This window comes from Sporosarcina sp. E16_8 (assembly GCF_017347095.1).
Classification (GTDB): domain Bacteria; phylum Bacillota; class Bacilli; order Bacillales_A; family Planococcaceae; genus Sporosarcina.
The window spans coordinates 115,344-230,686 of record NZ_JADPRZ010000002.1; the positions used below are offsets into that span (position 1 = coordinate 115,344).

Genomic DNA, 115,343 nt, shown 5'->3' on the forward strand with positions numbered 1-115,343 from the left:
TTTCTCCAAATAAGTCTTGCAACCTAGCGTCAGACTTATTAAACCTTTGGCCACAATCTTCATCGCTACAAGAAAACTCAATTGCGTTTTTTTCTGTAGCCCCTTCTGTCGTATGAATCGTTCTGCATGGATTCTGATTATTACTCCAAAACTTAAACCCACGCCATTCGTTCGCACATTCTCCCAATTCAACCTGTAATGCAAGAATCTTTTCGGAAAGCAAGTCGCGTTCGTCAAGTCCCTTTTTCTTGTTGATTGCTGCATCTAACACTTTTTGTATTTCAAATAACTTAGTAAGATTCATCTCGCCAGCTCCTTCGTTTTTGCACTTAACCCGTGGAACTTTTTCCGCTCGACTAACCTTCTACTACCTATCCCATAACCCTTTACAATGGCGCGATCACTCATATTTGCGGCCTTCATTTTGCCATAAAGTTTTACCGTTAAATCTTCGAAAGAATCTTGTTTCTTGTCTATTTCCGGCATGGTCGGAATGGATTCATCCAATTTTCGTTCGGATGTTAATTTGTATAATTGTTTTCCTAACTCCCGAATCTTGATAGCCACTTGGCACATGCAATGCGACTTTTCCGAATCCGGATAACCATTCGCGGGTTCGCACACGATGCATCGGAATTTATCCAACCTATCAATTTCAGCTAAGATTACTAATCGGTCTTTGCGCAATTGCCGTTTGCACTTCACCATTCCATTCCCCTCCCTAAAAGTTTTCATTCGTAATTCTCTCCGCAACCTTGACGCGTATATTCTTTACGAGTTGTCCTACTCGGACCTTTGTAATTCCCAATTCTGCGCCAATATCGGAGTAACTATCATCCTTCATCAACCTATCAACTATGAATAGTTCACGAGGATTCAATTTCTCAATGTAATAACTAACATTCGGATTCGATAAATCTTGATCGTAACTGACCGATTTATATAGGTTGGCTTCTTCATCTTCTTCGTTTCCGGCTTCCATGCTCAACACTGATTTAAGACTAAAGAAAATTCGACAGCTTTCCACATGTCTTAGTTCAACATTCAGTAATTTCGCTATATACTCATCGTCGTAATCCCACAAACCTTGCTTATCTATCTTCCAAGTCGTCTCTTTTACACCTGCAGGCACATGTATAATTCCGTTTTCACGATTCAAATTCCGCATGTAACCACGGATATACTTGTAAGCGTAAGTGGTAAATTTCACATCAGACTTATCGTCAAACCTTTTAAACGATTCCAACAATCCGATGAACCCGACTTGCGCCAGGTCGAATTTATGGTGATAGTCGTTGCCGCTGAATCTGTCTGCTAACTTGAAAACCAATCGTTCGTACTTTTTTATGACGGATTCAACTGTATGCATTTCATCGTCGATTAATTTCTCAACCATCGCGCTTACCTTCTGGGGTTTGACGGGCTCTTTCGCCCACATCTATTTCAAGCATGGTCTCTCCGTATTGGTCGGGTTTGTGGCTGTCTTCTCTTTCGTAGAAACTTAACGCCCCACGCAACCTCTCAATCTCGAAATCCCGCGTTTTTATCATACTGATCAGTTGCCCGTAACTACTGCCTAACGTCACGGCTCTTCCGTAATCCAAGTCTTTCATCGCTAGTTTAGCAGGAATCATGATTTCTTCTATTTTCATTCCGCTTCAACCTCCTTTTGAATCATCCCTGTACCCTTGCAGACTGGGCATGATTCCGTTATATAAGAAGATCCACCCAACGTCCCAATCCCCTTACAATCGACGCACATGAGGGTTGTCGGGAGTTTAGGAGTTTCCCATTCATTACGCATTGGAATCCTCCTCAAAACGGACGTACGATTCGATTGGGTGGAATCCCGTAACTAATCCCGCTTTGTAACGGACATTTGCAGTATCCATAGCCTTAGCCGTGTCGATGTGAATGCTGCTGCCGTTGTGAGAATAAACATCTCCGTATCTGAATTTCCCATATCCGCGGTCCGCCTCCGCCCACACTCGACACTCCTTTTCATCTTTAACCTCTTCTGGTGTTGCACGTCGGACATTGCTTTTCAGTGCTCCTATATCGCCGCAAAACGTAACAAAAAACTCACTTACCTTTTCCACTTCGACCACATTTAAACCGTTTACGAAGTTCACACCGTTAATATTCACAATCTGATCCCCTACTTTAAACAGCGGCTCAACTTCGTAGCTGTCAGGTTCATATAAGGCTCTCGCCAATTCGTCAAAAGTTAAATCGCTAAGTGATCTGAAAGTCGGATTAGGTATCTCTGTGTCTCTTGCTACATAACCTAGTACCACCCCTCTGCTGCCTCTCACCGCTTTAGTTCTCTCCACTGTGTCTGCTTGTTTCTGTGTCAACCTCACTTTTTCAGTCATATCCCCTAACACTCCTTTTCAAAGTTTCATAGTTTGCGGCTCGCAGTTTCACTTATGAGCCGCATTAGGTTCGTGCTGTTAATCGGATATTGCTAACCCCATAAACACTCCACCTAGAATCAATAGAACCATCGCCATGAGATGAATGTAATTTAAGTCGGTAACCGAGGAACCTATGATCACGCTTCCTGCAAGTAAGGTAATAGTGCTCATAGATGAAAACCATTTTTTCATACCGCTTCACTCCTCATAAGTTTAGTCGAACTGCTTATTAGTTGTCACTTTCTACTAGGTACGATTCCCCGTTTTTCAAATCAACCTCAATAAGTCTATAACCGTACTCATTCCATACGATTCTCACGCTTTCGATGTCTTCTGCGTCAGGATATAAATGTTTATCCTCCATTTTCAAACCCTCCTAGTTGCTAAGTCGTATGTGTCAACTGTTCATCTATCCATTTTTCCGATCACTCATTTTACTAGATATGTTTGCCACAATAATGCCGGTTCTTGTTAGGTCAGCATCATTCTGAATTAAACTTCTCCCGTTCAAAATAGATAGTATTCTTCTTGAAACGAGAATTAAGTTATTGTTTTCAAAGTTACGCCGATTTCCATCACCAAAGATAACTACATGCCCTTTCGGTATCGGACCATATTTCTTTTTCCATATCACCCGATGTTTCGCTTCCCATACGTTAGGCTCTTCGATTTTAATGTCCACATAATCATCACCGTTAACTCTTTCTGTTCCGACAGGTTTATGGTTATGTGGTCTATTACCTTTTTTAAATTGAGTAGGCTCCCATCCGCCTATGCTTTTTCCTTTATTAAATGCAACTTGTCCTAGTTTGAATCTAGTATCCAAGCCGTTTGACAAACCGCGATTTTTAATAAATGCTGTAATCTGATTGACACCCAACTCTAATTCAAAATGAGTATTAAACATTTCCGTCATTTCTTTTCGACTGCGTCCCGGTATATTTTTAGCGATAAAATCACAATGCGCTTGACTGTATCGATGCGGTGTTAAGTGTGTCACTTTTATCCCTCCAACATTTTCGGCATTTTTACGCTGGCATCTATAAAGTTGTCCGCCACTTTTTGAGCCTGTAAAACCAATGAGCCGTTTGAAATGATTTGTGATGCTACAGCAGTTATCGATTTCGCTCTATTCATCTCTTCGACCAATTCCTCACCAGTCAAATCTTCATCGCCTAGGCGTTCAAGTTGTGCAAACAGATGGTTATTCAAATCGCCAAGTGTATTTTTCACTTAAATTCCCTCCTTTTGCTGAATTAACTTCCATCCTTGTTTCATTAGCCGTGTTAATTCCTTACCCCAAAGAGGTTCGTACACCCAAACCTTCTGGCCATCTTCGATTCGAAATAACAAACGCCACGGACGTTGATTCATTCCTTCCCAATCACATTTCTGACTTTTTTGCATACTATTCATGAGCTGCGTACAGAATGTTCTTCACTTTTCCACCAAACGCTGAAATGATTTCATTTTTTACTGATGTGCTTTTGTACATAAATTCATATCCATCAAGTTCAAATTCGACTAATTTTAAAAAAGGAGCAGGTGTATGTCCGCTAGTAATCCTTATCCAATGAAAGTCTTGCGTAAGAGAACAACATATCAATTCGCCAGTGCATACGGGGTCCAGTTCCAAATAATCACTTAAAGTCATTTGATCCATTTCTTATCACCCTTTCAATGTTTCATAGATTTAAAACGGGAGATCTTCATCTTTCACCTCAATTGGACCGCCGTTGTTATACGGGTTGTTTTCCCTGCTTGCTGATTGATTCTGAGCGTCCTGCTGATAACTTGATGTATTTACGTGTCCAGACGTTTGATTGCCCTCTTGCGCGTTGCTGTGTGTTGATCTCGGTTCTAGGAATTGCGTGCTGTCTGCTACGACTTCTGTCGTATAAACACGTTTTCCATCTTGTCCTTCAAAGCTGCCCGTCTGAATACGGCCGTCTACTCCGACAAGACTTCCTTTTTTCAAGTAGTTCGCAACGTTTTCAGCTTGCTTTCTCCAAGCTACACAACTAATGAAATCAGCTTCTCTTTCACCTGATGCGCTTTGGAAGGCACGATTTACCGCTAATGTGAAGCGTGTTACTGCAATACCTGTTTGAGTGTATTTGAGTTCAGGGTCTTTTGTGAGACGACCAACTAAAACAACGCGATTAATCATTCGTTTGCCCCTTTCGATTTGCCCAATAGCGTTCCGCCATTCGGATTTTTACTTCAAGTTCGTTCATTTCGCGCTTTCGCTTGTCCGCATCATAAGGTTCAGTTGATTGGACGAGGTAAAGTCCTGGTCCTGGGATCCATTTAGGCATATCTTCCCTCCTAAAATTCGATATTCTTTATTCGTTTATCTGTCGTAACTTTAAATCTAATTAAATACGTGTCTTTCATGAGCCTAGAAACTAGTTTCGGGTCGTACATTCTTTCTAGTTCCGGTCTGGATAGATTGCTAGTGATGATTGTCGATTTGTTCTGCCTGCTGTTTGCTATTGCGTAGAGAACACGTAACGTGAAGTCCGTCGCAGTTTTCTTCGTTCCGATTCCACCTGTTTCAGCTCCAAGGTCGTCTAGCACCAAGTAATCAACTTTAGACAAAAGATCCACGAAGTAATATTCCGTATAACGACTTTCCTTGTTGTCGAAACTATTACGAATCCGTAGAAGCATTTCGTCAATACTGACAAACAAGCAACTCTTTTCCTTTTCTCCTAATTCGTTCAAATTGCGAAGAATGGCCATGGCTAGGTGGCTCTTCCCAACACCAGGAACTCCTGTAAGCCAGGTATTGAACGTTTCCCCTTTTTTATAATTCGCAAGTGCATCCAATGCCTTCTTTTTATTGATGGCCGTTTCGGTATCCGGTTCACCTGTTTCGTAAACATTGAATGATGCTTCGAGCAATCCAGTGTCAGTCAGCACACTTTGATTGTTAAAAGTATTGTAATTGCGGCTATTCATAGCGCGTTTAACTTTCATATCTTCTACATCGCTTAATTCTTCGGTTTTGCGCTCGCTTTCACAGATTGGGCATACTTCTTGTCCTTCGAACATAATCTTGTATATAGGCTTGTTTATACGTTTTGGATGTTGGTCACAAATGTTAGAAGTCAAGTCCATCTTCATATGTTTTGGTAGGCTGCTGATTACTTCTGCTATTGACTGCATTGCTTGTCCCTCCTTTTTCGTTTAAGTAACCTTCAAATTTATTACCAAATAAAGTTTCTGGTCGAAGAAAAGTTCCCCATTTCGCATCACCAAGCCATTGCGATGATTTGGTGTCTATCACCTTTTTGAAATCTTCAAGTTGAAAACCTTCGTTCATCCTAGCTTTGATTAGTGACTGCGTTTTTTTACCATTCGCTCGGTATTTCGTTTTTGCTTTATCATTTAGATAACTAATGATTTTCTCGTAAGGGTGAGAAGGAACGTTAGTGACGTTATCTATTAATGTAGTAGTCTCTGTTGTATTCTCTGTAGTAATCTCTGTTAAAGAAACCGACAGATTGTCAGAATGAATACCGACACTTTGTTCGAATGGAATCTGACAAAATGTCAGAATGGATTCTACAAATTTGTCATAATCCAATTTATAGTGAACAGTAGGAGCACCATTCGCTTTTTTAATTTTCGTTTCAACTATGCCGATGCCTTTTAGTTTGTTCATGGAATATCTAACCTGTCTTTCCGTTAAACAAATTTCCTCTTCCCACTCCTTATATGTTTTGTAGAAAAATCCGTCTTTCCTTTTAGATTTATCTGAGTAGAAAACGATTTGATTCAACAAAATGGCTGTGGTCAAATCCCCAGCGTACTGGACATATAACCTAGGAACCGTAAATACGTTATCTTGACCACTGACACGTTTGAGAAGCTCTCTAATTGCTTGGTAATTGCTCAAATTGACAACACCTTCCCTACTTGATTTACAAGGGGCTCTTATGTAACATGATGTTAAGTGTGTTTTAAGAGCCCCACCAAACTCGCTGCTCTAACAGCGGGTTTATTTTTGTTTTGGAATCCAAGCATCCACATAATGAATAGCTGACTGGAGATCTTGATGCTTTACATCTTTATATGACGTGACAGCAAATCGGTCTTTAATTTCGCGATACAATTCGCTAAACAAACGTTTACGTACTTCTATATCATTTTCAACTGTGTATATTCTTGCTCCGACTGCTTTTTGCAATCTCCGTTGTTCCCCATGATCTAGAGTAATTCTGTTTTCAACCATGCTTCGGATTTCAGATACATCTTCCTTCACCTGTTCCAACTCCTCAGAGGTTTCTAGACTCAACCGCATCGATGCTTTTAATTGTTCGGCAGGACTTAAAATCTTAGGTGCGTTCAACGTTTGCTCCATTTCTTCAAAGCGAGTTACATAAGCAGCGGTGAAGAGGACACCTTTTTCTCCTGACATTTTGTTAGCGACCATATCGCATCCGGCCCGCGTGAGTAAGTAACAAGGTTGTATTTGATTCCGATTGTTGAAATATGTGCTTTCAACAAAGAATTTCTCACTCCCGTAATCTCGGGAGTGAAGTATTTCTAAATACTTCCTAATATCAGCCAGTAAATGGTCATGCCTTTTTTCTACCATTTCCGCAACATCCCGACTATCTGCAACTACTTTCCCGTGAATAGCTACCACTTTTAATTCATTGATGTTATTCATTCCATTTCCCTCCCTCTCTTTTTAAACAATCGCAAAGTGTTCCTGATCAAGCGTGAGATACAACGACCAAATCACCCTGTCGTTCGATTTATTAAGATTGCCACCGTAAGCTACACGAAAATCGTTCATTAGATTTTGCATACGTTGCACTCTGAGATAAGAGTCTTTAACTTCCTTTATTTCTTTCAGCCTATTTGTCCAACCAAGCATTTCTCCGAATGTCATTTCATTTCCACCTCTCATTATCTTTTTTCTCAGCCCGTACCCGGCCAACCGCTTCAAATGTATGGGCCGCGATTGCTAAACCAGCGATGAATACTAAGTAGAGTGCGAACATTCCCCAGTCTGTGTTCATTGGACAACCTCCTGTTTGATACCGACATATTCGTTTAATAATTTTGGTGAAATGTGATAGGTCCATTTAGACGACATCTGCACCGCAAAACCGAAAGGCAATATATTTCTTTGCAAGCCGACCCTTACGAACTGCTGTGATTTCCCCATTAATTTAGCGGCATCTGATATTTTGATGTTTTGGGGTTCTCCCACGAATTACACCTCCTCTTCCCGAATTGGACAGATTGGACAAACCTAGTCCAAAAAAATATCTTTCATCGAGACGTCTAGTCCATCTGCAATTCTTTTCAGCATTTTAGTGGTGCCTCGGTTGCCAACTTCAACTCTGCATAACCATTCGTTTGTGATACCAATTTTATCCGCCAGTTCCTTCTGGGTGAGGTTTTTTCTTATTCGAATAGCGGCGATGTTGTTCTTCATTTTTACACCTCCTATGCTCGCGAGTTGTCTTATATGTCCAACTCGTTAAACTTAGTATAATTGGACATATTGGACAAGTCAAGTATTAAATTAGACATTTAGGACAATACTAATTAAGCTAACGGTTTTTATTTTGGTTTAAAAGGACAATTACGTATAATGGATAAGGGTGATGTTAATGAAGGAAGAAGATATTGGTTCAAAAATTCGAAGGTTGAGAATAGAAAACGGAGATACGTTAAAGGAGATGGCCAAAAAAGTTGGTAAAGATTTTTCGAGTTTAGGGAAAATTGAAAGAGGAGAACGTGATGCTTCAATTGATTTATTAAGAATTATCATCGATATGTATGGGGCAGATCCTAGATATTTTCTTGGACAGGGTTTTACGCAATCGGAAGGACATCTACTAATAGAAGAAGACCTGAGCCCTTCCAGCCTAAAAGAGAAATATGATTTTGTTGTAGACGGGGTCGAAGCGACAGATGACGAAATCAAGGAAGCATTAAGGCTGATACGTTATTTACGCAAAGACGAAAACTCGGACTGATTTTCTTTTTGTTGTTTTTCTTTCGCTATTTGTTTTTTCAACTCAATGATTAAGTGTTTTAAATCAATACCCTTTTTCAATTTAATCCCTCCAGTAAAGGTGGTAGCGTTTTGTATGATGTCGGCAGATGTCTCTTGTCCGACTTACTTCTACAATCGCGCATGACTCAACAAGAATTAGCAGATAGATTAGGCGTCACCAGGCAACAAATCGGAACCTATTCCACAGGGAAACGAGAAATGACCTTGCATATTGCGAAAAACATTTCTTACATCCTAAATTGCAATATGGACGATTTGTACCAATGGGACCGTGTAGAAGAGCGAACAAAGAGACGATGAAGAGTAGATTTAGGTCTACTCGCCGGCACTTGTCAGTCTGCTGACTTACATCTAATATTACAACAATTCTTGGAAATGTCGAACATTTGTTGTTTTTTGTTAATTTAATGTTAGTATAACATAAAAGGCGAACGAGTGTTTGCGCACTTGTGAAACAATATATGACAGGAAATATAACAACGTTAAATCGACCTTAAATCCGCTTTTTGTTAGGAGGAGAAGTTATTGAAAAACCCAAACGGCTATGGCTCAGTCTTCAAGCTGTCAGGCAAGCGTAGGAGGCCTTTTGCCGTACGGATAACAGTTGGATGGGATGATAACGGCAAACAGCTATATGAGTACCTAGACTACTTCGTAACCAGACCTGAGGCGATGATTGCCTTGGCTGAGTATAATAGGGATCCATACGATCTTTCCGATAAAAAAATCACCTATGCAGAATTATACAAGCGTTTCACCCTTGAAAATTTCTACAAAGTCGAAAATGGAGTTAAAGTACTCAAAGCTTCAGAATCGAAGGTGTACACCTATCAAATGGCTTTCGGTCTCTCTAAAGCGCTCCACAGTTTGAAGTTTGTAGATATAAAAAAATCCCACATGCAAGCGGTAATAGATAACTGCGACAAAGCTTACGAAACGAAAAAGAAGGTAAAGTCATTGTTTAACCACCTGTACAAGCTTGCTATGGAGAATGATTTAGTGGATAAAGATTACGCGGCATTCGTTGATCTTGGCGAGAATGACACAGTGAGCAGTAGGGAGCCTTTTACTACGGAAGAAGTTGCTTCACTTTGGGAAAATATCGACAAATCGGATTTTATCGACACCATACTGATTATGATTTATACAGGCCTGAGACCAGGCGAGTTAGCCACTATTGAAAACGAAAATATAAATATTGACGAGAGGTATATGCGCGGAGGATTAAAGACTGCAGCTGGGAAAAATAGAGTCATTCCTATCAATATGAAGATCCTACCTCTTATCGAAAAACGTATTAATAGCAATCAAAAATATTTACTAGCTGATCTTAAAGGGGGTTCTGCCAAGCAGAGGTACGACGACTTCAGTAGACGGTATTGGAAACCCGTAATGGAGCATTTGAACATGAAACACTTACCGCACGATTGCAGACATACTTTTGCCACGTTAATGGATAACGCCGAAGCAAACAATACTTCCATTAAACGTATTATGGGCCATGCCTCGAAAGGCGTTACAGAAAAAGTATATACCCACAAAGATATTGAGCAGCTGATAAAAGCAATCGATTTGATTTAAAACCCTGTATACTACTTGTATATTTCTTGTATATTACGAGTGAGTATTTACACGATTTCGCACACTCTTAAAAACAAAGAAACCCCACAACCGCACGGGGCTGTAGGGTTTAGAAATCAGATATTCTTACCACGGGGGTAGATATAAATGAAAATGGCGCGTTGTTTAGTCTGCTTCTGTAATTCATTACTTATGAACACGTCTGTTGATTAACCATTTATTCTCATAAAATACTGGTGAGAAGGGCTTGGAAAACACCGTTTTCACTTGACCCTTTTCGGTCCGCTTTCGGCGAAATAATCACGACAGATTTACCGAGGGGGCCCCAGTGTGTCTAGGAATGACTTCATCATTCCTAGACACACTCTTTTCGGTCATCCTGTTGTGAATAGTTGCCTGTCGCGTCCCTACACTTTTCAAGTGAAAAATGCGGTTGCTTTGGAAGAATAGAATAGATGACATTTTATGGTGACTGTAAGTGCCCGAAGATACAATTTCGGGCACTCTTGCACGTTGTATAATGTGCTTCTTGCTTACTTTTATTAAATTTTATGCATCTAATTATGTGATGTCTACTAGAATGTGACACTTCTTTAATAAAGAAAGGAAAAACCATAGAGAAAGCATCAGCCGCCAAAATTGCATCTTTGGCGGCTTTTATCCAGGTAGATGTCCCTTTATTCTTTCGTCCCACAAAGTCGCAGCACTTCGTGTACTTATGCATTTGGAGCGCGACGGATGAAGGATCACCATACGATTAACGAAACAATATGTAGGGATGCGACAAAGACGCATCCCTACATATCCAGACATCTCGGTAATGGTATAGTAGTCGTTCAATCTAAAGCAATCCCGAAGCAACAATACATGTAGCGCCCAGTGTGCAATTAATTTATCCCCTAGTTAATTTTGGTTAATCGACAGGTGTGACTTATGGATTGCTTAATTACCCTGTTGTAAAGGTAGACAGATACGAATCAATGTACCAACACCGATTGAGCTTTCCACTTCGACTGTCCCACTATGAGCTTCCACGAGGTGTTTGACAATGGCTAGCCCTAGCCCTGTGCCACCTGAGTCACGGCTCCTAGCACGGTCAACACGGTAAAAGCGTTCAAATAGCCGTGCCAGTTCAACTTGTTCGATACCGATTCCTTCATCTTGTACTTCAATAATGGCATTTTTCGCTATTATTTTAACTGAAACAGTAATTTTTGTCTGTTCTTTTGAATAGTTAATCGCATTCGACAAGAGATTCACCATTACTTGAATTATTCGACTCGCATCGCCTTCGATAACGATTTCATCTGCAATATCCAAGTTGATAGTCATCATCTTACGCTCCAAATTCCCTGAAACGATTTTCAATGCATCATTCATAAGTTCTAGCAGCTCAACATGTCCAAACTGAAGTGAAAAATTTTCTCTTTCCATTGCTGACAATTCGAGCAAGTCATCAATTAATAGATGTAGTCGGTTACTTTCTTTCTGAATGATTTCAAGAAATTCTTTCATTATGACAGGTTCATTCATCGCACCATCTAATAATGTTTCAGTAAATCCTTTAATTGAAGTAATAGGAGTACGAAGTTCGTGGGATACATTTGCAACGAAATCTTTTCTTATTTCTTCAAGTCGGACAAGTTTCGTAATATCATGCATGACAACGACAATACCGAGCCAATTACCATGGTGGCCGATGACAGGTGCACCATAAACGCCCATGTAGGAATAATACCCTCCAGAATCAATTCTGACCTGTTTTTCATGCACTTGTTCTGTCATAAAAACATCTTCAATCAATTTTTCAATTTCAATTGGTAAACCTATAGTTTTAAAAGTCTTACCGATGGGCTCCTCTTTTGAAAAACCAAAAGTCTTTTCGAATACCCCATTTACAAGATTGACTGATCCTTCACGACCAAACATCAGAAGCCCACTACCCATGCTTTCAATAAGTGTTTTCAAGCGTTCTTTTTCCATCATTCGAAGTGTCGACATCTCTTGGAGATTGCTCGCTATTTTGTTAATGGAAATCGCAAGTTCATTGTCATATTCTGGTTCATCCGTCTTAGTTCTTGCAAGGTAATCGCCTTGTGCAATTTGCACGGCCACTTTCGTCACTTCGTCGACCGGACGAGCGTATTGCATCATCATCCGCATCGCTATAAAGAGAGAGAGAATAAATGCAATTATCAACGTGATGATTAAATAGACCCAGTATTGCCGTTGTAGATCAAGTGCGATATCCCGTGCGAATAAAGGGAAAAACTGACCAAGGACAATACCGAGGCCAGTTAAAAGTACTGAAAGAAGAATTGCACAAGCGATTGTTAATCGAGAATATAAATCCTTCATCAGACTTTCGGCTCCTCAAATTTATAGCCAATTCCCCTTACCGTCTTGATGAAAACAGGTTTCTTCGTGTTTTCTTCAATTTTCTCACGTAAATGACTGACATGAACATCGACGATGCGCGTATCGCCAGCAAAATCATAATTCCAGACTGCACTCAAAAGCTGGTCTCGTGAGAGAACGCGATTCTTGTTCTGCATGAAATAAACAAGTAGTTCGAATTCCTTTGGAGTGAATTCAAGTTCTACTTTATCAAGATAAGCTTCGTATTGTTCAGCGTGCACCGTTAATAATCCAGTGGTTAAAACTCCTGTTTCTTCCACTTTGTCTGTCCGTTCCCCACTGCGTCTCAATACAGCCTTAACGCGTGCAACAACTTCACGTGGACTGAACGGCTTCGTCATATAGTCGTCCGCGCCAATCTCAAGACCGAGCACTTTGTCGAGCTCGTCCCCTTTTGCCGTAAGCATGATAATTGGTATATCGAGTCCACGCTGTCTTAACGTTTTGCATACATCAATTCCGTCCATTTTTGGAAGCATTAAGTCTAGTAATATTAAATCAGGTTTTTCCATTTCTGCTTTCAATACCGCTTCTTCCCCGTCAGCAGCAGTAATTGTTTCGTATTGCGCTTGTTTCAAGTTGTATTCTAGTAGTGTTCGAATCGGCTGTTCGTCATCGACAATTAATATTTTCTTCATGCTTGAACTCAACTTGCATCAATCCCCTATCAAAAATTATCCATTGCTTGTGATGTTAGACGCTCTTCCACTTTTGGCGGAGTGACTGTCACTATTCCAGAAATGACGATGTCTTCTTTTTCGTCACGTGCTTCGATTGAAATGTCTATTGAATTTTTTTCTTTATCAACATGAATAATTTCTAGCAAAAAATTGATAGTTGTATAGTGATACACTGCTTTTGGGAATGACAATTGCTGTTTCACGATATGTGAACCAGGTCCAGGTAAGTACTTTGAAACGGCGGACGTCACAATCCCTGTTAGCATAATAGTTGGTACAATGGGCAATCCATAAGCCGTCTGTGAAGCGTAATCATGCTGAATATAGAGGGGATTACTATCATTTGTCAGTCCTAGATAGAGCAGTAAATCTTTATCTTCGATTTTTTCTGTCAATTTCAACTTTTCTCCAACAGTTATTTCCTCTATCTTTCTACCTAGACGCCTTTTCTTCCCTAGTATCAACTTATTTCCCCCTTTTGAATGTGGTAATACAAGTTTAACAATAATCAGAATAAAAATCGAGTAGCATATGCTACTCGATTTTTATTAAAGATATTAGACAAGAACTTTCATAACAGCTTTAACTGATTCAGCAGAATTAGCTAATGCCGCTTTTTCGTCTTCAGTCAATTCAAGTTCGATAATTTTTTCGATACCGCCTGCGCCAAGCACAGTTGGAACGCCGATGTAAATACCATCAAGACCGTACTCGCCTTCAAGGTATGCAATTGAAGGAAGAACACGTTTCTGATCTTTTAGAATCGCTTCAGCCATTTCAACAAGTGATGCAGCTGGTGCATAGTAAGCAGAACCATTACCGAGAAGGTTAACGATTTCTGCTCCGCCTTTGCGTGTACGGACTACGATTTCTTCAAGACGCTCAGGAGAGATCAACGTTTCAAGTGGAATACCGCCTGCATAAGAGTAGCGTACAAGTGGAACCATATCATCGCCATGACCGCCAAGTACGAAACCAGTGACGTCTTTAACAGACAAGTTCAATTCTTGCGCTACAAACGTACGAAAACGTGCGGTGTCAAGTACGCCAGATTGTCCGATTACGCGTTCTTTTGGCAATCCTGATTCTTTGTATACTGTGTAAGTCATAGCATCAACCGGGTTCGTCAATACGATGATTGTTGTGTTCGGAGAATGTTTTACAATTTCACCCGTTACGATTTTCATGACTTTTTGGTTCGTCTGAACAAGGTCATCACGGCTCATACCTGGTTTACGTGCAATACCAGCTGTGATAATGACAATATCAGAGTCTTTTGTATCAGCGTAATCTGAAGTCCCAATAATATTCGCGTCAAAACCTTGAATAGGTCCAGCTTCCATCATATCAAGCGCTTTCCCTTTTGTCGGATTTTCCATTTGTGGAATATCGACGATCACTACATCACAAAGCTCTTTTTGAGCTAAAAGAAATGCTGTAGTTGCACCAGTGAAACCAGAACCGATAACTGAGACTTTTTTACGTTGCATTGTCATGAGTCGACTCTCCCTTTATTCATATGTATGAGGGGGTGGCCCCCTCATTAAATCTATTAAAATCTTTAGCGGTGGAAAACCGAGACCTCCCACCGCTGAATTATTAATAAATCAATTACGCCTCAGTATAATTGCGACCAAGTTCTGAATTGCGCTACCGCAATTCAAAATTTGTGACAGCTGTCGGAGGCTTAGGCCAACGAGGAGGAATTGTAGTACATTCCTCCATGTTGGTTAAAGGTTTTTGATCAATTCATTTGCGAATTCAGATGCTTTCACTTCTGTTGCGCCGTCCATAAGACGAGCAAAGTCGTACGTTACAACTTTAGAAACAATTGTTTTTTCGATTGAAGCAGTGATCATAGCTGCCGCTTCGTTCCATCCAAGATGCTCAAGCATCAAGACGCCTGAAAGAAGGAGTGAAGAAGGGTTAACTTTGTCAAGTCCTGCATATTTTGGTGCAGTACCGTGAGTTGCTTCAAAGATTGCATGCCCAGTAATGTAGTTGATATTTGCTCCAGGAGCGATACCAATTCCACCAACTTGTGCAGCAAGTGCATCAGAAATATAGTCACCGTTTAAGTTCATTGTCGCTACAACATCGAACTCTTTTGGACGTGTCAAGATTTGTTGCAAGAAGATATCAGCAATCGAATCTTTAACGATGATTTTGCCTGCTGCTTCAGCTTCAGCTTGCGCCGCATTTGCAGCATCAGTTCCATCAGCATCTTTGATTTCATCATACTGGTTCCATGTGAAGACTTTATCGCCGAATTCTTGTTCAGCAACTTCATAGCCCCAGTTTTTGAATGCGCCTTCTGTGAATTTCATGATGTTTCCTTTGTGAACAAGCGTCAATGACTTGCGGCCTTCTTTAATAATATAAGTAAGAGCAGCACGTACTAGACGTTTTGTACCTTCTTCAGAGATAGGTTTGATACCGATTCCAGAAGTTTCTGGGAAGCGGATATTTTTAACACCCATTTCATTTTGTAGGAAATCAATCATTTTTTTCGCTTCAGGTGTACCTTCTTTGTATTCAATACCTGCATAGATATCTTCCGTGTTTTCGCGGAAAATAACCATATCACAATCTTCAGGACGTTTAACCGGTGAAGGAACACCTTCAAAGTAACGTACTGGACGTAGGCAAGTGTAAAGATCCAATTCTTGGCGAAGTGCAACGTTCAATGAACGGAAACCGCCGCCGATTGGCGTAGTAAGTGGTCCTTTAATAGCGATCAAATACTCATCTATTGTGTCAAGTGTTGCTTGTGGAAGCCATTCGCCAGTTTCGTTGAAAGCTTTTTCCCCTGCAAGAACTTCTTTCCATACAAGCTTTTTCTTGCCATCGTACGCTTTATCAACAGCCGCTTCAAGTACGCGTGATGCTGAATGCCAAATATCCGGACCAGTACCGTCACCGATAATAAAAGGAATTATTGCGTGATCAGGAACATTTAAAACACCATTAGTTACTGTAATTTTTCCACCGTTAGTCATAATTAATTTCCTCCCAAATTCAAAATCAGAGGGTCGCAAATATCTATGCTGCCCCATGTTTTAATATTCTTATCGTTCTTTAATTGGAACGTATTTCTGCATGCCTGGTCCAGTATAATCTGCACGAGGACGGATCAATCTGTTGTTCGCATATTGCTCACGGATATGTGCAATCCATCCAGAAATACGAGATACTGCAAAAATCGGCGTGAATAAATCATGATCGATGTCGAGTGAATGATAGACAGAAGCCGAATAGAAATCGACGTTTGGCGGTAAATTCTTTTCGCCAGTAACAATTTCTTCGATTTTATTGGACATATTATACCATTTCTCTTCGCCGCGAAGTTCAGTCAAACGCTTAGACATTGCACGAAGATGTTTCGCACGTGGGTCACCTTTGCGGTAGACACGGTGGCCGAAGCCCATGATTTTTTCTTTGTTATCTAATTTTTCACGGATATACGCTTCTACTTTATCTTCAGAACCGATTTCCATTAGCATTTTCATTACTTGTTCGTTTGCACCACCGTGAAGTGGTCCTTTAAGTGCACCAATCGCTGCTGTAACACCTGAGTACATATCAGAAAGCGTCGCTACACAAACGCGCGCTGTGAATGTAGATGCATTTAGCTCATGGTCTGCATGAAGGACAAGTGCTTTGTCGAATGCTTCAATTGCAATTGCTTCAGGCTGTTTACCCGTAAGCATGTATAGGAAGTTTTCAGCGTAGCCTAGTTCAGCTTTTGGAGCAACTGGCTCAAGGCCTTTACGGATACGTGAGAATGAAGTAACGAGTGTAGCGATTTTTGCTTGAAGCTTAATCGCTTTTTCGTAATTTGCTTCTTCAGACATATCTTCTGCTTTTTCATCGTATAGTCCAAGTAGAGATACTGCAGTACGAAGTGCCGCCATTGGGTGTACGTCCGCAATCGGATACGTTTTGAAATGATTAAGTACTTCTTGAGGAACAGACATGTTCTCTGCAAGCTGTTTTTTCAGCTCTGCAAGCTCGTCCTCTTTCGGCAGACGCTGGTGCCATAGAAGATAAATAACTTCTTCAAAGCTGGCGTTATCTGCAAGATCATCAATATCATAGCCGACATATGTAAGTGTGTCATCAATAATAGAACTGATTGCTGACTGTGTCGCTACGACTCCTTCCAACCCTTTGGTTGACGTCATATAAATCGCTCCCTCTTTCAGTACAGCTGTCCAATCTACAAAAAAAAGACAGAAGAACAGCTAGTCTGCTAATACTAATTCGCTACTTAAAAACGCTTACAACGACCATTATAATCAATTTTGTCATCTTTGTGAATGGATACGCTTGTTTTTGTTTTTTGTTTTATAAAAAGGGGGTCGGAAAATGCCGGAAAATCGGAACAAGCAACAAGCATTTCATTCAATTTTCATGAAATGGTTGCCTGCTGTTTTGGCGGGTATTATCCTGTTTACTGTTCCCCCGGCGGCAATCGCCGTCATCATCGCCTACTTCACTGCACCTATCTTATCATCCATCCGCTCAATGACCAAACTTCCACTTACAATTGCGACATTATTCGTTATGACACTTATGCTTTTTTTAATAAGCGCGTTTACTTTCATCGCAATTCATGGACTAATTGACACCGTTCCAACTGTCGAAAGCCATATAGCGCCATTCACACAAAACACCGACATTCTAAGCAGACTATTCACTTTTCTCGAAGATAAAGTTGTGGAATATGGCCATGCGCTTCTGGAATACACCTTAACGATCATTAGTACCGTATTTCAACAGCTATTCAGTTTGTTCATTTTCCTTGTTTCTTTCTTTTTCGCCCTACGGGAATCCGGAAAAAACCGCTACTGGTTTCTAGTCTATTTCCCGAGTGTCATACGCCAGCCCGCTAAAAGAATGTTCACAACATCCGGTAAACTTATCGGAACGTTTGTGTCAGTAGAAGCCCGCTTATTCTTCCTGACATTCTGTATTATCACAATTGGGTTCTTGCTTCTACGATTCGAGTCACCCATTGGCAACGCTTTTCTTATCTCACTAGCAGATAGCCTACCATTCCTCGGAATCGGTCTGTTTCTTCTGCCCATGGCCGCTTTCTTCCTATACACAAACAATATATATATAGGGATATCACTCATTTTACTCTATCTTTTTACCATGATAACTAGACAAATGGCGGAATCATATATGTGGGCATCCACTTTCCACCTAAAACCAATTCATGCTTTTTTCATAACGGCTTCTTCCTTCTATCTATTCGGATTACCCGGTATTCTACTCACGCCGTTCTTACTTTTTGCCGCATTGAAAGTAAGACAACATCCTTTATTTACCGAATAACAATTTGACTTTTTTTCATTTTATTATAAATCCAATTCTGAATGAATGGTCTGATGCTATTTCTTGGGCCTTTGAAGAGTAGTAGAAAGCCGACTAGGTCGGTAATAAAACCGGGCATGATCAGCAGAATCCCACCAAGTAGGATACATGCACTATCAATAAGTGCATCTCCAGGTGTCTCCATAGTTGTCGTACGTATTTTCAATTCTGTCCAAGCCTTCATCCCTTGACGTTTAGCGAAGTACGCCCCTCCTATCCCCGTAATGAGGATGATAGCTATCGTAGGAAGAAGTCCCATCGTCTTGCCTGAATAAATTAGTAAAGCAAGTTCAGCTGTTGGAACAGCAATAAATGTGAGTACAATCCATTTCATGCTAAAATACATCTCCTATCAAAAGGCTGCTTGCCGAGCATATCGGAAGCAGCCCTCTCTTATTTATTCCGCATTAACGGACAGTAAGACCCCCACTTCAAGTCTTCAAGGACACCAGAAGAATAAGTGGGGGATCAACTGCCCGTAAAAGCCCGAATGGTTATACTACCAATCATCGGGGGATGAAGAACCCCCACGATGATTGATGATTAACTTTATAGAACGCTCGCACGCCCATTATAGATAACGCCAGATTCAGCATCCATCGTAATTTCCTTGCCATGTTGAATAATTTTGGTAGCATCTTCAACACCGACAATGACCGGTATACCTAAGCTGAGTCCAACAATTGCACCATGACTTGTCAATCCGCCTTCCTCCGTAATGAGTCCTGCACATTTCTCGATGGCAGGCATCATATCACGATCAGACGCGTTCGTTACAAGAATTGCTCCTTCTGTATCATATGCTAATGCTTCAGCAGCATTTTTGGCTACAACTGTTCGCCCATAAGCCACATCTTTGCCAATCCCTTGTCCTCGTGCAAGCAAATCACCGATAACATGAATTTTCATCAAGTTCGTCGTTCCTGCCTTACCAACTGGAACACCAGCCGTAATGATAACTACGTCACCATGTCCGACATACTGATGTTTAACGCTCTCTTCTATAGACTCTTGCAAGATTTCATCAATCGAAGAAACTTTTTTTCCAACAATCGGATAGACGCCCCAGATGAGTGATAGTTTTCTTGAACATGCTTCAGATGAGGTTACCGCAATAACAGGGCAACCTGGACGGTATTTAGCAATCATTTTTGCAGTATGACCACTTTCTGTTGGAGCAAGGACGGCCTTCACTTTCAAGTTAATAGCCGTGTATGCCGCAGCTTGTCCAATTGCTTCAGTCATATTACCGTGTTTTTCGCGTCGACGTGTTGAAACCACAGAACGATAATCGATGGCCGCTTCCGTAGTACGTGCAATCCGATCCATCGTCTGAACTGATTCGATTGGATAAATTCCCGCTGCCGTCTCTCCTGACAGCATAATTGCATCGGTACCGTCAAAAATCGCATTCGCTACATCGCTCGCTTCCGCACGTGTAGGACGCGGGTTACGCTGCATTGAATCAAGCATTTGTGTTGCTGTAATAACTGGCTTACCCGCCTGGTTACACTTCTCAATCAAGTTTTTTTGGACAAGTGGCACTTCTTCTGGAGGTATTTCTACACCGAGATCACCACGGGCAACCATAAGACCATCCGAGACATTAAGGATTTCATCAATATTGTCGACACCTTCACGATTCTCTATCTTCGGAATAATTTGCAAATTTGAACCATTGTTGTTCTCAAGAAGGGCTCGTATTTCCATAACATCGGATGCCCGCCTTACAAATGAAGCAGCTATGAAGTCGACATCTTCCCTAATACCGAATAGAATATCTTCTGCATCTTTTTCCGTCATTCCAGGAAGTTGAACCGAAACCCCCGGTACGTTAACGCCCTTATTATTGCTTAAGGGTCCTGAATTAATAATCAGTGTATGGATTAATCCTCTTTCCTCATCTTTACCAGTAACTTCTAATTGTATTAGGCCATCGTCTAAAAGGATGACCGAACCCTCGTTCACATCTTCAATCAGTTTATCGTAACTTATTGAAAACACATCACTATTTCCTTCAACCTGCGTCATAGAAATATCAATTTTTTGTCCTGCTACAAGTTCCAACTTGCCATTTTCCATCGAATGCGTCCGAATTTCAGGACCTTTCGTATCTAGCAGGATCCCAACAACTTTACCTTTTTCACGTGCAACTTTTCGAATGGTATCGATACGGGCTTTATGTTCTGCATGATTACCATGGGAAAAATTCAGCCTCGCTACATTCATACCTGCGTCAATAAGCTTTTCCAATAGTTCCGGTGATTCACTTGCAGGGCCAATCGTACATACTATTTTCGTTTTTCTCATCAACTATCGCCTCTTTTAAGTTTATTAAGAACCAGTTAAATAGACAATTCCTCGGACAGTTTGTACATCTCCATATCCAAACCATTCGATTGTTCGAAAACGTCCGTTAGTTTATAGTCTACCACCACATGATTTCGCATGCCAATCGCAATGCCGCCGCGTCCTTCTTTCAATACTTCTACAGCTTTTGCTCCGTACTGACTTGCAATGACACGATCACGTGCAGAAGGAGAACCCCCTCGCTGAATATGTCCTAGCACCGATATGCGTGTTTCAATATCTGCTTCACGCTTCAATATTTCAGCAAGTTCCGCAGCCGACATAACCCCTTCAGCTACAATAATGATACTATGCTTTTTGCCCCGTCCCTTACCGCTTTTCAGTCGTTCGATAATCGTAGGCAATTCATACTTCTCTTCTGGAACAAGAATCGTTTCAGCACCACCGGCAAGCCCCGCCCATAAAGCAAGATCCCCTGCATCGCGCCCCATAACCTCAACGATAAATGTACGTTCGTGAGAGGTAGCAGTATCGCGAATCTTATCTATAGCATCAATGACCGTATTCAATGCTGTATCAAAACCAATTGTTAACTCAGTACCATTAATGTCATTATCTATTGTTGCAGGAACACAGACGCACGGCATACCAAGAGCCGTTAATTCAAGTGCGCCTCTGAAAGAACCATCTCCGCCAATGACGACTAAAGCTTCAATTCCGTTCAACTTCAATTGTTTCAGCGCTTTTTCACGCCCCTCAAGCGTCCTGAATTCAGCACTGCGGGCCGACCGTAACATCGTCCCTCCCCGTTGAATGATATCACCCACGGAACCCAGTTGCAGAAGTTCGATTTTCCCTTCGATTAATCCTTGATAACCATTGAAAACGCCTGCAACTTCAAGTCCTTCGTAAATTGCTTTCCGAACAACCGCACGAACTGCAGCATTCATCCCAGGCGCGTCTCCCCCACTTGTCAACACAGCAATTTTCTTCATTGTAATCACTCCTATGTAGATTCTATTTTTTTGTGAACACGAAAAAATGCGGTCACCCGCATCTTTCTTTTATTCAGTAAAAACGCCAATACAGCGGAATTTATCATAACGATGGTCAACTAGACCTTTGCCATCCAGAGTTCCTAATTCACTCAACGAAGTTCGGATTGCATTCCCGATACTAATCGCTTGCGCTTTAGAGTCACGATGGGCACCACCTCGAACTTCAGGAATAATAGCATCGATAATACCCATTTCTTTCAAGTGTGGCGCTGTAATCTTCATAGCTTCTGCGGCTTGTTTGGCAAGACTTGAATCTTTCCAAAGAATGGTTGCGGCCCCTTCAGGTGAAATAACGGAATAAGTTGAGTGCTCAAGCATATGAATATGATTTGCCACCCCAAGTGCTAGTGCTCCGCCACTTCCACCTTCTCCAATGACAATAGAAATAACCGGAACAGTCAAGCCAGCCATTTCAACAAGATTACGTGCAATCGCTTCGCTTTGTCCCCGCTCTTCAGCTGCCTTGCCCGGAAAAGCACCTTTCGTATCGATGAAACAAATGATTGGTCTACCGAATTTTTCAGCCTGTTTCATGAGACGCAACGCTTTCCTATACCCCTCAGGATGTGGCATTCCAAAATTTCGTTTGACGTTCTCTTTTGTGTCTTTCCCACGCTGATGGCCAATAACTGTTATTGGCACCGATTCAAATGAAGCGATACCACCAACAATTGCTGCGTCATCGCCATAAGCCCGATCGCCGTGAAGTTGCATAAAATCTTCAAACAACATAGTGATATAATCAATTGTAGTCGGACGTTCCGGGTGCCTCGCAACTTGAACGCGGTCCCATGGTTCCATATTCTCATATATCTCTTCTTCCAAGTTTTTCAATCGAACCTTTAACGTTCCGATTTCTTCTGAAAGGTCAACTGAGTTGGTCGCCGTGAACTCCTCTAGCTCAACGATTTTCTCGCGAAGCTTGATAATCGGTTCTTCAAATTTCAACGTTTTCCCCATGTCAGTTAGCCCCTTTCACGTGAAGTCGAACAATCTTAGAAATAGTTTCTTTCATATCGTTACGGTGAACGACTGCATCCAGTTGGCCGTGGTCCAGGAGAAATTCTGCCGTTTGGAAGTCGTCCGGCAATTTCTCTCTAACAGTCTGTTCGATAACGCGTCTACCCGCAAAGCCTATAAGAGCTTTTGGTTCCGCGATATTAATATCACCCACAGACGCGAAACTTGCAGACACTCCGCCTGTCGTTGGGTATGTCATGACAGATATATATAACAAACCTTGACTCGCATGACGTGTAAGTGCGACACTCGTTTTCGCCATTTGCATGAGCGATAACACGCCTTCCTGCATACGTGCTCCGCCGCTAGCAGAAAAGATAATCATTGGAATGCCAAGTACAGTCGCTTTTTCGATTGCGCGGGTAATCTTTTCACCTACAACCGACCCCATCGAGCCCATACGGAAATGTGAGTCCATTATGGCTACAGCAATTTCCAGTCCATCGATCTTACCTGTTCCAGTAAGAACTGCCTCATTCAAACCCGTTTTTCTCGCATCTGACTCAACTTTTTCAGTATAAGCAGGGAAATTAAGTGGATTTTCCGTTTTCAAATGATCGTCAATTGACTTGAATGTCTCTTCATCGAATAGGCAAGCCACGCGTTCTGCTGCTGTCATCTTCAAATGATGATCACATTTAGGGCAGACTTTCATTAGTTTGATTAAATCTTTTGTTAAAATGATATTTTTACATTCTGGACATTTTGTCATAATTCCTTCAGGTACGTCATTTTTAGCGTCAACAGAAGGTATTGTCGTCGTATGCTTTTTTCTATTTTTCATAAAAAGATCTCGAATCATTTAATATTGTCCCCTCTTTCACTTTCAACTAGTTCAATCCATTCAGAATAGGCTTCCAATGTGGCAATCACATTGCCATCGCCCAAGTTTAGAAGCAACATTTTCACACTATCGTTTTCATTAACTTTTGTCATTTCACTGAATGGTACTTTACTATATTGTTTTAATAAAAACCAGATTTTAAGCGACAATCGATTTCCAGCAGCAACAATCATCTCGCGGACGAGGTCCTCTCGTAAAATTTCCCCATCCTGTTCAATTTTTTTCAACAAGCTTTCCCATACAGGTAATGCCCGTAATGCACTATCTTTACATATAGCAAGGATTGCCGCAGTCTCATGAATTCTCCGTGTTCCTTGGACATCAGTGACAGAGTCTGGCTGTTGCATGATGAAAGCTGCAAGGACTTCAACGAGCTGATGCTTCCGGAAATCGACAAGGAATGTCCCTTCACCTCGCCGCGTTTCAATAAGTCCGAGCAGTTCCAAACTTCGTAACGCTTCACGAATCGTGGACCTTCCTGCCTGCAGACGCTCTGCCAATTCACGTTCGGAAGGTAGCTTTCCACCGGTTTCAATGCCTTCTTCTGTAATTATCGATCTAAGTTCTCCGACAATATCTAGAAACATCTTCGACGACGGTTTTGGATTTTGCATGCGTGGACCCCTTTGGAAATATACATGATGAAAAGTGGTCTGACCACTCCTGTCTTTAGCATACAGAAAACGATGCTGAACGTAAAGTGAAAGGTGGAAATTGAGCCAAATTACAACACATAACACATACATATATGCAACCGCACGTCTGTTGATCAAAGCGATTCGAAAACACCTGTACATAGGGCGCCTAGCGCCTTATCACAATAGTGGCCAGTCATTTACTAGTTAACCTAGGTTATTCAGCACATGTTATGCATTAATGAAAAGGTATGCCCGTTATTGTAACGGGTTCGGTTGATGGGGAGAAAAACAACAATAACAAGTCAAATAACAACCTATTTAGAATATGTATTATACATGAATTAACAATAGAAAAAGCAAAAGTAAACGCACAGACTATTAAGCCTGTGCGTTTTTTACTTACCGTATTTCCTACTATAAATTTCGTATCACTTGTTCCACAATCGAACCCATTTATTGAATACGAGCAGTGCCTTTATGCTAGAATCGTGTCTAGTTTAGTGCAAGAGTTCCTTTAATTCTTTTATGGACCTATCGTCTGAAAATATGTTTCCTCACCATTTTTAAATACTTTCATGTATTCATATTCCTCATTCAACTTTATTTTGTATAATTTATATTCGTCTACTAACTCCGTTACTTCAGAACCTTTGCTTAAATATAAGTTCCAAGAATTATCATCGACCTTAATATCCAAACTCCCAAAACCATTTTTGCTTTCCAAAAAGTCTTGATTAAGATACAAATAGTGTTTTTTTTCTGAATCATTGAACATATAAATGCCGTTCCCCTTATTACTTTCAGAAGTTTCTATATGCAAAATAAAATCTTTTACATCCTTTTTAACTTTATCTATACTTACTTCTGAAAAAGATACTTCATCATTACTACACCCAGACAAAATGCTACCTATCACAAAGATTAGGACTAAAAGTCTTCTCAACTTTTCACAATCCCTTCAAATAATTTTAATTAAAAAATCCTAATTTTGGCTCGTTTGTTTAATAAGCCGTCCTCTTAGAATCTATTTTAGCACAAAATACCTTGTTCCCTTCGACGTTTTCAATTATTTCAAAATTGTTTTCAAGGAAACCATTCCACCCACCAATTTTAATGCGATTTACTATCGATATTCGCCTTAAACGTTGATACAACAACAAAAATAGGGACATCAATTCATATGCGAATTGCGTCCCCATATGCCATGCTTTTTAACGTTTTCTCCCCATGTACCGAACCAGTTACCGTTATTGGCATGCCTCTTAACTATTTTTCGTTTGTTGAACAAGTATTTGCGGCTTACCTCTACGACGTTCAACAGTTCCTTCGACATGAATTATCGCCATTTCAACAAGCTCGTTTTCTGAAATCGTATATTGTTTTGGGAATAACGTACAAGAAATTTGTCCCGTCTCATCTTGAATCGTTACAAATGCCATCGATTCCCCTTTTTTCGTTCTTATTCGTTTAATCTCAGTAATAAGACCCACCATTTTCACATACGCACGGTCTGGAATTGCATCAATTGAAGTAATGGTATGGAATCCACCACCTGCCGCTTTTTTCACTTCTGCCGCAGGATGTTCTGAAAGATAGAATCCAAGCACTTCTCTTTCATATTCGAGTAAGGTCATGCGGGGCAGTGTTCCACCCGGAGAATATTTCGGGCTTGCCACAGAACGAAGCACTTCACTCAATAAATCATCCCCATCATCAGGGCGGATGAACAATGCATGAGATATCGCTGCGTCAATTGAAGCGAGTAAAACAGCCCGTGATTCTCCGAACTCATCGAGTGCCCCTGCTTTTACAAGTGGACGAATGGCCTTCTCAGTAAATACATCCCCACCGACTGATGCTGCCATATCAAATAATGACTTCCATTTGCCACCAGACTTCCTTGCACGCTTTATAGCATCGTAAAATGTAGGCGTCACACCTTTGATAGCGCCAAGTCCAATCCGAATTGAGCCTTTCTCAACTGTATACATATATTTACTATACATAATAGATGGCGGTAAAATCTTAACGCCTGCCGCCTCAGATTCACGCATTAACTCCATTGCCTTGTCATTATTTCCAGTCATTGATGAAAGGAGTGCAGCATAAAAATAAGCGGGTTCATTCGCCTTCAAATAAGCAAGCCGGTACGAGATGAGGGAGTAGGCAACAGCGTGACTTTTCGGAAATCCGTAGTCCGCAAACTTTACAATAAGATTATAAATTGCAATAGCCGAATTTTCCGGAAAACCATTTTCGACAGCTTTTTGCGTAAAATGAGTTCGTTCTTTTTCTAGATTCTCCCGATTCTTCTTACTGACAGCACGCCTTAACAGATCCGCTTCACCCATCGTAAATCCCGCCACGCGGACTGCAATTTCCATGATTTGTTCTTGGTAGACGATAACCCCATAGGTTTCTTTCAAAACAGGTTCAAGTTGCGGATGAATATATGTTATTTTTTCTTTATCATTTTTGCGCCTGCTATACAGCGGAATATTGTCCATCGGCCCCGGTCGATAAAGTGCATTAATCGCAAAAATATCTTCAAATTTATTTGGGCGAATCAACCTGAGGGCATCTCTCATTCCATCAGATTCAAACTGAAAGATCCCAGTCATATCACCCGCTCTAAAAAGCTCAAATGTTTTTTCGTCGTTTAGGGGAATCCTTTCAAAATCCAAACGAATTCCTTTATCGTAGTTGATCATTGACCTGATACGGTCTAGTAAAGTTAAATTACGCAGACCTAAAAAGTCCATTTTCAATAAACCTTGTTCTTCAACATCCCCCATCGGCCATTGGGTAAGGTAAATCCCATCCGCTCCACTTTGAAGTGGTACTACCTCAACGAGCGGGACAGGCGATAAAATCACACCTGCAGCATGTGTAGATGCGTTACGGGGCAATCCTTCAAGGCGGATTGCCGCTTTCAGCCAATCACTTCGTATCGGATCAATCGCAATCCAATCTTGCAGTGCCTTCGATTCTGCAACTGCCGCCTCAAGCGTAATTTTATGTCTATTTGGAATTTCCTTCGACAAATAAGCCATTTCTTCATTTGAAAAATCAAACACACGTGCCACATTTCGGGCGACTGATTTGGCGGAAAGCGTACCAAACGTAATGATTTGCGCGACATTTGTCTTCCCATATTTCTGCGCGACATAGTCAATTACTTCTGCACGTCGATTATCCGCAAAGTCGATATCAATGTCTGGCATTGTTATACGGCCCGGATTAAGAAATCGTTCAAATATAAGCCCATATTTAATCGGATCAACATCTGTGATGCCGAGAGCATATGCAACGAGCGACCCGGCCGAAGACCCCCGCCCCGGACCCGTCAAGATAGCATTTTCTTTGGCGTAACGCATAAAATCTTCGACAATCAGGAAGTAATCAGCAAAGCCCATCTCACTAATTACACTGATTTCATAACGAAGGCGTTCTTTGTATGTCTCGTCCACTTTGCCTAGTCGTTTCTGCAAACCTGTCATGCCATTTTGCTCCAATAAAGTTGTTGAAGTTTCTCCCACCGGAACTGGAAACACAGGCATAAGCGATTGACTCGGAGGCAGTGTTGCATCACAAGACAATATGATATCTGACGCGATCGTAAGCCACTCTGGCCTGTCTGAGAACCATTCAGCAAGCTCTATTTCTTCTGGGAGATATGCCGCCTTTTGATGATTTTCAGGCTTAGCCGGGTCATTCAGCTTGAATCCTGTCCGAATCGCTTCTGCAACTTCATAAGCGAATGCATCTTCCTTCTCGGTGTACCGGCTTTCGTAGACCGCAGAAATAGGCGTACTAGTACTATCTGCAATTTTTTCAATTAAATCTTCGTCAGGATGTCTGATACCTCCCGGCCTAGCAACACCAATGAAAGTCGATGATTTGTCGCAATCCTTAATGACTCGCCGAAACATTTCTTCATTTCCCAATAAGATGGGTCCCCAGGATACATCCGTCAATGGGAATACGACGATACAACCTTTACTATATGCTTTCAACCATTGCAACGGCAGTGTTTCAGATTCTCTTACAGAAACGGCGCTGCTCATTTTCAGTAGATTGCGATAGCCTTCATCATCTTTTGCATAGACATACAGAAGCACAACTGCTCCTTCTCCAATTTCTAAAAAGATGGATAACCCGATAACTGGGCGAATATCGTATTTTTTCATCACTTTATAAAATGAACGAACGCCATACAATTTTGAGTTAACAATTGCAACAGCTTTAGCCCCTCTCCTTTTCAGAAGCGGGGCTAGGTAATCAAGTTTATTAATGCCACGTAAAAGATCAGCGCCAGTTACTACTTGCGGATAGACAAGTGTCAATGCAATCCCTCCGCCTTTTTTTATACACACAATTGTTTTAACTTCGCGATGACTTCGTCCACTTCTTCCCATGAGTGGACAGAAGCACCAGAAGCAAGAGGGTGTCCACCGCCGCCGTATAGGGCAGCCAAAGTATTGATGACAGGACCTTTCGAGCGCAGTCGAACGCGAATTTGATCCTCTTCTTCTATGAATATGATCCAAGCAACAATTCCTTGGACGTCACCTAACGCCCCAACGAGTTGAGATGTATCAGATGCAGTTACCCCAAATTGTTCGAGTGTCGCTTTGTCTATTTTAACGAATGCTGCTCCATTTTCGTCCATTGTAAAGTTTTGGTACATATACCCTTTTAGATGTAGCAATTCCCGCTTAACCTCGTACATCCCCGCAAATAATTCCGGTCGATCAAAATCAAATTTGATTAGTTCACTTACCGCTTCGAAAGTAGTAGTTGTTGTACTCGGAAACAGAAAACGTCCTGTGTCTCCGACAATTCCCGCAAATAGCAGTCTAGCCACGTCAGTAGTCATTTTCCATCCATAAGACTGTTTGCCTTCTTCATACAAAAAATAGATCATTTCAGATGTCGAGCTCGCGGAGGTGTTAACCCATTTGATATCACCGTAAGGATCTGCATCGGGATGATGGTCAATTTTCATAAGCACAGCACCTTCTGTATAATACTCGCTGTCAATTCGACCCGTGTTCCCTGTATCAGTAACAATCACAAGAGCTCCTTCATAAAACGACCGCTCGACGTGATCTTGTTGCGCTAGGTAGGTAAGTGATTCTTCGTGTTGGCCCACTGCAAACACTTGCTTATTAGGATAGTTTGCTTTTATCAATTCCTTAAGTCCTAATTGTGATCCATATGCATCAGGATCAGGTCTTACATGACGATGAATAATAATTTTATCGTACTTTTCAATTGTGTCGATGATTTGTCTTTTCATATCCGATTCCCCCAAGCTTCGATATATTCAGTTCGCATTCTGCCCCCAAAGCCGCTACAATGTAAGAAGTTTGTATGTAATGGAGGGCTTTCATGTTAACGATAAATTTCATATTCGTATTTTTCATCATTGCTTCTGCGGTCTTCTATTTTTACTTTAAGACGCGGCAGTTCCGCACTAGATCGCTATTTCCAATTCGCAAAAAAATGTATGCCAGTATGTCTGGTGCCTCTCTTGGCGGTTTGCTGTTGTTTTTCGGACTCAATCAGCTGATGCTCTTTGACGGTATCACTACGTATATTATTGCTGCCTTATTTATCTTATTCGGGGCTTATGTAGGCATTTTCAATTTCAAGGCCTACAAACATTACAGAAGCTTTGTAGATGAAGAAACAAAGTTGAACGACAACTGATGCGCAAGTGTGCATCAGTTTTTTTGTCTAGTCTACATGCGCCAGCCCCTCCAGTCGCTTCAGTTTTGCTGATAAAGGAAAAGAACGCCTGTATCTTCAAGCCTTTTAGCAGGGAGGGATTGAACTTCATCCCTCCTACTTGTCGGGGCTATCCCGCGCATTTCGCTTAGGCCCACATGAAGTCTGTCATGCAGTAGTTGCAACAGGACGTTGCGATTTTCGACTGCGTTCTTTAATTACCGTTCAAATAGTTGATACATAATCATAGCCTTTGCAACTAGGTCACCTTCGGTTTGTATGTCGAAATCGACTTTTACAAACCTTCTACTCATATGTAATATCTTTGGAATAACGACAACTACACTTCCAAGTTCAACATTCTTAATAAAATACAGCGACATGTTTTCAGGGACACTTTCCCCGCGTTTCCGCATTTTTATGGCCCTGTTGCCCGCTTCAGTTAAAAGGGTGGTCAATGCTCCATATGACAAAGAACCAAACTGATTCGTCATCTGAGGGATGACTGTAAATTCAACAGTATGCGGTTGCTCTGGAATGGTTTTCATCTGACCTTTAACAATATCATCAATTGTTTCGCCTTGCTGTGGTTGACGCTGGGTCATTTGAAGTGCCTTTAACACATCCTGACGACTAATAATTCCAGCAAGCAACCCTGCATCCGAAACAACCGGCAACAAATCAATACCTTCCCAAATCATACTATGACCGGCCGAAGCAACAGATGTTTTCCCCGCAACTGTTATCGGATGACGTGTCATTACTTTTTCAATCAATTCATCATCCTTTTTACCGATTGCGTCACGTGAAGTAATTACACCAACAAGTTTCCCCTTTTTCTCTACAACTGGATAACCAGTATGAGACGTCCTATCGTTTACCTCATGAAAATGAGTGACCTGATCCTTCACTGAAAGTGTAATCGTATCAGCAAGTGGGGTCAAAATATCTTCCACCAGTAAAATTTCTTTTTCAATCAACTGATCATAGATTGCCCTATTCAACATCGTCGCAACGGTAAATGTGTCATAACTTGTCGAAATAACTGGGAGTTCCAATTCATCCGCTAACTTCTTCACTTCATCGGATGCGTCAAATCCTCCAGTTACTAGCACTGCAGCCCCTGCAAGAAGCGCCGTTTCATGCGCTTTCAATCTATTTCCGACAATCAAAAGACTTCCCGCGTCAATGTAGCGCATCATGTCATCTAATTGCATTGCACCTATAACGAATTTCGTCAACGTCTTATGCAATCCGCCACGGCCTCCAATCACTAGCCCGTCGACAATGTTAAGCACTTCTGCAAATGTAAGACGTTCAATATTCTCTTTCTTTTTCTTTTCAATCCGGATTGTTCCTACACGTTCAATCGTATTGACGAGTTTCTGATTTTCCGCCTCTTTGATGGCCCGGTAAGCAGTCCCTTCGCTGACAGACAGCGCCTTTGCTACTTGGCGGACCGAAATTTTCTCACCGACGGCTAGCCCCTCGATATAACGGAGTATCAATTCATGTTTTGTCGCCATGTCTTCACCTTTTTCTCTATCATAACCTTAAGGACATTCTACCACAAAAGGCTTAATAAAAGCGCTAAACGGGCGACTGAACGCAATAGATAAGATCTATGAAAAGAACTTTCGTATAGCACTTTTATAATTCTAAGGTTTCCCCAATCTCCATTATCTTCACTTCATGCCCTTCTGCAAGCGCCTTAAATGTTTCGGGGTCCTGCTCAATTGGTGGGAATGTATTGAAATGAATTGGTACAGTTAGTTTAGGATTGAGCAACTCGACTGCGTATGCAGCATCTTCGGGGCCCATCGTAAAATTATCACCGATTGGAACAAATGCGACATCGATTGGATGACGTTTACCGATCATCTCCATATCACCGAAAATAGCTGTGTCCCCAGCATGATAAATTGTTTTCTCTTCCGCCATTACTAAAATACCCGCGGGCATACCCGTATAAATAATTTCATTGGTCTCTGTCGTGTATGAGGAACTATGAAACGCTTGGGTATATTTCACTGTACCGAATTCAAATTTGTAGGCACCTCCAATATTCATGCCATGTGTGCGTATCCCCTGCCACCCCAAGTAAACGGCAAGCTCATTTGGGGCTATGACTAATGCATCGCTAGCCTTTGCAATTGCCACCGTATCCCCTACATGATCATTATGTCCATGTGTCAATAAGATAATATCCGGTTTTTCGTTTCCAACTTCAAGATCCGTAAGCTTATTTCCCGTAATGAACGGATCAATGAGTATTGTATAGTTACCTGTTTTTATTTTTACAATCGAATGACCATGGTATGAAATTTGCATTTAATAATCTCCTCCATTTTTTTATCTTATTCAATTTTCGTTATTCAACCTGTAAACCCTCTTTTTTGTTATGATAGAAGTATTCTTAGAGGAGGTCATTAAATTGAGTAAAGTTAAAGAAATACAACAATTTTTACAGAAAGAAAACCTTGACGCAGCATTTATTACTACACCAGATAATGTGTTTTACGTAACGGGATTCCACAGCGACCCGCATGAACGTCTTCTTGGCGTAATGGTATTTAAAGATGCAGAGCCTTTTGTTATTTGCCCCTTGATGGAAGTACCTGACGTAAAAACAGCTGGTTGGTCTTTTGATGCCGTTGGACATGAAGATACAGATGATGCTTGGGAAATCGTTATGGAGGCTGTCCGTAAACGTGGTGAACTCCCTACTTCAATCGCAATTGAGAAATCGCATTTGACAGTGGAGCGACTAGAACGGATGAATCACCTATTTGCAGGTGCTAAATTCGTTCGCCTTGACGAACAGCTTAACGGTATGCGTAACATCAAAAGCGAAGATGAACTAAACAATTTACGTAAAGCCGCCGAACTGGCTGATTACGCAATTGAAGTTGGTTGCAGGGAAATCGCTGAAGGAAAAACTGAACTTGAGATTCTTATGGCAATTGAGTTTGAAATGAAGAAAAAAGGCGTTCAGAAAATGTCGTTCGATACGATGGTTCTTTCTGGTCCGAAAACGGCTTCTCCACACGGTACACCTGGAGATCGTAAAATCCAAAAAGGCGACTTCATCCTCTTTGACCTGGGCGTCGTTTATAATGGCTACTGTTCAGATATTACACGTACAGTCGCGTTCGGTGAACCTACGGATGCAATGCGCGAAATTTATGAAACGGTAAGAAAAGCGGAGCAGGCTGCTGTTGATTTGGTCCGTCCCGGCGTCAAGGCTATGGAAATTGATAAAGCTGCGCGTGATGTAATTGATCAAGCGGGTTACGGTGAATACTTCACGCACCGTATCGGTCACGGACTTGGAATTTCAGTTCACGAGTTCCCATCCATGACTGGTACAAACGAATTTGCTCTTGTGGAAGGAATGGTCTTCACCATCGAGCCTGGTATTTATAATCCTGCAGTCACGGGTGTACGGATTGAAGATGATGTTGTCGTTACAGCTGATGGCGTCGAAGTATTGACCAAGTTCCCTAAAGAATTGCAGATTATTCAACCGTAATGAACAAATGCGCAAGCGGCTGTAACAGATGAACGCAGCCTAAGTTCGCCGCGTCCTGTGACAATAAGGAGGGATTGCAGTTCAATCCCTCCTGGCTTCATCCATATCCTGTGTGCATCCGAGCCTTTAGACGCTGGAGACTGGACGCGTAATCTCTATGTTGCTGCTTATCCACAGTTCGTGATTTTAAAGTTTCCTAAACTACGGAAAAAGGCTGTCCACACTCTAACAAGTGTGGACAGCCTTTTTATATCTGCAGGAACTTTTGCTGATTCTAGTTAAATATTATTGATTCAATAGGGTTTCAGCGGATACATATTCAACACCTTGAGCATCTGCTACAGCTTTATATGTAACATGCCCTTCCATTGTGTTGATACCTTTTTGAAGAGGAACATTGTCCAAACAAGCTTGTTTGTAGCCTTTGTTCGCAATTTGAAGTGCGTAAGGAACTGTAACGTTCGTTAATGCAGTTGTTGAAGTTTGTGGAACCGCACCTGGCATATTCGCTACCGCATAGTGAACAACACCATGTTTAACATAAGTTGGCTCATCATGAGTCGTTACACGATCCGATGTTGCAAAAATACCACCTTGATCGATTGCGATGTCTACAAGAACAGATCCTGGTTTCATTGATTTAACCATCTCTTCTGAGACCAGTTTCGGTGCTCTCGCTCCAGGGATCAAAACAGCCCCGATAACAAGGTCCGCATTTTTCACCGACTCAGCAATGTTGAATGGATTTGAAACAAGTGTCTGTATATCATTGCCGAAGATTTCGTCTAATTGACGCAGACGATCGACTGACAAGTCAAGAACTGTTACTTTCGCACCCATTCCAACTGCAATACGAGCAGCATTTGTTCCAGCTTGTCCACCACCAATAACAGTTACGTGACCGCGTGAAACGCCCGGCACGCCACTCAATAGAATACCTTTACCGCCATTTGTTTGTTGTAAATATTGTGCACCGATTTGTGTAGCCATACGCCCTGCAACTTCACTCATAGGAGCCAGAAGAGGCAACGAGTTGTTTGGAAGCTGTACTGTTTCGTAAGCAATCCCTACAACTTTATTGTCAAGAAGTGCTTTTGTCAATTCCACTTCAGGAGCAAGATGCAAATAAGTGAACAAGATAAGCCCTTCACTGAAATGACCATACTCAGCAGAAACTGGTTCCTTTACTTTCATAACCATATTTACATTCCATGCTTCTTCTGCAGTTGCAACGATTTTAGCTCCAGCTTTAGTGTAATCCTCGTCCGTAAAACTTGAACCTAGACCCGCACCTTTTTCAATGATAACTTCATGACCTGCTGACTTTAAGTTAAAGACGCCTGCAGGTGTCATAGCGACACGGTTTTCGTTGTTTTTCACTTCTTTTGGGACACCAATAATCATTGCAATTCCTCCTAGAGATAACGTTTAGTTAGTTGGCCATTTGAAAAAGTTAATCTTCAATCAGGAGGTCTTAATCCCCCACTGATTGTTGGTTTAACCATTGGGGCTTTTACGAGCAGTTGCCCCCCCACTAATCCTTCTCATTTCCTCGAAGACTTGAAGTGGGGGTCTTACTGCTCGTTAATGCGGTATAAGTTTTCATCCGGACCAATCTATTTTTAATATTATCAGATAGTAAGGGTTTTTGCTGTACTTTATCAATTCGCAGAATATTCTATTTGGTATAAGTCTTATTATTCGCCATATTTTTTAAACCTTTATTCAAAAGCGTAACAATTTTGTCGAAATTAAAACTATTCATTACTTTATTTTTTTATTCTAAAAGGTTTTTCTCCCTTTCTTATAGAAGTAAGTAAGTATACCAATCTAAGGATGGAGTGAGTTAAATGACATTAGTATACAAACAAATTCTTGTTGCTGTCGACGGATCAAAAGAATCAGAGTGGGCTTTCAAAAAAGCGGTGGCAATTGCTGATAGAAACGAAGCTACGTTAAATTTAATTAACATCATCGACACACGCTCGTATGCTGCAGTTGAGGCTTATGATCGGTCGATTGCCGAGAGAGCACAGAAGTTCGCAGAAGAATTGTTAAACAACTACAAATTGGAAGCCGAGAAAGCTGGCTTGCAGCACGTCAATGTCATGGTAGAATACGGGTCACCAAAAACAATGATTTCTAAAGACATTTCAAAAAGACTAGTTGCAGACCTTATCATTTGTGGCGCAACTGGATTGAATGCGGTCGAACGTTTCCTAATCGGTAGTGTATCCGAAAACATCGTCCGCTCCGCAAAATGTGACGTCCTTGTCATTCGTACACCTGAAGCATTATAAGAACAAAAGCGCAAGCGCCTGCAACAGATGAACGCAGCCTAAGTACGCTGCGTCCTACGGTAATAAAGAGGGATGCGGTTTTAATCCCTCTCAGCTGCGTGCCCCACATCCTGTGAGCCTCCGAGCCTCTAGGTGCTGGTGTCTGAACGTGAAATCTCTATGTTACATTTTATCCACAGTATGAGTTTTATAGATCCCTAGGTAATAATAAAAAAAGTAGCCAATTATTTCCCTAATCCGTTCAGTTGAGTGGTACAAAACACAAATTAAAGCACGAAAAAGACCGCTAATTCTCATATGAATTAGCGGTCTTTGAAATTCCTATACATCAATGTTACAAACAAATCGCACATACTCTAACAATTGAATTGACAGATGAATTAAACGACCTACAAAAATTATTGTAAGGTGACATTTTCGTGTCAAAACCAACTCTAATTCAGTGGTTAATTTGAAGGGAAATGGAGAGGGAAAAGATGAGATTTATTCAACCAAAAAATGCAGAAGGTATAAAACAACTTTCATTTTTATCGAAAGTGACCTGTTAGAAAAGTATCTTGCCTCAAGCCAAGATACTTTTATGATTCATTTTTATTATAACCTAAAACTTGCCCCTCCACGCTATCTAGCGGTAATACCCCGAACTCTCTACTGTCCGTCCCTCTCCACCATTGGTCCACTAAAACAAATACTGTGTCTTCTACCACTTTTACGGGGTCCATATTAGTCGCAAAATATTCCTTAGCAGATTCTATATTCACACTTTCGAGAGTGTCCTTTCTATTAAAATATGCTTCTTCTTCCATTCCCAATATAGTTGCTTTAGCATAAAAAGCATCTACTATTTTGTCATCAATAAAAACTTGCCCTTCTTTTATTTCAACAGTTTCACCTGGTAAACCAACTACCCTTCCAATATAATATTCAGGCGACTGAGGGTAACGCTTAAGGACAGCCACAGGTGTTTTATAGTAAATTACATCCCCGCGATTCACATCCAAATAACTAAGCTCCACAACCAATTCACTATGAGCGAATGTGTCATAATCGTGGTTCCCCCTGTCCATTGCATCCGAACTCCATTCTATTAATGCAGTGTTTTCAGTAGTTTCGACCACCATGACTTCTGGTTTTGTATTTTCATCCTTTATTGTCTCCGCTGAACAAGATGCTAAGAAAAGAATAATCACCACTATACTTATTTTTTTCAAATCCACCATCTCCTTTTAATCATTATACCCGAGATTCAAAAGACCCCCTTTTCAAAATTGAGTTTTCTGCTAACTGGCGTTTTAATAGAATACTCATTTTTAGTGATTATTAACATACAAAGTGTATGAAGATGGAAAGATTGGGCAAAGAAAAAACACCTAAACCCGCTATCATTCCCTTTGTGAGAGAACATACGAATTGAGGTGCTATCTTATGGTTGAATGTATATCCTATCGTGAGTTATAAACCTTGCGATTTGTTCTGTTATTTTGATTTTTGTACAAATCTACTGAACGGGTTATTATTTCCCGGGCAACTCTTTTTTAACTAACAACCAATTGGATAATTTATAACTTCGCAACACGCATCGTATCTCGCGCAATCATAACTTCTTCATTGGTCGGGATCACTAACACCTTAACTGGAGAGTACGGGAAACTGATATGCACTTCCTTGCCCCTAATAGTATTCAAATCTGGGTCAACGTAAACCCCCATAAATTCAAGACCTTCCAACACTTTCTTACGAATGACATCACTATTTTCACCGATTCCAGCTGTAAAGATAATCGCATCCACTCCACCCATCCTCGCCGCATACGAACCAATGTATTTATGAATTCGATCTGCAAAGACGTCTAGAGCCAATTGTGCACGCGCATTCCCTTTTGAAGCTTCGATTTCAATATCACGTAAATCGCTTGAAAACCCTGAAATAGCAAGCATTCCTGATTGTTTATTCAAAACGTCCAGCACTTCTTCAACCGTCTTTCCCGTCTGCTCCATAATATACGGGATAAGTGCGGGATCAATATTTCCTGAACGCGTTCCCATCGTCACACCTGCAAGGGGCGTAAAACCCATCGATGTATCGAGAGATTTCCCACCCTCAACAGCCGCAATACTCGCACCATTTCCCAAATGACAGGAAATAAGACGCGTACCTTCAAGTGGACGATTTAATAATCCCGCAGCACGTTCTGTTACATACTTATGGCTTGTGCCATGGAAACCGTATTTCCGAATTCCATATTTCTCATAATACTCGTAAGGTAACGGATAGAGAAAAGAACTTTCAGGCATCGTCTGATGGAATGCCGTGTCAAAAACCGCAATAGCAGGCACATTAGGCAACGCTCTTCTAAATTCCTTAATGCCAACTATGTTTGCCGGATTATGGAGTGGAGCAAGGTTTGAGAGTCCCTCAAGGGTTGCGATTATATCATCATTAATGAGTACGGCATCACTGAAAATTTCGCCGCCATGAACAACACGGTGACCGATTCCATCAATTTCATCGAATGAACGAACGACCCCTTCACTGATTAACATTTTAAGAACCATGGATACAGCCTCGGTATGATTCTGGATATCTTGACTCTTTTCTACTCTGCCTTGTTCGAACTTCATAATGAAAACCGATTCTGAAAGACCAATTCGATCAATTTGACCTTTTGCCGTTACGTGCTCTTCTGGCATCTGGAGAAGCTGAAACTTCAAGGACGAACTTCCAGCGTTTATCGCTAAAATGTTCCGCATATAAAGCGCTCCTTTTAAGCTAATTTCTTTACTAGGCAAATCTAAACAATTAGCTACTCCGCGAGTCTAGATTTACTCTTTATTCAGTAGACCAAATATCAATTTTCTGAAGAAAAAGGGCCATGGCATGCTTATCAGTCATATTCGGAACTTTCGCAAGGAGGACATCATGTGACACTTTCGCTTCGGGTAAAGGTTTTTGTAAGATTAGTATGCTTTTCGCATGTGCTACATTTTTAAATAACGAATCAGGTAACTGAATAATTGCTCGGATATTCGTTTGTTTTTTCAAATAGGGATGCAATATCGGCGATTGATCAGACTCAAACAAATTCGCGGGTATGATGAATACACCGTGCCCACCTGGTTTCGTATGCTTCATTGATTGTTCAATGAACAGATGATGTGCATAAGCATGTCCCTCTGCAGGCATCAATTCATAATTGAGTGCATTTTCATCATCAGGATAAAATCCGACTGGTAAATCGCTTATGGTGATGTCGACCGGATCGACAAATAAAGGCCGCAATGCATCCTGGACATAGAAAGTGACAGGGTGTTCAAGTAATTCCGCAGTCACAGCAGACAATCTCACTAACAAATCATCAATTTCGATTGCTGTTGCTGTGACATCATTCTCAATTGTGTTCATGACCGTATAGAGGAGATTTCCTGTACCAGCTGCAGGATCTAGGAGAGTAATGCCTTGTTCACCTGTCACCAATTTCCCAGCGATATGTCCAATGAGCATCCCAATTGAATCAGGAGTCATCTGGTGGTTAGGCTGTACATTTTGCTTCATCCCTTTCAGGACTGCAAGCTGGATACCTCTACGAATATCCTCTTTCGTTACTGCTTCTGATATCTTAGGTTGCGATTCTCCTGAAAGCCACTTTTGACAAATGTCAATAATTGCTTCTAGGTAAAGTACTTCTGTAGATTCTGCATATGCATCAATGAATGAAAATATTTTCTCTGTATTTGTTGTCATTTAGTTATCCCTCAACTCACAAAACCCACCCGTTTCCGAGTGGGTTTTAATTAGTATTTTTTAATTACTTCGTTAATTCTTTTACCGCTAAAATCGCTTTTTCATAGTCAGGATGGTCTGTGCCTTCGCCGACATACTCAACATAAGTCACTTTATCATCTTTATCGATAACGAAGACTGAACGTGCAAGCAAGCGGAGTTCTTTCATTACAACGCCGTACGCTTCTCCAAAGGATAGATCCCGATGATCGGATAGTGTTTGTAGATTTTCAATACCTTCAGCAGCACACCATCTCGCTTGTGCAAAAGGAAGATCGGCAGAAATCGTCAACACTTGAACGTCATCTCCCAGAGATGCAGCCTCTTCGTTAAATTTACGCGTCTGCGTTGAACAGACACCCGTATCAATTGAAGGAATCACACTGATTAACCTGATCTTCCCTTTCGAATCGGCAAGTGTCACCGGACTCAAATCGTTCGCAAGCGCTGTAAAATCTTGCGCAGTATCACCTACTGCAACTTCTTTTCCAAGCAATGTAACAGGGTTGTTCTTGAATGTAACGTTAGCCATTATGACGCCTCCTCTTCTAAGTCTATCTTACTAAATGATAGTACTGTCTTGCAACTGTTGTCCCTCAATCCGCTTTCGGTAATCTACACGCATCTCTTTTTCATAAGAATGCTCATGTTCGACAACTGTATCAGCGAATAAGTCATGCAATGCTTCTTTTCTAGGCATGAATAGGACTAGCAGATAAGGGATGACCAACATTTTCGATATGAATCTTCCCATGACTTCACGGAATACGACAGACCCCCACGTAAGCTTGCCTCCGTCTTTAGCTGCAACTTTTATGCCCATGATCATCTTCCCTACTGTCTGCTGTAAATACTTCGTCATTAGTGTGAAGTAAAGCAACAGCAAGATAAGGATTGTGACTTTATAGGTGCTGAAAAAGAAGAACGGGGGATTAGTAATCTCCCAACCTGCAACTCGAAAAATCGGTTTGATGATAATCCCGCTTATTGCTGATAAAACAAGTAGATCGATTGCATATGCCCAGAGTCGCGTCCAGAAACCCGCATACTTTGCCCGATAATGCACTGCTTGAATAGTCTCGTAATCCGGAACAGGCGTCGCAGCAGTGGCATTTCCAGTCAGATCTGAATGTTGTTCAATATGTTCCGACATTTGCTAGCCCTCCTTATTTTTCACCATATAAATACATCATCCGTGGTGCATTATAATCGTTTAATAACTTGCCAATCAGTTCAGACTCAATAGTACTGCCAAACATATTTCCTGCCTTCACACCGAACATAGAAGTCCAACTATCAAGGGACGTATACTCAAAGACAGTGGCATCTTGAAGATTATTATCTTCTTTCATCGCAGTGATAACATCGCCCACCTTGCCGTATTCGTCTGCAAGTCCAGCTTCGATTGCCTGACGCCCATTCATGATACGGCCATCAGCTACTTTTTTCACTTCAGCTTCCGTCATGCCGCGGCCCTCTACGATAATATCAACGAAACGCTCGTAGGAATCATTTATCATTTCTTGAAGCATAACGCGTTCTTCGTCTTTCATCTCACGCGATCCACTCATAATATCTTTGTAAGGACCTGTTTTTATCGTGTTGAAATCAATGCCGTATTTCTCGGCAAGTTTCGCATAGTTAACACTTTCCATAATAACTCCGATTGAGCCTGTAATCGTTTCGCGATTAACAAATATCTTATCGGCTGGTGCTGACACATAATAACCGCCTGAAGCAGCCATTCCACCCATCGAAACATACAGCGGAATCTCTCTTTCTACTTGAATCAGGCGAAGGGCATCATAAATATCTGCTGATTCAACAACTCCACCACCAGGTGAATTCACCTCAAGGACAACACCTTTCACACTAGTATCCTCAAGAATCGCTGTTAGCTGATTCATAAAATATTGATGATTATAGCCCCCAGATTGGAAAAGGGATGATGTATCCCCCAAATCCTGAATAACGCCATTAAGCGAGAGGACGGCAATTTTATCCTTACCGTTTCCTTCCTCAATAATCGTTTCCTCATACCCTGAAGTTGACGTTGCCATCATGTCTTCAAAGAAACCGTTGAAGTCTCTCGTAAATATGTACGATAGCGAATTGATGCCTACAGAAACAAAAACAAGTACCGTAGCGACGATGATCGCAATCCATCGTTTAATTGTCATTTCAAATTCCTCCATTTCATTTCATTACCTTATACGTTCCGGCACACCAAAATGTTTCACTCCATGGTAAAATCAGTATAACTTATTCAGAGGGGGCTTTGTGTAATGACAGATCGAATGAATATTTTTATTTACAGTAAACATGATGAAGATTCACTTGATAAAAAATCCAAAGTAGCAGAGGCGTTGAGTCATGAGGGTTTTACAATGACCGACAACGATAAAGATGCGAATATTATCATCAGTATCGGTAGCGATGGTTCGTTTTTACAAGCGGTTCGAAAAACCGGTTTCCGGCAGGATTGTTTGTATGCCGGCATTTCTTTAACTGGTAAACCCGGACTTTACTGTGATTTTCATTATAATAATCTTTTCGAAATGACGCAGACCATTCGTAAAGCAGGACTTGAAGTGAGAAAATATCCGCTTATCGAAGTAAAGATTGATAATCACCAACCATTCTATTGCCTAAATGAATTCAGTATTCGCTCAAATATTATTCGGACATTCGTCCTAGATGTCATTATTGACGATAAACTGTTCGAAACATTCCTTGGTGATGGACTAATAATTTCCACACCAACTGGTAGTACTGCTTACAATAAATCAGTCAATGGAGCAGTTGTTGATCCGTTACTTCGGTGTTTCCAAGTGACTGAACTTGCTTCCGTAAACAATAATAAATACAGAACACTTGGCTCGTCCTTCATTTTGAGCGGCGAACGCAAATTTCAACTAAAAGTTCATCAGGATGGCAACGTTTTCCCATTAGTCGCCGCCGATAATGAAGCGCTTGGGATTCGCCAGGTTGAAAGTGTGGAAATTAGATTAAGCGATAAAACGGTGAAAACAGTAAAACTTAAAAATAACTCCTTTTGGGAGAAAGTGCAGCGAATATATTTATAAAAGATTACTTCTGTCGATTAACTATTACCCTCCACAAGACCTAGAAAGCTATGTCAAAAAACCTTCATTTGGACTAGTATGTTTTCGACTCGCTTTCGGCAAAATATTCACGACAGGCTTGGGGAGGAATTGCAGTTCATTCCTCCTCGAGGGATAAGGGCGATAGCATTTCTTCTTGGAGTTATTGGGTCAAAGTATGTAAGGGAATACGGTTCTTCACCAAAGCTGAATTTATGTTGTGGATTTATCATATTAACAATTCCTTGCTCCCCTGTCGAATCACTCACTGCTTTACTGAATATAGCTATTTAATTTTATCCTTCCTTTCTAATAATAGACGCGCATTAGTCAGTACAGTCCCGTAATATAGTTCTATTAACGGAAGAAGCCTGTTAGCGATATCGAGTTTTTTTCTTTTCAAATGAAGTTATTGAAAGACCATCCATTACTTTTGTTTCTCCAGTTTTTATAAATCCGTTTTTTTCATAGAAGTAGATTGCTGGTGCATTTCTAGAGCCTGTTGATACAATCAGTGTTTCATTACCTTCTCCGACTCTTTCAATGAAAGCCAATAACCTCTTGGCAATTCCTTGTCTAAAATGCTGTGGGTGTACCATTAACCGATGAATATCAATTAGACCCTTTTCCACTTTTATAGAAATGACTCCACTCAGCTCTCCATCTAAATAGCATCCATAGAAAGTTTCTCCACATTGTTGTAATGTGCTAACCGAATCCCTTAATGGTGGAATGTCATAGAAATTGATCAGCTCCGCCTCTACCTTATACGAAGGGATTTGAACGCTTAATACCTCTTCAGCAATTTTAGGATTTGTAATATCTATTTTTTCAATCACTATTATCCTCCTTTTATTTCCGTCGAATATATGAATACGTTTATAAATTGAGCGCAGACGCCTTACTAGGGATAGCCGAAGCGGTTTGATGGAATTCTTTATTTCAACATATAAAGAGAGACTTTTTCATTTACAGGAGGTTCTTCTTCATTTTCATAACTTCAATTACTTTAGACACGGTAAAGAGTAACAATGCTGACCAAATGAAAGCGAACGACAATAACTCAATTCCCCCGAACGTTTCTTTATAAATGACAACTCCGAGAAACAGCATCATTGTTGGTGCTATGTATTGAAGAAAGCCTGCCATATACAACGGTATTCTTTGCACGCCTTTTGCGTACATAATAAGAGGCAAAGCTGTTGCTACACCTGTTAGGATAAGTAAAATGTCCGTCTTGAGATCGGAATGTAAGAATACTGCATTGCCTTCCATTAATAGCCACACATAATAGATGACAGCAAATGGGACAATGAAGAACGTTTCAATCGTCAACCCACGCAGTGCATCTACCTTAATTTTTTTCTTGATAAGACCGTAGACAGCAAACGTTATGGCAAGTGTAAATGCCAGCCACGGAAACTTCCCGTATGAAACCGTCAAGATTGTGACTCCAGTTGCCGCCAGTAAAAAAGCGACCTGCTGTGCTCTTGATAGCTTTTCTTTCAAGAAAAATATTCCAAGTAGTACCGATATTAGCGGGTTGATATAATAACCAAGACTTGATTGAACAATATAATTATTATTCACAGCCCATATATAGACAAACCAGTTCGTCGAAACAAGTGCTGAAGCTGCGAACAAAGCCCAAAAGTCTCTTTGCGATGCCCACAGTGTCTTTATATCATCCTTAAGATGACGTCCATTTTTCATAAGAAGAACCACTATTAGCGTCAGGACAAATGCCCACACGATGCGACTCACTAATATTTCTGCACTTGCCACATGCTCAAGGCTTTTCCAATAAATCGGCATAATCCCCCAAATAAGATACGAACCGATTGCCCAAAGGACACCGCTTTTTTCTGTTTGCATCACGACGCCCCCAACTATTTTGATTACCGAAATAATGGACTAAGTATAGACCCATTAATTCGCTACGTAAAGATGTGATTATGTAGCAACACAAATAACCTCTCCGGAAATTCTAAAAACCGCTTTATAAGTCCGGAATAACCCGTTCTTAAAAAGCGGCTTGTTTTCTGGAATGTATTACTGTTGCTCTTGCTTCCTTAATTCAATTCGCATGATTTTCCCTGAAGCAGTTTTCGGCAAAGTATCCAAGAATTCAATTTTACGTGGATATTTATAAGGCGCTGTCAAACTTTTTACATGATCCTGCAATTCTTTTACGAGACCATCTTCATTTTTGCGTTCTGGATCTCGTAGCACCACGAACGCTTTAACAATATTCCCCCGCACTTCATCCGGACTTGCTACGACTGCGCATTCACGGACTGCGGGATGCTTCGTCAATGCATCTTCTACTTCAAATGGTCCAATGGTGTAGCCGGAACTGATAATAATGTCATCCCCGCGACCTTCAAACCAGAAATAACCGTCCTCATCCATTTTTGCACGGTCACCTGTTACGTAATAATCACCTCGGAACTGCATTGTTGTCCGTTCTGGATCTTTTAAATACTCCTTAAATAATGCAGGTGTCGATACGTGTACCGCAATGTCTCCAACTTCCCCTGGTGCAGCCGGGTTACCTTCATCATTAATGATGTCGACCTTATTGCCAGGCGTTGGTTTTCCCATTGAACCAGGTCGAGCTTCCATACCAAGCATCGTTCCTACAAGCAATGTATTTTCCGTCTGGCCGTAACCATCTCTTACAGGAAGCGAAAAAATCTTGTCAAATATATCGATGACTTCACGATTAAGCGGTTCTCCAGCCGAGACTGCACTATGGATAGATGAAAGATCATAATCCCCCAGATTTTCCGCTTTCGCTATAAACCGGTATTCCGTTGGTGTACAACATAATACATTCACTTGATACTGGCCTATTAACTCCAAATAAGTCGTCACATCAAACTTCCCATCATATATGAGTCCAGTTGCTCCACTACCAATAACCGATAAGAAAGGTGTCCAAATCCATTTTTGCCACCCTGGCGCAGCCGTAGCCCAGACAACATCTCCTTCATTAATACCCAACCAGCTCGCTCCTGTTGTTCGTAGATGTGCATATCCCCAACCGTGTGTATGAACGACTCCTTTTGGTTTCCCAGTCGTTCCCGATGTGTAGGATAGAAATGCCATATCCGAACTTTTCGTTTGCGGTGCTGTGAACTCCGCTGATGCAGTTTCCATTAGGCCTGTTAATGAAAGTTGATCTTTCTTCGCCTCACCGACAACGAATAACTTGACATCCCCCATATTTTTTACATCATTAAATTGATCGGTAAATGCATCGAACGCAACGATCGCTTTAGCGTCACTATGTGCCAATCGATATTCGATATCGGAAGACCGTAGCATTTCTGAACTTGGGATTACGACAAGCCCCGCTTTAAGTGCGCCGATATACGTCACATATGCTTCGATTAGCCTTGGAACCATCACAAGAACGACATCACCCTTGTCAAGTCCGTTCGATTTAAAGACATTGGCCGCTTTATTCGCTGAAGTGATTAATTCATCATATGTAATTTCTTTCTTGATTCCTTGTGCATTGACATAAATAAGCGCTTTTTTCCCTGTACCTGTTGCGTACTTTTCAAATTCACTGACAAGATTATATTGTTCTGGCGCAATCAATTGTTCACGGTTCATGCAAACTCCTCCTTAGACGTATTATCTAAGTATACAAACAAAGGACCGATAATTCAAAACAAATTTACTTTTCGGAATAAACCCAAGGGTATTTCATGAATTTCTAACTACTATTTGTTAGAAATTCGAAAAGCTGTCTCGGAATAGTTCCGAGACAGCTTTTCATTAAACAATTATTCTTAGTAACCCTTCATCTGTTCTTGAGCCTGTCGCACTAAGCGCTTTGTAATTTCTCCGCCGACGGATCCGTTGGCACGCGCTGATGCATCTGGTCCCATTTGTACGCCAAACTCTGCTGCGATTTCATTTTTCATTTGATCCAATGCTTGTCTTACGCCTGGAACTACTAACTGATTCGAGTTGCCGCTGTTGTTGTTCGCCATAATTGCCACCTCCTTATACAATTAGAATGTGCTAGTTGCAGAAATTCATGTAAAAATTGTAGGTGGTAAAGTTTGTTAACTACGTTGAAATTGGTTAAGACATTATACTTTTGGTTACACTTTAGAAGCGAAGGCTGCTTTGGAAAACACCTAGCTCAGCTTTGCATTTTAAAGTTATTTTTGGTATCCGTTCATTTGTTGTTGCGCTTGACGTACTAGTCGCTTAGTAATTTCTCCACCGACCGAACCGTTAGCGCGTGATGATGCATCTGGTCCCATTTGTACGCCGAACTCTGATGCAATTTCATTTTTCATTTGGTCAAGTGCTTGTCTTGCACCTGGAACTTCTAACTGATTTGAATTACCACTGTTGTTGTTTGGCATGTTTGTCACCTCCTTGTGCACATAGAATGTGCCGTTTACAAAACTTTATGCATTTATTTGTTTTGGTAATGTCCACCAATTACTTAAAATGGTTTAAACACCCGCATTTTTACATATACTATATTGGCGAAAAGTTGTTCTGAAACATCTTTCCACTATATAAATCTTTATTTGTTGCCATTCATTTGTTGTTGTGCCTGACGCACTAATCGCTTTGTAATTTCTCCGCCGACGGATCCGTTGGCGCGCGATGATGCATCTGGCCCCATTTGTACGCCGAATTCTGATGCAATCTCATTTTTCATTTGATCAAGTGCTTGTCTTACGCCTGGAACTACTAGCTGATTCGAGTTGCCGCTGTTGTTGTTCGCCATGTTTATCACCTCCTTGTGCACATAGAATGTGCCAGTTAATAAAATTCATGCATGAATTTTAAATGGTAAATACCGCCAAAAGTCTAGGGTTAGTTTAACTAACCATCCTTCTGCTAACACTATATAAGCTAAAAAGCTGCATCAGACAATGTCCGATGCAGCTTTTTAGCTTATATAGGTTGAAATAAAGTATTCCATTGAACCTCATTCGGCTGCCCCTTGTAAGGCACCTCCGCTCAGTTTATATCGATATTGCTTTAATCAACATATAGTTCTTCTATTTGATCGAGTGCCAGTTATTCCGAATCCATTTAACCTTAGTCCCAATTTCTATGTGCGTATAGAATGCATCACAAACGGAATTTCATACAAGGGATGAAAACAGTAATTGATTGGTTCAAATGTTAATTGAGCTTGCTCAATTAACTCATTTCATAATTTGTGACATCCGCCGAAGGCTTAAATTGAATCAGCAGGGACTTCTGCTGATTCAAGTTAAAGCAGGTCTTCGAAGTCGTATTTTTGTTGCAGCGGCAATTCAACTATTTGTCGTTTTTCAATCGCTTCTTCAATCATTGGTTCGAAATCAGTGAAGCTTTCATAATAAGCAACTTTTTCAAGCTTCGGTTTTGTTTTCGGGTTTGATGATGAGAAGATTGTACAGCAATCTTCATAAGGTCTGATTGAAATTTCGTATGTGCCAATCTTTTGGGCAATATCTATAATATCCAGTTTGTCCGTTGCAATGAGCGGGCGCAAAATAGGTGAAGTAGTCACAGCATTAATAGCAGTTAAGCTTTCCAGCGTTTGACTTGCGACTTGTCCAAGGCTTTCTCCTGTTACAATCGCGAGTGCACCTTCTTCTTCGCGTACTTTATCAGCAATTTGTAGCATTAATCTCCGTGTTGTCGTCATTGAAACATTATCCGGTACTTGACTGACAATCGCTTGCTGGATTTCAGTGAATGGTATTATATGAAGCCTAACCGATGCTCCGAATGAACTTAACTTCTCTGCAAGGTCTATCACTTTCTTTTTAGCCAAATCACTTGTGAACGGTGGACTCGCAAAGTGAATTGCATCAATCGACACACCACGCTTCATCATTAGGTAGCCTGCAACAGGGCTGTCAATACCGCCTGACAGCATAAGTATTGAATGACCATTCGAACCTACTGGCATACCGCCTGCTCCTTCATACACTTTAGCTGTTATAAAAGCTCCTTCTATTCTAATATCAATGTGTAATACAATATCAGGTTTTTTCATTTTCACAATGAGGTCTGGGAAGCTACGCAACACATGCGACCCAACTTCCAGCTGCAACTCATTTGTCACAAGCGGAAATCTTTTGTCTGTACGTCTCACATCAACTTTGAACGTTTTACCTGCAGTCTCGTCTGCACCAATGACTTCTAACGATTTTTCTTTAATCGCTTCAAGCGTCGCTTCACATTTCGCGACAGGACTGAAAGATTGGATGCCGAAAATATGCGGCAACCTAGCTATCGCTTCTTCCATATCATTTTTGTCTTCCGCAAAAAGAAACATGCGATCACGTTCTGGTTTTATGATTACAGTTTTCAAATCACTCAAAGCATCTTTAATATTATTCCTTAATTTCTTGACGAATAAATTCCTGTTCCGCCCCTTTAATGATATCTCTCCATAGCGTATCAATAGTTCGTTCCATTCCATTACTTATTACCCCTTCCAAGCAGCTCCATGAACCGTGCAAATACTTGCTCGAATTCCACCACATGCTGTTCGATATTATTTTTTCCAAAGCTAATACGAATTACTCCGTTATTGAATTTCCCATTAACACCTATTGCTTCTATAACATGCCCCACAGTACCACTTTTGGATGAACAAGCGCTAGACGTTGAAATCGTTATGCCGTTTTCTTGAAAGAAGTTAACGGCGACTTCCCCTTTCACTTTATAAAAAGCGACAGCTAAAATATGCGACGCCGCCTTATCGGGGGCAAGTACACGAACATTTTCAAATGGCTCCATAAACTTTATAAGGCGATTTCTCCATTGCCTGAAGTCCTTCTGCTCAACATCCGTCGCACTCATTCGGATTGCCTTTGCCATCGCCACTGCGTCAGCTACAGATACGGTACCGCTTCGTATTCCTTTTTCCTGGCCACCGCCATAACTAATTGCTTCTGGCGTCATTCCTTTTCTTAATGCTAGTATGCCCGAACCTTTCAAACCATTAATTTTATGGGCTGAAATCGATATTGCGTCCGGGCCGTCGCCTGTTAATGAAACGGGTAGTTTACCAAAACTTTGAACGGTATCCGAATGAAATAGTGCTCTTGAGTTTTCTTTAATGAGAATGGCGCATTCAGCAATTGGCTGTATTGTACCGATTTCATTATTAACATGCATGATGCTTACAAGTATCGTATCTTTGCGAAGTTTATTTTTCAACTCTTCAACCGAGATCATTCCTTGTTCATCAACCGACAAATAATCAACTTCGAACCCTTGCGTCTCTAAATATCCCATTGAATGGAGAACAGATGGATGTTCAATTTTTGTTGTGATTAGATGGTTGCCTCTTGCATGCAAAGCGCGCGCAAAACCGATAACAGCTAAATTATTGGCTTCCGTACCTCCCGATGTAAATAAAAGCTCTCCGTCAGGTGCACCAAGAATTGATAGGATCTGTTCTCTTGATCGTTCAAGAAGCGTCTCCGCTGCCTTCCCAGCAAGATGTATTGAGGCCGGATTCGCAAAAAAGCGTTTATTCACTTCTACGAAAGATGTAAGCACACCCTCATCGGGAGCTGTTGTAGCGCTATTATCAAAATAAATCATGTGAATCTTCCTTTCATTTTACAAAAAAATGTGATATCCGCCTGAGGCATAACTTGAATCAGCAGGGAGTTTGCACCCCTGCTGATTCAAGTTAAATGCGTGACAAAGCCACCTGCATTATATGCCGGTGGCTATTTGTAGTCTACTTTTTAACTCAGACGTGTTCTTTCACAAGTTCCTCAATTCGTTTCATTGCACCTGGTTCCATTTCTTCTACAGCTGTTGCTGCTTCTTCCAATGCTTTTGCATAACGAAATTGTCTGAATGACTCTTCAGCGTCTAATAGACGAGCGTGAACTTCCGGATTGGATGCACGGTATCTGTTTCCATATTGGATGATCCACTCAATCAGCAATACATTATCAAGCATCTCTTCAATTTTCATGGTTACATCTTCTACAGCCTTCCCAGCGTTCTCCAAATAAGAATCGACAAGATTCATATTAAGCGGTACTTCCTGTAAACTTTGTGTCACGATATAAATTTGTTCATCTGCTTCTTCAAGGCGCGCTTCCATATCATCTGGTATACCAGGAATATTTCCTTTATGTAGCGTACGTTCTGATTTCTGCAATTTACGCGATAGTTCTTCAAGTTTAGTCCGAACATTATTTTCATCAATTCGCAAGTTTTTCATACGATTTTTAAGACTTTCCTGTTCATCTGAAATTTGCTCAAGTTCTTCTGAAATGGATTGCAACTCTTCCTGTAATCCCGAATAAGCAGATACTTGTTCCTCGAGCCTATAAATAAGCATACCAAATCGCTTGTCGAGTGAACCTAACTTTTTGAGGGCTAGTTGTGGAATTTGTGCTTCTTTTTCATCCATTCGATAACTTTGCTGAACAAAAGCCGCCTCGTCTGAAGTTTCTCTTGTCAATTTCGTTATTACGTGAAGTCTATCAGCAATTTGATTGTAGTATCCGTCTACATAATGCTTTGCATTCACTTCATTCTCAAGCGCATCGTAAAATGAATCGATGCGATCATTTATGTCGTTCGTACACTGTTGAACAGATTCAATTTGAAGGTCAGCCATTTTAAACAACAATTCTTCAAGTTCAATCTCAATTGATTTAAGTTGTTCGGTCAGTTCTAGGTGTTGCAAATAATAGGACTGTTCCTCCATCTCTCTCGTCCCATTTCGGAGTTCACGAATCGATGACGGAATTTTGCTTTGTAGTTCAGAAAGCAACGATGGAATTTCGTGGATCAACGTAAAAACATAATCCCCCTTTGCGGATAATGCCATGACAATTTCCCGTGCTAGTAAATAATTACCGTTCGCAGTCAACTCTTCATATTCTATGAATTTCGGATTAAATGATTCCAGTTCCTTTTCGAGTGGATTCGCCGTCATCCCGAATGAATGTTGATGAGCAAGTACCGCTTTTCGAGCGGCACGATGCTGCTCTTTTAATTTTTCCATCTCGATGCGATTTTTCTCTTCACTACCAACTAGTTCGTTTAACTCATACAAAATGTCATTCATTTTTTTATCGCAAAAACGAATTTTTTCTTGAATTTCCTTCTCCAAATCCGTTGCTTTTCTAAAACGGAAACGATCCACTACATCCTCTACATCAAATAATAATGTATCAATTTTCGGCATATGTACGTCCATCAATTCTGTCCATTCACTGCGCCACCGTTCGAATTTCTCTTCAGTTTCGCCTGTCATGTTCAATTGTTTCACTTTCGTCATCTCTTCTAAGATAGGTTTGTGTTGGATTTGTAACTTCTCTTGCTCCAATCGACCAATTTCCTGGATATGTTTGCGCCTGAATAAGAAGGCGATTGTCGTCAATATGATAAGTGCTACTATAGCAATGATGAAGGTTTTCATCGTGGTCCCCCTGTCCAAGTCACTGTACCATGATATTATCCTATATAGTACCACGTTTAAACCCTTTTAGTTGCGAATATGAATGATTTATAGGGAAAAAACTGTTTTCCACCCTAATAATCGACAAAGATTGTTAATAAACGTCTTAATATGTATACTTATTTAAATAAAATATACTAACAAGGGGTGTTCTATTTGTTTCAAGAAATTGACTATGCCACTGATTTAAAAGTGAAATATGAACAACTATCAAGTCAATTGGACGCATTATTGACGGGTGAGAAAAATATGTATGCAAACTTGAGCAACGCTTCTGCTTTACTCAACCAATTTTTCGACCGCATCAATTGGGTCGGTTTTTACTTAATGGATGACAAAGAATTAGTGATTGGTCCTTTCCAAGGTCTTCCCGCGTGCATCCGCATTCCTCTAGGAAAAGGCGTCTGCGGAACAGCAGCTGAAACCCAAAAAACAATTACCGTATCTGACGTCAATGCTTTCCCTGGACATATTGCATGCGATGCCGCTTCACAGTCTGAAATCGTCGTTCCTATTTTAAAAGACGGTGTCTTACTAGGCGTCCTTGATATTGACAGCCCCGAGCTGAACCGCTTCACCGAAGAAGATCGAGCTGGATTAGAACATCTTGTCGAGGTACTAGTCAAACATCTTTGAACAATAAACTGCCCTGGCCACCAGACAATCGGTCGCCAAGGCAGTTTTTCGATTGCTTAGGAAATTATAAAATCCAGCTTTGTGAATAGTACTAGTAGGAAGATTTCAGGTCTATTTATTCATAGATAATAAATTATTAGTTTTTCGACTTAGAATAGTGTCTAGCTCCTGGCGCCAGCCGCTCGGAGGCCCGCAGGATGTAGGGTCACGTAGCCATTGCCGCAGGACGCGGCGTACTTAGGCTAGGTTCCTTGAAAGCAATCCATCTAGGAAGGATTGAACTACATCCTTCCCGGGCAAAGACGCCACGTCGTGCCTCCATGGAGCAGGTATGCCGGTCGTTGCGACAGGACGTCGCAATCTTAGACTGTCTTCCCACGAACCGACTTATGCCTGTCGCGGGCCTACAGGATGTAGGTCATGCAGCTGCGTTCCTTTTAAGGCGCCTTTCGCTATTCTTATGTTAAGCCCGCTCAGTAATCGCCGTCTCCATGATTTCGAATGCCGCTTTGAAGTCAGCTATGATATCCTCAGCATGTTCAAGACCGACTGAAAGCCTTAGCAAAGAATCAGTGATACCCATCTGCAGACGCTCCGCCTCCGGAATAACTGAATGAGTCATCGTCGCGGGATGCTGGATAAGCGTTTCTGCGTCCCCCAGGCTGACTGCAATCTTAATGAGAGAAAGGCTATCCATGAATAGCTGAGCCCCTTCTTTACCGCCTTTAATTGTAAATGAAATCAGGCCGCCTCCTGCTCTCATTTGGCGTTTAGCTATTTCATATTGTGGATTGTCTTTATCAAACGGATAGTAGATCTCTTCCACAAGCTTCTGACCTTTTAGATAAGTAATCACTTTTTCCGCATTCGAGGTATGGCGCTCCATGCGAACCGATAACGTCTTCAAACCGCGGATTAAAAGCCAAGCATCGAATGGCGATATGATGCCTCCGAAATCTTTCTGCACGGACATACGGATTGACTCTATTTCTTCTTTGTTGGCTCCGACAAGCAGCCCGGCTATCACATCTCCATGACCGTTAATATATTTTGTTGCGCTATGCAAAACGAAGTCCGCACCGATATCGAGCGGATTTTGCAAATAGGGCGACGAAAAAGTATTATCGACTATAACTCGAAGACCGTGGCGTTTCGCTACATTTACGACTGCGTGAAGATCAACAAGTTCCATTGTTGGATTGATAGGCGTTTCAATATATATACAGACAGTTTCCGGTTTAATAGCACGTTCAATCTCTTTTTCTGTCTTCATCCGAATAAGATCATGGCTGATATTGTATTTCTCATTCAGCATACCAAGAAGTCCGAATGTGCAGCCATAAATTCCACGTGAACACAGAATATGATCACCCGATTTCGTCAAGTGGACGAGAATCGTACTGACTGCAGCCATCCCCGAACCAAACGCAAGTGCACCTTTTCCGTTCTCTAGTGCCGTCATACGCTCTTCTAACACGCGTACAGTTGGATTACCTAGCCTGGAATAAATATTTCCTTCCTCAACACCCGAAAATCGATTCTCCCCTTGCGATGCTGTTTCAAACGAAAAGGTCGATGTTTGGTATAATGGAACCGCTAAACTCCCCTGATGTTCCCTGTCCTCATACCCCTCATGGATGACAATCGTATCTTTGTGAAGGTTTCTTTTGTCCATGTCCATTGCCCCCTTTATGCTTCTAGAATATTCTAACTCTCCCTCTATTAGTTTACTCTTTAATCACAGTTAGGAAAAGATACAACTGGTTTTTTCATGGATTACCACTTGGTTTTTACCGTTATTTTTCGCCATATACAGTGCTTTGTCAGTAAGCTGAAACAACTCTTTATAAGTTGACTGCCTTTTCGAAGTCCAGTTATGCATCCCTATCGACACTGTTATCGAGGGTTCAGTGGTAGCAGGGATAAGTTCGACCAGTCTTTCCGCAAATAATGCTCCCTCTTGAAATCCTGTCAGCGGCAAAAAGATAGCGATTTCCTCTCCGCCCCATCTACCGGCAACCCCCCTACCAGATACTTCTGAAAGTATTGTGGAAGCAATCTGCTTCAGCACATCATCACCAGTAACATGTCCATATGTGTCGTTTATCTTCTTGAAGTCATCGACATCTACGAGAACAAACACACCCATTTCATCATCAACAATCGACTTTTCAATAATCTTATCTACGTAACTTCTTGTATAGAGCTTGGTTAAGTGATCTTTATCAACAAGTTCCTGTAACTGGTCGCGTAATACCGAGTTCGCAAGTGCAAGCGAAGAATGTCCTATAAGAGATTGCATCAGTTTAAAACTGTCAAATGAAAAAAAGTACTGATCCATATGCAGTAATACGACGAAACCCGTAAGTACCTCTTGATTCATAATTGGAATCGCAATAATTGACTCGTAACCAATAGGTTCATTCATTGTGGTGCTGAAATTCGCATCAAATAATGATTCTTTACCACTATTTAAGTGATTCGATGCGTATTCAATATAATTCTTGCCGGATTCTGTCCGAAAAAAATCCGTACTTAATTGAGCGATGTCATAACCATCTTGTTCATTGTTAAAAACGAATGCAATTTCTGTTGGTCTAAACGCTCTCAGCAATTGCTGTTTCAAAAATGCTGTCATTTCTCCAAAATGCATATTGCTATTCAATTTTTTCGACGTTTCATTGACAAGTTGTAAATCTTCGATAACACGGTGAGATTGATCATATAGAATCGCTTTTTCCAGCGCACTTCCTGCAGTGTTTACTACCATACTGACAAATTTTTTCTGTGTAGATGAAAAAACGAGGTCAACTGGTGCTTTAATTTGCAACACACCATAGATACCTTGTCTTCCTCTGATTGGTGCGTTGATCAGCGTGCAGGACAGTTCAGGCATTACTTCCTTTGTCAATTCACCAGATACGAACGCATTCATTGCAGACGGTCTTTCGTTCATGTAATCAATTAACTTATAGTTATGCGTCATCCCTTTTTGATCATGAGATAATAGAAGCCCCACTTCAGATGTTGGGAAATTTTTAGATATCGCAGAGACTACGCCATCTAAAATCACATTACTTTGCATCGTTGAATTGAATAATTCGGTGACTCCAAACAAACGCCGAGAGCTTTTTTTCTCTTTTACAAGAAACACCATTTCCCTTACTATCTCAATGATGTCGCTCACTACCTTTTCGAGTTCATGTAGAAATGGCGATGCAGCAAAGTCGCTCCATTCATCTGTAGATTTAAGAATCAGCAATCCGAGTGGTTCAGATTTCAAGTTTCGGAATAGAAGAAAATCATCGGCATAGTTAAAACCGGTCTCTCTAACTTGTGTTATTAAAGAATCATAGTTAAACACATTTCCAGTTTTCGATGCATCAAATACCAAGGCTTCTTTCCTCTTAGAAACAGATTTATGTCCTTTAAGAGGCATGAAACTATTATTGGCATATACGAAAAAGTCCGCTTCCACAATACGAAAATGGTGATTTAGTTTTGATTTTAACGCCTTAAACCAGTGTTCATACGATTGCAAAGCAGTATCTTTGGTCCATAAATCCATCAAATCGCTTTTAATTTTAAGCATCGTCAATTGATGATCCGTCACACAATCACCCCAATCCTAATCTGTATATAGAATTCAAATAAGTCTTACTACCATTATAATACAATGGTACTATAGATACCATCACTTTATATAGACCATTTGGCTTATTTTAGTATTCAGGTATGAAGCTTGACTCTTACTTCTATAGTTGTTATGATGAAACTTGTGTAAAATAGTTGCAGCAGTTGTGTGTTTCAGATTGTCCAGTCTATTCCTTTCACAAGGTGCATCGAGTAACTTTCTGGCTGCGGAGGCGAGGATGCAAGATGATAGAATGGCATTTGGATTGAACACATCTGGTTCTTATTTTACAACAAAATAAAACCAACAATAGAGGAGGAGTCTTTCATGGCTCGTTATACAGGTCCATCTTGGAAACTTTCCCGTCGTCTTGGGATTTCACTTACAGGCACAGGAAAAGAAATTGAAAAACGCCCTTACGGCCCGGGACAACACGGTCCTAACCAACGCATAAAACTTTCTGAATACGGAAAGCAGTTACAAGAAAAACAAAAACTTCGTTTTATGTTTGGCGTAAACGAACGTCAATTCAAAACGATATTCATCAAAGCAGGTAAAATGCCTGGTAAACACGGTGTTAACTTCATGATTCTTCTTGAGACTCGTCTGGATAACATTGTATACCGCATGGGTCTTGCACGCACACGTCGTGCATCACGCCAACTTGTAAACCACGGCCATATCATGGTTGATGGTAAACGCGTTGACATTCCTTCTTTCAGCGTTAAACCTGGTCAAGAAATTTCTTTCCGTGAGAAGTCTCAAAACCTTGACGCTGTAAATGAAGCGCTTGAAGTGAGCAGCTATGTACCTGAATATGTTACATTCAACAAAGATACTAAAGTCGGTCAATTCGTCCGCATGCCTGAGCGCAGCGAACTTGCAGCAGAAATTAACGAATCACTTATCGTTGAATTCTACTCTCGTTAATAGCATTTTTGGAAAAGAGTCCTTCACAGGGCTCTTTTTTTTCGTGATATACTGTACATACTACGACTTATGAGGTGATTATATGAAACTTGTATCGATTTGCCCGAGTAATACGGAACTGCTTGCCTATCTAGGACTGATTGATCAACTCGTTGCAGTTGATGATTTCTCTGATTGGCCTAGCGCAATCAATACTTTACCGAAACTCGGACCTGACTTATCGATTGATATGGATAAATTGGAATCTTTTGCACCAGACTTAGTGCTTGCATCGCTCAGTGTTCCCGGAATGGAAAAAAATGTTGCAGAGCTCGAGAAGCGAATGATTCCACACTTAGTGTTAAATCCGCAAAGCTTGGATGATATCGCAGAAGATTTGTTAGCTGTTGGAAAAGCATGCGGAATTGAAGAACACGCTCTTCAAATTAAAGCGGAATATCTATTATTTATTAAAGACATGAAAAAACGTGCTGAAACTGTCGAATTTACCCCTTCTTTATACTGGGAGTGGTGGCCAAAACCTGTATTTACACCCGGAAAGATTAATTGGCTGACCGAAATAAGCACGATTGCCGGCGGTTTGAATGAATTCCGCGACGTTGAACTTGCCAGTGTCCAAACTGACTGGGAGGATGTACTAAATAGAGAACCTGATTATATCCTACTAGCGTGGGTCGGTGTTCGAATCAATAAAGTGAAAAAAGAAGTCGTTCTGAAACGGCCCGGTTGGAATCAGCTGGACGCCGTGAAAAGTGGCCGCTTTTCAGTAATGGAAGAAGAATTGTATTGCCGGCCTTCCCCACGGCTCCTTGAAGGCGCTTTAAAATTAGCCAAAATGATTCACCCGGAAGTATATGCAGACTTGCATCTACCTGAGTGGGTTAGAAATGCGTAAAACAAAAGGCTGTTTTCCCCTTTTTGATTGGGATAACAGCCTTTTGCATTATGAAATATAGTTAGACGAATTTCACCATTTTATAATTTTTCTTACCGCGTCGGACAATGGCAAACGCATCATCCAGACGATCTGCTGCGCTGACCTCGTATGCTGTATCTGTCACCCGTTCACCGTTCAATGAAATTGCACCATTCGTCACATCTTCACGAGCTTGTCGTCTCGATGGTGATACGCCAGAATCGACGATGAAATCAACGATGTTTTTATCTTCTTTCACCATTTCAAACGAAGGGACGTCTTTGAATGCGTCTTTCATTTCATTAGCAGTAAGTGTTTTCAAATCACCACTGAATAATGCTTTGGAAATGCGGATTGCTTGGTCAAGTGCTTCCTGACCGTGAATCAATCGCGTCATCTCTTCCGCTAGTCTGAGTTGCGCTTTCCGTAAATGTGGTTCCTCTTGGATTGTAATTTCAAATGCTTCGATTTCTTCACGTTCAATGAACGTGAATATTTTCATGTATTTAACGGCATCTGAATCCGCTGTATTAATCCAGAATTGGTAAAATTCATATGGCGATGTTTTTTCTGCATCGAGCCACACTGAGCCACCCGCACTTTTACCAAACTTCGTACCATCTGCCTTTGTAACAAGTGGAATTGTGATGCCGAATGCTTTCACTTCTTCTTCATGCGTTTTACGAATCACTTCAAGCCCTGTCGTAATATTGCCCCACTGATCGGATCCGCCTATTTGGACTCTACAACCATAATTATTGAATAAATGATTGAAATCAATCCCTTGAATTAGCATGTATGAAAACTCTGTGAAGGAAATTCCGCTGTCAAGACGTGATGCAACATTGTCTTTCGCAAGCATATAGTTGACGCCTAATAATTTACCGAAATCACGTAAAAACTCGATGACGCTCATCGAACCGACCCAGTCATTGTTGTTCACCATCTGCGCGCCATTTTCAGAATTGAAATCAAAAATCTGTTCCATCTGCTTTTTAATTCCGGCAACGTTTTTATCAATCTGTTCAGTTGTTTGAAGCTGTCTTTCCTCTGAGCGACCTGATGGATCTCCAATCATGCCCGTAGCTCCACCGACAAGTAGAATCGGACGATGTCCATGCATTTGAAAACGGCGTAGCGTTAGTAATGGAACGATATGTCCGATGTGCATGCTATCCGCAGTCGGATCGACTCCGCAATACAGAGAGATTTTCTCCTTATTCAGCAATTCTTCAAGACCCGCCTCATCCGTCTGTTGGTAGAGTAACCCTCTCCACTTTAAGTCTTCCATCAATTTCTCTTTCATCCTAACCCCTCCTGAAATTTAAGTAATAACGCACCGCGTCGAGTGAGTCTCGGAGCGCATAGAACCTTTAACTAGACACAAAAAAGCCCTTACACGATTAATAAAATCATGCAAGGACGCTAATTATCGTATTAACGCGGTACCACCCGGCTTGAGAAAAAATTCTCCACTCAAAACGCAATAACACTGCGCACGCGTCACACTCCAGGGCTGTAATTCATGATTGGATTACCGGACAGCTTTCACCAGCCGCTGTCTCTCTAAACGGTTCCACAACCACTACTTCGACCCATTCAACATGTGAAAGTATATGTATCAATAATTCTAACCTATATTCAAAAGTTGTCAAACATTATCGATTGGCATTTATGGAAATGTGCTATAATAGGTAAGATTTCAGGAGGTTGATTTAAGTGAGTAAACATCAAAAGAATCGTATTGATCTAATAGAAGAGAAACTTGAAACGATGACTAAAACGAAATGGGCTAAAGGGATGCGTATCACATCAGGCGTCACCTGGAACCTGTTTCTCCTATTCCTCGTAGTAGGTTTGACACTTGTAGTGTTTGCCGGTTCAGTCGGAGCAGGCTATTTCGCTTCATTGGTAGCCAAAGAACCACTCCGGTCCAAGCAAGAAATGCGGGACGCAATTTTCACCTACGAAGAAACGTCCGAACTTTATCTCGCTGGCAATGTCTATATCGGTAAAGTTAACTCTGATATAGAACGTAGAGAGACAAAATTGGAAAGTGTATCCCCATTCGTTATAGATGCGGTATTCGCCACAGAGGATGAGTATTTCGAACAGCATGAGGGCATTGTTCCTAAAGCGATTTTCCGCGGACTATTGCAAGATGTAACGAACTCTGATAGCCAAACTGGCGGTTCGACTCTGACACAACAGCTGATTAAAAACCAAATTTTAACCAATGAAGTGTCATATGAACGAAAAGCGAAAGAAATGCTACTGGCTATGAGGATAGAGCATTTCATGACAAAAGATGAAATCCTTGAAGCCTACTTGAACATTATCCCTTACGGCCGTAATTCAAATGGGCAAAATATTGCTGGTATTGAAACTGCAGCTGGCGGTATTTTCGCTTTAAAAGCCGCGAAATTGAATTTACCGCAGTCCGCCTTCATCGCAGGACTTCCTCAGGCCCCTTTCGCGTATACCCCTTTTAAAAGCGGTGGCGGAATAAAAGAAAAAGAGTTCTTACTACCAGGAATCAATCGTATGAAAACAGTTCTTTTTAGAATGAAAGAAACTGGTTATATTACCGAACAGCAATACAACGAAGCTATCGTCTATGATATTACAAAAGATTTCCGTGATCCCGTCATGCGCGCGAATGAAAGATATCCTTATTTGACGCAAGAAATTCAGAATCGTACTGTCGATATACTGGCGGAAATTATCGCTGAAAAAGATGGAGTCGATGCTGAACGTCTTAAGCAAGAAGAGAAATTAAGAGAAAAGTATTCGATACTTGCTACGCGCTCAATGAAAAATGATGGCTACAGAATTTACTCTACTGTTAATAAAAATCTATATGACAAGATGAATGAAGTTGGTAATGATTTCGAAAGTTACGGGTTCACTTATACGCGTGAAATAAAGGATTCCCATTCTGGCGAAGTCGAATTGGCTGAGGATCCGGTCCAGGTCGGTGCGATTATGATCGAAAATAGCACCGGTAAAATCTTATCTTTCATCGGCGGTCGTGGACACGAACACGAAGCGCTTAACCATGCTACACAAGCATATAGACAGAACGGATCTGCTATGAAACCGCTCCTTGTTTATGCACCAGCCATTGAGTACGGTATCATCGGGGCTGGTAGTCCCGTCGTCGATGTTAAATTCAGTGTCACACAACCGAATGGCTCTATGTGGTCACCGAGCAACTATACTAAATCGATGGAGTATGGAATCATTCCTGCAAGGGAAGCACTCTCCAAGTCATTGAACTTGGCAACGGCAAGATTATATCGCGACATCCTTGATCGACGCCCTGCCGAATTCCTCGATAAGATGGGCATATCGAAACTACTTCCTGGGGACTATGTCAATCCCTCTACTTCCTACGGAGGCATGACGGTCGGGATGAGTGTCGAGGAAAACACGAATGCATTTGCAACATTTGCAAATGGTGGGCAATTCATTGATGCATACATCGTCGAAAAAATTGAAGATATGGATGGTAATGTCGTCTATCAGCATGAAATTGAACCTGTTGATGTCTTCAGCCCCGAAACAAGTTATATCGTTACCGATATGTTACGTGATGTATTGAAACCTGGTGGCACTGGCTCACAAGTAACACAAAACATGAAATTTTCTACAGATCTTGCTGCAAAAACGGGAACAACACAAGGTTACGGTGACGCTTGGCTTGTTGGATACAACCCAAATGTTTCTCTTGGAGTTTGGCTCGGATACAAAGACCGAACAAGAAGTCTCTATTACGGATTGGAAAAGCAAACATTGCATCCTACCACAAGGACAAGTATGCTTTTCGCCCGTATCATGAATGCTGCGAACGAAGTAACACCAGAAATAGTCGGAGCTTCTGCAAAATTCAGTCGTCCTGACGGTGTCGTTGAAAAATCATTCTGCGGTATTTCTGGGCTTGCTCCCTCTGCTGCATGTTCATCTGCAGGGCTCGTTAAAACAGATTTATTCAACGCAAAAGTGATGTTACCTACACAACCGGATGATAGCATTACCTCTTCTTCTTATGTGTCTGTTAAAGGGTCGAGGTACCTTGCACTTCCATCTACACCTAGCGAATTCGTGTCATCAGGTGGCACAGGCGTTAACCAAGTATTCATTGACCGAATGCTAGGACCTTGGAGAGGCGATGCCTCAAAACTGTTCCCAGCGAACTCGGCTTTCGCATCTCACGTCGTGTCCGGGGCTATATTTAATGCTGATGATGTCGCTCCTGCACCAGTAAATATTAATTTGAATGGAACGACAATAACCTGGGGCAATTCACCTTCAAATGATGTTATTGGTTACTATGTCTATGCAAATAATGTTAAAATCGGAACAATTAGAGACGGTTCTTCGAATTCCTTTACAGTCGGTACTGGCTCATACTCAGTCAAGGCTGTCGATATTACCGGAAGACTTTCAAATGGCTCCAATGCAGTCACCGTTGCGGCGTCTGAACCAGAAGAGGAAGTTATTGAAACGCCTCCTACTGAAAACGTACCGCCTGTTACTCCACCTCCCGGAAGCGAGGACGGAAATAATAGTGGTACCATTCCTCCCGCAAGTGGAGATGATGAAACTGGGGAATGAATAGGAAAAAGAGCCTGTCCGCTATCTATAGCGAACAGGCTCTTTTTTGAAAGATGAGAAAGGTTAATCTTTTTGACTTAGAATAGTGTCTAGCTCCAGGCGCCAGCCGCTCGGGTCATAAGCAATCCAGCTAGGAAGGATTGAACTGCATCCTTCCCGGGCAAAGTACGCCACGTCGCTGGATCGACTTATGCCTGTCGCGTCTAGAAGGCGCCTTCCGCTTTTCTTAGTCTTCCATTGTCGACAGATCACCTGTCGGCAAATTCAGTTCCCAAGCTTTTAACACGCGACGCATAATTTTCCCGCTTCGTGTTTTCGGTAATTTATCTTTGAATTCAATTTCACGCGGAGCAGCATGTGCCGCTAGCCCTTTTTTAACAAATTGTCGAATATCTTCTTTTAATTCATCAGTCGGCTCTATTCCCTCATGAAGTGCCACAAATGCTTTAATTATTTCGCCGCGAACCGGATCGGGTTTACCAATAACACCAGCTTCAACAACTGCGGGATGTTCAAGAAGTTTACTTTCCACTTCGAATGGTCCTACCCGTTCTCCACTCGTCATAATCACGTCATCCACACGGCCTTGGAAAAAGAAATATCCGTCCTCGTCGATGTATGCTGAGTCACCTGAAACATACCACTCATCATTAATAAAGGTAGATGCATATTTTTCTGGATTATTCCAAATTTGACGCATCATTGCAGGCCACCCTTTTTTAATAGCCAAGTTACCCATATGATTTGGAGGCAATACATTTCCTTGATCATCAATGATGGCTGCTTCAATACCAGGAACCGGTTTGCCCATTGATCCAGGTTTAATTGGCAAACATCCGAAATTGCAGATTGTTTGTGCACCTGTTTCTGTCATCCACCATGTATCATGAATTCGCAATTTAAACGCTTCAGATCCCCAACGGATTACTTCTGGATTAAGCGGTTCACCTACAGAAAGAATATGGCGCAGTGAAGAAAGATCAAAATTGCTTAGTGGCCCTTCCCCAACTCCCATAAGCATTCGGAATGCCGTTGGCGCACTATACCAAACCGTGACACCATATTCCTCAATCGCCCCATACCAGGCATCTGCCGAAAATCTGCCGCCAAGAATCAGGCTAGTCCCCCCTGCAAGCATCGGTCCGAAAATACCATAAGCCGTACCTGTCACCCAACCTGGATCCGCTGTACACCAGAAGATGTCCTCGTCTTTTAGATCCAGTACCCACCGCGTTGTCTGCAGCTGCTGTACCATCGCTTCCTGTACATGTACAACGCCTTTAGGTTTTCCAGTTGAACCTGAAGTGTAATGCAGAAGAGTTGGGTCCTCTCTGTCCATCCATTCAACTTGGAAGTACTGAGATGCATCTTTCATATGCTTGTTAAAGTCTACGACAAGACCTTCTTCTACCACATTTTCTCCTACAATAAAGATTGTCTTCAGGTGTGGTAATTTATCGACAGGTACGCGTTCAAGAAGTTCAGGTGTTGTGATGATTGAAGTCGCTTCACTATCAGACAGTCTGTCATAGACAGCACCTTCCATGAATGCTTCGAACAGCGGTCCGACGATAGCACCCAGCTTCAATGCGCCAAGGAGTGCAAAATACAATTCCGGTGAGCGCGGCATAAAGATGAAAATCCGGTCCCCTTTTTCAAGCGGAGACTGATTGCGTAATACGTTCGCAGCTTTATTAGACATCTTTTTCATTTCGTTATACGTATAGGTTTCTTTGCGATTCGCATCTTTATAATAAAGTGCAACCTTGTTTTTTCGATAGGAATCCGCATGGCGGTCTACAGCTTCGTGGGCAATGTTAATGAGTCCACTTTCAAACCAGCTGAATTCTTTTTCTGCATCCGCCCATTTGAATTCTGCGGCCATACGATCATAATCTACTAACTGATAATCCCCCTTAACTGCGGGCAATGTTTTCATTACCATTCATCTCACCCTTTCAAGAATAGAATATAACTATCATTCTACCCCAATCCAAACCTAGTTGTCTAATTAATTTTATTTTTCTAACAGTTTTAAATTTGTAGAAATCAACTAGCTTTAATTTATCTATATTGTTGTATACTAGGTAGTAGGTTTATATCAAACACGGAGGTGATCATATTGGAACACATAAAAACATATAACGCGATGGAGATAAAACATAAAAATGGAGACATTGTTATCGAGGGACCCATTACTGCAGATTACCTTGCTAGCCTTGATTTTCATGAAGATCTTGTTGCATTCAGACCTCCTGCACAACAACACAAGGCACTCATTGAAATTGCAGGACTCCCAGAAGGTCGTATTTTAATCGTTCGCGATTCGAATGAAATTGTGGGCTACGTAACTTATTTGTATCCCGATCCTCTGGAGCGATGGTCGCAAGGGAAAATAGAAAATTTAATCGAACTCGGGGCAATTGAAGTAATTCCAAAGTTCAGAGCCGGTGGAGTTGGGAAGTCCCTTTTACGCGTTTCCATGATGGACGACGCAATGGAAGATTATATTATTCTTACGACTGAATATTACTGGCACTGGGATTTGAAGGGGACGAAGCTCAATGTTTGGGAGTACAGAAAAGTAATGGAGAAGATGATGAACGCCGGCGGGTTGGAATACTACGCAACCGATGACCCTGAAATAAGTTCTCACCCAGCAAATTGCCTAATGGCACGGATTGGCAAAAGGATTAATCAAGATACCATCCAAAAATTTGACAATCTACGGTTCATGAACCGATTCATGTATTGAAGGGAGGATTAATTAAATGCTAATTGAAGAAATAATGATAACAGAAGTTCTAACTCTATCACCGGAAAACACTGTAAAAGATGCACTCGAAGCTATGCGGGACAAAAAAGTTCGCCACTTGCCAATCCTGTCTGCGGATGGCACGGTAGTCGGCATTGTGACGGATCGAGACTTGAAAGAAGTTGTTCCCTCTTCCGTTTCTGAAATAAAAGACAACAGTCCGTACGATACTTTACTTTCCGATGTGATGACGAAAAACCCAATTCTCGGACATCCAATGGACTTTGTTGAAGAAGCGGCGGTACTATTTTATGATAATAAAATAGGTTCACTGCCAATAGTATCCAATAAAAAACTAGTTGGAATTATCACCGAAACAGATTTACTTTACAAATATATTGAATTGACGGGCGCACATCAACCTGGTTCACAAATAGAAGTGCGGGTTCCGAATACGCCCGGGATCCTTTTCGAAGTATCCAAAGTATTCCACGAGCAAAAATTAAACGTTTTGAGCGTGCTCGTCTATCCCGATAAAGAGAACGAAGCAAACAAAATTCTTGTCATCCGGATTAATTCAATGAATCCTCTCAAAATTATTGAGGGACTGAAGGTTAGCGGATTTGAGGTCCTATGGCCAAATGTTCCAGGAATTGACGTATGAAAAAAGATGCCGTTTTCGTCTTTTCAGAAGAGCAACTTGGCTACTCTTTTTCAGATTCGCATCCATTCAACCAAAAAAGAATTCTCTTAACTCTCGACCTATTAAAGAAGTCTGGAGCCATTCAAGACAGTGATATCATTGCACCTCGCATGGCGACAGACGAAGAATTACTTCTCGCCCACGACAAAAAGTTTATTGATATCGTAAAAAAGGCTGGTAAAGGTGAACTAACTGAGGATGTTGGCAGTATTTACGGTATCGGCACAGAGGATACGCCAATTTTCCCAAATATGCATGAAGCCAGTGCCATGCTAGTCGGCGGTACATTGACTGCGGTAGATGAAGTGATGCAAGGACGAACTAGGTATGCACTGAACCTGGGCGGGGGGCTGCATCATGGATTCCATGGACGGGCTTCCGGCTTTTGCGTCTATAATGACAGCTCAGTTGCCATAAAATACTTACAAGAAAAGTACGGAGCACGCGTTCTTTATATCGATACAGACGCTCATCATGGAGATGGCGTTCAATGGAGCTTCTATGATGATCCGACAGTCTGTACACTATCTATCCATGAAACTGGGCGCTACCTGTTTCCTGGAACGGGAAGTATAACCGAACGCGGCAATGGTGCCGGCTATGGGACTTCCTTTAATTTCCCTATAGATGCTTTCACAGAGGATGAGTCATTCCTTTCAATTTATAAAACAGCCATGAAAGAAGTGACTGAATTTTTCAAACCCGATGTCATCTTGACTCAAAATGGGGCAGATGCGCATTATTTCGATCCCTTAACTCATCTTTATGGCACGATGGATATTTACAAAGAAATCCCTCGTGTTGCACGCGAAATTGCAGAAGAATATTGCGAAGGCCGCTGGATTGCCGTCGGTGGCGGCGGCTATGATATTTGGCGCGTCGTACCAAGGGCTTGGGCTCATATTTGGCTAGCGATGAAAAATATCCCTGCACCTACTGGTCTTCTTCCAGAGGACTGGCTATCAACGTGGCAGGAGCAATCTCCCGTTACACTTATACCAACTTGGGAAGATCCTGTTCCACTCTATGAACCCATTCCACGAAAGGATGAAATAAACGAAAAAAATGCACAGATGCTTACTCGGGCCTTACATATGATCCGCAACGAACAAAATGATAAATAACCACGTCCGGTGAGAAGGGCTTGATATCCTCCATTTTCACCGGACCATTTCCGGCTATATTCAGCGAAATATTCACAACATTTTTACCAGGGGCATATGTGGCTACTTTGAAAGAAATGAATAGATGACTTTCTTTAGAGATTGTAAGTGCCAGAAGATACAATTTCAGGCACACTTGCACATTGTTTAATGCGTTCCTTGCTAACTCCTAGTAAAGAGTATGTAATCATGTGGTGCTTACTAGAAAGTAACACTTCATTACTAACAAAAGAGAAAACCATATAGAATGTTTCAGCCGCCAAAATTGTATCTTTGGCGGCTTTTCTCTAGTTAAGAAGTCAGCTATTCTTTCGTCCCAAAAAGCTTCAAATGCCCTTCGCGTACTTATGCATTTGGAGCACGCCGGATGAAGGACTACCATGAGCTTACCGAAAATAATGCGTAGAGATGCGACAAGTTCACATCCCTACGCATCCAGACATCCCGGTAATCGTAATAGAATTCATTCAATCCAAAGTAATCCAAATGCAACTATACACGTAGCAACCACTGTGTGATTAAGTTTATTGCTGCTTACTTTTGATTAATCAACCGACGGTAGAAATAACAGTATTATTCCTCAAAAAGAGCAATCCCTTCAGCCGAATAACCGATTGATAGGATTGCTCTATTTGAGGAAGATAAGAAAGTATACGTTTTTTTACTTATAATAATGTCTAGCTCCAGGCGCCAACCGCTCGGAGGCCCACAAGGATGTGGGTCTCCAAGCTAGGAAGGATTGAACTGCATCCTTTCCCAGGCAAAGGGCGCCACTTCCTGGATGCAAGTATGCAGTCGTTGCGACAGGAAGTCGCGATCTTAGACTGCCTTCCCTTTATCCCTTATGCCTGTCGCGTCAAAACGGCGCATTCCGCTTTTCTTATTTCATAGAATTACGGTCTTCAATTCGGAAAGGTAAAATGACCTGTTGCTCTTCAACCTCTTCCCCGTTCATCAACTTCGTCAACAGACGCATTGACACTGCACCTAAATCATAGAGAGGTACGACGATTGAAGTAAGTTGCGGTCTAACTACCCTCGCCAAAATGGAATGTTCAAAACAGATAAGTTCGTAATCTTCGGGAACAGATAGTCCGCCATCCCGAATTCCATTTAACAGACCGACAGCAATCGCATCGCTTCCTGCAATAATGGCGGTTGGTCGACCCTGCAATTCACTAATTTTTTGCCAACCTTCATATGCACCATCGTATGAATCTTCCATTTCAATGACGAACTGCTCATCAAATGGAATAGCTGCGTCCTCGAGGGCTTTCATATATCCTGCTTTTTTACCGATACGGTTAATATCTCTTGTAAATGGCCCCGAAACAAAAACGATTTTTGTATGACCATTTCGAATTAATTTATTGACCGCTACATAAGAAGCTTCTTCATAATCAATATTCACCGTTGCTAACTGTTTTTCCACGTCCAACGTACCAGCCAAAACGATTGGTACATTCGCTGTCGACAATCCATTACGCACTTCATCAGATATCGAATCACTCATAAAGATGAGCCCGTCAACCTGTTTACCGAGATGGTCTTCTATTAATTCTACTTCTCGGTCCGTGCTCTCATCGGAGTTCGAGAGGATCATATTATATTCGTACATCGTTGCAACGTCCGCTATTCCACGGGAAAGCTCAGAATAGAAACTTTTCGAGATATCAGGAACGATGACCCCGATTGTCGTTGTCTTCTTACTAGCAAGACCTCTTGCAACAGCATTTGGCCGATAGCCAAGTCGTTCAATGCAGTCGAGAACTTTCTTTCTCGTTGCAGGTTTTACATTTTGATTGCCGTTAACGACACGGGAGACCGTTGCCATTGAAACATTTGCCTCCCTGGCTACGTCGTAAATCGTTATAGCCATTAAAATTCCTCCTTCTATATATCTTCATTATACCCTATGTAATCAAAACGCCGGAACCATTATAGGCCCGGCGTCTACTCATGAGATTGTTGTGTGCGTGTTCATGAATTGGTTAATTGCTTCATAAAATTCATCAAATTGTTGCAGATCCATCTGTTGTGCAGAATCGGATAATGCAACAGCTGGATCAGGATGCACTTCAGCCATTACACCATCTGCACCAACTGCTATCGCCGCTTTCGCTGTAGGCAGTAACAAGTCTTTTCTGCCTGTTGAGTGAGTTACGTCAACGAAGACCGGAAGATGCGTCTCCTGCTTCAAGATTGGAACGGCAGAGATATCTAATGTGTTGCGAGTTGCCCGTTCATATGTACGGATACCACGTTCACAAAGGATTATCTGGCTATTACCTTTAGATAGTATATATTCAGCCGCATGGATGAATTCATCGATTGTCGCTGCAAGGCCTCGTTTTAGAAGAACTGGTTTATTAATCATTCCAGCTTCTTTCAATAATTCGAAGTTTTGCATGTTACGTGCACCAATCTGAACTACATCGATGTATTCAAGTGCTTCTTCGAGATGTGACGGTGTAATGATTTCCGTAACAACCGAAAGACCTGTTTCATCAGCGACACGTTTAAGTATTTTCAAACCTTCAAGACCTAGACCTTGGAAATCGTATGGCGATGTACGCGGCTTGTATGCGCCACCTCTTATCATCGTTAAACCTTTAGCTTTGATGGACAATGCAACAGCTAAAACCTGCTCATATGATTCGACTGCACATGGACCGTAAATGAATGACGGAGTTCCGTCCCCAATTTTATGGCCATTAATGTCAACAATCGTATCTTCGGCTTTTCTCTTACGGGAAACAAGCAAAGCATTGCGTTGGTCGTCTTCCTGTATCTCAAGTGCAGACATGAATATTCCTTTAAAAATCTGTTCAAGAACTCCGTTAGGTAACGGACCATTATTAGATTCTTTTAAGAAGTTAAGCATTTCACGTTCACGAATCGGATCATACCGATTAACACCCTGCTTTTCTTTTACCTTACCAATTTCTTGGACCACAGTTGTTCTTTCGTTAATAAGATCCAAAACTTTAACATTCAGCTCGTTTACACGGCCGCGCAATCCATCTAAATCATTTTGTCTCATCTGTCCGTCTCCTCCCCGTATATATAATTCTCTTTCAGTAGAGAAGAATATATGTTACATTTTTGATAATAGACCTAAGTATAAAGAAGACTATTTGAAAAGTCACGTTATTTCTACTTATTCTTTTAAATACAGGACATTTATCGACAGAAAGGATGAATTATTCTGGCTACTACACTATTTGCACTCGACATTGGGACTCGTTCTGTCGTTGGAATCATCCTTATTGAAGACAATGGTATTTTTCACGTTGCTGACCTTGTTTCAATTGAACATAAAGAACGTTCAATGATTGACGGACAAATACATAATATTTTAAGTGTTGCAAGCGTCATTTCGGAAATCAAAGAAACACTCGAGAAAAAACATGGTCCTTTGAAACGAGTCAGTGTTGCCGCCGCGGGTCGGGCTTTGAAAACATCGGAAGGTTCAATGGCAATCGACATTTCAGAAAGGTCCCTCATTGCTGTTGAAGACATCAATCATTTGGAACTTGCAGCAGTCCAACAAGCTCAGCAAAAACTGCTGTCCTCCGATAAGGTGACAAAAGACGATTATTATTATTGTGTCGGTTATTCAGTTCTTTACTATAAACTTGAAGGTGATGAAATAGGCAGCTTGATTGATCAGGCTGGGCGGTCTGCTTCTGTTGATGTCATCGCGACATTCCTTCCTCGAGTCGTCGTCGAATCACTTCTTTCAGCACTAAAACGTGCAGGACTTGAAATGGAAGCACTGACACTGGAACCGATTGCAGCTATCAACGTCCTTATCCCGCCATCCATGAGACGCCTAAACGTCGCGCTTGTCGATATAGGTGCAGGTACATCGGATATAGCCATTACCGATAACAACACCGTTGTGGCTTACGGAATGGTACCACTTGCAGGTGATGAAATTACTGAAGCACTCAGCAACCATTATCTCCTTGACTTCCCACTTGCTGAAACTGCAAAAAGAAGTATCACAACAGAAGATACAATTGTCATGACAGACATTCTAGGCTTTGAAGAAAATGTCGCATCAAGTGATGTGACCGCTATTATCAAACCCGCCGTAGACCGACTTGCAAAATCTATTTCGGATGAAATCAAGCGCCTGAACAATGGAGTTTCCCCTAAAGCAGTCATGGTTGTTGGCGGCGGAAGTTTAACTCCAGGGCTGACAAAAGAAATTAGTATTTGCTTAGGACTACCCGAAAACAGGGTAGGTATTCGTGGGTTGGATGCTCTCTCGGGAGTTACTATGAAACCTGGAATCGCTTCGTCACCTGAACTCGTCACACCAATAGGTATCGCTATTGCAGCAAGAAGAGCACCGATTCATTATATGTCCGTGTCCGTAAATGACAAGGTGCTACGACTCTTCGAATTAAAAGAAATGACTGTCAGCGATGCACTCCTTGCAGCAAACATTAAAGCACGCCAACTATATGGCATGCCCGGACTCGGAATGACAATAACAGTAAATGACAACGATATCATAATACCCGGCGAACACGGTACACCCTCAACAATCCTATTGAACGGGGTAAAAGCAAGTACAAAAGACTCCATCAAAAACGGCGATACAATCGACTTACTTCCCGGCAGTGATGGTACTAACGCAACAGCCGCTGTACGTGACCTTGTTGAGGATATGAAGGCCATCAGTGCTACGATGGATGGAGTTACCGTGCAATTGGAACCCCTAATTCACATTAATGGAAGTCTAAAAAATAGTGATACGTTGATCCGAGACCGTGATAAAATCACAGTTTCACATGCCAGAACAGTTGCAACAGCGTTTGAAAAAGCACATCGAAATGACCTTTTATATGGTAGTACCTTCACTGTATCCGTTAATCAAAATAAGGTCACTTTGAAAAAAAAGAACATTGAGTTCTTCATCATGGGAACTTCAGTGCAACCTTCACACATACTGAAAAATGGAGACCTAATTACAACCCAAAAACCACCCTTCCCTACCATAGAAGAAGTTATAGCGGAGATTGGTAAAAAGGCATTCGATATAATAACGGTTCAATTTAATGATGAAACTATTACAATTCGAAAACCACGACTTAGACTTACACTAAATGGCCATGATGAGAAAGTATCCACCATTGTAAAACCTGGTGACCGCCTTGATTTCGTAGCACTAAGTGAAAGTCCTATTACTTTCGGCGACATCTTTGCGTTTACAGATTATAGTTTACCCGAAAGCACATCAAGTAATTATAAATTGCTTCGAAACGGTACACCCATCGGATTCAACGATGCTATTTTCGGCGGCGACAGACTTGAAATTAGTTTTATGTAAGTAAAGCGGAAGCGACTCGGTAGACCCGAAAAGCGCTGGCCGACTAAATTCGCCACGTCCTGTGGCAACGTCGGCACTAGTACGTCCTGTACGTCGGAGGTCTTGAAGATAAAGGCGTACTTTGCCTTTTCTGCAAGATCGCAGAGACTCAAGGGGCTGGCGTCTGAACATCGATCCAGGTACAAAACGTTATACTTTCTTACTTAAAAAAGTCCATCTACTCAAATTTGAGTAGATGGACTTTTAACATTTTTTCATTTTTCAAGAATGTCTGACACGTAGTTCTGGTTAGTTGTTTTATCTTTACCAAGGTTCTCACTGTTACCGTAAGAGACATCACTATTGCCAGTTGTAGCTTCCTCGGCATTATTAGCTTTTCCCACAACTGCTTTTTTTATTGCTTCAGCAGTTGCTGTCACACTTTCCTCTCCAGCTTCAACTGAATTTTCAATTTTAGATTTTGCTGTATCAATAAAATCAATAGACTCTTCACCTTCAGAAGATGCTGTTCCATCATCCATCGGCATAGATGTTTTTGATTTCATCGATTTCACTTTATCGACAAATTGTCCAGATTGTTCTTGGATTGTTTTCGATAGTTCACCCGTTTTCTCTTTTGCGACCGAAGTTAACTCTGTTGCTTTTTCCTTTGCAACAGAACTGATTTCAATACTTTTATCTTTCAGATGAGTTGCTTGAGTCGTAAGATTTCCACGCATTTCACTACCCGTTTTTGGTGCCAAGAATAGTGCTGCAGCTGCTCCGATAACTCCTCCGACAAGTGCACCCACTAAGAAGCTTCCAGCTCCTGAACTTTCATTTTCATCATAGAAAGAATCTGTATAGTCCTTGTTATAATCATAATTTGCCGGTAGGTATGATGGTTGACCATATGCATTTTCATAACCTTGGCCACCCTGATTGTATTGTGGGTCATTATTAGTTGATTTCACTTTGTTTTCTTCACTCATATCCAATTCCTCCTATTTTTAAAACTATATATTTATATGTTGAAATAATAAATCCCACTGTACCGTTTCGGTGCTAGGGAATCCCTCTCACTCGGTTTATATAGGTATTCTCATCTTACACTTATACACTCTGTATTTGGGTCCTATTTATTAGCCTTTATTCGGGCTAGGCAATCTCTTTTGGCCCGGTACCGGCTTATAAGCAGTCCAGCCTTTCATGTTTGTCTTACCTGTCTTCCGTTCCTTTACCTTGCTCATAATGTCTATAACCACATTGCTCCATTGAACAATTTGTGCAATCTTGTCACTGTTCCGTTCTGCTTCTGTAGCGATATTGCTGGAAACTCTTCGAACAGAGGAATTGAGTACTGTGACAGACTCCCCGACGCCTTTCACAGCATCGACGACAGTGTTCAGTTTTTCGGCTTTCTGCTGAATGTCTTCGGCAAGTTGATTTGTTTTATGAAGAAGTTCTGTTGTTTCCGTTGTTACCCCTTCAAGTTGAGTTGTCAGCCCTTCCATTGTTCCAGAAACACTTTGTAATGTGTTCTTCAATGAAGATAGGGTTTTCGCCAAACTAATGCATAAAATCAAAAATGCGATTGCAGCGACAATTGCCGCTATGTACAGTAAATTTTCCACGGTACTGCCTCCTTCAAATACTCATATAACATTGTCTACCCTTGTAAAGGATAAAATAAACGTTATACCTCTTTATTACTTCTTCGACATTACTCTTCATTTTCCTTCATGAAACTAGAAATCATTTTATTTTACAGGGTAACTGGTTCATTCCCAAACGAAAAAACAGCTGGCCCTGGATCAAGATGATTCTGCCCTGTCCAGGGTCAAGCTGTTTTTAATTGAAATATAGATGTTGAAATAAAAAACTTCAGTGATTCTACACACTCAACATATAGATTGCTCTGTTAAACTGTTTCTTCTCTTTCAAGATAAGACTTGAATGCGCTCATGTATTTCTGAACATCGCCTGCACCCATGAAGAGGTATACTGCATCTCCATGAGATTCAAGTGATTCATTATCATCAAGATCAAGATGCTTTGCACCTGGAATTTTATTAATAAGATCATTAATCGTTAAATTACCTACCTTTTCACGTGCAGACCCAAATATATCGCATAAATAGACATGGCCAGCAGTTGAAAGACTTTCTGCAAATTCATCTAAAAGAGCAGCGGTCCTCGTAAATGTATGCGGTTGGAATATCGCAACAATTTCACGGTTAGGGTATTTCTGTTGCGCTGTTTGCAGTGTTGCCTGGATTTCAGTAGGGTGATGGGCATAATCATCCACAATAATCCGATTCGCTATCTCCATTACCGTGAAACGTCTTTTAACACCATGAAATGTCGACAGTCTTTCTTGGATAGTAGATGCTTTTACTCCTTCATAATGACAGAGCACAATCACACCTAAGGAATTCAAGATTGCATGATCCCCGGCCAACGGTATTGTAAAATTATGATAAAATTCGTTCCTTACAAAAACATCGAAGGATGAACCTTCCATCGTTTTGACAATATTTTTCGCAGCAAAATCATTCGATTCTTCAAATCCGTAATAGAGCACTGGTACATTAGCCTGAATTTTTTGCAAGTGTCTATCATCACCACATGCAATTAGTGCTTTCTTCACTCGCAGTGCCATTTCACCAAATGCGTCCATCACATCCGCAAGATCCTTAAAGTAATCCGGATGATCAAAATCGATATTCGTCATAATCGCATAGTCGGGTTCGTATGCCAGGAAATGCCGTTTATATTCGCAAGCTTCGAAAACAAAGTACTCGCTATCTGCAGGACCACTCCCCGTGCCATCTCCAATTAAATATGAAGTTGGTGAATGGCCTGATAGTACATGAGCAAGCAAGCCAGTAGTCGACGTTTTACCGTGTGAACCTGTAACTCCGACAGATATGAAATTCTCCATATACTTCCCTAAAAAATCATGGTATCGAATAATTTCGAGGCCAAGTTCCTTAGCCCTTATAAGTTCTGGGTGACTATCAGGAAAAGCATTTCCTGCGATAACTGTCATGCCTGATTTAATATTGTTTTCATCAAATTTCAAGACAGTTATGTTTCTTTCGTGGAGCGGATCTTCTGTGAAGAACCATTTCTCCACGTCTGAACCTTGTACTTCATTCTCAGAATCGTGAAGTATTTGGGCGAGCGAACTCATTCCAGCGCCCTTAATGCCAGTAAAATGGAAAAACGTCATAATGCAACCTCCCGGGATCATTTCTGTTCCCATTAATTAAATATAAATCATTTATTCCCTATACACTTATCATTTTAGTATATTAATTTAAAGCCTGCATTGCAATGCCCTTACTACTCCATACGATCTGTAAGTCGATCGAGATCACTTTCCGTCAAAAAGACATCTCGCGCCTTACTCCCTCGCGGCCCTGAGATGAATCCACTCTTTTCCATCCGGTCCATTAGTTTGGCGGCCCGATTGTATCCGATACTGAAATTACGTTGTAACAGAGACGTTGATGCACTGCCTGTTTCATGGATAAAGAGACAAGCCTCTTCAAAAAGTGGATCAGCTCCTTCTTCTTCGATACTGCTTGCAAGAAGGTCTTCTTGGCCAAATAAATAATCAGGTGTTGCCTCATTCCGAACGTGTTCTATTATACGCTCTATTTCCTCATCCGTGACAAATGTACCTTGCAGTCGGACACCAGAAGATTGTCCATTTCCAATGTAAAGCATGTCACCTTTGCCAAGTAACCTTTCTGCTCCAGGGGAATCGATTATTGTTCTAGAATCGATTTGTGATGAAACCGAAAATGCGATTCTTGTTGGGATATTTGCTTTGATCGTACCTGTAATAACATCGACAGAAGGACGCTGCGTCGCGATGATCAAGTGAATACCGCAAGCACGTGCTTTTTGCGCAATTCGACTAATTGATACTTCGACATCTGCCGGCGCCATCATCATTAAATCGGCAAGTTCGTCAATGACAATTAGAAGATAAGGCATCTTCAAAGAGAATCGACGACTTTCTACAACCGCCTTATTGTAACGCTCGATATCCCTAACACCTGCATGAGCAAGCAGCTCGTAACGTCGTTCCATTTCCGCCACTGCCCATTTTAATGCAGCAGTTGCAGCTTTGACATCCGTAATCACAGGACTGATTAGATGTGGAATGCCATTGAATGGTGCAAGTTCAACCATTTTAGGGTCAATCAGCATCATTTTCAAGTCCGTTGGTGTAGCTTTGTAAAGCAAGCTGACCAAAATCGAGTTAATGCAGACGGATTTACCAGAACCTGTAGCCCCAGCAATCATACCGTGTGGCATCTTGCGAAGGTCTAAGGTTACTGGTGTTCCAGTCAGGCTTAATCCAAGCACAGCTTCAAGCGGCGACGTCGAAGCCCTGAACTGCTCCGTTGCAATAACTTCGGATATCCGAACAGGTCTTGTCTTCCGATTCGGGATTTCAATTCCAATGGAACTTCTTCCAGGAATAGGTGCTTGGATACGAATATCTTCGGCTGCCAGTGCCAACTTCAAGTCATCTGTTAAATTACGTACTTTACTCACTTTAGTCCCTACCCCGACAGTCAGTTCAAAACGAGTGACAGTCGGACCTTGCATTGCTTCAATAACGGTCGCTTTAACAGCAAAATGCGACAGCGCTTCCTCAAGCTTTTCAGATTGCGATTCCAGCCACTCTGTATCTTCGATTTGAGATTCGGGTGGAATCAGATAATCCAGTGATGGGAATGCATAATAGGGTTCCTCCTCCTCTTCCTCTATGGTTTCGACGGCTATTTCTTTAGACTCTACCAAAGCTTCTTCTCGGACGTGGACCAATGGTTTCGTACTTATCGACTCAGAGATAGTTACTTTTTCGTTTTCATTTGGGACTTGCAAAATTGAAGGTATTACTGCTTTCAGCTTTTCTTTATCGGACTTCAACATTAGTACATTGAATGGAACAGTCCGTTCTTTTCTAGTTTCCTGAATCTGTTCTTCTACCAATTCAGGAATCTCAGGAGAAGGCTCATCATCTGCTTCTGCCTCAGCATCAGGTAACGCATCCTCAGTATGTTCCACAATATCCAAAATAATTCCCTTAAAGTCATCTTCAACCACTAATGATTCGATTGTAGAGATTTCATCCTCAGAAGGCTCTAAAGCTTCCGGCACGACCACCGTCTCTTCGTCCTCAATTACTGTTGATTCGATTTCGTAGACTTCAACTTTTGGAGGTTCTATCTCACTAGAAGTAACTTCACTGCTGTCATTTCCAACTACAAAGTCTTCGTTCAAAATTGATATGCTAATCGTTTTTTCGTTTTCATAAGGAACTTCATCCGGCTGTGTCAGCTGTTGTTCTGTGACAACTTCCTTATCTTCCCGTGGTTGTAACATTACTTCTTCTACTTTCGAAGGTGTCATTGCTTCTCTTCTTGGGTTAATAAATCCATGCACAGGTGAAGGTACTTCGGTCGGTGTAAATGGTTTACTGGAACGTTTTTGTACCGACACATTCACTTTCGGCGGAAGTTCCTCCTGAAGTACCTTTTTTGTGGAGGAGAAAGAACTTTTTCCCCCTTTCTCTTCTACGCCATATTTTTGTAATGATTCAGCCCTGAAGATATTGACTGTTCTGTTGTCACTTGGCCATTTAACATTTTCTGAAAGTGGTTTCGTTTCATAATTATCGAACACATCTTCATTTTTGGTTGTTTTTTTTGGAGTATCAACTTTAGTAACAGGTTCATCGTCCCAACCATAAATTTCTGCATCTGAGATAATTGGAAAGCGAAATGATGTACTGTTCTTTGTTTCATTTTTATTTAATGATTCGTCAATTTCATTTTCTGGTTCTTCGTATTCTAGCTCCACTTTATTGTTGTCTTCATCCGGTCCAAATAACCGGCCTACTATTGTTTTAAACCAACTCAAGACTATCACTCTTTTCATGTCAATCACTCTATTTTAACAGTACTGACACGACAAAATCAAATCAATTTATAAAATCAAAAGAACGTACCATGCCGGTACGTTCTTTGTGCTCTTATTTATTGAAAGTTTCTCCAGTAACAGCGTTGTTGTCTAGTACTAAAATCCCTTTTTCTTCGGGTGCGTCAGGCAGACCAAGTTCTTTAGCCGAGCAAATCATTCCAGCCGATGGAACTCCACGCAATTCTGCATCACGTATGATCATACCGGATGGCATAACAGCTCCAACTTTCGCAACAACAACCTTCTGCCCCGCATCCACGTTCGGTGCACCACAGACAATTTGGACTTCTTCACTGCCGACATCTACTGTACAAACACTTAACTTATCAGCATTCGGATGCTTTTCCTTTGTCAAAATATGCCCTACAACAAACTTAGGTGTGAAATCTACGTCCAGTTTAATTTCTACGCCATTCTTCAGAAGTGCGTTTTGCAATTGACTCGCCACAGCTTCAGTCAACTCAACTTCCCCGACCGCTTCATTTTTCACATAAGATGATGCATTGAATAGGTTAAATGCAGTTAATTCTCCAGTAACCTCGTCATGGATTAACGTAACATCCCCTTGTGATTTCGTTGCAACGGCTTCTGGACGTGTAAGTGCAAGCTGCACAAGCAACACATCTCCAACACCATTTAAGTTATAAAATATATTCACTTTTTCTTTCCTTCCCTTCTTGCCAAACGATTTTTAGCCATGATGAAAATTGGTTCAAGTTTTCCATCTTCATAGATGAATGACAGTGACGTAACCGGCACAGTACCAGTTGTAAAGAAATGCATAGCCATTTGCGCGAGTACATCATACCCCGTATCGTTCCGGATATCACCAATTATAAGCACATCTTGGTGTGGGACAGAAACAGTCATATGACCCTCGATTTTAGCTTCCATCTCTTTCAGAAATGCACTGTTCAATATTCTGCTAGCATCATAACCATCGTTATTATTGATGAAGTAATAGATATTACCTGAGACTTCATCCTTCTTCATCGCAGTCGGTAACGCTCTTACACGGAATAATGCAGACTCTGTTATCTCCGTTTCAGACATAGAAAGGGACTCCAGCATACTTTCATCAATTAACCGGTAGGTCGTTCCAAGATCAAGTGCATAATAGATACACGTTTCAGCCGTATGTTCTTTCATAAGGAAACGGTGTCCCACTGCAGATTCCTTCGGAAATGATGAAGACCTGATTACAGGATAAATAATCGTACTATCTGAGAATCCAATTGATTGCTCTTTTTCCATTGCTTTAAAGGTCTCACCGATTGTATAAACTATTTCTTTTATTGCTGCCTCTTTTTTCTGTTCATATTTCACAAGAATTTCCGGAAGCGAAATATCCATCCCTTTTTTTAGAACCGAATGCTCTAGACGAACCTTATCCGTTTTCCGGTCAAACCGCCACTTGAAATGTTCAGATGGAAGATGCTCTTTTAATAGTTCAACAAGCTGTGCAGAATTCATCTACTAATTTCCTCCATTCATATGAAAAGCGCAAGGCGCCATTCAGCCCCCAAACAGGAGGGATGTAGTTCAATCCCTCCCCAAACGGCTAACGGACCGGTGATTTTTCCGGACTGCTTTTGACCCGAGGGGTTGGCGCCTGGAGCTAGACACTATTATAAGTCAAAAAAACTTATACTTTCTTATCTTTTCGTAGAAAAGTAACCTTACTCTTGATTAATAGAACGCACGATTTCCATCATTCTTGCAAGGTTTTCTTCGACGTTTCCTTTTTTCGTCAATGCCGACATTTTTGATCCGCCAACACTTGCAATAAGCTCAACATCGTCTTTGCCACTTTTAACTACTGCCGCAAAACCGAATGTGCCTTCATCCGTAAATGTTGCTTGCTCTACAATTTCCTTGCTTTTATCAGTAAGAAGCAAATCATAAAATAGTTTACTGTCACTTTTTTCATTAGGATTGACAAAAAGGATGAATGTTTCTTCGTTTTTTGTAAAGACGATATTTTGTGCGTCTGACTTATCATCCATTTTAAATCCGGCAGGCAGATATAGTTTAATGCCGTCAATTTCTTCAGTTCGATTTTTATCGTTCGAATGAAATGCTTCTCTCGCCGCTACGACTCCCGAGGTTGCCTTTTCGTCGAGCGATTTTCCACATGCTACAAGCGCTAATACAGATATCGTCAACAGGAATATGAATTTCCATTTTCGGAACATTCGATTTCCCCCAATCATTAATTTAAACACTGTTTATCATTTTAATGTTGTTACGGATTAGTTGCAACCAAAAGACGTTGCAACCTGTTACAACCAAGCACGTTGCTACCTGTTACAACCAAGCACGTTGCTACCTGTTACAACCAAGCACGTTGCAACCTGTTACAACCAAGCACGTTGCTACCTGTTACAACCAAGCACGTTTCAAGATGGTTCGGATTCACTGAGATTGCAGATGGAATTTATATTGCCCCACCAAGAGCTGTAAAATATGTACGAATAACTCATCACGTTTTACCACGTTAGCAGTCAGCATACCTATAGCCCCTTCTTTCATTCGGATTCCACTCGATTTGAAATAAGTATCGACAACCGGTCCCAGTTCTTTCCCCACCGTCAACTCCTCCGCAATTTCTTTGGGTAATGGGATCTGTGCGCCTCCCGCTGTAAATCTTGTTCCATCTGGAAGTGTTAACGCACCCCAGTTACAGAGATACATCTGTCCCTCAAGAATCCGGACGCCACCTTCCAGTCCAATTCCAATTGCACCCGCTTTCGTCCCTGCTGCGCGTAATGCACGATTAATAGCACCGAGCCTAGTTTCATCATCACCGAAAGGCTGGTCTGAAACACCTGACCCCACCTCAATCTCGGCAAGAAGTGACTGCGGAAAATGAATTGCCAAAACCTCTTTGACCGCTTTCACTTTTGCTGGGTTCGTAGACCCTATCATAAATTCCATTCGTATTCTCCCCCATTCATCCAAACAGAAAACCGTCCTCTACGCCATTTTACAGCGTAAGGACGGATTTCAGATTATACGTTACTTTTAATCGTTTCTACCGTTGTCTTATCACATGCCTTCACAAGTTTAACAAGAAGCTCCTTCGCTGCTGCATAGTCGTCCGTGTGGATGATAGATCCCGATGTATGAATATATCGGGAACAAATACCAATTACCGCACTAGGAACGCCTTCATTTGACGTATGGACGCGTCCAGCATCCGTCCCGCCTTGTGAGATGAAGTACTGATAAGGAATATTATGCGTCTCTGCCATATCAAGGATAAATTCGCGCATACCGCGGTGAGTTATCATCGAACGGTCAAAAATCCGGAGTAATGTCCCTTTTCCAAGTTGACCGAATTCATTTTTGTCACCTGTAGCATCGTTTGCAGGGCTTGCATCAAGTGCAAAGAATAAATCCGGATTGATCATCGTCGCTGCTGCCGCAGCACCGCGAAGTCCGACTTCTTCAAGAACGTTTGCCCCAGAGTATAAGTTATTTGGCAATTTTTCACCATGAACTTCTTTTAACAATTCGATTGCAAGTCCGCAACCGTAGCGATTATCCCAAGCTTTAGCAAGTATTTTCTTGTCATTCGCCATTGGTGTAAACGGGCTAACTGGAACAATTTGCTGACCCGGACGAATGCCGATTTTCTTCGCATCAGCCAAATCATCTGCACCAATATCAATTAGCATATTTTTAATATCCATTGGTCTATTACGTACTTCATCACTTAACAAATGCGGCGGAATAGAACCAATGACACCAATAATTGGACCACTATCCGTAATAATTTCAACGCGCTGCGCTAGTAGGACTTGGCTCCACCATCCACCAAGTGGTTGGAAACGAATCATTCCGTTATCCGTAATTTGACTAACCATAAATCCAACTTCATCCATATGACCCGCAACCATTATACGCGGGCCATCTTTAGGGCCTTTTCTAACGCCAAAAATACCACCGAGGTTATCTTGGATCAATTCATCAGAGTACTTTCCAAGTTCTCCACGCATATATCTACGTACCGCGTGTTCATTACCCGGCGCACCCGGAAGTTCGGTCAACGTCCTAAACATTTCAAGTGTGTCTTTTTGCATTAAATAGTTCCTCCCATTTTTTATGTATATACCTACTGTAAATAGTGTAGTCGATTATTCAGAAATTTTCCATCGTTTAATTCGGAATTCGAATTATCATTTCAATAGACTAGCTTCGCAAAGATAAGTAAATTTGTGGTACACTGTTTGAAATACCGATATAGGGGGTAATGAGAATGAAATTAACAGATTTCCTAGCAGGTGTAGTAACGGGTGTTGCGGCTGGTATTGTTGTAAGTGAAACAATCGACCGAGTAAATCAGAACGTTTCGGCAGACTCTGTTCTAAACACAATTAAAGATGCTTTTAAAAATGAAGGTCCGATAGATGGTTCATGGATCGTCATGAAAACTGAACCCTTCAAGAACAATGTCATTACAATGGACGTTTACCGCGGTGGCATATCACGTATTAAAGAAGGCGAACTGGAACAATTCGAATTTGCAGCAGATGCAAAAACAGGTACAGTCGTTGAACTGATAAAAGCATAAATAAAAACTGTCACACTTCCGGATTCTCTCCCGGTAGTGTGACAGTTTTTATTTATATAGACACTTTAATAGATTCGATGATTTCTTTTCCACTTGCATCCCATTTTACAAGTCTATAATAAGCATCATGATAAAATGTGAATCTATATCCACCGGCAAGTGCCTCTTTCATCAATTTTTCTTTAGCAAAAATTGACGTCATCGGGTAATCATCAAAAGCCAGAACCCACAACGGATTACTATGTGCTTGTGTAGGCATAATATCAGCCATATGAAGAATCGTTTCGTCGTTCTGAGTCAATTTGATAACGCTATGACCATCGCTATGACCGCCTGTATGGATCATTTCAATTCCCGGCATAATCGTAATGCTTCCCCCGAAAGTCTTCACCTGTTGCTGAACAGGTTCCCAGTTTTCTTTTAAGTATGTATTCCTGGATCGGATATTGGGATTACGCATTTCATCCCATTCGGTTTGTGAAACGTAAATTTCAGCATTCGGGAAAACTGAAACAAGATTACCTTCACGCCATTCCGTCAAACCCGCTGCATGGTCGTTATGCATGTGTGTCATAAGAATAATATCAATATCTTCTGGTGATAAACTGAGCTCAGCAAGGCTCCCCTCAACCTTTGCCTCTTCAACAATGCCCAGATTTCTCATCATTTTCTCACTGAGTTTTCCTTTTCCATGCCCCGTGTCAATCATTATATTTTTACCTTCATACTGAATAAAAATCGGATCGTTTCTCATCTTGATACGATTTTGTTCATCAGCTTCATATCGCCTTGACCATAGTGCTTTCGGAACAACCCCAAACATCGTTCCCCCGTCTAGAAAATTCCCGCTACCATCTAGCCATGTCAATGTCATATCATGAAATGTATATGTATCCACAGAAACATCCTCCCATTCCCTTGTCTAATACGATTATGAATTAGTAAATTGAGATTCAAGCCTGTATATCGGGTGTCCTTTTGCAGAAAACTTCTCTTCATATTCCGTCATAATATTATCTTCAGGCATTTCTGCATGCAAATCAAGCGATACAGAGCCTAACTTCATGCCGTACCCAGACATCGAGACAAGTGAGTATTCGAACAACAGACGATTATCTGTTTTGAAGTGAATTTCTCCGCCTTCTGCAAGTACTTCTTCATACAGCTTTAAAAATGTTTCATGCGTTAGTCTTCTTTTAGCATTTCTCGTTTTCGGCCACGGATCAGAAAAGTTTAGATATACTCTATTTATTTCCCCTTTGTGGAAGATTTTTGTAAGGTCCATTCCATTTGCGCGAAACAGTTTTAAATTTGTCGGCTTATCTGCTTCAACCGCCTTTTCTAATGCAGATACAATAACATTGTCAAAATGCTCTATGCCTATATAATTCACATCCGGGTTGGCAATTGCCATGCCGATGACAAATTGACCCATACCTGACCCAACTTCAATATGTATTGGGTTTTCATTACCAAAAAGGGTATGCCAACCATTCATCATTTTTTCTGGTTCTGCTAATAGGATATCTGGGTGTTCTGCCATGTAGTCTCTTGCCCATGGTTTATTGCGAAGTCGCATTGTATACACTCTTTTCTATTTATAGGTTATTGATCTTCTTCTGATTGTTGTTCTTCATCATCGCCAAATAGTCTGCTTATCGACGTGGTTTGCCCCATGTCTAGTATTGCCTGGCCTGCTTTGAATTGTGTAGATTTCATCGGAACCGGCAATTTCTGAAGTACAGAAAACCAGTCATCATAGGACCGTCTATCGATAATTTCAACATCAAACGCAGAACCTGGATGGTCGATATACCCGTTGCGTGAAATCAAATATTTCCGTATAGGAAAATCGATTTCTTGTGCTTTAAATATACTTGAAATAATCTTTTCAGTTCTGTTCAGTGCTATCAGTGGACTAAGAAATTTCGTTTCTTGTTCCCCAAGCTTCTTTAACCAGAATCTGTCTCCGCTCCCACTAAACGCTGCAACGTCCTCTTTCTCAAGTACCGTAATACACATGCATTCAACAGGTGTCACAATGATAATGTCTAATTCAACAGGTGCTTTCTTCAGAAGCAAGATCGGATAATAAAACAACAAATGATTATCAGGAAGATTCTGGGCAAAACTTCGTAATAGTGAATCTCGAAAAAAACGCGAATCCACTCTTGACTTGTCCATTAACGTCGAACTTGCCCACTTGATTTGAAAATGAAAAAGTTGTTCCAAATACAGTCTCCTTAAGTTCTCGAGACTTGATGGATTATGAATCAGATTTGGACTAAATCCAAAATTTTCTTCATCACTTTTTTCATCTACGCTATTGTCGTGATCTTGCTCTGCCTCAACATCTTTACGTTGACCGAAGACCCGGAGTAGAGGTGAAAACCATTTGCTCTCTTCCGGTTCTTCTACCTCTTTGATCTCCTGTTGCCATTCTGATAAGTCCGCTCCACTTTCCCACTGGGTCTTCATACGTTCCCATTGATACCTTTTTAAACGGATATACTGCGAAGGGTAACGCGTAAGATCTTGTTCGTAACGGGAGACATAGTCGAGCAGTTTAACAAGTTGCGCCATGTCCATTCACTCCGATCACATACTGTTCGCTATTATTCACCCGCAATGAAAGACGGGATTTGCAAGTTGAATGCTTTTTGTAAGTTCTTTGTCAATGGTCCTACTAGTCCCGAGCCTACAGGACGTCCGTCAATTGAAATGACTGGAGTCACTTCAGATGTTGTTGACGTTAAGATAAATTCATCCATTTCAAAAGCTTCATCTAGTGTAAAGGATTTCTCGACGACGGGAATTCCTTGTTCTTCACATAGTCCTAGAACAACTTGACGTGTAATCCCATTCAAAATTAGATTTGTTACAGGATGAGTATAGACTATTCCATCCTTTATCCCAAACACATTAGACGCAGAACCTTCCGTGACAACACCGTCACGGTGAAGCAATGCCTCTATACAACCCGCCTCATGCGCCTCTTGCTTAGCGAGAACATTGCCGAGCAAGTTAAGACTTTTAATATCGCAACGCAACCAACGGACATCTTCCACTGACTTGACCCCGACTCCGTTTTCTATGCCTGCCATCGGTCTTGGGTTGTTAATTGCATATCCTGTCACGACTGGCGGGACTGCCGGATTAGGGAATTGGTGAAGCCTTGGTGCGGATCCGCGTGTCACTTGGATATAAACATGTCCAACCAAAATGTTGTTTTTCACCACTAATTCACGAGCAATTTCCATCAACTGCACTTCAGCATAGGGAATTGTCATCTTTATCTTCGTAGCACTTTGAAATAAACGATCTATATGTTCTTCCGCAGTGTATAATTCCCCACCATATACTTTAATTACTTCATACACGCCATCCCCAAAATAATAACCGCGATCCTCAATCGAAATCGCTAATCCATCACGTTCAGTAAATTGTCCATCCATAAAATACACTGTCATCCTTATTCCCCTTCCGTTCTTTCAGATACGAGTCGGCTGATTGCATCTGCATAGATCCCAGTCGCCTTCACTAAATCGTCTATATAAACATATTCATCTGCTTGATGAGCTACGTCTTCCCTACCAGGAAATAGCATTCCAAAAGCAACCCCTTTTTCAAGGACGCGTGCGTATGTGCCTCCCCCGATTGCCAATAACTCAGCATGTTCACCGGTATGATCAGTATACACTTCTTGCAACGTCCGAATAAGAGGGTCATTTGCATCCACATGATGCGGTGCAGAGTTCGATCCGATATCGACCGAAAAAGGTGTTTCCGTTAACCGTTTCATACATGTCGTCATTTTCTCTTCAAATAAATAGCTGACTGAATAACGCAGACTTACGTTAATTTCCCCACCGCTTTCGGGATTGTATGTCACGATACCCGCATTCAGCGTCGTATCACCTGACATTTCATCATTGAACGCCAAACCTAAGTAAAGCCCTCTAGATTCATTAGCAAAAGAATCAAACATAAATTGTGTAAAGTCTTTTGATGGACCTTCTTTCAAAATTCGATTCAAGAATGAAGCTAGAAGTACAGCCGCATTGACACCATTATCTGGTTCCATCGCGTGTGCTGACTTCCCATTCAAACTAATGACTGTAATACGACCATCAGTGGAAACTCCCCCTGTTACGTCGTGAATATTCAAAAATGTAACGAACTGTTCATTGTTAAAATCAACTTCCTCAGCCAAGTGCGCTTCTGCATAATCCGGCACCATATTTGTCCGATTTCCTGACTTAAATAACAGAAGCTGTCCATCTGCAGTTATCGCCTTTTGCCTAAATAGGATAGAAGCAATTCCTTTTTCAGCGTTAATAATTGGGAAGTCTGCATCTGGTGCAAATCCAATAGCCGGCATTTCCTCTTTTTCAAAATAGCGATTCACACAACGAAAACCACTCTCTTCGTCCGTTCCAATAATGAGCCGCACGCGTTTGTTCATTGTGATACCCGAGTCCCGGACCATTTTCATAGCATGCCACGCCGCTATAGTCGGCCCTTTATCGTCGATAGCACCGCGACCAAACAGCTTGCCGTCCTCGATAGCACCGCCAAACGGCTCATGTATCCAATTACTACCCGCTGGCACGACATCGACGTGGCAAAGGATTCCGATGAGTTCATCCCCTTCACCCATCTCAATATGCCCCGCCATATTGTCTACATTTTTCACAAGCATTCCCGCTTTGCGACCTTCTTCTAAAATCCAGTCGAGCGCACGCTTTGGTTCTGGTCCAAATGGACAATCTTCAGTAGCTGCGCTTTCATCAAGCACAGAAGGAATAGCAATTAAACTTTGTAAATCAGTTAGTAGAGATTCTCGCCTTTTCAAAGCTTCATTTTCCCAATTAGACATTCAAGGCACCTTCTTTCACAATAAGTCTATTTTCACACGTTAGCCCAAGAAAATAAAGAGGAATCCTCTTTTACAGACTCTTTACAAAAAATTCATGCAATCTTCACGAAAATACGTTATACTAGTATTGTCAGAAGGTTTAATCTGACTTTTCAACTTTTTCGAAAGGATGTGCGTCGTCAGGGATAATTTCAACGTGCTTTAGGCAACATTCATAAGTCTCATGACCATTTTTTTTTGGAAAATGAAGATGAAGGGGTGATTCCACACTTGAAACCTGCAACTGATCGTATGCTTACACGCATTAAGGATATCTACTTTTATATCCTTGATAATGGCACTGTAACTACCGAAAACCTGGTCGAAGAATTTGGCATCACTCACCGTACGGTACAAAGGGACTTAAACGTTCTGGAATACAACGAGCTTATTATGAGCCCGGTACGCGGTAAATGGACGACGACAGCAAAAAAAGTGAAATTATCTTCATGACCCGCACATAACCTAGAAAAGCGTGAGGCGCTAGTTCCAGTACCTGCATTCCTTAGGTACTGGGGCTGGCGCCTGCGATTTGGATGAAAATAAAGAGCTGAACCGTATCGAACGGCTCAGCCCTTTTTATTTTTCAGAAATTTGCATGAGTTGCTGTAATTCCCATTCCGTCAATTCCCGGTATGACCCAAGCGCCAGACTTTCATCCAAAGATAAAGGCCCCATTGATAAGCGCTTTAAGTAAATAACTTGCTTACCAACTGCTTCAAACATTCGTTTGACCTGATGATATTTCCCTTCTGTAATTGTCAACTCGATTTCGGAAATATCGGCTGATTTCAAAATCCGCAACTGGCCAGGCTTTGTCTCATAGCCGTCATCCAGAATAACGCCCTCTGAAAATCGCTCGGTATCCTCTTCTGTAACAATTCCTTCGATATGAGCATAATACGTTTTCGGCACACCTTTTTTAGGTGACAATAAGTTATGCGCAAGCTTTCCATCATTTGTTAGCAACAGAAATCCTTCCGTATCTTTATCCAACCTGCCAACAGGAAACATTTCAAAAATGTTATATTCAGCGTCTAATAAATCAATTACAGTCTGGTCCCTTTTATCCTCAGTAGCAGATAATACCCCCTGCGGCTTGTTCATCATCAGGTACATAAATTCTTTATAGATAACTTTTTGACCAAGTATCGTTACTTCATCCTTCACTACATCGACATGTAGTGCCGCATCTTTTACTGCCACTGCATTAACCCGTACGGCACCTTTTTTCATCAATTGTTTAACTTCTTTACGCGTACCGTATCCCATGTTCGACAACAATTTATCTAAACGCATTATTTGCCTCCTAAAAGCCTAATTTCTTCGTGAATCTAGTCAATCGCTCTCCGAATAATTTCTGTGCGAGACCCGTTTTAAGTGATAGATAACCGTAAATCGCAGCGCCTACAGTAGCACATATAAAAATGTACAAGATAGACTGCATTTTCCCGTCAACAGGACTGATTGCTGTCAGTCCTTTCAATGTAAATGTAACAACTAAAAACATGATGGCATTTAAGATACCAATGAGAATCAGTCTTCTGAATACCATCTGCGACCTGTAGTGAAGGACTTTTGTAATGATGGCTAAATTTATGCCGACTGCAATTGTATAGCCAATTGAAGTTGCTAAAATAGCACCATTCGTTTCAAACATTTTGATAAGCGGTATATTTAGTACGAGTTTGAAGAATAGACCAAGTAATGACGTGAATATAATCCATTTATGCCGGTCAATTCCTTGTAAAATGGCGGCTGTCACCGTATATAAACCAAACAAAATGGCAACTGGGGCATAACTTGCTAATATTTCCGAGCCCACAGTACTTTTACTATAAAGGGTTTGATAAAGTTCATCTGATAAGATAATTATTCCGATGACCATTGGAACTGTTAAATACAACATAATTTGAAATGTTTGATCGAGTGAACGCGTAATTCCTATTGGATCTTTTTTCACATAATAACTTGTAATGACAGGAATCAATGCCATCGAAAACCCTGTCGCAACCATGACTGGAATCATAACAAATTTATGGGTAAGTAAATTTAACATACCTAAATAAGTTTCAGTTACTTCGGCAAATCCAATTGAGGACATAGCTTGATTAAAAGTAATCATATCGACGAACTGATACAGCGGATTAATTACTCCGACAAGAACAAACGGCAAAATATAAGCAAATACTTCTGTATACATCTCTTTGAAAGAAACATCACTCGCTGGGGGGCTGTTCGCCAACAGATGGTCCAGTTCAGGTTTGTAAGACTTCCAGTATTTAAAGAGGACTACAAGACCTGCCAGTGCTCCGATAAATGCCGCGAATACCGCAAAATTGACAGCTGTTTTTGGCGATCCGTCTAAGACATTGACGACAATGAATGCCCCCACAAGAACAACGATGATCCTGACAATCTGTTCGACAAGTTGCGAGACAGAAGTAGGTTCAAATTTCTGATATCCTTGCAGAAAACCACGAACAATACTCATAAGTGGTACGGCCAATAGTGCATAACTGACCCAACGAATCACGCCTGCAATATCATCCACCGAAAAAGTTTGGTCATCACTACTATGAACAAGTTTAGCGATTGGTTCGGCCAGTAAATATAGGGTGAAAAATGAAACTAAGCCCGTAATCGCCATGACAAGCATACCTGATTTCAGCAATTTCCGACCAGTTGCATAATCACCCAATTCATTGTACTTCGAAACATATTTAGATATTGCAAGTGGTGCCCCTGAAATCGCTATTGCTAACGCAATATTATAAGGCACATACGCATATTGATATAATGGAATATTTTCTTCCCCAACAATTGCATAGAGTGGAATAAGATATAATAGTCCAAGTGCTTTAGATAAAAACAACCCCACCGTTAGTATGGCGGTACCTTTTACAAGATTTGATGACATGTTTGATCCTTCCATTCTCCCTAAATCTACTTTACAGTTTACCCTATAGACAACGCTTTTCACAATGAATATCCGTCAATCGTGTATATTAGAGGAAAACTAAAAGTGTGATTTCCATTCTATATGGCGTCATTATCTGACAATGATTTGAGTAAAACGTATAGACGAGTGAAACTAAGTGGGCAGTCCCCAAAGAAACAATAGCGAAAATAGTATAACGAAGATTGCATTCAAGAAAAATCAGGCTACCTATCTCCACTAGATTATGGAGAAAAGGCAGCCTGATTTTGGTTCTGTATGTGTCTCATTCCGCTTGGTAAGTTCAGGGTGATTAATCTCTAACTAATTTAATGTTTTCGTTAGCAATCAGTACACCTTGCTTAAATTCTTCATAGTCAGGCTCTGTTGATTTTAGGAAGCTTGTGGTAGCAATTTTTTTCGCTATCAATCTTCGACCTTTTCTGACAACATCCATTCCCCCTGCATGGCTAATCAATTTATGATAGATGCGCTGACATTCTTTTTGTTGAAAGGCATCATGTCTTATTTGTTCGTTCTCAGCGCTCGTTGGATACGATTTCTCTTGATATCCCTCTTGCTGGCTTACATGCTGTTCAACTTCGCTATTTACTTCTTTAGTCATTACGGTACCCTCTTCCCATTCTTAGTCAAAGTAGATATACTCTGCTTTCTCATCATTTCACTTCTATATAGCTTGAATGGATGATTTCATTGAATACCGCTTAGGGGATGCCTCTCGCCATAAGCCAGGTAGCGCCTACGCTAGTTCATATACCGTATTCAATACTTCAACATATATATATTCGGCACTTACTTATTTAGAATTAACTAGGTGGTATACCTCACCAGTTTAACGAACAAATCTAGCGAAGGAGCGACACCAATGAAAGGCAGCCAAATATCGCCGAGTCCTGCGGCAAAGGCTGCACACCTGCATACTGCAGGCTTATTGCGTCAGGCCATCACCAAGCAACAAAGCGATGTTAGAAGAACATTCCATTTATTAAGAGCCGACTATATAGTATTATTCTTGAAATTTTTATTGTAAAATCAATTTTAATTGTACCACATGCCGTTGCTGTATTTTCTTCCATTTTGAGCGCCCCTACTATTTTTTAATGATGCTGTGTTAAACTGATAGTTAATTAATCCATTACCGAAAGGCTTGATAACACAATGACTACTAACTATGTTGATGCAGACGTCATCATTATCGGCGGAGGGCCATCAGGATTGATGGCCTCCATTGCCGCTGCTGAAAACGGAAGGAAAGTTCTCCTTCTTGAAAAAGGTAAAAAACTTGGCACTAAACTTGCCATTTCAGGGGGTGGGCGCTGTAACGTTACGAATCGCCTGTCACAAGAAGAAATCGTTAGAAACATTCCAGGGAACGGTAGATTTTTATATGGTCCCTTCTCAGTTTTCAATAATGAAGACATCATTCGTTTTTTTGAAGGTCTTGGCGTTGCATTGAAAGAAGAAGATCATGGCAGAATGTTTCCTGTTTCGAACAAAGCAAAAGATGTTGTCAATGCATTGCTGACAGAAATGGATCGTTTACATGTTGAAGTGAGATTAGAAACGCGCGTTAAGAAGCTTTTGATGAATGATGAACAAATTCTAGGTGTCAGACTCGATTCCGGCGAGGAGATCCGTTCACACGCTGTTGTTGTAGCGGTCGGCGGAAAAGCAGTACCTCAAACCGGTTCGACTGGCGACGGCTATCCATGGGCGGAAAAAGCCGGCCATACCGTGACTGAACTTTATCCAACTGAAGTACCTTTATTATCAAATGAACCTTTCATTGTTTCAAAGGATTTGCAAGGTCTTGCACTTCGTGACGTGGCAGTGTCCGTCCTAAACGCCAAGGGTAAGAATCTCATCACTCATCAAATGGACATGTTGTTCACCCATTTCGGCTTAAGTGGACCCGCCATTTTACGATGCAGTCAATTCGTCGTGAAAGAACGTATGAAAAACAGCAACATGCCCGTTGAAATGAGAATCGACTCTCTGCCAGATCTGAATGAAGAAAAAGCATTCCAACTGCTCAATACAACATTAAAAGAAGATTCAACGAAAGCCGTGAAGAATGTGTTAAAAGGAATTGTACCTGAACGCTGGATGCTGTTTTTATTCGACCGGGCAGGAATTGATCCGGCTGAAACTGGAGCCCAAATGCAAGTAGAAAAAATCCGTACATTGACGAAATTATTGAAGGCTTTTTCAATGAACGTCAATGGTACTCAGCCTCTTGAAAAAGCATTCGTTACAGGCGGCGGAGTCTCTGTAAAAGAAATCGTTCCGAAAACGTTAGGTTCCCGCAAGAAAGAAGGTCTCTATTTCTGCGGTGAAATCTTGGATATTCACGGCTATACAGGCGGATATAATATTACTTCTGCACTTGTTACCGGTCGAATTGCCGGGATGAATGCTGGGGAGCATGCGACCAGTTCATAAACGTTGAACATGGTGAGATTGGACCACAACGGAAAATCCGCGTAAGAGAGAAATCTCTCTTACGCGGATTTTTTTCATCCTACTGCAACAATATTAATTAGTCTACCTGGAATCGCGATGACTTTCTTCACTTCTTTGCCTACTAGGAGTACTTTTACATTTTCATCTTCTAATGCAAGCTTCTCAAGTTCATCTTTCGTAACGTCTTTCGATACGATGATTTTCGCGCGCACTTTGCCGTTGATTTGAACAGCCATTTCAACTGTATCATCGACAAGTTTTGATGCGTCAAATAACGGCCATTGTTCATACGTAATTGTATCAGCATGCCCCAACTTCTCCCATAACTCTTCTGCAAGATGCGGGATAACCGGTGAAATCATTTTGACGAAGCCTTCGACATACTCTTTCGGTATCGAATCGACTTTATAGCCTTCATTGATGAAGACCATCATCTGAGATATCGCTGTATTATTACGCATTCCTTCGAAGTCTTCTGTCACTTTTTTCACAGTTTGATGGTAAATCTTCTCAAGCGACCCGCCCGTTTTTCCACCAATTTTCGTGCTAAGTGATCCATCTTCATTGACGAATAGGCGCCAGATACGATCTAGGAAACGACGAGCACCATCAAGCCCATTCGTCGTCCATGCTTTTGAACCTTCCAGAGGTCCCATGAACATTTCATAAAGGCGAAGTGAATCGGCTCCGTGTGAATGAACGATATCGTCTGGATTAACTACATTGCCTTTTGATTTTGACATCTTCTCATTACCTTCACCAAGAATCATTCCTTGATTGAATAGCTTTTGGAATGGCTCTTTCGTATGAACAACTCCGATATCATAAAGTACTTTATGCCAGAATCGTGCATAAAGCAGATGTAGAACCGCGTGTTCTGCGCCGCCTACGTAGATATCTACCGGCAACCAGCGTTTCGCAAGTTCAGGGTCAATGATCATTTCATCGTTATCCGGATCAATGTAACGTAAGTAATACCAGCAGCTTCCCGCCCATTGTGGCATCGTGTTCGTCTCACGACGACCTTTCATCCCTGTTTCAGGATGAGTCACATTTATCCATTCCTCAATATTTGCAAGTGGCGACTCGCCCGTTCCGCTTGGTTTGATATTATCCGTTACTGGTAATACGAGTGGTAAATCTGCTTCTTCAACAGGTGTCATTGTGCCATCTTCCCAATGGATAATTGGAATCGGCTCGCCCCAGTAGCGTTGTCTTGAGAACAACCAGTCACGAAGACGGAATGTAACTTTCTTATCACCTTTGCCTTTTTCAACAAACCATGCGATTGCTTTTTCGATTGCTTCATCTTTACCTAATCCATCAAGGAAACCTGAATTGACGTGTTTTCCATCTCCAACATATGCTTCTGCGGAAACGTCGCCGCCTGCTACTACTTCAATGATTGGCAGGTCAAATTCTTTAGCGAACTCATAGTCACGCTCATCATGTGCTGGAACCGCCATGATTGCGCCTGTTCCATAAGTAGCAAGAACATAGTCTGCAATCCAAATCGGCATCTTCTCGCCGCTTGCAGGGTTGATTGCGTAAGCTCCCGTAAATACACCCGTCTTCTCTTTTGCAAGATCTGTGCGTTCAAGATCACTCTTCATTTTCACTTCGTTTAGGTATTTTTCAACTGCATCCTTCTGTTCTGCAGTCGTCACTTTTTCGACGAGTTTTAATTCAGGTGCGAGTACTGCATACGTCGCCCCAAAAATCGTATCTGGACGTGTCGTGAATGCTTCAAACGACAGATCTGTTCCATCGATTTCAAAAGTCAGCTGCGCCCCTTCAGAACGGCCAATCCAGTTACGTTGCATATCTTTCAAGCTTTCCGGCCAATCAAGTTCATCAAGATCCTCAAGTAGACGATCTGCATAATTTGTAATACGCAGTACCCATTGGCGCATCGGGCGGCGCTCAACTGGGTGGCCGCCACGTTCTGACTTGCCATCGATTACTTCTTCATTCGCAAGAACAGTGCCTAGTGCTGGACACCAGTTAACAGCTACTTCGTCAACATAAGCTAAGCCTTTATTGTAAAGTTGGATGAAAATCCATTGCGTCCACTTGTAATAAGATGGATCTGTCGTATTAATTTCACGATCCCAGTCATAAGAAAAACCAAGATCATTCATTTGCCGCTTGAACGTTGCGATATTTTTCGCTGTGAATTCAGCAGGATCATTGCCTGTATCAAGCGCGTATTGCTCTGCCGGAAGACCAAATGCATCCCAGCCCATCGGATGCAGGACGTTATAACCTTGCTTGCGTTTGAATGAGCTCAAAATATCTGTCGCGATATAGCCAAGCGGATGCCCGACGTGAAGTCCAGCACCTGACGGATAAGGGAACATATCAAGAGCAAAAAACTTCGGTTTAGACGGATTGTCCGTCATCTTGTATGTTTTATTGTCCTTCCAATATTGCTGCCACTTCTTTTCAATTTGACCGTGATTATAACTCATTTATAATTCCTCCTATTTAAATCAATTGCGCCTCGGCGTAATTGCGTCCAGATTTTGAATCGAGCTTGCGCCTGCAGGATGCAGGTATGCAACAGGGAAGGATTGAACTGCATCCTTCCTAGTTGCCGCAGGACGCGGCGACCTTAAGTTGCCTTCCACTCCCTTCAAAATCTGTGACATCCGCCGGAGGCCTTATTTTGATTCAACCTGTGCATGAACACCGGATGAATCAAAATAAAAAACTCCCGTCCCTTAAAAAAATAAGGGACGAGAGTCGTATAATTCCCGCGGTGCCACCCAAATTGACGGCAGAACCGCCCAACTTGACTCCTTAACGCGGAAAAACGGCACGGGCTAGTCGTACATAATTCACCAATGCAGGCTCCAAGGCGAGTTCATCTCTGTCGTACAGGCTTCCACCAACCGCCTGCTCTCTATAATCGACAGCAAAGATTACTATTCCTCATCAATGCCAAAGCTATTGCTATTAGTTTACCCGAATCATGTCATTTTAACAACAATCATTTTACACCTTCAATAACGTCCTTCACAATTAGCACTGCTTCCGTCGAATCAATGACTTCTTGAATCGTAAAACCTTCAAAGACTTCTTTCAATTCAAGTCCTTCAGGTGTCACGTCAATTAATGCACGTTCTGTAATAATTTTATGAACGACTGCTTTCCCAGTTAGCGGAAGTGAACATTCTTTCTTAATCTTCGCGGAGCCGTCTTTCGCAACGTGATCCATAATGACGATAATTTTTCGCGCGCCATGAACAAGATCCATCGCACCGCCCATTCCTTTGATCATCTTGCCAGGAATCATCCAGTTAGCCAAATCCCCTTTTTCAGACACTTCCATCGCGCCAAGTATGGCAACGTCGACATGTCCACCGCGAATCATCGCGAACGATTCAGCACTGTTAAAGTATGCTGAACCTGGAATAGAGGTGACCGTTTCTTTTCCCGCGTTAATGAGATCCGGATCTACTTTATCAGCAGTCGGATAAGGTCCAATGCCTAAAAGTCCATTTTCTGATTGTAGTACGACTGTTTTATCAGGCGATATATAGTTAGCAACGAGCGTCGGCATACCAATCCCAAGATTGACGTAGTTACCGTCTTCGATTTCCTTTTCAGCCCGTCTTGCGATTCGTTCCCTTACATTCACTTCTCCCATAGCATAATTCCCCTTTCCTTAGCGAGTCGTCAGACGCTCGATTCGTTTTTCTTGTTGCGCCTGTAGAAGTCCTTGCACATAAATGCTTGGTGTATGAATAGTCATTGGATCAAGATCGCCCGTTTCCACGATTTCCTCCACCTCTGCAATTGTGAATTCTCCTGCAGCCGCCATCATCGGATTGAAGTTTTGTGCAGTTTTATTGTAAATTAAATTGCCGAATTTGTCGGCTTTTGCTGCACGAATAAGTGAGAAATCTGCATGAAGCGCTTCTTCCAGAACATACTCTTTACCGTCAAAAACACGGATTTCTTTCCCTTCAGCAACAAGAGTTCCAACACCAGCCGGGGTGAAAAATGCCGGTATACCAGCTCCACCTGCGCGAATTTTTTCTGCAAGTGTTCCCTGAGGCGTTAACTCGACTTCAATTTCACCTGATAGCACCTGGCGTTCGAATTCTTTATTCTCACCAACATATGAGCCTATCATTTTCTTAATCTGTTTATTTTTCAATAGAAGACCGAGTCCCCACTCGTCGACTCCACAGTTATTTGAAATAACCGTTAAGTCTTTCACACCTTTTTCAACAAGTGCTAAGATGAGTTGTTCCGGAATTCCTACTAGTCCAAATCCCCCAACCATTAGCGTTGAACCATCTTTAATCTGTGCAACTGCCTCTTTCGCTGATGAATAAATCGGTTTCATTTTACATCCCCCTTTTGAATCATTCGAAAATTACGTAATAATCCTTCTCACCAATTAAATCAAACTCTACCGAATGTTGCAACGATAGTAGCGCACAGAAAAAAATCGAAAAGCCTATAAGTGGCTTTTCGATTGATAGCCGGCTTTATTAATAGGCCGGTCGTATAGTAAACTGGTGATGATCGGAATGATCATAAATGCTGTCAATATGAATAGCATTACTTGCATGCCGTATTGGTCGGCAAGAATTCCTCCAATAAATGGCCCAAACATCCGCCCCATTGTCGCAAAGGAATTGACAATTCCCTGATAAAAACCTTCCCTTCCTTTTGGCGCGAGCTGGCTTGCAATGGTTGGCACGGCCGGCCACACAAACATTTCCCCAAATGTCACAATCACCATCGCGACGATGAACATTGTGAATGAGGCTGCAAAACTGACTACAATATAAGAAATGCTGAAAATGACTATCCCAATAATTATTTGCGTTTTTATTTTATTTTCCAACCTAGAGATGATTGGCTTAATGATTGGTTGTCCAACCACAATCAGTAATCCATTTATCGTCCATAACAAACTATATTGTTTCAATGAAATACCTAGTGATAATGAGTGCGTAGAAATTGTCGTCATCCACTGAGAGTAAACAAGCCACATAATCAGATAACCGCCTGAAATGATAAGTAGCGCATAGAAAGGTGCTTTTTGGCGAATTTTCTTGTTCTCCTTGATAACACTTGTATGACGATCGGGCGCAATTTCAAGTTTGCGATAACCGAAGAAAGCGATAAAGAAAAAGACTACATAAAACACCAAATTAGCAGGAAAAATATAGTCAATACTGACCGAAGCGACAAGTCCTGCTAAGGCTGGCCCAATCGCCACACCGACGTTTTGAGCAAGGTAAATCGAATTGAAGGCTTTCCTTCCCCCCTCCGGCCATAGGGTGGCGACCATTGCATACATACTCGGAAAAATAAGACCCCCACTGAAGCCTAGAAGCGTCAAAAACCAGATGTAAGGTTGCCAGTCATGCCAAAACACAAGGCCGACGAGGCCGATGATTGAAATGATAATTCCAGCCATGATAGACTTAAATCCACCTATCCGGTCAAATAAATAACCGCCAAGCAAGTTACCCACAACACCCGCTCCTGCATTCGCCATTAAGACAAGCCCAGCGACAGAAAGTGATTTCCCTAAATAATCGTGCATATAGATTGTATTTAGTGGCCATAGAAACGAATTCCCCATGACATTAATGAACATCCCAATCACGAGAAGCCATACTTTTTTAGGCATAACCTGCGCCTCCGATCATATATAAAGTTAGTAAAAGTGTATGACTTTTTCTACATTCGGACAAGACCAATAAAATAAGTTCCATAATTCAGATGATGCTAGCGTGGAAAAACATGATACAATTAGCTGTTAGAGGAGTGAATAAAGTGGATAATTTAAACTTACCTTTCCCTACTGAAGGGAAACGCTATCATACATGGTCACGTCACTTAAAAGATGAATTCGGATTCAAAGTGATGAAAGTTGCGCTTGACGCTGGTTTTGATTGCCCTAACCGGGATGGAACTGTTGCCTTCGGTGGCTGTACATTTTGTAGCGTTGCAGGATCCGGTGATTTTGCAGGCGACCGGGTCGATCCGATTGACGTCCAATTTGCAGAAATCAGCGAAAGAATGCATAAGAAATGGAAAGACGGCAAATACATGGCCTATTTCCAAGCTTACACGAATACACATGCCCCACTGCCAAAATTAAAAGAAAAGTTTGAAGCTGCATTAGCACAAGAAGGCGTTGTTGCATTGTCAATCGCAACCCGCCCAGATTGCTTGCCTGATGATGTCGTTGAGTATTTAGCTGAGTTAAATGAACGGACTTATTTATGGGTTGAACTCGGCCTGCAAACCGTTCACGAAAAAACTGCAAATCTTGTCAACCGTGCCCATGATTTCAAATCCTACGTTGAAGGCGTCGAGAAATTGCGCAAACACGGTATTCGCGTCTGCACGCATATCATCAATGGCTTACCACTTGAGGATCATGACATGATGATGGAAACGGCACGTGAAGTTGCAAAACTCGATGTTCAAGGCATCAAAATCCATCTTCTTCATCTACTAAAAGGAACGCCAATGGTAAAACAATATGAAAAAGGCCAACTTGAATTCCTAGAAAAACAGGAATACATTAATCTTGTTGCTGATCAGCTTGAAATCCTTCCACCAGAAATGATTGTCCACCGCATTACAGGCGATGGTCCAATTGAATTAATGATTGGCCCAATGTGGAGTGTCACGAAATGGGAAGTGTTGAATGGCATCGACAAAGAACTTGAACGTCGTGACAGTTGGCAAGGGAAACATTATGCAGGGGCGGTCGAATTGATTTGAAGCTACATCGCATTCTTCCTTTTGCAAGACAATTATTTAGTGAAACAGTCAATGCTGGTGAAACCGTTGTTGATGCCACAACTGGCAACGGCAACGATACACTCTATTTAGCTGATCTTGTCGGCGAAAATGGACATGTTTTAGCATTCGATATTCAACAGGCAGCACTCGACTCTACAGCCGAACGACTAGGTGATTTAAGCGAACGCGTGTCACTCATATTGGATAGTCATGCAAACGTCGAAAAGTATGTCAACGGACAAATTGGGTGTGCGGTTTTCAACCTCGGTTACTTGCCGCATAGTGAAGATTTGTCGATTGTCACAAAAGCCGACTCTACAATCAAAGCAATCCATACAATGCTTGGGTTGCTGAAAAAAGGCGGTATCATCGCGGTTTCTGTCTATGATGGACATGAAGGTGGCGGTGAAGAACGGGATGCACTTCTGGCTTATGTGAAAAATCTGCATCAGGCCGATGTCCATGTCATTCGCTACGAAATGATTAATCAGCGAAACAATCCTCCGTTTTTGATAGCGATGGAGAAGATGAAAGATTTTAAAACAGTTAAACTAGTTGAATGAATAAAAACAGGTTGCCCGATTGAAATTAAAATCAACGGCAACCTTTTTTCTGTCATTTTTTAATTTCTGATTGGTTAAACAACTTATTTGATCGGTAAGCAACGCCATATGATCGATCAAACTAGTTATACGCTTGGTTCACAACGTTATATTATCGGTCAAACCCGTTATATGGTTGCTTCTAACTTCCCCCTCAAAAATCCCGCAAATCAGCAATCGTAGCTGCTGTTTTGAAGTCCTCATTCACCATAAATGCAATCAATTTCCTAGCAGTTTGTTCCGCACTGCTTAACAACCCTTTTTCCTTATAGTCTATAAAACGGTCAAGGAGAGGGAATGCCTCTTCTCGACTCCCCCGAATGGTTTCCTGCATTCCAGTATCTATAATCCCTGGCGCGATGGAAATGATGTCTACTGGGTGCACCGCGCTCCCCTGCTCAAGTGCGACAACACGTGAGAAATGATCAAGTCCCGCTTTCGTCGTACAGTATGTTCCCCATCCTTCATACGCGTTGCGTCCTGCTCCTGATGAGATGTTAACGATTCGCTTCACTCCTTGGAAGTTTTTCAAAACTGAAATAAATACATTGGATAATATCATTGGTGCCGTCAAATTTACCGCAATTGCTTTGGTCATTTCCCCTGCATGAACATTCCCAATTATTCCAATAGGGTCAACCATGCCGGCGTTATTAATAAGCGTGAATGACACCGCATCTCGTGGAGAAGCAGCGATTACCTCTTCCATAAGTGCTTCCAGTTTCTCCGTTTCAGAAAGATCTGCTCTAATAAATTTCACGCCGTCTAGTTTACTTATAGTCCGTGCGATTCCGATGACGAAATGCCCCTTGCTGCTTAGCTGCTTTGCAAGTTCAAATCCAATCCCTTTTGAAGTACCTGTAATAATATAGACGTTCATTTATTCCACCCCTTCTATATACATTCAACCATTCTTTAAAATCATTCTTTTTTAGCGACTCCTGTACTTACTCTGTGAATTGAATAGCATCCTTCAACTCACGGAGATTAGTCCCGAATTATTTTTCCGTATTATTATAGTCTACGATTAATGACTCGTTCGGAAAGCGCAACCCGATTTGCTCCAAACTATTTATGAGCACCAGTATAACGAAATCTATTTCCCCAGCCTTCTATTCACATGCATCTTTTACTTTATTGTATCATTCGAATTGGCTGAATTATAGTCATCCGGTCAGTTTCGAAAACTATTCAAACAACAAAAACCAACTTCCCCAAAGCAGGAAATTGGTTTTCAATTTTAAACTTAGATTGCAATAACACCGATCACAATAGCGATTGCCAATAGAACAACACTGAAACCCCACATCATCATAAATGAATAACGGATATGACGACCCATTTCGAGCCCTGCCAATCCTAGAGCAAGCCAAAGAGCCGGAGATAAAGGACTGACAAACGTTCCAATGATATTTCCGATGATCATAGCATAAGCGGCGGAGAGAGATGATACCCCAAAACCGGTTACAACCTGATCGACTATCGGAAGTAGTGCAAAATAATAGGCATCCGTACTTAGGAGTAAATCGAATGGAACACCAAACACACCTATAATTATGTGTAAATACGGGATAATGAATGCCGGCAGAATTGTCACAAGGTCTTTCGCGATTGAATTCAACATATCCGTACCATTTAGAATACCTAAAAATGAACCTGCAGCCAGAATAATTGTTGCCATAAGAATTGCACCTGGTGCATGATCTTTTATGCGCGACATTTGGTCATGGATATTAGGGTAATTAATAGGCAATGCGATACTGACCCCAATCATAAATGCGAATCCAGCTGGAATTACGCCCCATACCAAAACACCGATTACACTGATTGCCAATATGACGTTTAGCCAATAGAGTTTTGGTCGGTTCAATAACTTTTCTGCTACCGTATCTTGGCTCTGATTAGCAGCTGCCAGCAATTCAGATGAATCATCTGTAGGCATGGATTTTTCATCCGCTATTATGATTTTCGCGATGCGACGTTTTTCACGTAGTCCCAATAGAACAGCCAATATGACTAATAACACTAGTCCGATTACTTGAATCTTAATAAGTGGTCTCCACAATTCAGTGACGTCCATATCAAGCACAGCTGCGGTTCTTCCTAACGGGCCAGCCCAAGGAACCATATTCACAACACTCGCACTTGTTCCGACTAACATGATCAACAAATACGGGTTCATCTTTAACTTTTTATATAATGGGAGCAAGGCAGGTATCGTAATTAGGAACGTCGAAGCTCCCGAACCGTCCAAGTGGGCGATTGCAGCGATAATGACTGTCCCGACAGCTACCGCAATAACATTTCCACGAGTTATCGATATCATTTTATTGATGAGTGGATCAAATACACCTACATCCTGCATGATTCCAAAAAACAGTATCGCAAAAATGAACATGACAACAACACTGAAAACAGATTGTGTTCCACTAGCGAAAAACTCACCAATTTGTTCAATGTTGAACCCTGCAATAAACGCCCCCACAATCGGAACCAGTACAAGTCCAACAATCGGAGAGACTTTGCCACTAATAAGTAGCACGACAACAATGAGTATTGTAAATAAACCAATAATGCTTAGCATAATTTCCCCCTTCTAGTAAACGGCTGTTTACTAATGAAAAGTAAGGTCATTTAGTGTAAGCGGATACAATAATTTTCACAACGATTGAAAAATTGTTTCAGCAGACAAATTGATCCCTCTCTTTTTCAAAGTTTTCTATACTTAGAAACTTATCATAGAGAGGTTAGAAAAATAAGTTTATTTAATTAAAAACACTATTAATCTTTCTGCGTGTTTTGTTCATTTTGTCCACGATATGTATTTCCGCTCAGGTCGACCAATGTCTCCATATTTTAATTGCGCTTCTGCTTCTTTAATCGACACTAAATACTCCAAATAACGTCTCGCCGTTGATCGGCTTACCCCAACTCTATTGCCAGCGTCCATTGCCGTAACCCCTGATTTTTCGGTTTCCTGTATAACCTCTTTTATTTTATCTAATGTAATTTGGTCGATTCCTTTGGGTAACTTTCCTTCTGTAATGGTTTCAATCCTCGGTGATGTCTGCAAACCTGTCAACCAATCGATTTCATCTTGTTCAAGCTCTACCCTTGACGCCAGAAGGGCCTGCTGATTACTGAACCTTTTCAATGTCTGTTCAAAACGGACATAATCTGCAGGTTTCACAATGTAATCAAAAATTCCGCCACGTAACGTTTCCGCAATGGTCGCCACCTCTTTAGCCGCAGTCACCATAATGACATCAATTTCAGTGAATTCTTTACGTAATTGCCAAAATAAACTCAATCCCTCTGTATCAGGTATATAGACGTCTAATAAAATTAGATGGGGCAACTTCGCTTTGTTCCGTAATAATCTTAATGCTTCTTCCCCAGTTTTAACAACTTCCAGGACAGTAAATCCGTCTACTCGACTGACTAATTGACGATTTATTTCGGCAATCCTAAAATCATCTTCCACTATTAATACTTGAATTGTTTCACGCATTCCCATCTGTCCCTTCACGTGGATTTTTCGGTATGGAAACAACAAAGCAAGCTCCACCCAGCTCTCCTTCTTCTAAATAGAGTGCTCCATTCACTTCGGCTATTAGCTGTTTCGTCAATGCAAGTCCGAAACCACGATTCATGCCTTCTTTCGATGTAAATCCTTGTTCGAATATTTTTTGAGTGAGTTCTTTAGTAATCCCTTCTCCTGAATCCTCTATTTCGAAAATGATATCTTCACCTATATCTGTGAAAAAAATCGATATCTTTCGGTTTGAGGATGGATTCTTTTTCACTGCGTCCATTGCGTTATCAAGTAGGTTTCCTATCGTCGTCAATAACACCTCACTTTTCTTTTCAGATAATTGATTTTCCAATATACTATCTGGATGAATCGTCAAATCTACCCCTGATTCATTCGCCTGATTTAATTTCCCTAATAAAATTCCACTTATTAACGGATCTGCTACTTTTCTTATCAATATACGAATCCAGTTTTTTTGCAAGTTACTTTCTTTTTGAATATAGTCAATAACTTCCTTTTTCCGTCCCAGTTGTAGTAAGCCCAATATCATATGTAGCTTGTTTGAGAATTCATGAGTTTGGGCCCTTAATGCATTTGCATATTGTTTAACCCTAGTCAACTCCTTAGTTAACGACTCAATTTCAGTCTTGTTCCTAAAAGTGGATACCGTCCCGATAAACAACTGTTCAAAATAGATTGGAACAGTATTTATGAAAACAATGTTATTGCCTATCACTATCTCCTTATCAGATAATCCGTTTACATCATTCAAGTATTCGGATAAATGTACAATTGGGGATACTTCTTGTATCCTTTTACCTACAAAATAATCTGATGCAATCTGTTTATCGAATAATAAAAGTTGGGCAGCAGAATTTATCATCGTAATCATTCCATTTTGATTTAACGCAATAATCCCTTCATGCGTCGACTGAAGAATCGTTTCTTTCTGAAACAGCAAATGGGTTATTTCCTCTGGTTCCAATCCAAATAACACTTTTTTAATATACGATGCGATGATGATTGCTCCTATAACTGCAACTCCTGCAATGAGCAACAAGACAAGCCATAGCTGATTATTATAGTTGTGGATTACATTTTTTATATCTTCAGCTAAAAAACCGACAGATACGACCCCAACTATGTTCTCATCTATATAAATGGGTACTTTCGCCCTTAATGAGCTACCTAATGAGCCGACCGCTTTCGAGAGGTACGATTCACCGTGTATTAATGCCCTTTCATTGTCTTCCCCCATCATTTTCCCCCCGACTTTATCTGCCATAGGATGAGCGTACCGTATTTCTTCCGTATTCCCGATGACGATGAATTCAGCTCCAGTCACCTCCTGAATTGGCGCAACAATCGGGCCGATTATTGAGATTGGATCCTCATTCTCAAATGCAGTAGCCAGTTCAGGTATATGTGCCACGCTTTCAGCAACGCTGAGCGCCCGATCTCCCATCTGCGTTTCTAACATATCAGAGATAAAATAATTCATAAAGAGGCCAATGACCAATACGATTGCAATGATTAATATGCCTATCAGAAGAATCATTTTCATTTTCAGATTAACTGTTACATCAGGTTTGATATGGGGATTTTTTATGTCGCTTTTTTGGAAATAAATCACGGCTAGAAGCTCCTTAAAGTACTATTAATAGGTGAATACGAAATATAGCAGACGGAGCTGTGAATAGCAATGCGCTCATATGTAATATGCAATTATGTTTGTAATCCTTTACTACTTCAATTTAAAAAGCTTGCCTAATTGATCAGGCAAGCTTTGATAGTGATTATTCAACTATTGTTAGTTTGACATTTTTCCGCCCCCACTTATAGGCCTCGCTCTTCGACGATATAAACACATCAATTTTATTCCCTTTTATTGCACCTCCAGTATCACCTGCAATCGCGTATCCGTAGCCTTCTACATGTACTTTCGTTCCAAGTTTGATAACATTTGGATCGACGGCGATTACTTTTAGGTTTGAATTTTCCCTTAAATTTATGCCCGTTTTTGTGATACCTGAACAACCATTACAATAAGCTGTATACGCAGTTGCCGAGACGGTAAATTCTTTGACGGAGTTCGTAGACGTTGACCGTGATACGGCTTTTAATACGGGCTTATCGGTTGTTGCAGCTGCTTTCTTAGATTTTTTAGCGTTTGAAACGATACTAATTTTTTGATTTGGGTGAATGAGATCCGATTTCAAATTATTCAACGACTTCAATTTCGATACTGTTGTATTATGCATTTGGGAAATTTTGTATAATGTATCACCCTTTTTTACTTTATACGTTGGAGATGACGCGGAACCTTCATTAGCACCGCTGATCAATAAGGCAATCGTCAGGATTAGTATCAATAGCATGTTTTTCATCTACTCGTCTCCTTTTATTTCATTCTCAGAAGACAGCTTGCCCAAATTGTATGACAATAACATTACAAAGAGTTGTCTTTTTCATTACAAAGAATCGGCAAGTCTTTATGTACTGTTTTATTGTGAGCGGGCACACCAAAAAGCGCCAACTCTCCAATTGGAGGGTTGGCGCTTTACAATTTAATTCAGTATTTTTATCGTCACGTTTTTACGACCCCATTTATACGCTTCCCCTTTTGTCGGGAAAAACACGTCAATCTTGTTTCCTTTGATTGCGCCTCCCGTATCACCGGCGATAGCATATCCGTAGCCTTCAACATATACCTTCGTTCCAAGTTTAATGACACTTGGGTCGACAGCGATTACTTTCACGTCCGGGTTCCTTTTCAGATTAATACCCGTTTTCGTTATACCTGTACATCCATTGCAGTTGGCCGTAAATGCACTGGCTGAAACGGTGAATTCTTTGACAACATTATCAGAGTCGGACCGTGACGGTGTTTTCGCAACTGATTTAACCATTTTTTTAGGTGTCGCTGCTTTTTTAACTACTTTTGCCCCAGAAGTTACTTTCAGCTTCGTATTCGTGTGAATTATATTTGACTTCAAGTTGTTCCATGATTTCAAATTGGAAATGGATACGTTATGCATCTTAGAGATTTTGAATAACGAATCGCCCTTCTTAACTGTGTAATTTGGCGATGCTGCCCAGCTTTCATCTGCCCCGCTGACCAATAATGCAATCGTAAGAATGAGCGTCACTAATAATTTTCTCAATTACTCTACTCCCTGCTATTTAGTCTATACTTATAATAGCAATCGACTATTACAGGAACGTTACAGAAAGTGGTCTTTACCATTACAATCAGGGTGTGTATTATTACATTCAAAGAGGTGACTTTAATGAAGCCGGTAACTTTTCGCAGAGCGACAAGGAACGATGCTAAAGCCATAACTGACATACTTGTAACCAGTCAATGGTTTACATACGAGAAGCTTTATTCCAAAGACTACATCACTAAACTAATTGACCAATATTACAATTTGAAACGTATTGAGCAGGAAATCGTCTCTATTAATGAAGAATGGCACGGTTATTTCATTGCTGAGACAGACAGAAAAATCGTCGGGGCTATTGGTGGCGGAATGACGAGTAAAACTGCGGGGGAAGTATATGTCTTCTATTTAGACCCTTTAATGCGCGGAATGGGTATTGGCACACGACTTCTCGACTTCTTTACTAAAATACAGAAATATACGTATGGCGCAAATGAACAATGGGTTTCCGTCGCCAAAGGAAACAATTACGGCATCCCCTTCTATGAAGCACGCGGATTCATCTTTCAGCATGAAGAACTTGCATACGGAACTTCTAAAGAAGAACAGGACATATCGCTGAAGTATTGGCGCGACATCAATTAAAGTATGGTGAATTTAATGACAACAATTTTAGGTTATATCGCGGAAATGATTCCTTATTTATTCATTGCTTTGCCCATCATTGTTATTTTTAGGATCATTTACAATAAAATGCGTGGGTACCAAAAACTCCATCTGTACCACGAAATCGGCGTTGTCATTCTTCTATTATTCATGACAGCGTTATTTTCGCAAACGATACTAACATTTCTCTATACAGGCCCCGTTGTTACACGATCGTTTTCGAATGTAAATCTTATTCCTTTCAGAGTTTTTCAAGATAATTATTATGCCATTACGGAATTGAATTTCTGGCAACCATTTATTATAAATTTTTTAGGTAACATATGCATTTTCATGCCCATCGGCTTTATGATTCCTATATTATGGAGCAAGTGCAATCGATTGTGGAAAGTTTCTATGATTGGATTAGGCATTTCACTTTTTATCGAAATAACACAATTGTCCCAAGCAAGAAGTAGCGATATTGATGATTTATGGTTAAATACAGTAGGAAGTATGATTGGCTACTTCATGTATGTTGTCATGAAAAAACACTTTCCGAAGGCAAACCATTTGTTTAAAAAGAAAAAACTTCACTCGTAATATATTGCATATCTTTCAACTGACCTTACTTTATTGTATACTAGAGCAATAATGACTTATACAGGATGGTGATTCACAATGCCGGTACCGACAGATCATGCGAAGCCGCTTCGAGTTTCCGCAAAGGAAAATGCATTTAACCAACTCCAGCAATGGATTATAGATGGCACATTGCACCCAGGTGAAAAGTTAAACGATACAGAACTAGCTGGGGCGCTCGGAGTTAGCAGGACACCTATTCGTGAATCGTTGCAACTTCTTGAAGTGCAAGGGTTTGTAAGGATGTATCCCGGGAAAGCGACACAAGTAACGGAAGTTGATAAAGAATCTATCACAGATCTTCTTCCTCCCCTAGCCGCGTTGCAAGCTTTATCCGCAGAACTTGCGATTCCGCAGCTTACAGAAGAGACGATTGCCTTACTTGAAAGCACGAATAGAAGATTTGCTCATGCAGTCTATACTGAGAATTATTTTTCTGCTTTGAAAATCGACGAAGAATTCCACCAAATTATCGTTGATGTAGCGGACAATCCATATATCATATCAATGGTTGCATCACTTCAAGCGCATGTCAGAAGAATGTTCTTCCATAACTCAATTATTTTGACTGAAAAATCGATTGATGAGCATGATAAAATTATTACGTTAATGAAAAATCGTGATGAAGCGAATGTTTCTGCTATTATGCGAGGAAATTGGCTCCGCGCGATTGAAGAATTCCATTCAATATCAACTAAGTAAAAGCGAAAATCCGGTTTCCTCTTTATGAGGAAACCGGATTTTCGTTTAGATCATTCAAGACTTCAGTAAAACTTATTTCATAGCAGCATCTTTGTGACGAATAATCTGTCGAATGTAGAGGGCAGCCACCCCAACAGTCAAAATAGCTCCTATGAAGAGCGATACTGTGTAATCCATGTTGACTCCTTCAGGTGCGTAGAAAATATACGTACATACGACCCCTGTCATAAATAGAGCCGGTACTCCAGCAATATAATGCGATTTACCTGCTTTCATCAAGAACGAAACGGCTGTCCACAACATGATAGTTGCGGACAGCTGATTCGTCCACCCGACATAACGCCATAAAAATGTATAGTCAATTGTCGATAAAAAAAACATCGGAACCCCAAGTGCGATTGTAATACCAAAAACGATAACTTTTCTATCAGGATTAACCCATTTTGAAATGGATTCAGTCACAATCATCCGGGAAGAACGGAGAGCAGTATCGCCCGTTGTAATCGGTAAGATAATCACAGCTAGAATAGCCAGGATACCTCCGACTGTTCCTAAAAGCGTTGTGGAAATTTCATTGACAACACCTGCAGGTCCCCCAGCCGCCAGAGCAGCCTGTAAACCGCCTGTCCCTCCGAAGAATGTCATTCCAGCAGCAGCCCAAATGAGCGCAATGACGCCTTCAGCAATCATCGCACCGTAGAATATTTTACGACCTTCCGACTCTTTTTTCATCGTCCGGGAAACGATTGGGCTCTGGGTCGAATGGAAGCCCGATATAGCACCACACGAAATTGTTACCATAAGGAGCGGCCATATTGGTAAGTCACCTGGATGTAAATTTTCTAGTGTCAGGTTTGGAATCGGCTGACTGCCGAAAATGAGGGCTACAGCGATTGCAATTGCCATGAAAATAAGGATAGCGCCAAAAACCGGATAGATTCTGCCAATGATTTTATTAATTGGCAGTACAGCTGCCAATATAAAGTAACCAAATACGAGAATCAGTGCAGCCATAAAGCTAAGCGGCGTAATTTGTGCAATTAGCTGAGCTGGTCCCGCAGTAAATGCAGCAGCAACTAGGATCATCAACACGATTGAAATAATTGTGATTGCTTTTTTAGCAAAGCTCCCTAAATACTTACCTACAATTGTCGGGAATTGCGCCCCACCGTGTTTCAGTGACAACATTCCCGAAAAGTAATCGTGTACACCCCCCGCGAAAATACTCCCGAAAACAATCCAGATGAACGCTACTGGTCCGTACAGTGCACCCGCAACCGCGCCAAAAACCGGTCCAAGTCCCGCAATGTTCAATAATTGGATGAGCCATCCTTTCCACCAACTCATCGGTACATAATCCATACCATCATTCACCGTGTACGCCGGTGTTTCTCTGGCATCATTCACCCCAAATGCTTTTTCAACAACTTTCGAATAAACTGCGTAGCCGGCGAAAAGTACAATCAAAGATGCAAAAAACGTTACCATTTACGCTTCCTCCTCTATGTATAAAACCAATACACTGACTATTATATATTGTTAGATATATAAAACAAGAGTAAATATTATAAAATAATTAAATCACCTTGATAACTATTACAACTTACTCAATCTTTTTTCATCAAAAAGAGCTTCATCACTTTATTAAAAAGTGATGAAGCTCCCTACTTTCAGTTTATTCAGCATATGCAGATGATGTACCTAGCAAACGAGCCGCTATTCCTGTAACTAGCATGACTGCTAGGACCGGTAACAACCACCCAAGACCTTCACTATAGAACGGTAAGGTACGATCATAAAACGAAACGATTGGTGCCATCCATCCAAAGTAGTCAATATCGAGTGATTTGCAAAGTGTTTTCAAACCATCTATCGTACTGATCATAAATGCAACAGCTGTTGCCGATACGTATACAAGACGCGAGTGGTTAAATAGCGGTGAACAGAACGTAAGCAGTATTAAAACAACAGCTAGCGGATAAAGGAACATCAATACAGGAATCGAATACGTTATGATGTTCGACAAGCCAAAGTTTGCCACAATGAAACAGAATGTAGTGAAAATCGTTACGAATATTTTATAACTGATTTTCGGCATAATTGTATGGAAATACTCTCCACAAGCCATCATTAACCCAATACTAGTCGTCAAGCATGCAAGAAGTATTATAACTGCAAGCATGACGGAACCGAATGCACCGAAATAATACGAAGATGCATTGCTTAAGACGGGTCCACCCGTGTCAAATAGTCCTAATACCTGTGTACTCGTAGCTCCCAAGTATGCAATTCCTACATAAAGAATTGCAAGGAACGTCGTTGCAACAGCACCCGTCTTAGCAGTCGCAGCTAGAATAGCCTTCTTATTCGTCACACCCATCGAGCGGATGACGTTGATAACGAGAATTCCAAAGACGAGTGATGCAAGTGCATCCATCGTATTATACCCTTCCGTAAAGCCTTTCATAAATGGTCCACTTACATATTCACCCTGCGGAGATCCAATCTCCCCCATTGGTTTAACTACAACCAACACGAGTAATACGAGAAGCAACACGATAATTGCCGGTGAAAGTATCTTTCCGACACGATCGACTAGTTTTGCCGGGTTCAGTGTTAGCCACAATGTAACACCAAAAAATAGCAATGTGAAAATGATTAAAGCAATTTGTGTATATTCTTCACCTATAAATGGAGATATACCGACATCAAATGCAACAGCACCTGTACGCGGGGCTGCAAAAAATGGCCCGATTGTCAGATATAGAAGGGATGTAAAAATCACTGCATAGACCGGATGGATTCTACTTGCTAGATCCTGTAAATTACGGCTACCTGAGAAGCCTATCGCTAATATACCAAGAAACGGAAGCCCTACGCCGGTGATCAAAAAGCCAAGAATAGCAAGCCACATATTCGTTCCCGCATACTGTCCAAGCTGTGCCGGAAATATTAGGTTTCCTGCTCCAAAAAACAATGCGAATAACATCAAACCTATAGCAAGATATGACGAAAATGATAATTTCTTTTCCATAATCCCGTTCCCCCTTGTTGTAAACAAACTTTAAGTGTATGCAATATATCGCTGAAATTAATAGTACCCTTTTCATTCGTAAAATGCAATATATTACTTGAAATCCCCTTCTTTTCTATAATTAAATAGAGTTATTATTAAATTATTACTATTCACTCATTAATGACTATAAAACGATATATTGTTCGTCAGAATATCAGCTAGTTCCAGGGTATTGTTGTCTATTCGCAGATAAATTTTCTACTATGAATAACACTTTGCACAAACGATCATAAACGTCGAATTACCGACCATATGTATAACCCATAATCCTCAAGACTCTTTACGTGAAATAGCCGGTTTACATGATGTTCATGTAAACCGGCTTTCCATTCATTTTATAGTAAACTTCGTGTGACTATGGCCTTCCTTAGCTTTTTTCACTTCGAGAATTGCAGGGAATGCAGCTTTCAGTTCTTCAACATGAGAAATGACGCCAATCATACGACCTGATTTCTGCAAATCAATTAATGTATCAATCGCTTTATTCAACGATTCTTCATCAAGCGACCCGAATCCTTCGTCAATAAACATCGTATCAATCGAGACCGAACCTTGGAAACTTTGAATCACATCTGCCATACCAAGCGCTAAACAGAGAGAGGCATTGAACTTTTCGCCACCTGACAATGTCTTAACGTCACGTGTTTGACCTGTATAAGCATCATATACATCGAGACCCAGACCACTTTGTTTCCCTCGTACTTCCTGTCGGTCACTTCGGATTAAGACGAATTGACCGCTCGATATTTCTTTTAGACGTTCGTTCGCCGACTGGATAATGCGTTCCAAATACTCGATTTGAATATAGCGTTCGAATGACAATTTCAATCCGTTCTGTCCCCTTACGATATCGTAAAGGTCTGTGATTTTCCCATATACTCGTTCAAGTTCAATCACTTTTACGGATGACTGCACAAGTTTCTCTTTCAAACTGAATGCATTTTTTTCATACTCAGAAGAAGCATTGTAGTCAGTAAGTGCGGCTTCATAGTCAGTTTTCAATTCGGCCACTTTCGTTGCTAAATCGCTTAAATCCACCACTTGTTTCCCTTCAAGCAGTACCTGTAATTCCCCTATTGCATCGCGTAAACTATGAAGTTGTTGTTTGAATGCTGCCACTTTTTCTTTTAACAAATTGCGGTCCGCTTCTTCCATTTTCGCCTCGCGATAAGCCTGTTCTGTTAGGAAAGCCGAGTCTTCTAATGCTTTTTTGAATCTACTTTCCGCACGACCTCTCTTCCCTTCAACTTCTTCCAAGGTTTCCCTAGCATGAATTTCTGCCGATTTCGCCGCCCCCAAATTCTCGTTCGTTTCTTCACGCACTTTCTGGACTAATTCCCAAGCGTAATTTAATTCTGCTTTTTTCTTTTCTGTTTCAGCAATCCGCTCTTGTAGCGTGGCTAGTACCCGCACATCTTCGGGTATCGTTTGTAATGTCATATTAAAAAGGGCTAGTTGAGTATCATAGGTCGATTGTTGTTGAATCAATGCACGTTCCATTTCGATTTTCCGTGCCATGATTTGCGCTGTAATTAATTCTTTGTTTTTCAATTCCTCTTTTAGATTAACTAGCAATTTTCGATTTTCACGAAGTTTAGCTACTTCTGCTTCTAATCTCTGTTTTTCCTCGTGCAAATTATTTTTGTCCACTTCTATAGCTAACCGCTTCATGTCATTTCCTTTATCAGTTAACTGCTCGATAGTATTTTGATAGGTAATAGTTGCAGTTCGGAATTGCCCCTCAACTTCTGTTAACCGTTCTTTCTCCACTTCAAGCTGTTCCCTCGAAACGGTTACTTCGATTGTTTTATGCAATTTAGCGGGATGATGTTCACTCCCGCATACTGGACAGGATTCCCCGTCTTTCAAAGATTCAGCCAACATAGCGGCTTGGTTATTTAGCCAGAGTTGTTCTACAGCATCGTATTCCAATTTACTTTTTTCATAACGCGCTTCATTATCGCGTTTTCCTTTTTCCAATACGTGCATCCGATTTTGAATGACAATGAATTCATCCAGTAGTTTGCACTTTTCAATCATCTCATTTAGTTGATCGATACGTTCATCGTACGGAACAAGTCCTACTTCAAACGTCTCGATTGTCGATTTCACGTTTTCCAATTTACCGATTTCTTCTTCTGTCATTGCAACTACTTTTTCAAGTTCTTTTTCCAAACAATCATTTTCTTTTTTCATCACATCAAGAGCAGTTTCCTTAGCCGCCAAACTTGAAACAGGCGGAAGGTAATCTTTTAGCCGAATCAAACT

Annotated in this window: 114 protein-coding genes and 2 other annotated features (2 of these 116 cut by a window edge); of the genes, 25 read left to right on the forward strand and 89 right to left on the reverse strand. The window is 41.2% G+C overall.

Translation table 11 applies throughout. From position 1 onward, the window contains the following. From I2484_RS02340 to I2484_RS02425, 20 genes are all read right to left on the reverse strand, one after another. Window positions 1–304 carry the start of a dUTP diphosphatase gene (locus I2484_RS02340; protein ID WP_207149413.1) on the reverse strand. 371 nt of this gene lie to the left of the window's left edge, so the window shows 304 of its 675 coding nt (coding positions 1–304); it begins with the start codon at window positions 302–304; the stop codon falls past the left edge of the window. Further along, window positions 301–708 carry a hypothetical protein gene (locus I2484_RS02345; RefSeq protein WP_207149414.1) on the reverse strand — a complete coding sequence of 136 codons (408 nt, stop codon included), beginning with the start codon at window positions 706–708 and terminating at the stop codon, window positions 301–303. The genes I2484_RS02340 and I2484_RS02345 overlap by 4 nt, the downstream gene beginning before the upstream one ends. A gap of 13 nt (window positions 709–721) precedes the next feature. Next, complete coding sequence (locus I2484_RS02350; RefSeq protein ID WP_207149415.1) at window positions 722–1,396, reverse strand: sigma-70 family RNA polymerase sigma factor; 675 nt, start codon at window positions 1,394–1,396, stop codon at window positions 722–724. Next, window positions 1,389–1,652: a hypothetical protein gene (locus I2484_RS02355; RefSeq protein WP_207149416.1), complete on the reverse strand. Its 264-nt coding sequence runs from the start codon at window positions 1,650–1,652 to the stop codon at window positions 1,389–1,391. Before I2484_RS02355 ends, I2484_RS02350 begins: the two co-directional genes overlap by 8 nt. Then, window positions 1,649–1,804 (reverse strand): hypothetical protein, encoded by a 156-nt coding sequence (locus I2484_RS02360; RefSeq protein WP_207149417.1) that lies wholly within the window; start codon window positions 1,802–1,804, stop codon window positions 1,649–1,651. The genes I2484_RS02355 and I2484_RS02360 overlap by 4 nt, the downstream gene beginning before the upstream one ends. Beyond that, a complete protein-coding gene (locus I2484_RS02365) occupies window positions 1,797–2,375 on the reverse strand; it encodes a PDZ domain-containing protein (protein ID WP_207149418.1) in 579 nt (192 codons plus the stop codon). Before I2484_RS02365 ends, I2484_RS02360 begins: the two co-directional genes overlap by 8 nt. Before the next feature lie 78 nt (window positions 2,376–2,453). Beyond that, window positions 2,454–2,609 carry a hypothetical protein gene (locus tag I2484_RS02370; protein WP_207149419.1) on the reverse strand — a complete coding sequence of 52 codons (156 nt, stop codon included), beginning with the start codon at window positions 2,607–2,609 and terminating at the stop codon, window positions 2,454–2,456. A 37-nt stretch (window positions 2,610–2,646) separates the two neighbouring features. Beyond that, a complete protein-coding gene (locus I2484_RS21330; RefSeq protein WP_255551006.1) occupies window positions 2,647–2,781 on the reverse strand; it encodes a hypothetical protein in 135 nt (44 codons plus the stop codon). Window positions 2,782–2,826: 45 nt separating this feature from the next. Beyond that, window positions 2,827–3,417 (reverse strand): HNH endonuclease signature motif containing protein, encoded by a 591-nt coding sequence (locus I2484_RS02375; RefSeq protein ID WP_346014144.1) that lies wholly within the window; start codon window positions 3,415–3,417, stop codon window positions 2,827–2,829. 2 nt (window positions 3,418–3,419) lie between these two features. Then, on the reverse strand, window positions 3,420–3,650 hold the full coding sequence (locus tag I2484_RS02380) for a hypothetical protein (protein WP_207149420.1): 231 nt from the start codon (window positions 3,648–3,650) through the stop codon (window positions 3,420–3,422). A gap of 175 nt (window positions 3,651–3,825) precedes the next feature. Then, window positions 3,826–4,080 carry a hypothetical protein gene (locus I2484_RS02385; protein WP_207149421.1) on the reverse strand — a complete coding sequence of 85 codons (255 nt, stop codon included), beginning with the start codon at window positions 4,078–4,080 and terminating at the stop codon, window positions 3,826–3,828. Between the two features lie 30 nt (window positions 4,081–4,110). Beyond that, on the reverse strand, window positions 4,111–4,587 hold the full coding sequence (gene ssb, locus I2484_RS02390) for a single-stranded DNA-binding protein (RefSeq protein WP_207149422.1): 477 nt from the start codon (window positions 4,585–4,587) through the stop codon (window positions 4,111–4,113). Continuing rightward, the gene (locus tag I2484_RS02395) at window positions 4,580–4,735 is read right to left on the reverse strand and encodes a hypothetical protein (RefSeq protein ID WP_207149423.1); all 156 of its coding nucleotides are present in this window, start codon (window positions 4,733–4,735) and stop codon (window positions 4,580–4,582) included. The genes ssb and I2484_RS02395 overlap by 8 nt, the downstream gene beginning before the upstream one ends. Window positions 4,736–4,745: 10 nt before the next feature. Then, the gene (locus I2484_RS02400; protein WP_207149424.1) at window positions 4,746–5,588 is read right to left on the reverse strand and encodes an ATP-binding protein; all 843 of its coding nucleotides are present in this window, start codon (window positions 5,586–5,588) and stop codon (window positions 4,746–4,748) included. Continuing rightward, on the reverse strand, window positions 5,524–6,321 hold the full coding sequence (locus I2484_RS02405; protein WP_207149425.1) for a conserved phage C-terminal domain-containing protein: 798 nt from the start codon (window positions 6,319–6,321) through the stop codon (window positions 5,524–5,526). Before I2484_RS02405 ends, I2484_RS02400 begins: the two co-directional genes overlap by 65 nt. Window positions 6,322–6,423: 102 nt before the next feature. Beyond that, window positions 6,424–7,098, reverse strand: a complete 675-nt coding sequence (locus I2484_RS02410; RefSeq protein ID WP_207149426.1) for a Rha family transcriptional regulator — start codon at window positions 7,096–7,098, stop codon at window positions 6,424–6,426. Between the two features lie 21 nt (window positions 7,099–7,119). Further along, entirely contained in the window at window positions 7,120–7,323 is a 204-nt protein-coding gene (locus I2484_RS02415; RefSeq protein ID WP_207149427.1) for a hypothetical protein, read from the reverse strand. A 1-nt stretch (window position 7,324) separates the two neighbouring features. Then, complete coding sequence (locus tag I2484_RS21335; protein ID WP_255551007.1) at window positions 7,325–7,453, reverse strand: hypothetical protein; 129 nt, start codon at window positions 7,451–7,453, stop codon at window positions 7,325–7,327. After that, window positions 7,450–7,647, reverse strand: a complete 198-nt coding sequence (locus I2484_RS02420; protein WP_207149428.1) for a hypothetical protein — start codon at window positions 7,645–7,647, stop codon at window positions 7,450–7,452. The genes I2484_RS21335 and I2484_RS02420 overlap by 4 nt, the downstream gene beginning before the upstream one ends. Window positions 7,648–7,689: 42 nt before the next feature. Beyond that, window positions 7,690–7,875 (reverse strand): helix-turn-helix transcriptional regulator, encoded by a 186-nt coding sequence (locus tag I2484_RS02425; protein ID WP_207149429.1) that lies wholly within the window; start codon window positions 7,873–7,875, stop codon window positions 7,690–7,692. Between the two features lie 178 nt (window positions 7,876–8,053). Here I2484_RS02425 and I2484_RS02430 point away from each other — a divergent pair, with 178 nt between their 5' ends. The 3 genes from I2484_RS02430 (at window position 8,054) to I2484_RS02440 (ending at window position 10,044) form a co-directional block, all read left to right on the forward strand. Then, window positions 8,054–8,422 (forward strand): helix-turn-helix domain-containing protein, encoded by a 369-nt coding sequence (locus tag I2484_RS02430; RefSeq protein WP_207149430.1) that lies wholly within the window; start codon window positions 8,054–8,056, stop codon window positions 8,420–8,422. Window positions 8,423–8,556: 134 nt separating this feature from the next. Beyond that, the gene (locus I2484_RS02435; RefSeq protein ID WP_255551035.1) at window positions 8,557–8,763 is read left to right on the forward strand and encodes a helix-turn-helix transcriptional regulator; all 207 of its coding nucleotides are present in this window, start codon (window positions 8,557–8,559) and stop codon (window positions 8,761–8,763) included. A gap of 225 nt (window positions 8,764–8,988) precedes the next feature. Then, window positions 8,989–10,044 (forward strand): tyrosine-type recombinase/integrase, encoded by a 1,056-nt coding sequence (locus tag I2484_RS02440; protein WP_207149431.1) that lies wholly within the window; start codon window positions 8,989–8,991, stop codon window positions 10,042–10,044. A 942-nt stretch (window positions 10,045–10,986) separates the two neighbouring features. Here I2484_RS02440 and pnpS read toward each other — a convergent pair. The 6 genes from pnpS to citZ all read right to left on the reverse strand — a co-directional run bounded on the left by pnpS (window position 10,987) and on the right by citZ (window position 17,326). Continuing rightward, on the reverse strand, window positions 10,987–12,402 hold the full coding sequence (gene pnpS, locus I2484_RS02445) for a two-component system histidine kinase PnpS (protein WP_207149432.1): 1,416 nt from the start codon (window positions 12,400–12,402) through the stop codon (window positions 10,987–10,989). After that, window positions 12,402–13,100 carry a response regulator transcription factor gene (locus I2484_RS02450; protein WP_207149433.1) on the reverse strand — a complete coding sequence of 233 codons (699 nt, stop codon included), beginning with the start codon at window positions 13,098–13,100 and terminating at the stop codon, window positions 12,402–12,404. The genes pnpS and I2484_RS02450 overlap by 1 nt, the downstream gene beginning before the upstream one ends. Window positions 13,101–13,129: 29 nt before the next feature. Further along, window positions 13,130–13,606 (reverse strand): MaoC/PaaZ C-terminal domain-containing protein, encoded by a 477-nt coding sequence (locus I2484_RS02455; protein WP_207149434.1) that lies wholly within the window; start codon window positions 13,604–13,606, stop codon window positions 13,130–13,132. 93 nt (window positions 13,607–13,699) lie between these two features. Next, window positions 13,700–14,638, reverse strand: coding sequence for a malate dehydrogenase (gene mdh / locus I2484_RS02460; protein WP_207149435.1), 939 nt, complete (start codon window positions 14,636–14,638; stop codon window positions 13,700–13,702). Window positions 14,639–14,872: 234 nt separating this feature from the next. Continuing rightward, window positions 14,873–16,141: an NADP-dependent isocitrate dehydrogenase gene (gene icd / locus I2484_RS02465; protein WP_207149436.1), complete on the reverse strand. Its 1,269-nt coding sequence runs from the start codon at window positions 16,139–16,141 to the stop codon at window positions 14,873–14,875. 69 nt (window positions 16,142–16,210) lie between these two features. Next, window positions 16,211–17,326, reverse strand: a complete 1,116-nt coding sequence (gene citZ / locus I2484_RS02470) for a citrate synthase (protein ID WP_207149437.1) — start codon at window positions 17,324–17,326, stop codon at window positions 16,211–16,213. Window positions 17,327–17,510: 184 nt separating this feature from the next. Between citZ and I2484_RS02475 the strand changes: the two genes are divergently transcribed. Then, on the forward strand, window positions 17,511–18,485 hold the full coding sequence (locus tag I2484_RS02475) for an AI-2E family transporter (protein ID WP_207149438.1): 975 nt from the start codon (window positions 17,511–17,513) through the stop codon (window positions 18,483–18,485). Here I2484_RS02475 and I2484_RS02480 read toward each other — a convergent pair. From I2484_RS02480 to I2484_RS02520, 9 genes are all read right to left on the reverse strand, one after another. Then, window positions 18,475–18,858, reverse strand: a complete 384-nt coding sequence (locus I2484_RS02480) for an FxsA family protein (protein ID WP_207149439.1) — start codon at window positions 18,856–18,858, stop codon at window positions 18,475–18,477. The genes I2484_RS02475 and I2484_RS02480 overlap by 11 nt on opposite strands. Window positions 18,859–19,073: 215 nt before the next feature. Further along, a complete protein-coding gene (gene pyk / locus I2484_RS02485) occupies window positions 19,074–20,834 on the reverse strand; it encodes a pyruvate kinase (protein ID WP_207149440.1) in 1,761 nt (586 codons plus the stop codon). A gap of 35 nt (window positions 20,835–20,869) precedes the next feature. Beyond that, window positions 20,870–21,829 carry a 6-phosphofructokinase gene (gene pfkA / locus I2484_RS02490; protein ID WP_207149441.1) on the reverse strand — a complete coding sequence of 320 codons (960 nt, stop codon included), beginning with the start codon at window positions 21,827–21,829 and terminating at the stop codon, window positions 20,870–20,872. A 69-nt stretch (window positions 21,830–21,898) separates the two neighbouring features. Further along, entirely contained in the window at window positions 21,899–22,852 is a 954-nt protein-coding gene (locus I2484_RS02495; RefSeq protein WP_207149442.1) for an acetyl-CoA carboxylase carboxyltransferase subunit alpha, read from the reverse strand. A 1-nt stretch (window position 22,853) separates the two neighbouring features. Next, on the reverse strand, window positions 22,854–23,714 hold the full coding sequence (gene accD, locus I2484_RS02500) for an acetyl-CoA carboxylase, carboxyltransferase subunit beta (protein ID WP_207149443.1): 861 nt from the start codon (window positions 23,712–23,714) through the stop codon (window positions 22,854–22,856). Next, on the reverse strand, window positions 23,711–24,370 hold the full coding sequence (locus tag I2484_RS02505; protein WP_207149444.1) for a FadR/GntR family transcriptional regulator: 660 nt from the start codon (window positions 24,368–24,370) through the stop codon (window positions 23,711–23,713). Before I2484_RS02505 ends, accD begins: the two co-directional genes overlap by 4 nt. A 547-nt stretch (window positions 24,371–24,917) precedes the next feature. Next, window positions 24,918–25,337, reverse strand: a complete 420-nt coding sequence (locus I2484_RS02510; protein ID WP_207149445.1) for a hypothetical protein — start codon at window positions 25,335–25,337, stop codon at window positions 24,918–24,920. 319 nt (window positions 25,338–25,656) lie between these two features. Next, window positions 25,657–28,740 carry a DNA polymerase III subunit alpha gene (gene dnaE / locus I2484_RS02515; RefSeq protein ID WP_255551011.1) on the reverse strand — a complete coding sequence of 1,028 codons (3,084 nt, stop codon included), beginning with the start codon at window positions 28,738–28,740 and terminating at the stop codon, window positions 25,657–25,659. Between the two features lie 20 nt (window positions 28,741–28,760). Next, window positions 28,761–29,696 (reverse strand): DHH family phosphoesterase, encoded by a 936-nt coding sequence (locus I2484_RS02520; protein ID WP_207149447.1) that lies wholly within the window; start codon window positions 29,694–29,696, stop codon window positions 28,761–28,763. Between the two features lie 92 nt (window positions 29,697–29,788). On the opposite strand from I2484_RS02520, the gene I2484_RS02525 reads away from it, so the two are divergent. Then, complete coding sequence (locus I2484_RS02525; protein ID WP_149578932.1) at window positions 29,789–30,109, forward strand: YtpI family protein; 321 nt, start codon at window positions 29,789–29,791, stop codon at window positions 30,107–30,109. Window positions 30,110–30,345: 236 nt separating this feature from the next. Here I2484_RS02525 and I2484_RS02530 read toward each other — a convergent pair whose 3' ends face one another. Together I2484_RS02530 and I2484_RS02535 are read right to left on the reverse strand one after the other, a co-directional pair. Continuing rightward, window positions 30,346–31,653 carry a DRTGG domain-containing protein gene (locus I2484_RS02530; RefSeq protein WP_207149448.1) on the reverse strand — a complete coding sequence of 436 codons (1,308 nt, stop codon included), beginning with the start codon at window positions 31,651–31,653 and terminating at the stop codon, window positions 30,346–30,348. Window positions 31,654–31,777: 124 nt separating this feature from the next. Further along, window positions 31,778–32,458 (reverse strand): metal-dependent hydrolase, encoded by a 681-nt coding sequence (locus I2484_RS02535; RefSeq protein WP_207149449.1) that lies wholly within the window; start codon window positions 32,456–32,458, stop codon window positions 31,778–31,780. Between the two features lie 103 nt (window positions 32,459–32,561). Between I2484_RS02535 and I2484_RS02540 the strand changes: the two genes are divergently transcribed. Continuing rightward, window positions 32,562–33,659: a M24 family metallopeptidase gene (locus tag I2484_RS02540; RefSeq protein ID WP_255551012.1), complete on the forward strand. Its 1,098-nt coding sequence runs from the start codon at window positions 32,562–32,564 to the stop codon at window positions 33,657–33,659. 285 nt (window positions 33,660–33,944) lie between these two features. On the opposite strand, the gene ald is transcribed toward I2484_RS02540, so the two are convergent. After that, window positions 33,945–35,063, reverse strand: coding sequence for an alanine dehydrogenase (gene ald / locus I2484_RS02545; protein ID WP_207149451.1), 1,119 nt, complete (start codon window positions 35,061–35,063; stop codon window positions 33,945–33,947). A gap of 446 nt (window positions 35,064–35,509) precedes the next feature. On the opposite strand from ald, the gene I2484_RS02550 reads away from it, so the two are divergent. Further along, complete coding sequence (locus tag I2484_RS02550) at window positions 35,510–35,959, forward strand: universal stress protein (protein WP_207149452.1); 450 nt, start codon at window positions 35,510–35,512, stop codon at window positions 35,957–35,959. Between the two features lie 578 nt (window positions 35,960–36,537). Here the strand turns inward: I2484_RS02550 and lepB are convergent. From lepB to sppA, 6 genes are all read right to left on the reverse strand, one after another. Continuing rightward, the gene (lepB, locus tag I2484_RS02555; protein WP_207149453.1) at window positions 36,538–37,170 is read right to left on the reverse strand and encodes a signal peptidase I; all 633 of its coding nucleotides are present in this window, start codon (window positions 37,168–37,170) and stop codon (window positions 36,538–36,540) included. A 348-nt stretch (window positions 37,171–37,518) separates the two neighbouring features. Next, window positions 37,519–38,709, reverse strand: coding sequence for an acetate kinase (locus I2484_RS02560; RefSeq protein WP_207149454.1), 1,191 nt, complete (start codon window positions 38,707–38,709; stop codon window positions 37,519–37,521). A 79-nt stretch (window positions 38,710–38,788) separates the two neighbouring features. Continuing rightward, window positions 38,789–39,700 carry a class I SAM-dependent methyltransferase gene (locus tag I2484_RS02565; RefSeq protein WP_207149455.1) on the reverse strand — a complete coding sequence of 304 codons (912 nt, stop codon included), beginning with the start codon at window positions 39,698–39,700 and terminating at the stop codon, window positions 38,789–38,791. A gap of 64 nt (window positions 39,701–39,764) precedes the next feature. Continuing rightward, window positions 39,765–40,271, reverse strand: a complete 507-nt coding sequence (tpx, locus tag I2484_RS02570) for a thiol peroxidase (protein WP_207149456.1) — start codon at window positions 40,269–40,271, stop codon at window positions 39,765–39,767. Window positions 40,272–40,301: 30 nt separating this feature from the next. Beyond that, on the reverse strand, window positions 40,302–40,892 hold the full coding sequence (locus I2484_RS02575; RefSeq protein WP_207149457.1) for an RDD family protein: 591 nt from the start codon (window positions 40,890–40,892) through the stop codon (window positions 40,302–40,304). Between the two features lie 13 nt (window positions 40,893–40,905). Then, window positions 40,906–41,919, reverse strand: coding sequence for a signal peptide peptidase SppA (gene sppA / locus I2484_RS02580; RefSeq protein WP_207149458.1), 1,014 nt, complete (start codon window positions 41,917–41,919; stop codon window positions 40,906–40,908). Between the two features lie 105 nt (window positions 41,920–42,024). Here sppA and I2484_RS02585 point away from each other — a divergent pair, with 105 nt between their 5' ends. Further along, window positions 42,025–42,825, forward strand: coding sequence for an NAD kinase (locus I2484_RS02585; protein ID WP_207149459.1), 801 nt, complete (start codon window positions 42,025–42,027; stop codon window positions 42,823–42,825). Between the two features lie 392 nt (window positions 42,826–43,217). Here the strand turns inward: I2484_RS02585 and I2484_RS02590 are convergent, their stop codons facing one another. The 9 genes from I2484_RS02590 to ezrA all read right to left on the reverse strand — a co-directional run bounded on the left by I2484_RS02590 (window position 43,218) and on the right by ezrA (window position 52,285). Then, window positions 43,218–43,682 carry a GNAT family N-acetyltransferase gene (locus I2484_RS02590; RefSeq protein WP_207149460.1) on the reverse strand — a complete coding sequence of 155 codons (465 nt, stop codon included), beginning with the start codon at window positions 43,680–43,682 and terminating at the stop codon, window positions 43,218–43,220. Between the two features lie 130 nt (window positions 43,683–43,812). Further along, window positions 43,813–44,718, reverse strand: coding sequence for an EamA family transporter RarD (rarD, locus tag I2484_RS02595; protein ID WP_207149461.1), 906 nt, complete (start codon window positions 44,716–44,718; stop codon window positions 43,813–43,815). A gap of 177 nt (window positions 44,719–44,895) precedes the next feature. Continuing rightward, entirely contained in the window at window positions 44,896–46,467 is a 1,572-nt protein-coding gene (mbcS, locus tag I2484_RS02600; protein ID WP_207149462.1) for an acyl-CoA synthetase MbcS, read from the reverse strand. A 179-nt stretch (window positions 46,468–46,646) separates the two neighbouring features. After that, window positions 46,647–46,850, reverse strand: a complete 204-nt coding sequence (locus I2484_RS02605) for an alpha/beta-type small acid-soluble spore protein (protein WP_207149463.1) — start codon at window positions 46,848–46,850, stop codon at window positions 46,647–46,649. Window positions 46,851–47,024: 174 nt separating this feature from the next. Further along, window positions 47,025–47,234, reverse strand: a complete 210-nt coding sequence (locus tag I2484_RS02610) for an alpha/beta-type small acid-soluble spore protein (RefSeq protein ID WP_207149464.1) — start codon at window positions 47,232–47,234, stop codon at window positions 47,025–47,027. Window positions 47,235–47,401: 167 nt separating this feature from the next. Then, entirely contained in the window at window positions 47,402–47,608 is a 207-nt protein-coding gene (locus I2484_RS02615) for an alpha/beta-type small acid-soluble spore protein (RefSeq protein ID WP_207149465.1), read from the reverse strand. A gap of 495 nt (window positions 47,609–48,103) precedes the next feature. After that, entirely contained in the window at window positions 48,104–49,306 is a 1,203-nt protein-coding gene (thiI, locus tag I2484_RS02620; RefSeq protein ID WP_207149466.1) for a tRNA uracil 4-sulfurtransferase ThiI, read from the reverse strand. After that, entirely contained in the window at window positions 49,306–50,439 is a 1,134-nt protein-coding gene (locus I2484_RS02625; RefSeq protein ID WP_207149467.1) for a cysteine desulfurase family protein, read from the reverse strand. Before I2484_RS02625 ends, thiI begins: the two co-directional genes overlap by 1 nt. Before the next feature lie 154 nt (window positions 50,440–50,593). Beyond that, window positions 50,594–52,285: a septation ring formation regulator EzrA gene (gene ezrA / locus I2484_RS02630; protein ID WP_207149468.1), complete on the reverse strand. Its 1,692-nt coding sequence runs from the start codon at window positions 52,283–52,285 to the stop codon at window positions 50,594–50,596. A gap of 195 nt (window positions 52,286–52,480) precedes the next feature. Here ezrA and I2484_RS02635 point away from each other — a divergent pair, with 195 nt between their 5' ends. Further along, entirely contained in the window at window positions 52,481–52,960 is a 480-nt protein-coding gene (locus tag I2484_RS02635) for a GAF domain-containing protein (RefSeq protein ID WP_207149469.1), read from the forward strand. Between the two features lie 463 nt (window positions 52,961–53,423). Here I2484_RS02635 and megL read toward each other — a convergent pair whose 3' ends face one another. Together megL and I2484_RS21790 are read right to left on the reverse strand one after the other, a co-directional pair. Further along, complete coding sequence (megL, locus tag I2484_RS02640; protein WP_207149470.1) at window positions 53,424–54,635, reverse strand: methionine gamma-lyase; 1,212 nt, start codon at window positions 54,633–54,635, stop codon at window positions 53,424–53,426. Window positions 54,636–54,704: 69 nt separating this feature from the next. After that, window positions 54,705–56,573 (reverse strand): diguanylate cyclase domain-containing protein, encoded by a 1,869-nt coding sequence (locus I2484_RS21790; RefSeq protein ID WP_207149471.1) that lies wholly within the window; start codon window positions 56,571–56,573, stop codon window positions 54,705–54,707. 348 nt (window positions 56,574–56,921) lie between these two features. Here I2484_RS21790 and rpsD point away from each other — a divergent pair, with 348 nt between their 5' ends. Then, the gene (gene rpsD, locus I2484_RS02650; RefSeq protein ID WP_207149472.1) at window positions 56,922–57,524 is read left to right on the forward strand and encodes a 30S ribosomal protein S4; all 603 of its coding nucleotides are present in this window, start codon (window positions 56,922–56,924) and stop codon (window positions 57,522–57,524) included. A gap of 82 nt (window positions 57,525–57,606) precedes the next feature. Continuing rightward, window positions 57,607–58,419, forward strand: coding sequence for a cobalamin-binding protein (locus I2484_RS02655; protein WP_207149473.1), 813 nt, complete (start codon window positions 57,607–57,609; stop codon window positions 58,417–58,419). 61 nt (window positions 58,420–58,480) lie between these two features. On the opposite strand, the gene tyrS is transcribed toward I2484_RS02655, so the two are convergent. Continuing rightward, window positions 58,481–59,746, reverse strand: coding sequence for a tyrosine--tRNA ligase (gene tyrS / locus I2484_RS02660; protein WP_207149474.1), 1,266 nt, complete (start codon window positions 59,744–59,746; stop codon window positions 58,481–58,483). A gap of 109 nt (window positions 59,747–59,855) precedes the next feature. Continuing rightward, window positions 59,856–60,052, reverse strand: a binding site (T-box leader). 107 nt (window positions 60,053–60,159) lie between these two features. Here tyrS and I2484_RS02665 point away from each other — a divergent pair. After that, entirely contained in the window at window positions 60,160–63,057 is a 2,898-nt protein-coding gene (locus I2484_RS02665) for a transglycosylase domain-containing protein (protein ID WP_481886369.1), read from the forward strand. A 226-nt stretch (window positions 63,058–63,283) separates the two neighbouring features. On the opposite strand, the gene acsA is transcribed toward I2484_RS02665, so the two are convergent. Further along, window positions 63,284–65,002: an acetate--CoA ligase gene (acsA, locus tag I2484_RS02670; RefSeq protein ID WP_207149475.1), complete on the reverse strand. Its 1,719-nt coding sequence runs from the start codon at window positions 65,000–65,002 to the stop codon at window positions 63,284–63,286. A gap of 177 nt (window positions 65,003–65,179) precedes the next feature. On the opposite strand from acsA, the gene I2484_RS02675 reads away from it, so the two are divergent. From I2484_RS02675 to I2484_RS02685, 3 genes are read left to right on the forward strand one after another with little or no spacing between them, the layout of a single operon-like run. Next, window positions 65,180–65,812 (forward strand): GNAT family N-acetyltransferase, encoded by a 633-nt coding sequence (locus tag I2484_RS02675; RefSeq protein ID WP_207149476.1) that lies wholly within the window; start codon window positions 65,180–65,182, stop codon window positions 65,810–65,812. Between the two features lie 16 nt (window positions 65,813–65,828). Beyond that, the gene (locus tag I2484_RS02680) at window positions 65,829–66,476 is read left to right on the forward strand and encodes an acetoin utilization AcuB family protein (RefSeq protein ID WP_207149477.1); all 648 of its coding nucleotides are present in this window, start codon (window positions 65,829–65,831) and stop codon (window positions 66,474–66,476) included. Next, window positions 66,473–67,639 (forward strand): acetoin utilization protein AcuC, encoded by a 1,167-nt coding sequence (locus tag I2484_RS02685; RefSeq protein WP_207149478.1) that lies wholly within the window; start codon window positions 66,473–66,475, stop codon window positions 67,637–67,639. Before I2484_RS02680 ends, I2484_RS02685 begins: the two co-directional genes overlap by 4 nt. Before the next feature lie 919 nt (window positions 67,640–68,558). Here the strand turns inward: I2484_RS02685 and ccpA are convergent. Next, window positions 68,559–69,557, reverse strand: a complete 999-nt coding sequence (gene ccpA / locus I2484_RS02690; RefSeq protein ID WP_207149479.1) for a catabolite control protein A — start codon at window positions 69,555–69,557, stop codon at window positions 68,559–68,561. Between the two features lie 78 nt (window positions 69,558–69,635). Next, entirely contained in the window at window positions 69,636–70,721 is a 1,086-nt protein-coding gene (locus tag I2484_RS02695) for a bifunctional 3-deoxy-7-phosphoheptulonate synthase/chorismate mutase (protein ID WP_207149480.1), read from the reverse strand. Between the two features lie 288 nt (window positions 70,722–71,009). Here I2484_RS02695 and I2484_RS02700 point away from each other — a divergent pair, with 288 nt between their 5' ends. Continuing rightward, a complete protein-coding gene (locus tag I2484_RS02700; RefSeq protein ID WP_255551018.1) occupies window positions 71,010–73,022 on the forward strand; it encodes a cell division protein FtsA in 2,013 nt (670 codons plus the stop codon). Between the two features lie 254 nt (window positions 73,023–73,276). Here I2484_RS02700 and I2484_RS02705 read toward each other — a convergent pair whose 3' ends face one another. The 9 genes from I2484_RS02705 to I2484_RS02745 all read right to left on the reverse strand — a co-directional run bounded on the left by I2484_RS02705 (window position 73,277) and on the right by I2484_RS02745 (window position 83,092). Continuing rightward, entirely contained in the window at window positions 73,277–73,993 is a 717-nt protein-coding gene (locus tag I2484_RS02705; RefSeq protein WP_207149481.1) for a YtxH domain-containing protein, read from the reverse strand. Window positions 73,994–74,143: 150 nt separating this feature from the next. Further along, a complete protein-coding gene (locus I2484_RS02710; protein ID WP_207149482.1) occupies window positions 74,144–74,635 on the reverse strand; it encodes a DUF948 domain-containing protein in 492 nt (163 codons plus the stop codon). Window positions 74,636–74,922: 287 nt separating this feature from the next. Then, complete coding sequence (gene murC, locus I2484_RS02715) at window positions 74,923–76,236, reverse strand: UDP-N-acetylmuramate--L-alanine ligase (RefSeq protein ID WP_207149483.1); 1,314 nt, start codon at window positions 76,234–76,236, stop codon at window positions 74,923–74,925. 113 nt (window positions 76,237–76,349) lie between these two features. After that, on the reverse strand, window positions 76,350–78,965 hold the full coding sequence (locus I2484_RS02720) for a DNA translocase FtsK (protein ID WP_207149484.1): 2,616 nt from the start codon (window positions 78,963–78,965) through the stop codon (window positions 76,350–76,352). Between the two features lie 94 nt (window positions 78,966–79,059). Beyond that, on the reverse strand, window positions 79,060–79,665 hold the full coding sequence (gene ytpR / locus I2484_RS02725) for a YtpR family tRNA-binding protein (RefSeq protein WP_207149485.1): 606 nt from the start codon (window positions 79,663–79,665) through the stop codon (window positions 79,060–79,062). Then, window positions 79,662–80,480, reverse strand: coding sequence for a DUF1444 domain-containing protein (locus tag I2484_RS02730; protein ID WP_207149486.1), 819 nt, complete (start codon window positions 80,478–80,480; stop codon window positions 79,662–79,664). Before I2484_RS02730 ends, ytpR begins: the two co-directional genes overlap by 4 nt. Window positions 80,481–80,686: 206 nt before the next feature. Continuing rightward, a complete protein-coding gene (locus I2484_RS02735) occupies window positions 80,687–81,202 on the reverse strand; it encodes a hypothetical protein (RefSeq protein ID WP_207149487.1) in 516 nt (171 codons plus the stop codon). A gap of 220 nt (window positions 81,203–81,422) precedes the next feature. Then, window positions 81,423–81,944, reverse strand: coding sequence for a DUF84 family protein (locus tag I2484_RS02740; protein ID WP_207149488.1), 522 nt, complete (start codon window positions 81,942–81,944; stop codon window positions 81,423–81,425). Between the two features lie 74 nt (window positions 81,945–82,018). Next, window positions 82,019–83,092 (reverse strand): M42 family metallopeptidase, encoded by a 1,074-nt coding sequence (locus I2484_RS02745; protein WP_207149489.1) that lies wholly within the window; start codon window positions 83,090–83,092, stop codon window positions 82,019–82,021. A 176-nt stretch (window positions 83,093–83,268) separates the two neighbouring features. On the opposite strand from I2484_RS02745, the gene I2484_RS02750 reads away from it, so the two are divergent. Then, a complete protein-coding gene (locus I2484_RS02750; RefSeq protein WP_186669959.1) occupies window positions 83,269–83,583 on the forward strand; it encodes a hypothetical protein in 315 nt (104 codons plus the stop codon). Between the two features lie 52 nt (window positions 83,584–83,635). Here the strand turns inward: I2484_RS02750 and I2484_RS02755 are convergent, their stop codons facing one another. The 5 genes from I2484_RS02755 to pepV are packed head-to-tail and all read right to left on the reverse strand — an operon-like array spanning window position 83,636 to window position 88,462. Continuing rightward, window positions 83,636–84,481 carry a YtnP family quorum-quenching lactonase gene (locus I2484_RS02755; RefSeq protein WP_207149490.1) on the reverse strand — a complete coding sequence of 282 codons (846 nt, stop codon included), beginning with the start codon at window positions 84,479–84,481 and terminating at the stop codon, window positions 83,636–83,638. Window positions 84,482–84,514: 33 nt separating this feature from the next. Further along, window positions 84,515–85,162 carry a tRNA (guanosine(46)-N7)-methyltransferase TrmB gene (trmB, locus tag I2484_RS02760; protein WP_207149491.1) on the reverse strand — a complete coding sequence of 216 codons (648 nt, stop codon included), beginning with the start codon at window positions 85,160–85,162 and terminating at the stop codon, window positions 84,515–84,517. A gap of 26 nt (window positions 85,163–85,188) precedes the next feature. After that, on the reverse strand, window positions 85,189–86,166 hold the full coding sequence (locus I2484_RS02765; protein ID WP_207149492.1) for a nuclease-related domain-containing protein: 978 nt from the start codon (window positions 86,164–86,166) through the stop codon (window positions 85,189–85,191). Between the two features lie 32 nt (window positions 86,167–86,198). Further along, entirely contained in the window at window positions 86,199–87,053 is an 855-nt protein-coding gene (dat, locus tag I2484_RS02770; protein WP_207149493.1) for a D-amino-acid transaminase, read from the reverse strand. A gap of 2 nt (window positions 87,054–87,055) precedes the next feature. After that, window positions 87,056–88,462, reverse strand: a complete 1,407-nt coding sequence (pepV, locus tag I2484_RS02775; protein ID WP_207149494.1) for a dipeptidase PepV — start codon at window positions 88,460–88,462, stop codon at window positions 87,056–87,058. A 270-nt stretch (window positions 88,463–88,732) separates the two neighbouring features. Here pepV and I2484_RS02780 point away from each other — a divergent pair, with 270 nt between their 5' ends. After that, window positions 88,733–88,954, forward strand: coding sequence for a DeoR family transcriptional regulator (locus tag I2484_RS02780; protein ID WP_067207480.1), 222 nt, complete (start codon window positions 88,733–88,735; stop codon window positions 88,952–88,954). A gap of 126 nt (window positions 88,955–89,080) precedes the next feature. Here the strand turns inward: I2484_RS02780 and I2484_RS02785 are convergent, their stop codons facing one another. The 3 genes from I2484_RS02785 to I2484_RS02795 all read right to left on the reverse strand — a co-directional run bounded on the left by I2484_RS02785 (window position 89,081) and on the right by I2484_RS02795 (window position 92,064). Next, window positions 89,081–89,800, reverse strand: a complete 720-nt coding sequence (locus I2484_RS02785) for a pseudouridine synthase (protein ID WP_207149495.1) — start codon at window positions 89,798–89,800, stop codon at window positions 89,081–89,083. Window positions 89,801–89,810: 10 nt separating this feature from the next. Continuing rightward, the gene (locus I2484_RS02790; protein ID WP_207149496.1) at window positions 89,811–91,421 is read right to left on the reverse strand and encodes a putative polysaccharide biosynthesis protein; all 1,611 of its coding nucleotides are present in this window, start codon (window positions 91,419–91,421) and stop codon (window positions 89,811–89,813) included. Between the two features lie 331 nt (window positions 91,422–91,752). Next, complete coding sequence (locus tag I2484_RS02795; RefSeq protein WP_207149497.1) at window positions 91,753–92,064, reverse strand: hypothetical protein; 312 nt, start codon at window positions 92,062–92,064, stop codon at window positions 91,753–91,755. 261 nt (window positions 92,065–92,325) lie between these two features. On the opposite strand from I2484_RS02795, the gene I2484_RS02800 reads away from it, so the two are divergent. Both I2484_RS02800 and I2484_RS02805 read left to right on the forward strand, forming a co-directional pair. Next, window positions 92,326–92,490, forward strand: a complete 165-nt coding sequence (locus tag I2484_RS02800; protein ID WP_207149498.1) for a hypothetical protein — start codon at window positions 92,326–92,328, stop codon at window positions 92,488–92,490. Window positions 92,491–92,618: 128 nt separating this feature from the next. Continuing rightward, the gene (locus I2484_RS02805; protein ID WP_207149499.1) at window positions 92,619–93,902 is read left to right on the forward strand and encodes a BaiN/RdsA family NAD(P)/FAD-dependent oxidoreductase; all 1,284 of its coding nucleotides are present in this window, start codon (window positions 92,619–92,621) and stop codon (window positions 93,900–93,902) included. Between the two features lie 74 nt (window positions 93,903–93,976). Here I2484_RS02805 and leuS read toward each other — a convergent pair whose 3' ends face one another. The 4 genes from leuS to I2484_RS02825 all read right to left on the reverse strand — a co-directional run bounded on the left by leuS (window position 93,977) and on the right by I2484_RS02825 (window position 99,582). Further along, window positions 93,977–96,394, reverse strand: coding sequence for a leucine--tRNA ligase (gene leuS, locus I2484_RS02810; RefSeq protein WP_207149500.1), 2,418 nt, complete (start codon window positions 96,392–96,394; stop codon window positions 93,977–93,979). A 260-nt stretch (window positions 96,395–96,654) separates the two neighbouring features. Further along, window positions 96,655–96,873 (reverse strand) — a binding site (T-box leader). A 42-nt stretch (window positions 96,874–96,915) separates the two neighbouring features. After that, a complete protein-coding gene (locus I2484_RS02815) occupies window positions 96,916–97,575 on the reverse strand; it encodes a 3-oxoacid CoA-transferase subunit B (RefSeq protein ID WP_207149501.1) in 660 nt (219 codons plus the stop codon). An 18-nt stretch (window positions 97,576–97,593) separates the two neighbouring features. After that, on the reverse strand, window positions 97,594–98,280 hold the full coding sequence (locus I2484_RS02820) for a CoA transferase subunit A (RefSeq protein ID WP_207149502.1): 687 nt from the start codon (window positions 98,278–98,280) through the stop codon (window positions 97,594–97,596). Between the two features lie 114 nt (window positions 98,281–98,394). Next, entirely contained in the window at window positions 98,395–99,582 is a 1,188-nt protein-coding gene (locus I2484_RS02825) for an MDR family MFS transporter (protein ID WP_207149503.1), read from the reverse strand. Between the two features lie 146 nt (window positions 99,583–99,728). On the opposite strand from I2484_RS02825, the gene mnmL reads away from it, so the two are divergent. Both mnmL and mnmM read left to right on the forward strand, forming a co-directional pair. Continuing rightward, on the forward strand, window positions 99,729–100,688 hold the full coding sequence (mnmL, locus tag I2484_RS02830) for a tRNA modification radical SAM protein MnmL/YtqA (RefSeq protein ID WP_481886370.1): 960 nt from the start codon (window positions 99,729–99,731) through the stop codon (window positions 100,686–100,688). After that, window positions 100,685–101,272 carry a tRNA 5-(aminomethyl)-2-thiouridylate-methyltransferase MnmM gene (gene mnmM, locus I2484_RS02835; RefSeq protein WP_207149505.1) on the forward strand — a complete coding sequence of 196 codons (588 nt, stop codon included), beginning with the start codon at window positions 100,685–100,687 and terminating at the stop codon, window positions 101,270–101,272. Before mnmL ends, mnmM begins: the two co-directional genes overlap by 4 nt. 193 nt (window positions 101,273–101,465) lie before the next feature. Here the strand turns inward: mnmM and I2484_RS02840 are convergent, their stop codons facing one another. The 6 genes from I2484_RS02840 to I2484_RS02865 form a co-directional block, all read right to left on the reverse strand. Further along, window positions 101,466–102,191, reverse strand: a complete 726-nt coding sequence (locus I2484_RS02840; protein WP_207149506.1) for an SDR family NAD(P)-dependent oxidoreductase — start codon at window positions 102,189–102,191, stop codon at window positions 101,466–101,468. A gap of 366 nt (window positions 102,192–102,557) precedes the next feature. Next, window positions 102,558–103,895: a CitMHS family transporter gene (locus I2484_RS02845; RefSeq protein WP_207149507.1), complete on the reverse strand. Its 1,338-nt coding sequence runs from the start codon at window positions 103,893–103,895 to the stop codon at window positions 102,558–102,560. A gap of 219 nt (window positions 103,896–104,114) precedes the next feature. Beyond that, window positions 104,115–104,822 carry a response regulator gene (locus I2484_RS02850; protein WP_207149508.1) on the reverse strand — a complete coding sequence of 236 codons (708 nt, stop codon included), beginning with the start codon at window positions 104,820–104,822 and terminating at the stop codon, window positions 104,115–104,117. Beyond that, window positions 104,815–106,479 carry an ATP-binding protein gene (locus I2484_RS02855; protein WP_346014145.1) on the reverse strand — a complete coding sequence of 555 codons (1,665 nt, stop codon included), beginning with the start codon at window positions 106,477–106,479 and terminating at the stop codon, window positions 104,815–104,817. Before I2484_RS02855 ends, I2484_RS02850 begins: the two co-directional genes overlap by 8 nt. Window positions 106,480–106,642: 163 nt before the next feature. Next, window positions 106,643–107,233, reverse strand: a complete 591-nt coding sequence (locus I2484_RS02860) for a 3D domain-containing protein (protein ID WP_207149509.1) — start codon at window positions 107,231–107,233, stop codon at window positions 106,643–106,645. 180 nt (window positions 107,234–107,413) lie between these two features. After that, the gene (locus tag I2484_RS02865) at window positions 107,414–108,010 is read right to left on the reverse strand and encodes a 3D domain-containing protein (protein WP_207149510.1); all 597 of its coding nucleotides are present in this window, start codon (window positions 108,008–108,010) and stop codon (window positions 107,414–107,416) included. Between the two features lie 126 nt (window positions 108,011–108,136). Between I2484_RS02865 and I2484_RS02870 the strand changes: the two genes are divergently transcribed. The 3 genes from I2484_RS02870 to I2484_RS02880 all read left to right on the forward strand — a co-directional run bounded on the left by I2484_RS02870 (window position 108,137) and on the right by I2484_RS02880 (window position 109,999). After that, window positions 108,137–108,655: a GNAT family N-acetyltransferase gene (locus tag I2484_RS02870; protein ID WP_207149511.1), complete on the forward strand. Its 519-nt coding sequence runs from the start codon at window positions 108,137–108,139 to the stop codon at window positions 108,653–108,655. A 15-nt stretch (window positions 108,656–108,670) separates the two neighbouring features. Continuing rightward, entirely contained in the window at window positions 108,671–109,258 is a 588-nt protein-coding gene (locus I2484_RS02875) for a VanZ family protein (RefSeq protein WP_207149512.1), read from the forward strand. A gap of 78 nt (window positions 109,259–109,336) precedes the next feature. Further along, a complete protein-coding gene (locus I2484_RS02880) occupies window positions 109,337–109,999 on the forward strand; it encodes a GntR family transcriptional regulator (protein ID WP_207149513.1) in 663 nt (220 codons plus the stop codon). A gap of 72 nt (window positions 110,000–110,071) precedes the next feature. Here I2484_RS02880 and I2484_RS02885 read toward each other — a convergent pair whose 3' ends face one another. The 3 genes from I2484_RS02885 to I2484_RS02895 all read right to left on the reverse strand — a co-directional run. After that, window positions 110,072–111,487 carry a carbon starvation CstA family protein gene (locus I2484_RS02885; RefSeq protein WP_207149514.1) on the reverse strand — a complete coding sequence of 472 codons (1,416 nt, stop codon included), beginning with the start codon at window positions 111,485–111,487 and terminating at the stop codon, window positions 110,072–110,074. A gap of 187 nt (window positions 111,488–111,674) precedes the next feature. Beyond that, window positions 111,675–113,033, reverse strand: a complete 1,359-nt coding sequence (brnQ, locus tag I2484_RS02890; RefSeq protein WP_207149515.1) for a branched-chain amino acid transport system II carrier protein — start codon at window positions 113,031–113,033, stop codon at window positions 111,675–111,677. 372 nt (window positions 113,034–113,405) lie between these two features. Beyond that, a protein-coding gene (locus tag I2484_RS02895) for an AAA family ATPase (protein WP_207149516.1) crosses the window boundary here: on the reverse strand, window positions 113,406–115,343 show its 3' portion. Its footprint extends 1,140 nt past the window's final position; only the last 1,938 of its 3,078 coding nucleotides appear in the window; its start codon lies beyond the right edge, outside the window; its stop codon occupies window positions 113,406–113,408.

Bases quoted from the DNA above. Each gene is read 5' to 3' on its own strand.
- I2484_RS02345 (WP_207149414.1), bottom strand. From the start codon at position 708: ATGGTGAAGTGCAAACGGCAATTGCGCAAAGACCGATTAGTAATCTTA.
- I2484_RS02350 (WP_207149415.1), bottom strand. From the start codon at position 1,396: ATGGTTGAGAAATTAATCGACGATGAAATGCATACAGTTGAATCCGTC.
- I2484_RS02355 (WP_207149416.1), bottom strand. From the start codon at position 1,652: ATGAAAATAGAAGAAATCATGATTCCTGCTAAACTAGCGATGAAAGAC.
- I2484_RS02360 (WP_207149417.1), bottom strand. From the start codon at position 1,804: ATGCGTAATGAATGGGAAACTCCTAAACTCCCGACAACCCTCATGTGC.
- I2484_RS02365 (WP_207149418.1), bottom strand. From the start codon at position 2,375: ATGACTGAAAAAGTGAGGTTGACACAGAAACAAGCAGACACAGTGGAG.
- I2484_RS02370 (WP_207149419.1), bottom strand. From the start codon at position 2,609: ATGAAAAAATGGTTTTCATCTATGAGCACTATTACCTTACTTGCAGGA.
- I2484_RS21330 (WP_255551006.1), bottom strand. From the start codon at position 2,781: ATGGAGGATAAACATTTATATCCTGACGCAGAAGACATCGAAAGCGTG.
- I2484_RS02385 (WP_207149421.1), bottom strand. From the start codon at position 4,080: ATGGATCAAATGACTTTAAGTGATTATTTGGAACTGGACCCCGTATGC.
- ssb (WP_207149422.1), bottom strand. From the start codon at position 4,587: ATGATTAATCGCGTTGTTTTAGTTGGTCGTCTCACAAAAGACCCTGAA.
- I2484_RS02395 (WP_207149423.1), bottom strand. From the start codon at position 4,735: ATGCCTAAATGGATCCCAGGACCAGGACTTTACCTCGTCCAATCAACT.
- I2484_RS02400 (WP_207149424.1), bottom strand. From the start codon at position 5,588: ATGCAGTCAATAGCAGAAGTAATCAGCAGCCTACCAAAACATATGAAG.
- I2484_RS02410 (WP_207149426.1), bottom strand. From the start codon at position 7,098: ATGAATAACATCAATGAATTAAAAGTGGTAGCTATTCACGGGAAAGTA.
- I2484_RS02415 (WP_207149427.1), bottom strand. From the start codon at position 7,323: ATGACATTCGGAGAAATGCTTGGTTGGACAAATAGGCTGAAAGAAATA.
- I2484_RS21335 (WP_255551007.1), bottom strand. From the start codon at position 7,453: ATGAACACAGACTGGGGAATGTTCGCACTCTACTTAGTATTCATCGCT.
- I2484_RS02425 (WP_207149429.1), bottom strand. From the start codon at position 7,875: ATGAAGAACAACATCGCCGCTATTCGAATAAGAAAAAACCTCACCCAG.
- I2484_RS02430 (WP_207149430.1), top strand. From the start codon at position 8,054: ATGAAGGAAGAAGATATTGGTTCAAAAATTCGAAGGTTGAGAATAGAA.
- pnpS (WP_207149432.1), bottom strand. From the start codon at position 12,402: ATGAAGGATTTATATTCTCGATTAACAATCGCTTGTGCAATTCTTCTT.
- I2484_RS02450 (WP_207149433.1), bottom strand. From the start codon at position 13,100: ATGAAGAAAATATTAATTGTCGATGACGAACAGCCGATTCGAACACTA.
- mdh (WP_207149435.1), bottom strand. From the start codon at position 14,638: ATGACAATGCAACGTAAAAAAGTCTCAGTTATCGGTTCTGGTTTCACT.
- icd (WP_207149436.1), bottom strand. From the start codon at position 16,141: ATGACTAACGGTGGAAAAATTACAGTAACTAATGGTGTTTTAAATGTT.
- citZ (WP_207149437.1), bottom strand. From the start codon at position 17,326: ATGACGTCAACCAAAGGGTTGGAAGGAGTCGTAGCGACACAGTCAGCA.
- I2484_RS02475 (WP_207149438.1), top strand. From the start codon at position 17,511: ATGCCGGAAAATCGGAACAAGCAACAAGCATTTCATTCAATTTTCATG.
- I2484_RS02480 (WP_207149439.1), bottom strand. From the start codon at position 18,858: ATGAAATGGATTGTACTCACATTTATTGCTGTTCCAACAGCTGAACTT.
- pyk (WP_207149440.1), bottom strand. From the start codon at position 20,834: ATGAGAAAAACGAAAATAGTATGTACGATTGGCCCTGCAAGTGAATCA.
- pfkA (WP_207149441.1), bottom strand. From the start codon at position 21,829: ATGAAGAAAATTGCTGTGTTGACAAGTGGGGGAGACGCGCCTGGGATG.
- I2484_RS02495 (WP_207149442.1), bottom strand. From the start codon at position 22,852: ATGGGGAAAACGTTGAAATTTGAAGAACCGATTATCAAGCTTCGCGAG.
- accD (WP_207149443.1), bottom strand. From the start codon at position 23,714: ATGATTCGAGATCTTTTTATGAAAAATAGAAAAAAGCATACGACGACA.
- I2484_RS02505 (WP_207149444.1), bottom strand. From the start codon at position 24,370: ATGCAAAATCCAAAACCGTCGTCGAAGATGTTTCTAGATATTGTCGGA.
- I2484_RS02520 (WP_207149447.1), bottom strand. From the start codon at position 29,696: ATGAAAAGACAAATCATCGACACAATTGAAAAGTACGATAAAATTATT.
- I2484_RS02525 (WP_149578932.1), top strand. From the start codon at position 29,789: ATGTTAACGATAAATTTCATATTCGTATTTTTCATCATTGCTTCTGCG.
- I2484_RS02530 (WP_207149448.1), bottom strand. From the start codon at position 31,653: ATGGCGACAAAACATGAATTGATACTCCGTTATATCGAGGGGCTAGCC.
- I2484_RS02535 (WP_207149449.1), bottom strand. From the start codon at position 32,458: ATGCAAATTTCATACCATGGTCATTCGATTGTAAAAATAAAAACAGGT.
- ald (WP_207149451.1), bottom strand. From the start codon at position 35,063: ATGATTATTGGTGTCCCAAAAGAAGTGAAAAACAACGAAAACCGTGTC.
- I2484_RS02550 (WP_207149452.1), top strand. From the start codon at position 35,510: ATGACATTAGTATACAAACAAATTCTTGTTGCTGTCGACGGATCAAAA.
- I2484_RS02560 (WP_207149454.1), bottom strand. From the start codon at position 38,709: ATGCGGAACATTTTAGCGATAAACGCTGGAAGTTCGTCCTTGAAGTTT.
- I2484_RS02565 (WP_207149455.1), bottom strand. From the start codon at position 39,700: ATGACAACAAATACAGAGAAAATATTTTCATTCATTGATGCATATGCA.
- tpx (WP_207149456.1), bottom strand. From the start codon at position 40,271: ATGGCTAACGTTACATTCAAGAACAACCCTGTTACATTGCTTGGAAAA.
- I2484_RS02575 (WP_207149457.1), bottom strand. From the start codon at position 40,892: ATGTCGGAACATATTGAACAACATTCAGATCTGACTGGAAATGCCACT.
- sppA (WP_207149458.1), bottom strand. From the start codon at position 41,919: ATGACAATTAAACGATGGATTGCGATCATCGTCGCTACGGTACTTGTT.
- I2484_RS02585 (WP_207149459.1), top strand. From the start codon at position 42,025: ATGACAGATCGAATGAATATTTTTATTTACAGTAAACATGATGAAGAT.
- rarD (WP_207149461.1), bottom strand. From the start codon at position 44,718: ATGCAAACAGAAAAAAGCGGTGTCCTTTGGGCAATCGGTTCGTATCTT.
- mbcS (WP_207149462.1), bottom strand. From the start codon at position 46,467: ATGAACCGTGAACAATTGATTGCGCCAGAACAATATAATCTTGTCAGT.
- I2484_RS02605 (WP_207149463.1), bottom strand. From the start codon at position 46,850: ATGGCGAACAACAACAGCGGCAACTCGAATCAGTTAGTAGTTCCAGGC.
- I2484_RS02610 (WP_207149464.1), bottom strand. From the start codon at position 47,234: ATGCCAAACAACAACAGTGGTAATTCAAATCAGTTAGAAGTTCCAGGT.
- I2484_RS02615 (WP_207149465.1), bottom strand. From the start codon at position 47,608: ATGGCGAACAACAACAGCGGCAACTCGAATCAGCTAGTAGTTCCAGGC.
- thiI (WP_207149466.1), bottom strand. From the start codon at position 49,306: ATGGAATGGAACGAACTATTGATACGCTATGGAGAGATATCATTAAAG.
- I2484_RS02625 (WP_207149467.1), bottom strand. From the start codon at position 50,439: ATGATTTATTTTGATAATAGCGCTACAACAGCTCCCGATGAGGGTGTG.
- ezrA (WP_207149468.1), bottom strand. From the start codon at position 52,285: ATGAAAACCTTCATCATTGCTATAGTAGCACTTATCATATTGACGACA.
- megL (WP_207149470.1), bottom strand. From the start codon at position 54,635: ATGGACAAAAGAAACCTTCACAAAGATACGATTGTCATCCATGAGGGG.
- rpsD (WP_207149472.1), top strand. From the start codon at position 56,922: ATGGCTCGTTATACAGGTCCATCTTGGAAACTTTCCCGTCGTCTTGGG.
- I2484_RS02655 (WP_207149473.1), top strand. From the start codon at position 57,607: ATGAAACTTGTATCGATTTGCCCGAGTAATACGGAACTGCTTGCCTAT.
- tyrS (WP_207149474.1), bottom strand. From the start codon at position 59,746: ATGAAAGAGAAATTGATGGAAGACTTAAAGTGGAGAGGGTTACTCTAC.
- acsA (WP_207149475.1), bottom strand. From the start codon at position 65,002: ATGGTAATGAAAACATTGCCCGCAGTTAAGGGGGATTATCAGTTAGTA.
- I2484_RS02680 (WP_207149477.1), top strand. From the start codon at position 65,829: ATGCTAATTGAAGAAATAATGATAACAGAAGTTCTAACTCTATCACCG.
- I2484_RS02685 (WP_207149478.1), top strand. From the start codon at position 66,473: ATGAAAAAAGATGCCGTTTTCGTCTTTTCAGAAGAGCAACTTGGCTAC.
- ccpA (WP_207149479.1), bottom strand. From the start codon at position 69,557: ATGGCTATAACGATTTACGACGTAGCCAGGGAGGCAAATGTTTCAATG.
- I2484_RS02695 (WP_207149480.1), bottom strand. From the start codon at position 70,721: ATGAGACAAAATGATTTAGATGGATTGCGCGGCCGTGTAAACGAGCTG.
- I2484_RS02700 (WP_255551018.1), top strand. From the start codon at position 71,010: ATGATTGACGGACAAATACATAATATTTTAAGTGTTGCAAGCGTCATT.
- I2484_RS02705 (WP_207149481.1), bottom strand. From the start codon at position 73,993: ATGAGTGAAGAAAACAAAGTGAAATCAACTAATAATGACCCACAATAC.
- murC (WP_207149483.1), bottom strand. From the start codon at position 76,236: ATGACGTTTTTCCATTTTACTGGCATTAAGGGCGCTGGAATGAGTTCG.
- I2484_RS02720 (WP_207149484.1), bottom strand. From the start codon at position 78,965: ATGAAAAGAGTGATAGTCTTGAGTTGGTTTAAAACAATAGTAGGCCGG.
- I2484_RS02730 (WP_207149486.1), bottom strand. From the start codon at position 80,480: ATGAATTCTGCACAGCTTGTTGAACTATTAAAAGAGCATCTTCCATCT.
- I2484_RS02735 (WP_207149487.1), bottom strand. From the start codon at position 81,202: ATGTTCCGAAAATGGAAATTCATATTCCTGTTGACGATATCTGTATTA.
- I2484_RS02740 (WP_207149488.1), bottom strand. From the start codon at position 81,944: ATGGAATTTATGATAGGGTCTACGAACCCAGCAAAAGTGAAAGCGGTC.
- I2484_RS02745 (WP_207149489.1), bottom strand. From the start codon at position 83,092: ATGCAAAAAGACACACTTGAAATGTTTAGGACGTTGACCGAACTTCCG.
- I2484_RS02750 (WP_186669959.1), top strand. From the start codon at position 83,269: ATGAAATTAACAGATTTCCTAGCAGGTGTAGTAACGGGTGTTGCGGCT.
- trmB (WP_207149491.1), bottom strand. From the start codon at position 85,162: ATGCGACTTCGCAATAAACCATGGGCAAGAGACTACATGGCAGAACAC.
- I2484_RS02765 (WP_207149492.1), bottom strand. From the start codon at position 86,166: ATGGCGCAACTTGTTAAACTGCTCGACTATGTCTCCCGTTACGAACAA.
- dat (WP_207149493.1), bottom strand. From the start codon at position 87,053: ATGACAGTGTATTTTATGGATGGACAATTTACTGAACGTGATGGATTA.
- pepV (WP_207149494.1), bottom strand. From the start codon at position 88,462: ATGTCTAATTGGGAAAATGAAGCTTTGAAAAGGCGAGAATCTCTACTA.
- I2484_RS02785 (WP_207149495.1), bottom strand. From the start codon at position 89,800: ATGCGTTTAGATAAATTGTTGTCGAACATGGGATACGGTACGCGTAAA.
- I2484_RS02790 (WP_207149496.1), bottom strand. From the start codon at position 91,421: ATGTCATCAAATCTTGTAAAAGGTACCGCCATACTAACGGTGGGGTTG.
- I2484_RS02795 (WP_207149497.1), bottom strand. From the start codon at position 92,064: ATGACTAAAGAAGTAAATAGCGAAGTTGAACAGCATGTAAGCCAGCAA.
- I2484_RS02800 (WP_207149498.1), top strand. From the start codon at position 92,326: ATGAAAGGCAGCCAAATATCGCCGAGTCCTGCGGCAAAGGCTGCACAC.
- I2484_RS02805 (WP_207149499.1), top strand. From the start codon at position 92,619: ATGACTACTAACTATGTTGATGCAGACGTCATCATTATCGGCGGAGGG.
- leuS (WP_207149500.1), bottom strand. From the start codon at position 96,394: ATGAGTTATAATCACGGTCAAATTGAAAAGAAGTGGCAGCAATATTGG.
- I2484_RS02815 (WP_207149501.1), bottom strand. From the start codon at position 97,575: ATGGGAGAAGTGAATGTAAGGGAACGAATCGCAAGACGGGCTGAAAAG.
- I2484_RS02820 (WP_207149502.1), bottom strand. From the start codon at position 98,280: ATGAAACCGATTTATTCATCAGCGAAAGAGGCAGTTGCACAGATTAAA.
- I2484_RS02825 (WP_207149503.1), bottom strand. From the start codon at position 99,582: ATGCCTAAAAAAGTATGGCTTCTCGTGATTGGGATGTTCATTAATGTC.
- I2484_RS02840 (WP_207149506.1), bottom strand. From the start codon at position 102,191: ATGAACGTCTATATTATTACAGGTACTTCAAAAGGGATTGGATTTGAA.
- I2484_RS02845 (WP_207149507.1), bottom strand. From the start codon at position 103,895: ATGCTAAGCATTATTGGTTTATTTACAATACTCATTGTTGTCGTGCTA.
- I2484_RS02850 (WP_207149508.1), bottom strand. From the start codon at position 104,822: ATGCGTGAAACAATTCAAGTATTAATAGTGGAAGATGATTTTAGGATT.
- I2484_RS02860 (WP_207149509.1), bottom strand. From the start codon at position 107,233: ATGAAAAACATGCTATTGATACTAATCCTGACGATTGCCTTATTGATC.
- I2484_RS02870 (WP_207149511.1), top strand. From the start codon at position 108,137: ATGAAGCCGGTAACTTTTCGCAGAGCGACAAGGAACGATGCTAAAGCC.
- I2484_RS02875 (WP_207149512.1), top strand. From the start codon at position 108,671: ATGACAACAATTTTAGGTTATATCGCGGAAATGATTCCTTATTTATTC.
- I2484_RS02880 (WP_207149513.1), top strand. From the start codon at position 109,337: ATGCCGGTACCGACAGATCATGCGAAGCCGCTTCGAGTTTCCGCAAAG.
- I2484_RS02885 (WP_207149514.1), bottom strand. From the start codon at position 111,487: ATGGTAACGTTTTTTGCATCTTTGATTGTACTTTTCGCCGGCTACGCA.
- brnQ (WP_207149515.1), bottom strand. From the start codon at position 113,033: ATGGAAAAGAAATTATCATTTTCGTCATATCTTGCTATAGGTTTGATG.